The 110,744-nt window shown below is 67.7% G+C and carries 111 protein-coding genes (1 of these 111 cut by a window edge); 56 read left to right on the top strand and 55 right to left on the bottom strand.

Translation table 11 applies throughout. The features are described 5' to 3' along the window. Positions 1-243: 243 nt before the first annotated feature. From pan2 to truA, 4 genes are all read right to left on the bottom strand, one after another. On the bottom strand, positions 244-1,464 hold the full coding sequence (gene pan2, locus BM337_RS03425) for a proteasome-activating nucleotidase Pan2 (RefSeq protein ID WP_089813917.1): 1,221 nt from the start codon (positions 1,462-1,464) through the stop codon (positions 244-246). A 123-nt stretch (positions 1,465-1,587) separates the two neighbouring features. After that, positions 1,588-3,810: an outer membrane protein assembly factor BamB family protein gene (locus BM337_RS03420; RefSeq protein WP_089813915.1), complete on the bottom strand. Its 2,223-nt coding sequence runs from the start codon at positions 3,808-3,810 to the stop codon at positions 1,588-1,590. A gap of 83 nt (positions 3,811-3,893) precedes the next feature. After that, the gene (pepF, locus tag BM337_RS03415) at positions 3,894-5,684 is read right to left on the bottom strand and encodes an oligoendopeptidase F (protein ID WP_089813913.1); all 1,791 of its coding nucleotides are present in this window, start codon (positions 5,682-5,684) and stop codon (positions 3,894-3,896) included. An 87-nt stretch (positions 5,685-5,771) separates the two neighbouring features. Continuing rightward, positions 5,772-6,566: a tRNA pseudouridine(38-40) synthase TruA gene (gene truA, locus BM337_RS03410; protein WP_089813911.1), complete on the bottom strand. Its 795-nt coding sequence runs from the start codon at positions 6,564-6,566 to the stop codon at positions 5,772-5,774. 133 nt (positions 6,567-6,699) lie between these two features. Between truA and BM337_RS03405 the strand changes: the two genes are divergently transcribed. Continuing rightward, the gene (locus BM337_RS03405) at positions 6,700-7,242 is read left to right on the top strand and encodes a GNAT family N-acetyltransferase (protein ID WP_089813909.1); all 543 of its coding nucleotides are present in this window, start codon (positions 6,700-6,702) and stop codon (positions 7,240-7,242) included. Here BM337_RS03405 and BM337_RS03400 read toward each other — a convergent pair whose 3' ends face one another. From BM337_RS03400 to BM337_RS03370, 7 genes are all read right to left on the bottom strand, one after another. Next, positions 7,243-7,653, bottom strand: a complete 411-nt coding sequence (locus BM337_RS03400; RefSeq protein ID WP_089813908.1) for an SHOCT domain-containing protein — start codon at positions 7,651-7,653, stop codon at positions 7,243-7,245. A 56-nt stretch (positions 7,654-7,709) separates the two neighbouring features. Next, positions 7,710-9,020, bottom strand: a complete 1,311-nt coding sequence (gene hisS, locus BM337_RS03395; RefSeq protein WP_089813906.1) for a histidine--tRNA ligase — start codon at positions 9,018-9,020, stop codon at positions 7,710-7,712. Between the two features lie 125 nt (positions 9,021-9,145). Next, positions 9,146-10,291: an SDR family oxidoreductase gene (locus tag BM337_RS03390; protein WP_089815548.1), complete on the bottom strand. Its 1,146-nt coding sequence runs from the start codon at positions 10,289-10,291 to the stop codon at positions 9,146-9,148. 207 nt (positions 10,292-10,498) lie between these two features. After that, entirely contained in the window at positions 10,499-11,095 is a 597-nt protein-coding gene (locus BM337_RS03385) for a DUF7411 family protein (RefSeq protein WP_089813904.1), read from the bottom strand. Continuing rightward, positions 11,096-11,449, bottom strand: coding sequence for a DNA-binding protein (locus BM337_RS03380; RefSeq protein WP_089813902.1), 354 nt, complete (start codon positions 11,447-11,449; stop codon positions 11,096-11,098). Between the two features lie 615 nt (positions 11,450-12,064). Next, the gene (locus BM337_RS03375) at positions 12,065-12,526 is read right to left on the bottom strand and encodes a 30S ribosomal protein S19e (RefSeq protein ID WP_089813900.1); all 462 of its coding nucleotides are present in this window, start codon (positions 12,524-12,526) and stop codon (positions 12,065-12,067) included. Between the two features lie 38 nt (positions 12,527-12,564). Then, positions 12,565-13,605, bottom strand: coding sequence for a lysylphosphatidylglycerol synthase transmembrane domain-containing protein (locus tag BM337_RS03370; RefSeq protein WP_089813898.1), 1,041 nt, complete (start codon positions 13,603-13,605; stop codon positions 12,565-12,567). 83 nt (positions 13,606-13,688) lie between these two features. Here BM337_RS03370 and thiL point away from each other — a divergent pair, with 83 nt between their 5' ends. Further along, positions 13,689-14,555, top strand: coding sequence for a thiamine-phosphate kinase (thiL, locus tag BM337_RS03365; RefSeq protein WP_089813896.1), 867 nt, complete (start codon positions 13,689-13,691; stop codon positions 14,553-14,555). Positions 14,556-15,104: 549 nt separating this feature from the next. On the opposite strand, the gene BM337_RS03360 is transcribed toward thiL, so the two are convergent. Together BM337_RS03360 and BM337_RS03355 are read right to left on the bottom strand one after the other, a co-directional pair. Further along, positions 15,105-16,253 (bottom strand): site-2 protease family protein, encoded by a 1,149-nt coding sequence (locus tag BM337_RS03360; RefSeq protein ID WP_089813894.1) that lies wholly within the window; start codon positions 16,251-16,253, stop codon positions 15,105-15,107. Between the two features lie 162 nt (positions 16,254-16,415). Further along, positions 16,416-16,658: a DUF7123 family protein gene (locus tag BM337_RS03355; protein WP_089813892.1), complete on the bottom strand. Its 243-nt coding sequence runs from the start codon at positions 16,656-16,658 to the stop codon at positions 16,416-16,418. 384 nt (positions 16,659-17,042) lie between these two features. Here BM337_RS03355 and pyrH point away from each other — a divergent pair, with 384 nt between their 5' ends. From pyrH to argS, 4 genes are all read left to right on the top strand, one after another. Next, entirely contained in the window at positions 17,043-17,762 is a 720-nt protein-coding gene (gene pyrH, locus BM337_RS03350) for a UMP kinase (RefSeq protein WP_089813890.1), read from the top strand. Further along, the gene (gene lysS, locus BM337_RS03345; protein WP_089813888.1) at positions 17,759-19,549 is read left to right on the top strand and encodes a lysine--tRNA ligase; all 1,791 of its coding nucleotides are present in this window, start codon (positions 17,759-17,761) and stop codon (positions 19,547-19,549) included. Before pyrH ends, lysS begins: the two co-directional genes overlap by 4 nt. A gap of 303 nt (positions 19,550-19,852) precedes the next feature. Next, positions 19,853-21,622: a site-2 protease family protein gene (locus tag BM337_RS03340; protein ID WP_089813886.1), complete on the top strand. Its 1,770-nt coding sequence runs from the start codon at positions 19,853-19,855 to the stop codon at positions 21,620-21,622. 69 nt (positions 21,623-21,691) lie between these two features. Then, on the top strand, positions 21,692-23,443 hold the full coding sequence (argS, locus tag BM337_RS03335; protein ID WP_089813884.1) for an arginine--tRNA ligase: 1,752 nt from the start codon (positions 21,692-21,694) through the stop codon (positions 23,441-23,443). Between the two features lie 652 nt (positions 23,444-24,095). Here argS and BM337_RS03330 read toward each other — a convergent pair. Next, the gene (locus BM337_RS03330; protein WP_089813879.1) at positions 24,096-24,914 is read right to left on the bottom strand and encodes a MinD/ParA family ATP-binding protein; all 819 of its coding nucleotides are present in this window, start codon (positions 24,912-24,914) and stop codon (positions 24,096-24,098) included. A 135-nt stretch (positions 24,915-25,049) separates the two neighbouring features. On the opposite strand from BM337_RS03330, the gene BM337_RS03325 reads away from it, so the two are divergent. Together BM337_RS03325 and pdxA are read left to right on the top strand one after the other, a co-directional pair. Beyond that, on the top strand, positions 25,050-26,312 hold the full coding sequence (locus BM337_RS03325) for a four-carbon acid sugar kinase family protein (RefSeq protein WP_089813877.1): 1,263 nt from the start codon (positions 25,050-25,052) through the stop codon (positions 26,310-26,312). After that, positions 26,305-27,303, top strand: coding sequence for a 4-hydroxythreonine-4-phosphate dehydrogenase PdxA (gene pdxA, locus BM337_RS03320; RefSeq protein ID WP_089813874.1), 999 nt, complete (start codon positions 26,305-26,307; stop codon positions 27,301-27,303). Before BM337_RS03325 ends, pdxA begins: the two co-directional genes overlap by 8 nt. Here pdxA and BM337_RS03315 read toward each other — a convergent pair. Continuing rightward, positions 27,300-28,610, bottom strand: coding sequence for a nickel pincer cofactor-dependent isomerase, group 22 (locus BM337_RS03315; RefSeq protein ID WP_177227120.1), 1,311 nt, complete (start codon positions 28,608-28,610; stop codon positions 27,300-27,302). The genes pdxA and BM337_RS03315 overlap by 4 nt on opposite strands. A gap of 359 nt (positions 28,611-28,969) precedes the next feature. Here BM337_RS03315 and prf1 point away from each other — a divergent pair, with 359 nt between their 5' ends. Beyond that, the gene (gene prf1, locus BM337_RS03310; RefSeq protein WP_089813872.1) at positions 28,970-30,223 is read left to right on the top strand and encodes a peptide chain release factor aRF-1; all 1,254 of its coding nucleotides are present in this window, start codon (positions 28,970-28,972) and stop codon (positions 30,221-30,223) included. A 241-nt stretch (positions 30,224-30,464) separates the two neighbouring features. Here the strand turns inward: prf1 and BM337_RS03305 are convergent, their stop codons facing one another. Beyond that, the gene (locus BM337_RS03305) at positions 30,465-30,857 is read right to left on the bottom strand and encodes a DUF6276 family protein (RefSeq protein ID WP_089813870.1); all 393 of its coding nucleotides are present in this window, start codon (positions 30,855-30,857) and stop codon (positions 30,465-30,467) included. Between the two features lie 63 nt (positions 30,858-30,920). Then, positions 30,921-32,384, bottom strand: coding sequence for a sulfatase (locus tag BM337_RS03300; protein WP_089813869.1), 1,464 nt, complete (start codon positions 32,382-32,384; stop codon positions 30,921-30,923). A 330-nt stretch (positions 32,385-32,714) separates the two neighbouring features. On the opposite strand from BM337_RS03300, the gene BM337_RS03295 reads away from it, so the two are divergent. Further along, complete coding sequence (locus tag BM337_RS03295; protein WP_245778592.1) at positions 32,715-34,919, top strand: alkaline phosphatase D family protein; 2,205 nt, start codon at positions 32,715-32,717, stop codon at positions 34,917-34,919. A gap of 61 nt (positions 34,920-34,980) precedes the next feature. On the opposite strand, the gene BM337_RS03290 is transcribed toward BM337_RS03295, so the two are convergent. The 10 genes from BM337_RS03290 to ahaH form a co-directional block, all read right to left on the bottom strand. Beyond that, positions 34,981-35,676, bottom strand: a complete 696-nt coding sequence (locus BM337_RS03290; RefSeq protein ID WP_089813867.1) for a V-type ATP synthase subunit D — start codon at positions 35,674-35,676, stop codon at positions 34,981-34,983. Between the two features lie 255 nt (positions 35,677-35,931). After that, the gene (locus tag BM337_RS03285) at positions 35,932-36,432 is read right to left on the bottom strand and encodes a YciE/YciF ferroxidase family protein (protein WP_089813865.1); all 501 of its coding nucleotides are present in this window, start codon (positions 36,430-36,432) and stop codon (positions 35,932-35,934) included. Positions 36,433-36,554: 122 nt separating this feature from the next. Further along, entirely contained in the window at positions 36,555-37,970 is a 1,416-nt protein-coding gene (locus BM337_RS03280) for an ATP synthase subunit B (protein ID WP_089813863.1), read from the bottom strand. Between the two features lie 2 nt (positions 37,971-37,972). Further along, positions 37,973-39,733: an ATP synthase subunit A gene (locus tag BM337_RS03275; RefSeq protein WP_089813861.1), complete on the bottom strand. Its 1,761-nt coding sequence runs from the start codon at positions 39,731-39,733 to the stop codon at positions 37,973-37,975. 1 nt (position 39,734) lies between these two features. Then, the gene (locus tag BM337_RS03270; protein ID WP_089813859.1) at positions 39,735-40,058 is read right to left on the bottom strand and encodes a V-type ATP synthase subunit F; all 324 of its coding nucleotides are present in this window, start codon (positions 40,056-40,058) and stop codon (positions 39,735-39,737) included. Beyond that, a complete protein-coding gene (locus BM337_RS03265) occupies positions 40,055-41,128 on the bottom strand; it encodes a V-type ATP synthase subunit C (protein WP_089813857.1) in 1,074 nt (357 codons plus the stop codon). The genes BM337_RS03270 and BM337_RS03265 overlap by 4 nt, the downstream gene beginning before the upstream one ends. Continuing rightward, positions 41,125-41,706 (bottom strand): V-type ATP synthase subunit E, encoded by a 582-nt coding sequence (locus tag BM337_RS03260; protein WP_089813855.1) that lies wholly within the window; start codon positions 41,704-41,706, stop codon positions 41,125-41,127. The genes BM337_RS03265 and BM337_RS03260 overlap by 4 nt, the downstream gene beginning before the upstream one ends. 19 nt (positions 41,707-41,725) lie before the next feature. Further along, on the bottom strand, positions 41,726-41,995 hold the full coding sequence (locus BM337_RS03255) for a hypothetical protein (RefSeq protein ID WP_089813853.1): 270 nt from the start codon (positions 41,993-41,995) through the stop codon (positions 41,726-41,728). Between the two features lie 200 nt (positions 41,996-42,195). Beyond that, on the bottom strand, positions 42,196-44,448 hold the full coding sequence (locus tag BM337_RS03250) for a V-type ATP synthase subunit I (RefSeq protein WP_089813852.1): 2,253 nt from the start codon (positions 44,446-44,448) through the stop codon (positions 42,196-42,198). After that, positions 44,435-44,767, bottom strand: a complete 333-nt coding sequence (ahaH, locus tag BM337_RS03245; protein ID WP_089813850.1) for an ATP synthase archaeal subunit H — start codon at positions 44,765-44,767, stop codon at positions 44,435-44,437. Before ahaH ends, BM337_RS03250 begins: the two co-directional genes overlap by 14 nt. 361 nt (positions 44,768-45,128) lie before the next feature. On the opposite strand from ahaH, the gene BM337_RS03240 reads away from it, so the two are divergent. After that, positions 45,129-45,752, top strand: a complete 624-nt coding sequence (locus BM337_RS03240; protein ID WP_089813848.1) for a methyltransferase domain-containing protein — start codon at positions 45,129-45,131, stop codon at positions 45,750-45,752. On the opposite strand, the gene BM337_RS03235 is transcribed toward BM337_RS03240, so the two are convergent. Continuing rightward, the gene (locus BM337_RS03235; RefSeq protein WP_089813846.1) at positions 45,749-46,210 is read right to left on the bottom strand and encodes a type IV pilin domain-containing protein; all 462 of its coding nucleotides are present in this window, start codon (positions 46,208-46,210) and stop codon (positions 45,749-45,751) included. The genes BM337_RS03240 and BM337_RS03235 overlap by 4 nt on opposite strands. 39 nt (positions 46,211-46,249) lie before the next feature. Next, entirely contained in the window at positions 46,250-47,470 is a 1,221-nt protein-coding gene (locus BM337_RS03230) for a DUF7094 domain-containing protein (RefSeq protein ID WP_089813845.1), read from the bottom strand. A gap of 156 nt (positions 47,471-47,626) precedes the next feature. On the opposite strand from BM337_RS03230, the gene BM337_RS03225 reads away from it, so the two are divergent. The 4 genes from BM337_RS03225 to BM337_RS03210 all read left to right on the top strand — a co-directional run bounded on the left by BM337_RS03225 (position 47,627) and on the right by BM337_RS03210 (position 51,619). After that, complete coding sequence (locus BM337_RS03225; protein ID WP_089813844.1) at positions 47,627-48,796, top strand: helix-turn-helix transcriptional regulator; 1,170 nt, start codon at positions 47,627-47,629, stop codon at positions 48,794-48,796. A gap of 98 nt (positions 48,797-48,894) precedes the next feature. Beyond that, positions 48,895-49,686: an electron transfer flavoprotein subunit beta/FixA family protein gene (locus tag BM337_RS03220; protein ID WP_089813843.1), complete on the top strand. Its 792-nt coding sequence runs from the start codon at positions 48,895-48,897 to the stop codon at positions 49,684-49,686. After that, positions 49,683-50,636: an electron transfer flavoprotein subunit alpha/FixB family protein gene (locus tag BM337_RS03215; RefSeq protein WP_089813841.1), complete on the top strand. Its 954-nt coding sequence runs from the start codon at positions 49,683-49,685 to the stop codon at positions 50,634-50,636. Before BM337_RS03220 ends, BM337_RS03215 begins: the two co-directional genes overlap by 4 nt. A 140-nt stretch (positions 50,637-50,776) precedes the next feature. Further along, complete coding sequence (locus tag BM337_RS03210) at positions 50,777-51,619, top strand: polyprenyl synthetase family protein (protein WP_089813839.1); 843 nt, start codon at positions 50,777-50,779, stop codon at positions 51,617-51,619. A 63-nt stretch (positions 51,620-51,682) separates the two neighbouring features. Here BM337_RS03210 and BM337_RS03205 read toward each other — a convergent pair whose 3' ends face one another. Then, a complete protein-coding gene (locus BM337_RS03205) occupies positions 51,683-52,060 on the bottom strand; it encodes a YccF domain-containing protein (RefSeq protein ID WP_089813837.1) in 378 nt (125 codons plus the stop codon). 77 nt (positions 52,061-52,137) lie between these two features. Between BM337_RS03205 and BM337_RS03200 the strand changes: the two genes are divergently transcribed. The 3 genes from BM337_RS03200 (at position 52,138) to BM337_RS03190 (ending at position 53,898) form a co-directional block, all read left to right on the top strand. After that, positions 52,138-52,713, top strand: coding sequence for an AAA family ATPase (locus BM337_RS03200; RefSeq protein WP_089813835.1), 576 nt, complete (start codon positions 52,138-52,140; stop codon positions 52,711-52,713). Between the two features lie 40 nt (positions 52,714-52,753). After that, positions 52,754-53,173, top strand: coding sequence for an RNA-binding domain-containing protein (locus BM337_RS03195; RefSeq protein WP_089813833.1), 420 nt, complete (start codon positions 52,754-52,756; stop codon positions 53,171-53,173). Positions 53,174-53,259: 86 nt separating this feature from the next. Next, positions 53,260-53,898 carry an HAD family hydrolase gene (locus BM337_RS03190; RefSeq protein ID WP_089813831.1) on the top strand — a complete coding sequence of 213 codons (639 nt, stop codon included), beginning with the start codon at positions 53,260-53,262 and terminating at the stop codon, positions 53,896-53,898. Between the two features lie 284 nt (positions 53,899-54,182). Here BM337_RS03190 and BM337_RS03185 read toward each other — a convergent pair whose 3' ends face one another. Next, positions 54,183-55,319: a molybdopterin-dependent oxidoreductase gene (locus tag BM337_RS03185; protein ID WP_089813829.1), complete on the bottom strand. Its 1,137-nt coding sequence runs from the start codon at positions 55,317-55,319 to the stop codon at positions 54,183-54,185. A 38-nt stretch (positions 55,320-55,357) separates the two neighbouring features. Then, the gene (locus BM337_RS03180) at positions 55,358-56,338 is read right to left on the bottom strand and encodes a lamin tail domain-containing protein (RefSeq protein ID WP_089813827.1); all 981 of its coding nucleotides are present in this window, start codon (positions 56,336-56,338) and stop codon (positions 55,358-55,360) included. A 117-nt stretch (positions 56,339-56,455) separates the two neighbouring features. Here BM337_RS03180 and BM337_RS03175 point away from each other — a divergent pair, with 117 nt between their 5' ends. From BM337_RS03175 to BM337_RS03165, 3 genes are all read left to right on the top strand, one after another. Then, complete coding sequence (locus BM337_RS03175) at positions 56,456-57,349, top strand: CBS domain-containing protein (RefSeq protein WP_089813825.1); 894 nt, start codon at positions 56,456-56,458, stop codon at positions 57,347-57,349. Between the two features lie 89 nt (positions 57,350-57,438). Beyond that, the gene (locus BM337_RS03170; RefSeq protein ID WP_089813823.1) at positions 57,439-57,747 is read left to right on the top strand and encodes a hypothetical protein; all 309 of its coding nucleotides are present in this window, start codon (positions 57,439-57,441) and stop codon (positions 57,745-57,747) included. Between the two features lie 50 nt (positions 57,748-57,797). Beyond that, positions 57,798-58,577, top strand: coding sequence for a YihY/virulence factor BrkB family protein (locus BM337_RS03165; RefSeq protein WP_089813821.1), 780 nt, complete (start codon positions 57,798-57,800; stop codon positions 58,575-58,577). Between the two features lie 30 nt (positions 58,578-58,607). On the opposite strand, the gene BM337_RS03160 is transcribed toward BM337_RS03165, so the two are convergent. Further along, a complete protein-coding gene (locus BM337_RS03160; protein WP_089813819.1) occupies positions 58,608-59,636 on the bottom strand; it encodes a nucleoside recognition protein in 1,029 nt (342 codons plus the stop codon). A 139-nt stretch (positions 59,637-59,775) separates the two neighbouring features. Between BM337_RS03160 and BM337_RS03155 the strand changes: the two genes are divergently transcribed. Further along, positions 59,776-60,444: a DUF502 domain-containing protein gene (locus BM337_RS03155; protein ID WP_089813818.1), complete on the top strand. Its 669-nt coding sequence runs from the start codon at positions 59,776-59,778 to the stop codon at positions 60,442-60,444. Positions 60,445-60,498: 54 nt separating this feature from the next. Here BM337_RS03155 and BM337_RS03150 read toward each other — a convergent pair whose 3' ends face one another. The 4 genes from BM337_RS03150 to BM337_RS03135 all read right to left on the bottom strand — a co-directional run bounded on the left by BM337_RS03150 (position 60,499) and on the right by BM337_RS03135 (position 64,507). Continuing rightward, entirely contained in the window at positions 60,499-61,437 is a 939-nt protein-coding gene (locus tag BM337_RS03150; RefSeq protein ID WP_177227119.1) for a branched-chain amino acid transaminase, read from the bottom strand. Positions 61,438-61,636: 199 nt separating this feature from the next. Beyond that, the gene (locus tag BM337_RS03145) at positions 61,637-63,091 is read right to left on the bottom strand and encodes an aryl-sulfate sulfotransferase (protein ID WP_089813816.1); all 1,455 of its coding nucleotides are present in this window, start codon (positions 63,089-63,091) and stop codon (positions 61,637-61,639) included. 65 nt (positions 63,092-63,156) lie between these two features. Next, the gene (gene ribB / locus BM337_RS03140; RefSeq protein ID WP_089813814.1) at positions 63,157-63,825 is read right to left on the bottom strand and encodes a 3,4-dihydroxy-2-butanone-4-phosphate synthase; all 669 of its coding nucleotides are present in this window, start codon (positions 63,823-63,825) and stop codon (positions 63,157-63,159) included. Next, positions 63,809-64,507: a DUF120 domain-containing protein gene (locus tag BM337_RS03135; protein ID WP_089813812.1), complete on the bottom strand. Its 699-nt coding sequence runs from the start codon at positions 64,505-64,507 to the stop codon at positions 63,809-63,811. Before BM337_RS03135 ends, ribB begins: the two co-directional genes overlap by 17 nt. Before the next feature lie 364 nt (positions 64,508-64,871). Between BM337_RS03135 and BM337_RS03130 the strand changes: the two genes are divergently transcribed. Next, a complete protein-coding gene (locus BM337_RS03130; protein WP_089813810.1) occupies positions 64,872-65,423 on the top strand; it encodes a VIT1/CCC1 transporter family protein in 552 nt (183 codons plus the stop codon). Positions 65,424-65,799: 376 nt separating this feature from the next. On the opposite strand, the gene twy1 is transcribed toward BM337_RS03130, so the two are convergent. Beyond that, entirely contained in the window at positions 65,800-66,780 is a 981-nt protein-coding gene (gene twy1 / locus BM337_RS03125) for a 4-demethylwyosine synthase TYW1 (RefSeq protein ID WP_089813807.1), read from the bottom strand. Between the two features lie 164 nt (positions 66,781-66,944). Here twy1 and BM337_RS03120 point away from each other — a divergent pair, with 164 nt between their 5' ends. From BM337_RS03120 to BM337_RS03110, 3 genes are all read left to right on the top strand, one after another. Further along, positions 66,945-67,868 carry an NAD+ synthase gene (locus tag BM337_RS03120; RefSeq protein ID WP_089813806.1) on the top strand — a complete coding sequence of 308 codons (924 nt, stop codon included), beginning with the start codon at positions 66,945-66,947 and terminating at the stop codon, positions 67,866-67,868. Positions 67,869-67,925: 57 nt separating this feature from the next. Next, entirely contained in the window at positions 67,926-69,971 is a 2,046-nt protein-coding gene (locus BM337_RS03115) for a heme-binding protein (RefSeq protein WP_089813804.1), read from the top strand. Between the two features lie 171 nt (positions 69,972-70,142). Next, positions 70,143-71,189 carry a CNNM domain-containing protein gene (locus BM337_RS03110; RefSeq protein WP_089813803.1) on the top strand — a complete coding sequence of 349 codons (1,047 nt, stop codon included), beginning with the start codon at positions 70,143-70,145 and terminating at the stop codon, positions 71,187-71,189. Positions 71,190-71,206: 17 nt separating this feature from the next. On the opposite strand, the gene sufU is transcribed toward BM337_RS03110, so the two are convergent. After that, a complete protein-coding gene (sufU, locus tag BM337_RS03105; RefSeq protein ID WP_089813801.1) occupies positions 71,207-71,629 on the bottom strand; it encodes a Fe-S cluster assembly sulfur transfer protein SufU in 423 nt (140 codons plus the stop codon). Positions 71,630-71,997: 368 nt separating this feature from the next. Between sufU and BM337_RS03100 the strand changes: the two genes are divergently transcribed. Both BM337_RS03100 and BM337_RS03095 read left to right on the top strand, forming a co-directional pair. Further along, positions 71,998-73,260, top strand: coding sequence for a coiled-coil domain-containing protein (locus BM337_RS03100; protein WP_089813799.1), 1,263 nt, complete (start codon positions 71,998-72,000; stop codon positions 73,258-73,260). Between the two features lie 232 nt (positions 73,261-73,492). Further along, positions 73,493-74,764 carry a hypothetical protein gene (locus BM337_RS03095; RefSeq protein WP_089813797.1) on the top strand — a complete coding sequence of 424 codons (1,272 nt, stop codon included), beginning with the start codon at positions 73,493-73,495 and terminating at the stop codon, positions 74,762-74,764. Positions 74,765-74,996: 232 nt separating this feature from the next. Here BM337_RS03095 and BM337_RS03090 read toward each other — a convergent pair whose 3' ends face one another. After that, a complete protein-coding gene (locus BM337_RS03090; RefSeq protein ID WP_089813795.1) occupies positions 74,997-76,238 on the bottom strand; it encodes an aminotransferase class V-fold PLP-dependent enzyme in 1,242 nt (413 codons plus the stop codon). Between the two features lie 191 nt (positions 76,239-76,429). On the opposite strand from BM337_RS03090, the gene BM337_RS03085 reads away from it, so the two are divergent. Further along, positions 76,430-76,948 (top strand): carbohydrate-binding protein, encoded by a 519-nt coding sequence (locus BM337_RS03085; protein ID WP_089813793.1) that lies wholly within the window; start codon positions 76,430-76,432, stop codon positions 76,946-76,948. On the opposite strand, the gene BM337_RS03080 is transcribed toward BM337_RS03085, so the two are convergent. The 4 genes from BM337_RS03080 to BM337_RS21695 all read right to left on the bottom strand — a co-directional run bounded on the left by BM337_RS03080 (position 76,935) and on the right by BM337_RS21695 (position 78,947). Further along, the gene (locus BM337_RS03080; protein ID WP_342713940.1) at positions 76,935-77,540 is read right to left on the bottom strand and encodes a hypothetical protein; all 606 of its coding nucleotides are present in this window, start codon (positions 77,538-77,540) and stop codon (positions 76,935-76,937) included. The two genes, BM337_RS03085 and BM337_RS03080, sit on opposite strands and share 14 nt — an antisense overlap. A gap of 33 nt (positions 77,541-77,573) precedes the next feature. Next, positions 77,574-77,864, bottom strand: a complete 291-nt coding sequence (locus BM337_RS03075) for a DUF424 domain-containing protein (RefSeq protein WP_089813791.1) — start codon at positions 77,862-77,864, stop codon at positions 77,574-77,576. A gap of 23 nt (positions 77,865-77,887) precedes the next feature. Beyond that, on the bottom strand, positions 77,888-78,667 hold the full coding sequence (locus tag BM337_RS03070) for a tetratricopeptide repeat protein (protein WP_089813789.1): 780 nt from the start codon (positions 78,665-78,667) through the stop codon (positions 77,888-77,890). Between the two features lie 151 nt (positions 78,668-78,818). Beyond that, on the bottom strand, positions 78,819-78,947 hold the full coding sequence (locus BM337_RS21695; protein WP_281244862.1) for a hypothetical protein: 129 nt from the start codon (positions 78,945-78,947) through the stop codon (positions 78,819-78,821). Positions 78,948-79,137: 190 nt separating this feature from the next. Between BM337_RS21695 and thpR the strand changes: the two genes are divergently transcribed. Then, positions 79,138-79,695, top strand: a complete 558-nt coding sequence (gene thpR / locus BM337_RS03065) for an RNA 2',3'-cyclic phosphodiesterase (RefSeq protein WP_089815540.1) — start codon at positions 79,138-79,140, stop codon at positions 79,693-79,695. A gap of 60 nt (positions 79,696-79,755) precedes the next feature. Further along, on the top strand, positions 79,756-80,559 hold the full coding sequence (locus BM337_RS03060; protein WP_089813787.1) for a ZIP family metal transporter: 804 nt from the start codon (positions 79,756-79,758) through the stop codon (positions 80,557-80,559). Positions 80,560-80,565: 6 nt separating this feature from the next. Here BM337_RS03060 and BM337_RS03055 read toward each other — a convergent pair whose 3' ends face one another. Continuing rightward, positions 80,566-81,084, bottom strand: coding sequence for a hypothetical protein (locus BM337_RS03055; protein WP_089813785.1), 519 nt, complete (start codon positions 81,082-81,084; stop codon positions 80,566-80,568). Positions 81,085-81,255: 171 nt separating this feature from the next. Between BM337_RS03055 and BM337_RS03050 the strand changes: the two genes are divergently transcribed. From BM337_RS03050 to BM337_RS03040, 3 genes are read left to right on the top strand one after another with little or no spacing between them, the layout of a single operon-like run. Beyond that, positions 81,256-81,408, top strand: a complete 153-nt coding sequence (locus BM337_RS03050) for a 50S ribosomal protein L39e (protein ID WP_089813783.1) — start codon at positions 81,256-81,258, stop codon at positions 81,406-81,408. Next, positions 81,408-81,686: a 50S ribosomal protein L31e gene (locus BM337_RS03045; RefSeq protein ID WP_089813781.1), complete on the top strand. Its 279-nt coding sequence runs from the start codon at positions 81,408-81,410 to the stop codon at positions 81,684-81,686. The genes BM337_RS03050 and BM337_RS03045 overlap by 1 nt, the downstream gene beginning before the upstream one ends. Positions 81,687-81,690: 4 nt before the next feature. Continuing rightward, positions 81,691-82,356 carry a translation initiation factor IF-6 gene (locus BM337_RS03040; RefSeq protein ID WP_089813779.1) on the top strand — a complete coding sequence of 222 codons (666 nt, stop codon included), beginning with the start codon at positions 81,691-81,693 and terminating at the stop codon, positions 82,354-82,356. A gap of 93 nt (positions 82,357-82,449) precedes the next feature. Here the strand turns inward: BM337_RS03040 and BM337_RS03035 are convergent, their stop codons facing one another. After that, positions 82,450-83,235: an SDR family NAD(P)-dependent oxidoreductase gene (locus tag BM337_RS03035; protein ID WP_089813777.1), complete on the bottom strand. Its 786-nt coding sequence runs from the start codon at positions 83,233-83,235 to the stop codon at positions 82,450-82,452. Between the two features lie 156 nt (positions 83,236-83,391). Between BM337_RS03035 and rpl18a the strand changes: the two genes are divergently transcribed. The 5 genes from rpl18a to BM337_RS03010 all read left to right on the top strand — a co-directional run bounded on the left by rpl18a (position 83,392) and on the right by BM337_RS03010 (position 88,955). After that, a complete protein-coding gene (rpl18a, locus tag BM337_RS03030) occupies positions 83,392-83,565 on the top strand; it encodes a 50S ribosomal protein L18Ae (protein WP_089813775.1) in 174 nt (57 codons plus the stop codon). After that, positions 83,562-84,032 carry a prefoldin subunit alpha gene (gene pfdA, locus BM337_RS03025; RefSeq protein ID WP_089813773.1) on the top strand — a complete coding sequence of 157 codons (471 nt, stop codon included), beginning with the start codon at positions 83,562-83,564 and terminating at the stop codon, positions 84,030-84,032. Before rpl18a ends, pfdA begins: the two co-directional genes overlap by 4 nt. A 7-nt stretch (positions 84,033-84,039) precedes the next feature. Further along, positions 84,040-85,251, top strand: coding sequence for a signal recognition particle-docking protein FtsY (gene ftsY, locus BM337_RS03020; RefSeq protein ID WP_089813771.1), 1,212 nt, complete (start codon positions 84,040-84,042; stop codon positions 85,249-85,251). A gap of 379 nt (positions 85,252-85,630) precedes the next feature. After that, positions 85,631-87,358: a nitrite/sulfite reductase gene (locus BM337_RS03015; protein WP_089813769.1), complete on the top strand. Its 1,728-nt coding sequence runs from the start codon at positions 85,631-85,633 to the stop codon at positions 87,356-87,358. After that, complete coding sequence (locus BM337_RS03010) at positions 87,351-88,955, top strand: Coenzyme F420 hydrogenase/dehydrogenase, beta subunit C-terminal domain (RefSeq protein WP_089813767.1); 1,605 nt, start codon at positions 87,351-87,353, stop codon at positions 88,953-88,955. Before BM337_RS03015 ends, BM337_RS03010 begins: the two co-directional genes overlap by 8 nt. A gap of 46 nt (positions 88,956-89,001) precedes the next feature. Here BM337_RS03010 and BM337_RS03005 read toward each other — a convergent pair whose 3' ends face one another. Both BM337_RS03005 and BM337_RS03000 read right to left on the bottom strand, forming a co-directional pair. Further along, positions 89,002-89,568: a DUF8173 domain-containing protein gene (locus BM337_RS03005; protein ID WP_089813765.1), complete on the bottom strand. Its 567-nt coding sequence runs from the start codon at positions 89,566-89,568 to the stop codon at positions 89,002-89,004. A gap of 446 nt (positions 89,569-90,014) precedes the next feature. Next, a complete protein-coding gene (locus tag BM337_RS03000; RefSeq protein ID WP_089813763.1) occupies positions 90,015-90,665 on the bottom strand; it encodes a bifunctional 4-hydroxy-2-oxoglutarate aldolase/2-dehydro-3-deoxy-phosphogluconate aldolase in 651 nt (216 codons plus the stop codon). A gap of 183 nt (positions 90,666-90,848) precedes the next feature. Between BM337_RS03000 and BM337_RS02995 the strand changes: the two genes are divergently transcribed. Beyond that, positions 90,849-92,738 (top strand): S9 family peptidase, encoded by a 1,890-nt coding sequence (locus BM337_RS02995; RefSeq protein ID WP_089813761.1) that lies wholly within the window; start codon positions 90,849-90,851, stop codon positions 92,736-92,738. Positions 92,739-92,804: 66 nt separating this feature from the next. Here BM337_RS02995 and BM337_RS02990 read toward each other — a convergent pair whose 3' ends face one another. Together BM337_RS02990 and BM337_RS02985 are read right to left on the bottom strand one after the other, a co-directional pair. Then, on the bottom strand, positions 92,805-93,182 hold the full coding sequence (locus BM337_RS02990) for a cupin domain-containing protein (protein WP_089813759.1): 378 nt from the start codon (positions 93,180-93,182) through the stop codon (positions 92,805-92,807). Between the two features lie 62 nt (positions 93,183-93,244). After that, a complete protein-coding gene (locus BM337_RS02985; protein ID WP_089813757.1) occupies positions 93,245-94,189 on the bottom strand; it encodes a DUF8054 domain-containing protein in 945 nt (314 codons plus the stop codon). Between the two features lie 183 nt (positions 94,190-94,372). Between BM337_RS02985 and BM337_RS02980 the strand changes: the two genes are divergently transcribed. From BM337_RS02980 to BM337_RS02965, 4 genes are all read left to right on the top strand, one after another. Continuing rightward, positions 94,373-95,782 (top strand): signal recognition particle protein Srp54, encoded by a 1,410-nt coding sequence (locus BM337_RS02980; protein ID WP_089813755.1) that lies wholly within the window; start codon positions 94,373-94,375, stop codon positions 95,780-95,782. A gap of 65 nt (positions 95,783-95,847) precedes the next feature. Continuing rightward, positions 95,848-96,426, top strand: coding sequence for a magnesium transporter (locus BM337_RS02975; RefSeq protein WP_089813753.1), 579 nt, complete (start codon positions 95,848-95,850; stop codon positions 96,424-96,426). Position 96,427: 1 nt separating this feature from the next. Continuing rightward, positions 96,428-96,994, top strand: a complete 567-nt coding sequence (locus tag BM337_RS02970) for a magnesium transporter (protein WP_089813751.1) — start codon at positions 96,428-96,430, stop codon at positions 96,992-96,994. Between the two features lie 54 nt (positions 96,995-97,048). Beyond that, positions 97,049-97,618: a dihydrofolate reductase family protein gene (locus tag BM337_RS02965; protein WP_089815538.1), complete on the top strand. Its 570-nt coding sequence runs from the start codon at positions 97,049-97,051 to the stop codon at positions 97,616-97,618. Positions 97,619-97,628: 10 nt separating this feature from the next. On the opposite strand, the gene BM337_RS20905 is transcribed toward BM337_RS02965, so the two are convergent. Both BM337_RS20905 and BM337_RS02960 read right to left on the bottom strand, forming a co-directional pair. Next, the gene (locus BM337_RS20905; protein WP_177227118.1) at positions 97,629-97,805 is read right to left on the bottom strand and encodes a hypothetical protein; all 177 of its coding nucleotides are present in this window, start codon (positions 97,803-97,805) and stop codon (positions 97,629-97,631) included. A gap of 76 nt (positions 97,806-97,881) precedes the next feature. Beyond that, positions 97,882-98,718 (bottom strand): proline dehydrogenase family protein, encoded by an 837-nt coding sequence (locus BM337_RS02960; protein WP_089813749.1) that lies wholly within the window; start codon positions 98,716-98,718, stop codon positions 97,882-97,884. Positions 98,719-98,813: 95 nt separating this feature from the next. Between BM337_RS02960 and BM337_RS02955 the strand changes: the two genes are divergently transcribed. From BM337_RS02955 to BM337_RS02900, 12 genes are all read left to right on the top strand, one after another. Continuing rightward, positions 98,814-99,362 (top strand): CDP-2,3-bis-(O-geranylgeranyl)-sn-glycerol synthase, encoded by a 549-nt coding sequence (locus tag BM337_RS02955; RefSeq protein WP_089813747.1) that lies wholly within the window; start codon positions 98,814-98,816, stop codon positions 99,360-99,362. 109 nt (positions 99,363-99,471) lie between these two features. After that, positions 99,472-100,653 carry a hydroxymethylbilane synthase gene (gene hemC / locus BM337_RS02950; protein ID WP_089813745.1) on the top strand — a complete coding sequence of 394 codons (1,182 nt, stop codon included), beginning with the start codon at positions 99,472-99,474 and terminating at the stop codon, positions 100,651-100,653. Then, the gene (gene cobA / locus BM337_RS02945) at positions 100,650-101,435 is read left to right on the top strand and encodes a uroporphyrinogen-III C-methyltransferase (RefSeq protein WP_089813742.1); all 786 of its coding nucleotides are present in this window, start codon (positions 100,650-100,652) and stop codon (positions 101,433-101,435) included. The genes hemC and cobA overlap by 4 nt, the downstream gene beginning before the upstream one ends. Next, positions 101,428-102,180: a uroporphyrinogen-III synthase gene (locus tag BM337_RS02940; RefSeq protein ID WP_089813740.1), complete on the top strand. Its 753-nt coding sequence runs from the start codon at positions 101,428-101,430 to the stop codon at positions 102,178-102,180. The genes cobA and BM337_RS02940 overlap by 8 nt, the downstream gene beginning before the upstream one ends. Positions 102,181-102,380: 200 nt before the next feature. Next, positions 102,381-102,935, top strand: coding sequence for a hypothetical protein (locus BM337_RS02935; protein WP_089813738.1), 555 nt, complete (start codon positions 102,381-102,383; stop codon positions 102,933-102,935). Between the two features lie 280 nt (positions 102,936-103,215). Continuing rightward, complete coding sequence (locus tag BM337_RS02930; protein WP_089813736.1) at positions 103,216-103,476, top strand: hypothetical protein; 261 nt, start codon at positions 103,216-103,218, stop codon at positions 103,474-103,476. A 3-nt stretch (positions 103,477-103,479) separates the two neighbouring features. Further along, positions 103,480-104,049 (top strand): hypothetical protein, encoded by a 570-nt coding sequence (locus BM337_RS02925; protein ID WP_089813734.1) that lies wholly within the window; start codon positions 103,480-103,482, stop codon positions 104,047-104,049. A gap of 62 nt (positions 104,050-104,111) precedes the next feature. Beyond that, the gene (locus BM337_RS02920) at positions 104,112-104,768 is read left to right on the top strand and encodes a class I SAM-dependent methyltransferase (RefSeq protein WP_089813732.1); all 657 of its coding nucleotides are present in this window, start codon (positions 104,112-104,114) and stop codon (positions 104,766-104,768) included. A 135-nt stretch (positions 104,769-104,903) separates the two neighbouring features. Next, positions 104,904-106,379, top strand: coding sequence for a RecJ family nuclease (locus BM337_RS02915; protein WP_089813730.1), 1,476 nt, complete (start codon positions 104,904-104,906; stop codon positions 106,377-106,379). A 709-nt stretch (positions 106,380-107,088) separates the two neighbouring features. Next, positions 107,089-107,325, top strand: a complete 237-nt coding sequence (locus tag BM337_RS02910) for a hypothetical protein (protein WP_089813728.1) — start codon at positions 107,089-107,091, stop codon at positions 107,323-107,325. A 102-nt stretch (positions 107,326-107,427) separates the two neighbouring features. Continuing rightward, positions 107,428-107,748 (top strand): DUF5783 family protein, encoded by a 321-nt coding sequence (locus tag BM337_RS02905; RefSeq protein ID WP_089813726.1) that lies wholly within the window; start codon positions 107,428-107,430, stop codon positions 107,746-107,748. 99 nt (positions 107,749-107,847) lie between these two features. Next, the gene (locus BM337_RS02900; protein WP_089813724.1) at positions 107,848-108,219 is read left to right on the top strand and encodes a NifU family protein; all 372 of its coding nucleotides are present in this window, start codon (positions 107,848-107,850) and stop codon (positions 108,217-108,219) included. A gap of 566 nt (positions 108,220-108,785) precedes the next feature. Here BM337_RS02900 and BM337_RS02895 read toward each other — a convergent pair. The 3 genes in view from BM337_RS02895 to BM337_RS02885 are tightly spaced (at most 18 nt apart) and all read right to left on the bottom strand, a layout consistent with a single transcriptional unit that may run on beyond the window. Beyond that, a complete protein-coding gene (locus BM337_RS02895; RefSeq protein WP_089813722.1) occupies positions 108,786-109,697 on the bottom strand; it encodes a carbohydrate ABC transporter permease in 912 nt (303 codons plus the stop codon). 18 nt (positions 109,698-109,715) lie between these two features. Next, positions 109,716-110,633 carry a carbohydrate ABC transporter permease gene (locus tag BM337_RS02890; protein ID WP_089813720.1) on the bottom strand — a complete coding sequence of 306 codons (918 nt, stop codon included), beginning with the start codon at positions 110,631-110,633 and terminating at the stop codon, positions 109,716-109,718. 5 nt (positions 110,634-110,638) lie between these two features. Further along, on the bottom strand, positions 110,639-110,744 hold the end of the coding sequence (locus BM337_RS02885; protein WP_089813718.1) for an ABC transporter substrate-binding protein. The gene runs 1,304 nt beyond the window's last position; only the last 106 of its 1,410 coding nucleotides appear in the window; the start codon falls outside the window, past its right edge; the stop codon is at positions 110,639-110,641.

Below are 110,744 nucleotides of genomic sequence, written 5' to 3'. Positions count from 1 at the left end.
ATACCGGGACCGGACACAGTGTCAAGGCCGAATATCGTTCAGTTCGGTTGATGGGATTCGGGGTGAGTTCGACCCGATCAAGGCCGATTCAACCGGACAAGGGGCGCCTTACCGCCAGACGGGGCCGCGATAGCCCCCGGTTTCGGACACGACTGGCACCGGTGACGAGTAACCGCAAGCCACCACTCGACCGGCTCAGCGCGCGGATACAGGCGAACTGCGTCGGAAATAGTCGGGACCGGATCAGGCGAACGCGACCGGGAGGCTGCCGTCCTCCGCCTCGTCTTCGATCTTCTCGAGCGCGTCGTCGAAGTCGACCTTTCGGACCTCGGTGCGCTCGTCGCGGATGGCGAACATCCCCGCCTCCGTGGCGACGGAGGCGATTTCGGCCCCCGAGAGGCCGTCGGTCTGCTGGGCGATCGGGGCCAGGTCCACGTCGTCAGCGAGGTTCATCTCCTGGGTGTGGATCTCCAGGATGCGCTGGCGGCCGTCGAACTCCGGATTGGGCACCTCGATGAGCCGGTCGAAGCGACCGGGCCGCAAAATGGCCCGGTCGAGCATGTCGAAGCGGTTGGTGGCGGCGATGATCCTGATTTCACCGCGCTCGTCGAAGCCGTCCATCTCGGAGAGCAGTTGCATCATCGTCCGCTGGACCTCGGCGTCGCCGGAGGTCTTCGATTCGGTCCGCTTGGCGGCGATGGCGTCGATCTCGTCGATGAAGATGACGGCCGGTTCACGCTCGGAGGCGAGTTCGAACAGGTCCCGCACCAGTCGCGACCCCTCGCCGATGAACTTCCGCACGAGCTCGGAGCCGGCCATCTTGATGAAGGTGGCGTCGGTCTCGTTGGCGACGGCCTTCGCGAGCATCGTCTTGCCAGTCCCCGGCGGCCCGTGGAGCAGGACGCCGCTCGGCGGCTCGATGCCGACCTCGCGGAACTGGTCGGCGTTGATCAGCGGCTCCTCGACGGCCTCGCGGACCTCGCGGATCTGCTCTTCGAGACCGCCGATGTCCTCGTAGGTGACTTCGGGCGAGCCGGTGACCTCCATCGCCTGAGCGCGGGCGTCCGTCTCGGCTTCGAGGATCTGCTTGACGCTGAAGGAGTCGTTGATGGCGACCCGGTCGCCCGCGTCGAGGTTCTCGCGGATGGAGGGGGCGACCTCGGTCAGTACCTCCTGGTTGTTGCCGTGCTGTTTGACGATCACGCCGTCCTCGGTGACCTCCTCGGCCGTGGCGATGTACAGCGACGACGTCTTGAGCATCTCGTTTTCGCGTTCGAGCTGGTCGACGTCGTCGGTCAGGTCGGCCTGTCGGCCGCGGGCGGCCTCGAGTTGCGATTCCAGTTCACGGTGGACCGTCGAGAGCTTGACGAAGTGCTCCCGGAGCGCCTCGAGGCGCTCGTCGGGGGTCATTTCCGGGTCCAGGTCCAGCCGGGGTCTGTCGGGAAGCGAAGGGCTGCGCGACATCGGATATCGGTCGTACGGCATGGAACTACAAAGTGCCTTTGGGTGCGCCAGGGGTCGCCGTCTATCGAAGCCGTCGCTATCGGGCTGTCGTGGAGTTGGGCGACGCAGCCGGCAGCCGGCCGGCTACAGCGTCTCGAACCCGTAGACGAACCCCTCGTCGCTGGGGGCCGCGACGGTGCCGTCGACGACGGCCGGCCTGTCGTGGAGGCCGTGGTACGCGTCGTAGGACTGCCGGATATCGCCGGTTTCCGGGTCGAACCCGTGGAGGCGACCGCCTGCCGTCGCCGCGTACGCCGTGCCGTCCGAAGTCGTCGGCATCGAGATGGGGCCCTGGTCGGCCGAGAACTCCCACAGCGGCGAGCCGTCGGCCAGCGACAGGGCCCGGTAGTGGCTCGCCGGGGACCCGACGGTCCGGGCGACCACGACGCCATCCGATCCCGCGTCAGCGATCACTTCGAGTCCCGTGACGTTGTTCGACAGATCGCGCGTCCACACCGTCGTCCCCTCCTGGTCGACGGCCCGCACGGCGCTCCGCCAGGACGCGACCGCGTGGTCCGATCCGCCGGCGAGCGCGTACACCCGCTGGTCCACCGACCAGCGTTCGGAGCCGTCGGCGGCGTCGTACCCGTGCATGCCGTCGTCGACCTCGGCGACCACCACGTCGCCGGCGACGGCGGGCGTCGAACCCCCGACGTCGATAGATGGCGCACAACGGCCGGCACCGACGGCCCACTGCTCGCTCCCGTCGGCGGCGTCGACGGCGTAGATCGCGCCGCCCTCGTCACCCCAGCCGAAGTAGAGAGTTCCGTCGTGCAGGCGGAGACCGGTCCGCGCCTCGCCAGGGATGCTCGCGCGCCAGGCGACCGAGCCGTCCGCCGGATCGCGGGCGAGGAGGGATAACGACGTGTGAAAGCAGAACTCGTCGTTCGCGACCGGCCGGCCGACGAGGTCGTCGTCATTGACCTCCCAGCGGATCGCGCCCGTCGCGGGTTCGAGCGCGGCCAGGGCGCCGTCGTCGCCCGATGTCGAGGCGGCGTAGACGACGCCGTCCCCCGCGACGGCCACCCGGTCCGGTTCGTCGCCGACTTCGGCTCGCCAGCGGACCCCGTCCGGGCGCTCGTCGATCCGGTAGACGTCGTCGTCGTCGACGACGGCGTACAGGGCGTCTCCCGCCGATACGGTGCGGACCGGTTCCGAACCGACGGTGTCGATGTAGCGACGGGAGAAGCGCCAGCGTTCGGTCCCGTCGGCCGGGTCGAGGGCCGCGACCTCGTCGAGGACGCCCGCCCCGTTCTCCACGACCGACTGCAGCGGCACGTACAGGTGGTCGCCGTCGGCGACGAGCGTGGTACGTCGGTCGGCGATCGCCAGATCGACCGTCCACAGCGTCTCTCCCGTGCCCGCGTCGAGCGCGCGAACGCCCCGGGGGTAGTGCTGGACGAACAGGCGACCGTCCGCGAGGACTGGTGCCGTGTCGACGTTCTCCTCGAACGTTCGCTCCCAGACGAGAGTGCCATCGGCGGGCGAAAACGCGCGGACCGCGTCGTGGGCGGTCACGTAGACGGCGTCCGCGGCGACGGGGGCCGCGTACGGCGACGCGGTGACACGCCAGCGTTCGGTGCCGGCGGCCGGGTCGAGCGAGTACAGGAACTCGCCGTCGGTGAAGTAGACGGCCGACCCGTCCGGGGCGACCGCGGGAGCCTTCCGCGAATCGTTCGCCATCGATATCGACCCGACGTCGTCCGCGAAGCGCCACCGCTCGTCGCCGGTCGCCACGTCGAACGCCAGGAACGCCCCGTTCGCCATCGCGAAGAAAGCGATTCCGTCGGCGACCGTCGGCGTCGACAGTTCCGCGTCGAGGTGGTGTGACCACTTGACCGTGCCGTCGGTCGCGTCGAACGCGTACACGCAGTTCCCGAGGGCCGCGACGAGCGTCCCGTTAGCCAGCGCGAGAGCAGTTTCGTCCCTGTTGCGGTCGATCTCGCCGTCGACCGTCTCGGCCCAGCTGACGGCACCGGTGTCGCGGTCCAGCGCCGTGACCGTCGCCCCAGCCTGAACCGTGAACACGCACTCGCTACCGACGACGGGGCCGCTCGCGTCCCGGTCGAGTTCGGTTCGCCAGGAGTACATCGGGTCTGCCAGCCCGGCCCCGCCGGGATTGTATCCCGTGTTCGCGGGGTCGAACTGGTACGAACCCCAGCCGGAGGGATCAGTCGTCGCGGAGTCGGACTCCGTTTCGCCGGAACCGCGGGACGCGCTCGTGAGGGCGCCGAGACCGAGCGCGCCCGAACCGACGACGCCGAGCGCCTGGAGGACCGTCCGTCGCGAGCGAGGATGCTTCGACATTGTCCGTCTGGACTCGGTCTGGAGACAATCCTATGCAGTAGATAAGGATCGCTTAGAGAGTGTCTAAGCTGGCGAGACCGCCCTCAGACTAGCGCTGACAGTTCGTCCAGGTAGTCGCCGTACGTCGACACCGCGCGCTCGACCGGTTCGGGCGAGGCCATGTCGACGCCGGCGCCCTGCAGGAGTTCGAGCGGGTACTCCCTGGAGCCGTTCGAGAGGAAGTCGACGTAGCGCTCGGCGGCGGGCTCGCCCTCCTCTAAGATACCATCCACGAGCGCGACCGCGGCGGAGATACCGGTCGCGTACTGGTAGACGTAGAACGCGCGGTAGAAGTGCGGGATGCGCATCCACTCGCGGGCGATACGGTCGTCGACGGCGGCCGGTTCGTAATACGTGCCCTTGAGGTCGCGGTAGAGGTCGTCGAGCCGGTCCGGCGTCAGCGGTTCGCCCGCCTCGTCCATCTCGTGGGCGCGGTGTTCGAACTCGGCGAACATCGTCTGGCGATAGAGCGTCGAGCGGAACCGTTCGAGGTACTCGTTGAGGACGTGCTTGCGGAGGCGGTCGTCCTCGACCGTCTCCAGCAGGTGGTGGGTCAGCAGCGTCTCGTTGACCGTCGAGGCGACCTCGGCCACGAATATCTCGTAGCCCGAGTAGACGTAGGGCTGGTGCTCGCTGGTGTACTCCGAGTGCAGCGAGTGGCCCAGTTCGTGGGCCAGCGTGTACATCGACTCGACGTCGTCCTGGTAGTTCATCAGGATGAACGGCTGGGAGTCGTACGTACCGCCGGAGTACGCGCCGGACTGCTTGTTGGCCGTCTCGTAGACGTCGACCCAGCGCGACTCGAGCCCGTCGGCGACGCGGTCCTGGTAGGCCTCGCCCAGCGGCGCCATGGCGTCGACGACGTACTCGCAGGCCTGCTCGTACTCGACGTCGGGGGACTCCTCCTGGACGACCGGGACGTAGAGGTCCCACATCCGCAGCTCGTCCGCGCCGATGGCGTCCCGCTTCAGCTCGGCGTGACGATGCAACTTGTCGAGGTTGTCGTTGACCGTCTCGACGAGGTTGTCGTACACCTCGACGGGGACGTTCGGCCCGTCGAGTGCGGCCTCGCGCGCGGTGTCGTAGTCACGCGCCTGCGCCATCTTCACGTCCGTCTTCACGCTGTTCTTGTACGCGGCGCCGACCGCGTTCCGTACCGTCCCCCACTCGTCGTAGAACGCCTCGTACACCCGCTGGCGGAACTCCCGGTCCGGGTTCTTCTGGAGCGTCGTAAAGTTGTTGAGGGTGATCGGCTGGGGCTCGCCGTCGGAGTCCTCCACGGTGGGGAACTCCATGTCCGCGTTGGCGAGCATGTTGTACACCTCGCCGGGCGCGCCCGTGACCTCGCTCAGTTCCGCCAGCAGGGTCTCCACCTCGGCCGAGCGGGTGTGTTCTTTCATCCGGAGCACGTCGTCGAAATAGTGCTCGTACTCGGCGAGGGCGGGCTCCTCGTCAATCATCGCCTCGACGTCGTCCCACGTCAGCTCCTGGAGGGCCGGTTCGAGGAAGCTCGCCGCGCTCGACGCATCCGACGAGAGTGACTGCGAGCGAGCCGTCAGGGCCTGGTACCTGTCCCGCGTCGTGTCCTCGTCCTTGCGCATCCGAGCGTAGGAGGCGACGTCGGCGACGGTCCGCATCAGCTCTTCGTAGGTCTCCAGCGTCTCGAGGAGCGTGGCGGCGTCGTCGGTCGCCCGCCCCTCGTAGCGCTCCAGGTCCGCGACGAGTTCCTCGGCGTCCTCGTAGGCCGCCTCCCAGGCCTCGTCGTCGGCGAACAGGGACTCGAGATCCCACTTGTGCTCCTCCGCGATCTCCGAGCGTTCGGGCACCGAACTCATTACCCGGGGTTGGGCCGGTCCCCTCCTAAGCCTTTCCTGGCAGTCGTCTCGGCGCGCCACAGCGGCCCCCGTGCAGTCCTCGGACCGCTAGTCCAGTCCGTCGAGAATCGATCCGGCCACGCGCGCGTTCGTCGCGTGCTCGACGCGGCGTTCCGAGAACACCGACCGAGCGCTCGCCGCGGCCTCCGGATCGAGCGCGAACTCGACGTCGTAGGCCACGTCCCACAGCACGAGCGGCGCGGCGGATGCGGTCGGGACGCCGGCCGGTCCGGAGAGTGACTCCTGGGAGAGCACTCGCTGGATCCGCGCCAGTGTCGCCTCGCCGCCGACCACCTCGCGAATCAGCCCGACCGCTCGCCGGACCATGTGGCGCGCGAACCCGCCGGCGCGGAGTCGGATGATCAGGAACTCCCCGTCGCGCTCGACGTCGGTCTCCAGCGTCCGGACGGTGCCCCGCTCGTCGGGCGTCAGGTTGTGGAAGTCGTGCTCGCCGGCGAGGGCGGCTACGGCGTCGCCGGCCAGCGCGTCGTCGGCGTCGGGCGCGTACAGGTGATACAGGTACTCGCGCGCGAGCGCGTCGTGGGTCGCGTGGAAGGAATCGGAGACGTCCGCACTCGCCCAGACGCGCACGTCGGCGGGGAGTTCGCTGTTGAACGCCGCGGGCGTGAGCCACTCGGGGGCGTCGAAGGCGACGGTCTGGGCCAGCGCCGAGACGCCGGCGTCGGTCCGACCCGCCCCGGCGTAGGCCGGCGGTTCGTCGCCGTCGACGGCGCCGAGGCGACCGAGCGCGTCGAACAGCACGTCCTCGACTGTCGGGACGTCCGGCTGGCGCTGGAAGCCGTAGTAGGGCCGGCCGTCGTAGGCGACGCGATAGGCGCGCATGCTCTCTCGTCGCCGGGGGAGACACTTAGCGCGCACGGCTCCGGGCGAGCCCGTCGGACCACCGCCGGACGGATTCCCAGTTTCTCGGAACGGCGTCTGGGGTTTAGATGGCTGGAGGACGTAGGGACGTCCAATGGCAGCCTCCCCACCGACGGCCGACGAGTCCTTCCCGCGTCCACCGCTGTCGTTCGTCGACGGCGACGACCGCCGGATCGCTCTCGAAGCGACCGACGGCGACGACGCGTACGAGGACCTCGTGGCGATGTACGACGACTTCGCCGACGAGGACCTCTCGCAGGGAGTCCCGCCCCGCGACGAGCAGCGCCGACACGAGTGGGTCGAGGAACTGCTGACCAACGGCGTGAACGTACTCGCCCGGCACGAGGACAGCGTCGTCGGTCACGCCGTCCTCGTTCCGTTCGACGACAGGTCGGAACTGGCCATCTTCGTCCACCAGAACTACCAGCACGCTGGCATCGGGTCGAAGCTCATCCGCGCGCTCCTTGGCGAGGGGGAAGCCACCGACATCGACCGCGTCTGGCTCTGCGTCGAGCGCTCGAACGACGTCGCAATCAGCCTCTACCGCTCCGTCGGGTTCGAGACGACGGTCGACCGGATGGAACTGGAGATGGAACTGGACCTGGGTGACGGCTCGGAGACCGAAGACGGACCGTAGTTACTCGACTTCGAGGGGGCGATCTCCCTCGTCCGTTTCCGCGTCGATGTCTTCCTTCGCGAGTAGCCGCTCCAGCTGTTGCTCGAATTCCGGTTCGCCGATTTCGCCGGACACGTACTCCGAACGAAGTTCCGCGACCGGGTCCGTCGGTCCGGGGTCGACCTGATCATCGTCTACGAGATTCCGTCCCTTCGAGAACTCCCGTCCCATCCGTCGCCAGATGCCGGCTCCGTCGCTGTCAGCGACGATCGACAGCGAATCACCCAGGACTGCGACGAGCGGCACGACGAGAAAGAACCCCGTGAAGAAGATACCGCCCATGAGGCGGGGAACGCCCGCACCGAAACCGGCGAGCACCCCCAGTGCGAACGTCGTGACGATTAGCCACGCGAGTAACCGAGTACGCTCCATCGGGAAGAGACGCCCATCGTTCACAGAGGAACGGCCACGAAACAAAAATCTACTCGTCAGGCGAAGTCGTCGTAGGTCGGCCGCTCGCGGTCGCCGGGGAACTCGTCGACCGGTGCGGTCGTCTGGTCGCCCGATTCCATGTCCTTGACCGTCACCTCGTCGTTCTCCAGGTCCTGTTCGCCGACGATGACGACCGTCTCGGCGTTGATGGAGTCGGCGTAGCCCATCTGGGCGCCGAAGCTCCGGCCGGCAACGTCCGTCTCGACGACGTGGCCCGACTCGCGCAGGTCGCGGGCGATGCGGGCGGCGACGGAGCGGGTGTCGCCGACCTGGAGGAGGTAGTAGTCCGTCGACAGTTCCTCTGCGGGCCAGACGCCGGCGCGCTGGAGGAGTAGCGGGAGCGTGGAGTTCATCACGCCCGGCGCGAACCCGACCGCCGGCGTGGGCTGGCCACCGAACCCCTCGATGAGGTCGTCGTATCGCCCGCCGCCGAAGACGGAACGGGAGACCTCGCCAGTGGAGTCGAAGCACTCGAAGACGACGCCTGTGTAGTAGTCCAGCCCGCGGGCCGTCGTCAGCGACACCGTGCAGTACTCGCGCACGCCGAAGTCCTCGGCGGCCGAGAGCACGGCCTCCAGGTTCTCGACCGCGGCCGCGACGTCGTCGGATCCGGTCATCTCCGCCAGCGTCCCGAGTTCGTCCGCGTCGGTGTGGAGCATCTCGTCGAAGTTGTCCGCCTGGCCGTAGTTCAGGCCCGCGTCGGTGAGCAGGTCCATGTACTCCTCCTCGTCGATCTTGGCGCGCTTGTCGACGGCCCGGATGGCGTCCTGGACGTCGACGTCCGCCTCGAACGATTCGAGGAGGCCAGAGAGGATGTCGCGGTGGGAGACCCGGAAGTCGAAGTCGTCGCTCGTCAGCCCCAGGTCCGTGAGCACGTCCACGGCGACGGCCATGACCTCGGCGTCGGCCGACGGGTCGCTGGAGCCGAAGACGTCGATGTTGGTCTGGTAGAACTCCCGGAATCGGCCCTGCTGGGGCTCCTCGTAGCGCCAGAACGGGCGCGTCGAGAACCACTTGATCGGCTTGGGGAGTTCCTGTTGCTTGGCAACGACCATGCGCGCGACGGTCGGCGTGAGTTCGGGGGTCAGCGCCACGTCGCGACCACCCTTGTCCTCGAAGCTGTACAGTTCCTCGACGATCTCCTCACCAGACTTGTCGACGTACATCTCCGTCGGCTCCATCGCCGGCGTGGCTATCTCCCGGAACCCGTAGTTCCGGGCCGTCTCCTCGACGGTGTCGATGACCTCCCTGTGGGCGGCCATCTCCTCGGGATAGAAGTCGCGAAACCCCTTGATCCGGTCGTACATGTCACGCGCTTCGCCGAGCGCACAATTGAAACTGTCCTTCTGTGCGTCGGCGACGCTGGAGGGGACGAACCAGAGTCGGCTATCGCAGGCGACCCGCGGGAGAAAGCGGCGGTCGAAGCCGGGACTCAGCGGCGGAGTGCGCGACGGATCTTGTTTATCGAGCTCTTCGAGCCCTCACTCGTTTTGGATCCGGTTCCCTCGATCGGAATCTTCCGGAAGGACGTCGATTCCTCGCGGCGCGCCTCCGTCCGTCGCTCGTTCCGTTTCGATACGTATCGCGAGTACAGCGCCAGGCCGACGGCGCCGAGGGCAATGGCACCAACCTTGTTCAACAGGCCGCGCTGGACGGCCTGGTTGTAGAGGCTCGTCTCGGAGACGTGGCCCTCCTGGTCGCCGCGCTCCTCGAGCCCGCCGACCGGTTCGTCGACGACGTTCTCTGCGTTCGGTCGGGGCGGCAGGTCACGCTTTTGCTGGTCGAACATCGTCGACTCCATCACTTTGTCCATGAGCCGCGAAGCGGCGCGACCGAGCGCCGACATGCCGGCCCCGCCGCCGCCGACGAACACGTCGCGCTGGGGGTTCTCGGCGGCGTCCAGTATCGCCCGCGCCGCCACCTCCGGCGCGTACAGCGGCGGCGGCAGGTCCGCCTCCCGGTCCATGTAGTTCTTGGCGTGTTCCGGATACGGCGTGTCGATGGCCGCCGGCTTGACGAGCGTCACCGACACGGGCGCGCCTTCCTCATCCAGTTCCATCCGAAGAGCGTCCGTGAACCCCTTGACCGCGTGCTTGGAGGCGGAGTAGCTCCCCTGCAGCGGCATGACCTGGTCGGAGACGACGCTCCCGATGTTGATTATCGCGCCGCCGCGCTCTTTCAGGTGGTCGGCGGCCTCCAGCGAGCCGTACAGCAGCCCCCAGACGTTCGTGTCGAACTGGTCGCGCATGTCCTCGATCGGCGTCTCGTCGAGGCGCCCGTAGATGAACGCGCCCGCGACGTTGATCCACGTGTCGAAGCCACCGTAGGCGTCCTCCGCGGCCGCCGCGATTTCACGGACGTCCTCGCGGTCGCGCACGTCGGCGACGACGTATTCTGCGTCACCGCCTTTGCGCCGTATCTCCTCGGTCAGTTCCCGGAGGTCGTCCTCACTTCGGGCGGCGAGGACGACGCGCGCGCCCCTGTCGGCGGCCATCCGGGCGGTCGCCAGCCCGATGCCGGAGGTCGCGCCAGTGATGACGATCACCTGGTCCGCGACCGGTTTCAGGGTCGCGTTCACGGCGAATCGCCCTCCGTTCCGGCGCGCCAGTCTGGCGAGACCGACCGTAGTTGGCGTCGCTGTGCGTCCGAGTTCGCGGAAGAAGTTCGTGGCAGGATCATCGTTGTCCACTCCGACGCCGTGCCGGGGTTTCTCACTACGACTACCACGTCCATGACCCCGTTGCCTGCATGCTCGTGGCCGGACGCGGGCCGGCAGTCGCCTCGGTCACCGGAGGCCGACGACGCGGGACTGCGTGTGCTCGGGGAAGACATCGTCGACTACGCTCTCCCCGTACTCGTCGGCCATAAGCCCCCGTAGCTCGGTCTCGTAGTCGGCCTTGGGGACCGACTCGCTGGGGCCCGACTCGACGACCAGCCGTTCCTCGACCAGCGTGTCGATGGCACCGCGCCCGAAGCCGGCCAGCGGCGCAACGTACTCCACGCCGAACCGGTCTTCCAGGCTCTGGGCCAGTGGGCGGTCGACCGTCGGCGCCCGGTCGTCCCGGCGCGTCCCGTCCGCGACGGCTTCGAACGCTCCGTCGTCGGCGATCCGCTCCAGGGCGTGTTCGTGGACCAGCTGGATACCCCCACTCGGGTAGCCGTCCGCCACCATCCGTTCGACGGCCGCCTCCGCGACGTCGGCGCCGAGAGTCAGCGGCTCGAAGGGGAGCCCCACCGCCCCGGCCGCGTCGCGACCGTTCTCGACCACGCCCTCGTCGATGCCGAAGCTCCCGCTCACGAGCGTGACGTCGAAGAAGTCGTCCAGCAGGAGCGCGGCGAGCGTGGAGTCCTTGCCGGCGCTGTACAGCAACCCGCAGTCCATCTACCGGCGCCGGATATCGAAGCTCTTCGAGTCCGGCGTCATCTCCTCGAGCAACTGCTTCATCTTCTCGTCGTCGATCTTCCCCTGAACGCGGCCACTTTGGGCGAGAGCGACCATCTGCTGTTCGACCTGCTCGCCGACCTGGGGCTTGGACATCTTCAGCGTGTTCAGCCGCTGGCGCGCGTCGTCGGTGAGGTGCTGGCGCAGGACGGCCTTCTTCTGGGCCTCGGCCCGGTCCTGGGCAGCCTGCTGGGCCTCGGCGTCCTGACCGCCGCCTTCCTGTTGCTCCCGGAGCTGTTCCATCTTCTTCTGGCGCAGTTCGTCGAGCTCTTCCTCGTTGGGTTCCCCACTCATGGCTTACCGTATATACCGACTTCTGGGGGAAAGGAGTTTCGACCCCACCTTTTTCCTGCGGGGGTGTCCTCGCACGGCTTCGCCGTGCTGCGGGCACCCCACTTGCAAAAACGTGGTCCACGCGAGCGAAGCGAGTGTGGGCTCGGGAGAGCTCTGCTCTCCCGGCGGCGAAAAAGTGCTTCTCGCTCGGCTTCGCCTCGCGAGAAGTGAACCAGCTCGCTCCGTTCGCCGGATGCTTGACCGCAACTACCTCAACAACCAATCTAGGTTCCCTGTTTACACTACCGCCGACTCTTGCTTACAATATCCAGAACCCAATGATCAGTTGAGCAGGCGTGAAATTCTCTGGCAAAACTTCTGTATGCGGGAGACACGAGCATACCGCTCGCCGCCGGCGAGCGGTTTCACCGGTCGCGCGGAGCGCGACCGGCCTTTTTCTCCGCCGTCGGAGCGTAGCTCCGACGAGCCCTGCGTTCGCGGAGCGACCCCAGGACGACGTTCGCAAGTGCTCCGCACTTGCGAGCCCATCAGACGCGCTTCGCGCGTCTGAGGGCGTTTTTTGGCGGGGGTTGAGCGCGGCGAAGCCGCGCGAACCCCCCCGTGAAAAAAGGTCGTCTAGGCGTAGCGCTCGAGGTCCGGGCGGTCAAGGTCCCGGAGGACGTCGCCCGCGAGTTCGTCGAGGAACGCGGTGCCCTCGGCGGAGACGCGCCGTCCCTCGCCGCCGGCGGCCTCGATGTAGCCGACTTCCTCGAGCTGCTGGAGCGCGGTCCGGATGACGTTCCCGGAGGCCTGGGCCTTCTGCGGGGGCCGGACCTGGTAGCGGTTGGAGCCGCCCTTCGAATCGCCGTACTCGGTCCGGAGGCTGTTGACGCCGACGGGGCCGTCGACGGCGACCTTGCGCAGGAGGCTGGCGGCGCGGCGCTGCCAGAAGTCGTCCTGTTCGGGGGGCAGTTCGCGGGAGTTGCCAGTCTTGGTGAACTCGGCCCAGTCGGGGGCCTCGATTTCGTCCTCGTCGGCGAGCTCGACCGCGGCGGCCTCGATGAGGTCCTCCGCAGGCACGTCGTAGAGCGTCGTCATTGCAGGATGATTCCCGTCGGCGTCATTTAAGGCCATCGTTAGCGACCGGTGACGTCGCTCCGGTCGGCCCCGAGCGCGCTCGCGACGCCGCCGCCGACGAGCGTCGGGAGCCAGTACGTCGCGCCGCGGTGGATGAGGACAGCGGAGGTCGCGATGGCCGGCGACACGGGCGTGAGCGAGACGAGCAACGTCGCGATGACCGTCTCGATGGCGCCGGACCCCCCAGGGAGCGGCGTCACGCTGGCGATGGAGCCGACGGGGATCACGAGGAGCACCGCCGCGAAGGGGACGTCGATGGCGGGGGCCAGCGAGTACAGTGACAGCCACAGCGACGTCGAGAGGGCGAGCCAGCCGAGCGCGGAGAACCCCAGGGCGCGAAACAGCGTCGAGCGGTCGCCCGCGACCCGGTCGATGGCGAGGAAGAACCGCTCGATGCGCTCCGCGATAGCCGCGGGCGTCGGTGCGGACCGGCCGGGGACGAGTCGCCAGACGGTCCGGACGACCGGGGTGATCACCCGGACGACGGCGGCCTCGAGTTCGTACCGGTACCGCCAGCCAAGGTACGAGCCGACGGGGAGGGCGACGGCCAGTACGGCCACGGCGCCGGCGGCGAACAGGAGGTTCCGGCCCAGTCGCACGGTACCGGCGATGACGAAGGTGAACCCCACCAGCGAGAACCCGATAGTCGGGACGAAGTGGAGCGCGTCGACGCTGGCGATGGCGGCGAGTCCCGTCTCGTACTCGCTGTCGGCGGCCTCCGAGATGAGCAGTGCACTCACCGGTTCGCCGCCGGCCTGGCCGAACGGGGTGACGTTGTTGGAGAACACGGCCGCGGCGTAGACGAGGATCGCAGTCCGGGCCGACACCGGCGAGCCGAGGGCGTCGAGGACGGTCTGTAGCGCGAGCCCCCACGAGGTGAGCCAGACGGCGGCGACGACGATGACGAGCCCGATGACGGGGAGGCTGGCCTGCGTGAGGGCTCGAACGATGTCGTCGACGCCGACGACCCACACCAGGATAGCGAGCACGACCAGCGCCCCCGCGAAGCCGAGTACGGTCGGGAGCCGGTCGCTTTCCATGGCAGTACAGAGGCGTGGCGGCCGTTTCAACCCCACGATGGCGGAGACCGACGGTTTTAGTGTTTCGCCGTCGACCCACGTCCATGGACGAACGGGCGGCCCTCGACGTGCTCGCCGACCGCCTCCCCACCGCCGGCGACGACTGCGCGGTCGTCGACGGGCAGGTGCTCACGACGGACATGCTCCACGCCACGACCGACTTCCCCGAGGGGACGACCCGCTACACCGCCGGCTGGCGCGCCATCGGGGCCTCCCTCTCCGACGTCGCCTCGATGGGGGCCGCGGCGACCGCCACCGTCGCCGTCTACGGCGCCCCCACGTTCGACGAGGACGACCTGCTGGCGTTCGTCGACGGCGCCGCCGACGTCTGCGACGCGGTCGAGGCCGAGTACGTCGGCGGCGACCTCGACAGCACGGACGAACTCACCATCGTATCGACCGCACTCGGCCGGACGGACGACCCGGTGTTGCGCTCCGGTGCCGAAGTCGGCGACGCCGTCTGCGTGACCGGGACACTGGGCCGAAGTGCGGCGGCGTTTCGCCTGTTCGAGCGGGGCGACGTCGAGATAGCCAACGACCTCTACCAGTTCCTCCCGCGCGTGGCCGCGGGCGTCGCGCTCCGCGAACACGCGACGGCGATGATGGACTCTAGCGACGGGCTGGCCCGCTCGCTCCACCAGCTCGCCGAGGCCTCCGGCTGCGGGTTCGCCGTCGAGTCACCGCTCCCCATCGACCCGAGCGTGGACGACGTGGCGACCGACGACGCAGACCGACTCGAACTGGGCGCGTTCTTCGGCGAGGACTTCGAGCTAGTGTGTACGATGCCCGAATCGAATCTATCGCGTGCACGCGAGGAAGTTCCCTGTGAGTTGACCAGGATCGGGACAGTGACCGAGTCAGGCGTTACGCTCGACGGAGATCCGCTCCCCGATCGCGGCTGGACGCACTAACGCTGAGAGGGTGGCGTTCGATTACTGGCTTGCCTCTCCGAGCGGTCTGTACAGTGTGTAGAGGTATCGTTCGATGGGTTTCGAACTGGTGACAGAACTTGAGACGGCAACAAGTCGAAAGCCCTCGGCGCGCTCGCCCTTTCAGTCCACCAGGGACAGCCGTCGCTCGCGCGATAAAACGCGCTCGCGATTGATGCCACCACACCTCCCCGGTCACGCCTGGCGGCGCGACACGCGTCCTGACCGCTCCGCAACCGCGCGGCGGTCGGCCGGGAGCGCGTTTCATCGCGCGACCAGGGGAAGGGAAGGCTCCGGTGCCGTCCTGGTGGACTGAAAGGGCGAGGCGGGCTCCGGGAACCCCGGTCCACCAAGCACCGGAGCGGAGCGAGGAGCGCAGGTGGACCGCGGGACCGGAGCGCGCCGAGGGCTTTCTAAGTGTTGTTGGCGGTCTCCTTTCTTTCAGCATCAACCCAGAAGAATCACCCGCTCAGTACACACAAGCCACACACCAGGAGTCTCTGCGACCGAAGCTAGCACGAAGACCAGCGATCACACCTGGGCGCCGAGTTCGAACGGGATGGGCGTGAAACAGAGGATACCGAGGACGAACGTCAGGATGGCGAGTGCGACGCGCTTGTCGTCGAGCGGCGTATCCCGGATGGGCGTGGCCGGCCCGGCGTAGGCCAGGCCAGTCGCGAGCAGCCCCCACATCACCCAGACGCCGACGGCGTTGGTGACGTCCGAGACGAAGTAGAGGTAGCCGGCGAGGCCGAACAGCGCCGCTGGGACGGCCGCGGCGACGGTCTCCTGGCGCTCGCCGAAGACAGACCGGGCGATGTGGCCGCCGTCGAGCTGGCCGACGGGCAGCAGGTTCAACACCGTGATGAACATCCCGACCCAGCCGCCGAAGACGACCGGGTGGTAGGCGCCCTCGGCGAGTTTCGCCGACGTGCCGGTCGCCGCGGCGATGCCCTGGAGCAGGAGCGGGAAGTTGAACTCGACGATGGTGGCGCCGGGTTCCGGCGTCCCCTGCTGGACGGCGAGGGGGTCCAGTTGCAGGCCGATGGCCGAGACGACGACGGTAGCGACCAGTCCCGCCAGCGGGCCGGACGCGCCGATGTCGAACAGCGCTTTCCGGTTGGGAATGCGCCCCTTCATCCGTATCACCGCGCCCATCGTCCCGATGAGCGTCGGGAAGGGGATGAAGTAGGGCAGACTCGCCTCGACGCCGTGGTAGCGGCTGGCGACGTAGTGGCCGAGTTCGTGGACGGCGAGCACGCCGAGGACGGCGGCGACGAAGGGCCAGGCCCGGAGCAGCGCGAGCGGGTTGCCGGTCGGGTCGATCCGGTACCACTGGACCCCGCCGACGAGGAGCGTCGAGCCGATGGTGAGCAAGAGGAGGACGACGTTCGTCCACGGGACGCCGTCGATACCGGGCGTGCGAGGGCGGGCGACGAGCACCCACCCGTGGGTCGGGATCTGGACGTCCGACTCAGGGTCGTAATCGCGCTCCAGCGAGAGCTCGTACCCCGCGTCGTGGAAGGGTTCCCAGAGGCGCCGTTCGATGGCGTCGGGCGTGGTTCGCGGGTCGCCGACGTACAGCAATCGGTCGCCGTCACGCCGAACCTGGTAGACGTGGAAAACCGGCCTGAGTTGCTCGACAGACGGCGCACCCGCCAGCGAGTCGCCCGCGTCCATTATCGGGAAGGTAGGCCGTGGGCGTGCATAAAACCCCGGACGGGCGACGGTTCACGACTGGGCGACTGGCCGTGAGCAGTTCGCAGGAGTACCTCACAATCCGGGCGAAAGGGGAACGAATGGGGAACGAAAACAGGGTGTGTGGAGGGGACCGCGGGCGGCCTAGACCGATTCGACGCGCCAGGTCGTCGCGCTCGTGTACGACCACTTCTCGACCTCGAGTTCGGCCGAGTCCTTGAGCTTGACCATCAGCGCGCCGATCTCCTTGGGGGAGAGGCCGACTTCGTCGGCGATGAACTTGCTCTTGAAGTACATCTCGCCGTCGGCTGCCTTGTCCTGCAGGAAGGCCTTCAGTCGGTCTTCCTTACTGAGCTGTTCGCGGGAGGGCTGCGCAGTTACGCTCATGTTGTTGACCTCGACTGTCCATTACCCCGGGACGAGTATATAAAGAAAGGAAGCTTCGAGTCACTTCGGGCACTTTCAGGTTGAAACGTCGGCACGCCGATTTTTCACGACGTTTCGAGAGACACTTAGACCTTTTACAATCTTCTCTGAGAGAGTGCTGCGACGATCCAGCCGACGTTTCTGAACGGTTCAGAAAGGGTCGATTGAACGGCAAACGGGGCGTAAAACAAGCATTTATTGCCGATAGTTTCCACCGGTCTGACGGTCGTCTGACGACCAGAGATACCCGGAGGCCCGGGTCTCGAGTCAGTAAGTCGTAGTCCCGGGGCCGGCGTCGTTCGGGGTTGACAACCCTTAAGACCGCCACGGGGGTACGCCGACCCAATGAAGGTAGTCGTCTCCGTCGGCGGGAGCGTCCTCGCGCCGGACCTCGAAGCCGACCGGGTCTCCCAGTACGCGGCAGCGCTCGAAGCGCTCGACGACGAAGGCCACGAACTCGGTGTCGTCGTCGGCGGCGGGCCCACCGCACGCGAGTACATCCAGACCGCCAGGGAGCTGGGCGCCAACGAGATCGAACTCGACGAGATCGGCATCGCCGTGACGCGACTCAACGGTCGATTGCTCATCGCCGCCCTCGACGAGCGGGCCGCGCCCACGCCCTCGGAGACGTACGAGGACGGACGCGAGGCCCTGCGGCGCGGCGACATCCCCGTCCTCGGCGGCACCGTCGCGGCCCAGACCACCGACGCCGTCAGCGCGGCCTTCGCCGAGTACGTCAACGCCGACCTGCTCGTCTACGCGACGAGCGTCCCCGGCGTGTTCAGCGCCGACCCGAACGTCGATTCGGCGGCCGAGAAGTACGAGGAGATGAGCGCCGACGAACTCGTGGACCTGATCGCCGACCTGGAGATGAACGCCGGGTCCAATGCCCCCGTCGACCTGCTGGCCGCGAAGGTCATCCAGCGCGCGGGCATGCGAGCCATCGTCCTCGACGGCAATGACCCCGAGGCCGTCGCACGCGCCATCCGGACCGGCGAGCACGACGGGACCGACGTCCTGCCGAACGGCCACGAGACGGACCCCGCCGACTGGACCGACGCATGAGCGAGAGCGACGCGGACTCGGTGACGACCGATCCGTACGCCGTCGGTGGACGAGAGAGCGGCGATGACGATGGCGCCGACGCACGACACGTCTTCTGGGCCGACGAGGTCGCCGACCGCATCCTCGAACGTGATCCGAGCGAACCCATCGTCGTCAAGGGCGGCATCTCGCCCTCCGGCGTTCCCCACCTCGGCAACGTCAACGAGATCATGCGAGGCTACGTCGTCGCCGAGGTCCTGCGCGAGCGCGGCCACGAGGTCCGGCAGGTGTTCACCACCGACGACCGCGACCCCCTGCGAAAACTACCCCGGAAGCTCGCCGACCTCGACGGCAACGTCGTCGACCTGGGCGAGGTCAACGCCGGCGCGCTGGGGAAGAACCTCGGCCACCCCTACACGGACATCCCGGACCCGTTCGGCTGCTGTGACTCCTACGGCGACCACTTCTCGTCGCTCATCGAGGACTCGGCGAACCTCCTGGGCGTCGACATCGACGTCGTCTCGACGACCGACCTCTACGAAGCGGGCGAGTTCGAGGAACTCACGCGCCACGTCCTCGAACACCAGGACGAGGCCCGCGAGGTCCTCTCCGAGTACCAGGACAAGATCGACGAGGAGTACGTCCCGTTCAACCCCATCTGCGGCGAGTGTGGGAAGATAACCGAGACCGTCACGGCGGTGGACCTCGACTCGGAGACCGTCGACTACGTCTGTACCGACATGGAGGCCGGCGACCAGACCATCCAGGGCTGTGGCCACGAGGGAACGGCCACCTTCCGCGAGGGGAAACTCCCCTGGCGCTTCGAGTGGCCTGCCGGCTGGGACGTTCTGGGCGTCGACTTCGAACCGTTCGGGAAGGACCACGCCGAGGGCTCGTGGCCCTCCGGCGTCGACGTCGCCGAGAACGTCTTCGACATCCAGCCGCCAGTCCCGATGGTGTACGAGTGGTTCACCCTCGACGGACAGCCCTTCTCCTCCTCCGAGGGCCACGTCGTGCTGGTCCACGACCTCCTGAAGATTCTCGAACCCGAGGTTCTCCGGTACTTCTTCACGAAGGACCCCAGCAAGGCCCGGGACTTCAGCGTCGAGCGCCTGGACCAGACCGTCGACGACTTCGACCGCACCGAGGCCATCTACTTCGGCGAGGAGTCGGGGAGCGAGCGCGAGGAGGCCCTCGCCGACCGGACCTATCCGCTCTCGATCCGTCCCACCGTCGCCAACGTGTTCGCCGACCAGTTCGACGAGGTTGGCTGGCAGACCCTGGCCGACGACCCCGAGGTTCGCGTGCGCGTGAACGACCTGCTTGACGACGAGTTCAGCGACCGCGTCCGGATCCCGTACACCTTCGCCGCCGTCCTGGGGATGTTCGACGACCCCGCCCTCCGCGAGCAGGTCGCCCGGAAGGAGGGGCACCTCACCGACGCGACGCCCGCGTGGGCCGTCGACACGGCCCTCGGCCGCGTCGACCTGGCCGCCGAGTGGGCCCGCCGCACCGACAACGAGTTCAACTACGAACTCAAGCGCGCCGAGATCCCCGATGCGGAGTTCGACGAAGCGACCGAGGCCGCGCTGGACGAACTCGCCGACTTCGTCGCCGAGGGTCACGACGGCGAGGAAATCCAGGGCGAAATCTACGAGACCGCCCGGCGCCACGACCTGGAACTGGGTGACTTCTTCGGCGCCGGCTATCGCCTCCTGTTCGACGAGGACGAAGGGCCCCAGCTCGGCCCCTTCATCGCCAAACTCGACCGTGAGTTTGTCGTGAAGCGCCTGCGACGGGAAGCCTGAGTTTCTCGCGGTGAGGCGATTTCCGGGACGGCGACGGCTGCCATCAACCAGAAAACCCAGACCGACTGGTCTGTCAAAACGGGTGGGACTGAAAGGGGCCGCCTCCTCGACGAAGGACGACGACGTAAGCACCGGAGAGAGGGAACGCAGTGACCGATCGAGGAGCGCAACGAGTCGCCCGAGTCGAGGAGGCGGGGGCTTTCCAGTTGTTTGCGGTCGTGGTGAAACCGTCGTCACTGCGGATCGCTTTTCCCGACCTCCATTCCAAACCCTCTTTGTCGGGCGCCGCCAGGATTACGACGAATGGTGAGCACGCTGACGTGGGTCCTCGCCGGCCTCGTCGGATATTCGATACTCGCGATGGCGTTGCGGACCCACGGACTGCTTCCGAAGTCGGTCAAGGTCTCCGGGCCGATCATGACCTTGCACACGAAGCGGGGTCGGGAGTTCCTCGACTGGGCCGCCCAGCCGAAGCGCTTCTGGCGGGCCTGGGGGAACCTCGGCATCGGGATCGGGCTCGTAGTCCTCGCGGGCTCCTTCCTGCTCGTGGTCGTCGGCGCGTTTCAGGCGGTCCAGAACCCACAGCCCTCCGCGTTGAACGAACCGCGGAACGTCCTGGCGATCCCGGGCGTGAACGACTTCCTCCCGCTCTCGGTCGCCCCGGAGATTGTGACCGGGCTCGCGCTCGGCCTCGTCGTCCACGAGGGCGGCCACGGCCTCATGTGTCGCGTCGAGGACATCGACGTCGAATCGGTCGGGCTCGCGTTCCTGACGCTCGTCCCGGTCGGCGCCTTCGTCGAACCCGACGAAGAGGACCTCAGGCTCGCTGATCGCGGCGCCCAGTTGCGGATGTACACGGCCGGGGTGACGAACAACTTCGCGATCGCACTGGTCGCGCTGATCCTCCTGTTCGGCCCAGTGATGGGCGCGTTCGCCGTCGTCGACGGCGCACCGGTCGGCGGCGTCCAGCAGGGAACGCCCGCGGCCTCGGCCGGCATCGAACCGGGAGCTGTCGTCACCGGCGTCGACGGGACGCCGATCTCGGGAAGCGCCGAGCTCTCCGCAGCGCTGGCGAATGCGACGGGCGACACGGCCGAGCTCACGCTCGCGAGTGGTGAGACGGTCACCGTCGACCGCTCAGTCGTGGTAACGAGCGCGTCGCCGCGGGCCCCCGTCGGAGTCAACAGCACCATAACCGCAGTGAACGGGACCGCCGTCAACTCGGAACGGGAGTTCGTGCGCGCCGCCGGGAACCACAGCCTGGCCGAGTTGACGTTCGCGAACGGGGAGACGCGAACCGTACCGCTCGGGGCGCTCGCACGCGTGACGCCAGACGCCCCCCTCGACGAAGCCGGCGCAACGGCGGAGGCGGACCTCGTGGTGACGCACATCGATGGGCAGCGAATCCTCACGCCGAACGACCTGCGGACTGCGCTGGATGGCCGACCAGCCGGTGAACAGGTCACGGTGGCCGGCTACCTCGACGGAAGTCGGGTCAGCTACACGGTCACGATGGCCGAGGGAGGGACCGACGGCGACGGCATCATCGGGGTCGATCGGTTCTCCCGCGGCATCAGCGGCTTCTCGGTGACCGACTTCGGCATCGATCCGTACCCGGCTGGGGCGTTCCTGGAACTGCTCGGTGGCGACGCCGGTGACGACGGGACGCCCACTATCCCGTTCACCCAGCGCGTGTTTACCGTCCTGTTGCTCCCCTTCGCTGGAGCCGGCGTCGGCGCGTTCGGCTACAACTTCGCCGGGTTCACCGGGTTCGCGACGAACTTCTACGAGGTCCAGGGACCGCTGGGCGCCTTCGGTGACGGACCCGCCTTCCTCCTGGCGAACCTGCTGTTCTGGACCGGCTGGATCAACCTCGTCATCGGCCAGTTCAACCTCATCCCGTCGTACCCACTGGACGGCGGCCACATCCTCCGGGCCTGTAGCGAATCGGTCATCGCCCGCCTGCCCGTCGACAACAAGCGGACGCTGACCAGTACAGTGACTGGCGCCGTCACCGTCGCGATGCTGCTCGGACTCGTCGTCATGCTGTTCGGTCCGCAGTACCTGGCCTGACCGGCGTTCGGCAGCTTCCGCGGACGGGGCATTCGTTATTCCTATACCGGCGCCCCTGATAGCGCGAGTATGTTCCTGCAGCTCCGCGCGGAGGTTGAGGACGCCCTGACCGGGGCGCTGGAAGCGCTCGACCTCCCGACAGACGACCTGGGGATCGAAGAGCCGCCGGAGGACGTGCCGGCCGTCGTGGCCTCCAGCGCCTCCTACCGGCTGGCCGGCGAACTGGGCGCGCCGCCGCCGGAAGTCGCGAGCGAGATAGCCAGTGAAATCGACGCCGCCGGCCTCGACTACGTCGAGAGTGTCGAAACCCAGGGCCCCTACGTCAACTTCCTGCCGAGCGACGCCTACTTCGCCGAGACACTGGAAGCCGCGCAGGCCGACGGCTTCGGGCACCTGCCCGAGCGCGACACCAGCGTCGTCGTCGAGCACACCTCCGCGAACCCGACGGGGCCGGTCCACGTCGGCCGGGCGCGCAACCCCATCATCGGCGACGCGCTGGCTCGCGTGCTCGAGTACGCCGGCTACGACGTCGAGACCCACTACTACGTCAACGACGCCGGCCGCCAGATCGCGGTGTTCACCTGGGCCTACGAGACCTTCGACGAGGACGACCTGCCCGAACCCGAACGGGACTCCCCGGAGTACGACATGGTCCGGTACTACCGCAAGGGCAATGCATTCCTCGAAGACGCCGACGCCGACCGCGTCGACGAGGCCGAGAACGAGATTCAGGCGATCCTCCAGGGCCTGGAGGAGGGCGACGAGGAGACCTACGAGCGCGTCGGCGAGGTCGTCGACACGGTGCTGTCGGGGATGACCGACACCCTGGCTCGCTTGCCGGCGGAGTTCGACGAGTTCGTCAAGGAGACCCGCTTCATGCGCGACGGCTCGACCGACGACCTGGTCGACCGGCTCAAGGAACTCGACCAGGCCATCTTCGAGGAGGACGCCTGGCAACTGGAACTCGACGACTACGGCATCGAGAAGAACATGGTGTTCCTCCGCTCGGACGGCACCTCGCTGTACACCACGCGCGACCTGGCCCACCACGAGTGGAAGCTCGCCAACTTCGACGAGGCCGTCACGGTGCTGGGCGAGGACCACAAGCTCCAGGCCGACCAGCTCGACGCCACGCTCGACCTGCTGGGCAACGACACCGACCGCATCCGCTCGATCCACTACTCGTGGGTCAACCTCCCCGAGGGCGGCATGAGTACGCGCGAGGGCACCGGCATCGACCTCGACGACCTGCTGGACGAGGCCGTCTCCCGCGCCCGCGACGAGGTCGAGGAGCGCATGGACGACCGCATCCGCGACGACGACCTGACCGAGGCCGACGTCGAGCGCATCGCCCACCAGGTCGGCGTCGGCGCCGTCCGCTACGACATCGTCGCCAAGCAGCCGACCAAGGGCATCACCTTCGAGTGGGAACGGGCCCTGGACTTCGAGGCCCAGTCCGCCCCCTACGTCCAGTACGTCCACGCGCGCTGCTGTGGGATCCTGGACGAAGTCGGCGGCGAGGTGCCGGACGGCGTCGACTACGGCGCCCTCGACGCCCAGGAGGCCGAAGACCTCCTGCGGGCCATCGCCCGCTTCCCGGCCGTTATCGAGCAGTCGGCCGACGAACTCCGCCCCCACGTCGTCGCGACGTACACCCGGACGCTGGCCGAGCGGTTCAACGCCTTCTACCGCGAGTGCCCGGTGCTCACGGCCGACGAAGCGGAGACCCGCGACGCCCGGCTCGCGCTCGTATCGGCCGCTCGCCACGCTGTCGCGAACTCGCTCGACGCGCTCGGCGTCGAGGCGCCCGACTCGATGTGATCGTCGAGGGGATTTGGTGTTTGGTTCGTCTGTTCGGCCGTTAGCTCCGGTGCAAGGCCTGGTTTGTGAATTGCTCGGGTGATATGGTGAGATAGTGCTGGAAGAAAGGAGACTGCTAACAACCAGAAAGCCCTCGGCGCGCTCCGGTCCCGGGGCTTGCTGCGCTCCTCGCTGCGCTGCGGTGCTTACTGCGCCCGGGTTCCCGGAGCCCGCCTCGCCCTTTCAGTCCGCCAGGCCCGCACAGCACCGCAACCCTGCCCTTCCCCTGGTCGCGCGATAAAACGCGCTCCCGGCCGACCGCCGCGCAGTTGCTGAAGGAAGCGTGATTCGCGCCGGACGGCGCGAATTCGGGGAGGTTTGGTGGCCATAATCGCGAGCGCGTTTCATCGCGCGAGCGAGGCTGATCCTGGCGGAATGAAAGGGCGAGGTGCGGTCGCCGACGTCCGACGAAGTAAGCACCGCAACGAAGTGAGGAGCACAGCGAGTCGCACGAGGCGAGCGCACCGAGGGCTTTCGAGTTGTTCGACTTCGTGCCAAGAGCGACAATCCTGTAACCCACCAATCGATACGTAGCTCACCTGTACTGAACAGATCGAGCAGTCGTTAGCAGTAGAGACGAAGAACACCACGACTCCCGCGGACACATCGCCACCTAGTTGAACAGGCCGAAGACGCCGCCGGACTCCTCTTCTTCCTCGTCCTCGTCGTCCTCGTCGGCGTCGCCGTCGACGAACCACTCCTCCTCGAACACCGTCTCCAGTTCTCCCACGGTCTTGCCGCCGAAGAAGAGGCCGTCGAGGTTGTCGGTCAGCAGCCGGAACGCCTCGGCGGCGGGGCTCTCGGGCGTGTTGACGACGAGGGGTTCCTCGCTGGTCGCCTTCTGGTCGTCGGGGACGACGGCGAGCAACTGGAAGCCAAGGCGGTCCTGGATCTCGGCGACGTCGGTGTGGCGGGTCACCCGGTTGAGGACGGCGCCGATGACGTCGCCGTCGATGCGGTCGGCCAGCTGGGCCGTCTTGACGGTGTCGCCGACGGCGACGTCGTCGGGCGTCGTCACGAGGACGATGCCGTCGGCCAGGCCGAGCGGGACGGCCACCTCGTGGCTCAGCCCCGCACCGGTGTCGATCATGACGACGTCGTAGGCGTTGCGCAGCGTCTTGATCACCTGCCTGAGCTTCGCCGGGTCGGCGTCGGCGAAAGCGTCGAGGCTCTGCTCGCCGGGGATGATCGTCAGCCCGCCCGGCGCGTCGGTCAGTGCCTCGCTCACGGCCGCGTCGCCGGCGAGTATCTCGTGGAGACTGGTCGCGTGGTCGATACCGAGCATGGCCCCCAGATTCGCCATCCCCAGGTCGGCGTCCACCACCACCACGTCGTGGCCCTTCTCCTGCAGCGCGGCACCGACGTTGACCGCGGTGGTGGTCTTGCCGACCCCTCCTTTCCCGCCCGCGATCGTGCAAACGTACCCCGCCATAGTGTGCTAGGTAGGCACAGGAATGGCTATCATATAAAGCCGTCCGTCGCAGCGGCCGGAGAGACCCGTCATACGCCACACAGGTTCTGTGCCCGCGACCCACCGCTTATGACCGACCGAGCCCTGGCCGAGGGTATGACAGCCACGACGCTGGTCGTCGCCGACGACCGCTCGGGCGCCTGCGACACGGGCCACCAGTTCGCCGCCCGCGGCTTCGAGACGGTCGTCGTCGGCCGCGACCACTCGGCCACCGCGGACGTCCTCGTCGTCGACACGGACTCGCGCTACGCCGACGCGACCACCGCCGGCGAGCGAGTACGAGAGGTCGTGACGACCCGGGACCCCGACCTGGTCTACAAGAAGGTCGACTCGACGCTCAGGGGCAACCTCGTCGCGGAGGTCGACGCCGCCATCGCGGCCAGCGGCGCGGACCTGGCCCTGGTCGCCCCCGCGTTCCCCGCCGAAGGCCGGACGACCGTCGGCGGCTACCACCTCGTCGACGGGACCCCCGTCGCCGAGACGGCCGCCGGGTCCGACCCCGACGCACCCGTCGAGACCTCCCACCTGCCGACGCGCTTCGCTGACTCGAACTACCCCGTCGAGCACCTCCCGGTCGACGCCGTCGGGGACGCGTCGACGGTCGCCGACCGACTCGCGGACGCCGCAGGTGAGGATGGCCCGGTGGTCGTCACCTGCGACGCGGCGACAGACGACCACCTCGCCGCCATCGCCGCCGGCGCCCCAGACGCCACCGGCACCGCCGGCGCTGGGCTCGCTGACAGCCCGCTCGACGTGGTGTACGTGGGCAGCGCCGGACTCGCCCGCCACGTCACCGTCGGGCGCGAAACCGACCCGGTCCTCGGCGTCGTCGGCAGCGCCAGTCCCCGGACGTTCGACCAGCTCGACGCGCTCCCCGACGAACAGGTCGTCGTCCTGGACGGCCCCGCCCTGATCGACGACGAGGCGACGGCCGTCGCGGCGGCCGTCGAACAGACCCTCGATCGAATCGAGGACGGAACGGCCGCCGTCGTCACGGCGGCCGAATCGACCGCGGACGTCGAGGCTACCCTCCAGGCCGCCGACGCGGCCGGTCTCTCGGGTTCGGTGGCGCGCGAGCGCGTCGCCTCGGGGCTGGCGGCCGTCGCGGCGCGAGTCACCAGGGCGTCGTCGCCGGGGGGCTACCTGCTCTCCGGCGGGGCCGTCGCCGCGGCGACGCTCGACGCGCTCGACGCCGAGGGCCTCCGCCTCACCGGACGGGCAGTCGAGGACGGAGTCCCAGTCGGCCGAGTGGTCGGCGGCGCCGCGGCCGACCGTCCAGTCGTCACGAAAGCCGGCGCCTTCGGCGACTGGAGGACAATCCGTAACTGCCTCGACGCCCTCGCTGGGTACGATGAGTGAGCACAAGCCGGTCGTCGCCGTGACGATGGGCGACCCCGCCGGCGTCGGCAGCGAAGTGATCGTGAAGGGCCACGCGCGGGCGAGTCGGGACGCGATCCCCGTCGTCGTAGGCGACGCCGACGTCCTCCGGGATGCCGTCGAGGTCAGCGGATCGCCCCTGTCGATTCGAACCGTCGACGACCCCGCCGACGCCCGCGACGACCAGGAGATTATCGACGTGATAGACCTCGACAACGTCTCGGACCTCTCCTACGGCGACCTCCGGGAGGCCTACGGCGCGGCGAGCCTGGAGTACGTCGAGCGGGCCATCGAACTCGCGACGTCGGGGGCCGTCGACGCCATCACGACGGCGCCGATCAACAAGCAGGCCACCCGCATGGCCGGCAGCGAGTACGCCGGCCACACGGGGATGCTCGCCGACTACACCGACACCGACCACTACTCGATGCTGCTCGTCGAGGACGACCTGCGCGTCAGCCACGTCAGTACGCACGTGCCACTCTCGGAGGCCTGCGACCTCGTCACCGAGGAGCGGGTGTTCCAGACCGTCCGCGTCACCGACGACGCCTTGCGCTCTCTCGACGTCGACGCACCGACCGTCGCCGTCGCGGGGCTCAACCCCCACGCCAGCGACGGCGGCCTGCTCGGCGACGCCGAGGCCGAAGAAATCGAGCCAGCTATTGAGCGCGCGCAGAACGAGGGTATCGACGTCGTCGGTCCCGAGTCGCCGGACACCGTCTTCTCGCAGGCCGCCGCGGGCGACGACGTCGACTGCGTCGTCGCCATGTACCACGACCAGGGCCACATCCCCATCAAGATGCTCGGCTTCGAATCAGGGGGCGTCAGCGGCGTCAACGTCACCATCGGCCTCCCCATCGTCCGGACGAGCGTCGACCACGGGACGGCCTTCGACATCGCCGGCGAGGGGATCGCCTCCGAGGAGAGCCTGGTCGACGCGGTCGAACTCGCGGCGCGGATGGCCAGGAATTAGAGCGGCGTCTCCAGCTCGCCGTCGGCGTCGAACGCGAGCGGTTCGAGGTCGCTGACGGCCACCTCGGAGTGGTCGGCGAGTTCGTCGGCGACCGGTTCGGAGACCAGCAGGTCGTCGGGTTCCAGCGTGTTCTCGATGCGCGCGACCCGCAGGTCCGCCGGGTCGCGGACGCCAGTCATCGAGCAGGCGACGAGGAGCGCCGTCGCGTCCGCCGGGACGGTATAGGGCAGGCGCGCCCGCGAGGGCTCGCCGCTCGTGGCGATGTTGACGTACGTGTCGCCCAGGTCGATGGCCTCGAGGACGTCGACGTGGGCGAAGTCGGCCAGCCCGACGCCCACCGCGTTCCCGTGGGACGCCTCGGTGAGCGAGCGGACGTAGACGCGCGTGATATCGGGCTCGTCGGGTTCGGCCTGGCCGTGGAAGTCCACGCGACCGAGGACGTTGGTGTCCATCCCGGTGCCGCTGATCTCCTTGCCCATCTCGTCGACGACCAGCAGGTCCAGGTCGTCGACCGGCAGGGTCGCGAGGAGCTCCTTCGAGCGGTCGAGGAGGTCGGGCTCTTCGTCGAGGATCCGGTCCGCGGGGAGACCGACGATTTCCGCGGCGTGCTCGTGGGCGTTCTCCAGCAGCGCGAGCCCACCGACGACCGGCGCCGCGTCGAGGACGATTTCGGCTCGCTCGCCGATCACCGCGTCGAAGCCGCGCGCCAGCGCGGCGTTGTGGGTCACCTCGGCCCCGCGATGTTTCCCCATCCCGACGACGGCCATCTTCGCCAGACCGCTCTCCAGCCCGCCGCTGTAGTCGGTGTGGGCCTTCACCCGGTTGGCCAGGACGACGCCATCGGCCGCCAGCGCGTCTTCGGCGACGAACACCGGCCGGCCCTCGACGTCGGTCCCGACCTCCTCGACCGCCATCGACGACCGGATCGGACAGCCCACTCGCTCCTCGGTGACCCCCACCGACCGGAGCGTCTCGACCTGCCCCTCCGCGGTCGCCCCACCGTGGCTCCCCATCGACGGGAACACGAACGGCTCGTACCCCCGCAATTCGACCTCGTCGACGACCGCCGCCAGCAGTTCGGGCGCGTCGGCGATGCCCCGACTCCCGGCCGTGATCGCCACTTCGCCGCCGGCCGGGACATCCGAGAAGTCTAGCGCTTCGACCGCGTCCTGCGTCGCCGCGCGGACGTCGTCGACCGCCGGCGGGTCGCGGTGGCGCCTCGCCCGCGCGAACCGCGGCAGGTCCCCAAGGTCGTAGTCGTTGGCTCCCTCCAGGCGTTCCCGGCCGGGGATCGAGAGATCGACCATGTTGGCTACGTGTGAGTGACGCTGATGCTTGATGGTGTCGGCGGGCGGCGTCGGCTGTAGGCCCGCTCGCCATAAGGCGCCCCCTCGCTTCGGTCGTCGCGCGCCTCCCTGCTCACGGCTCCCGCGGGTCGCCGTTCGCACGTTCGTCGGTCCCTCCTTTCAGTCGGGACCGACCGCTGCTCGCGTGTCGCTCACTCCGTTCGCTCCCGCTCGCACGTACGTCGGGCCGCTCGCTTCGCTCGCGCCCCGACCGCTGCTCACGGGTCGCTAGCGCTTCCCGTTCGCCATACGGAGGCCCGCCCTTCGGGCGCGCCTCCCTGTCAACACTTTCTTACGCTCCCTCGGCCAATTCATGCCTAATGAGCGAGCAAGAGCAGGAGCAGACAGACAAACAGAAGTACGAGTTCCGGAAGGTGATAGAGGAACTCAAGGGCTACGATGGGTCCGGGACCCAGCTCGTCTCTATCTACGTTCCCGAGGACAAGCTCGTCAGCGACGTCGTCGCTCACGTCACGCAGGAGCACTCCGAGGCGTCGAACATCAAGTCGAAGGACACCCGAACGAACGTCCAGGACGCCCTGACCAGCATCAAGGACCGGCTGCGCTACTACGACACCCACCCACCGAAGAACGGGACCGTGCTGTTCTCGGGCGCCGTCGACGCCGGCGGCGGCCAGACCGACATGGTCACCGAGGTGCTGGACAGCCCGCCCGAGCCGATCCAGTCGTTCCGCTACCATTGCGATTCGCACTTCCTGACCGAGCCCCTGGAGAACATGCTGGCCGACAGCGGCCTGTTCGGTCTCATCGTGCTCGACCGACGGGAGGCGAACGTCGGCTGGCTCAAGGGCAAGCGCGTCGAACCGGTCAAGTCAGCCTCGTCGCTGGTCCCCGGCAAGCAGCGCAAAGGTGGCCAGTCCGCCCAGCGATTCGCCCGCCTGCGCCTGGAAGCCATCGACAACTTCTACCAGGAGGTCGCCGGGATGGCCAACGACCTGTTCGTCTCGCGGCGCCACGAACTCGACGGCGTGCTCGTCGGCGGCCCCTCGCCGACGAAAGACGAGTTCCTCGACGGCGACTACCTCCACCACGAGCTCCAGGACAGCGTCCTCGGCAAGTTCGACGTCGCCTACACCGACGAGTCGGGGCTGTACGACCTGGTCGACGCCGCCAGCGAGGTGCTCGCCGAGCGCGAGATGCTGGAGGACAAGCAGGCGATGGAGCAGTTCTTCAAGGAGCTCCACGACGGCAACGAGGCCACCTACGGCTTCGAGCCGACCCGCGAGAACCTCATCATGGGCGCCGTCGACCAGCTGCTCATCTCCGAGGACCTGCGCCAGGACGTCGTCACCTACACCTGCGAGAACGGCCACGACGAGCGCGAGATGCTCGACCGCCGGAAGTCGACGCCGGACCACGAGTGCTCGCGCTGTGGTGCCACCGTCGACGCCGACGAGGCCGAGCGCGAGGACGCCATCGACCACCTGATGGACATCGCCGACCAGCGCGGGACCGAGACGCTGTTCATCTCCACGGACTTCGAGAAGGGCGACCAGCTCCTGTCGGCGTTCGGCGGCGTCGCCGGCCTGCTCCGGTACTCGACCGGCGTCTAATCAGTTTCTAACCAGTCGCTCGCGAACGAGCAGAGGCACAAGTGTGGACGCCCCAGAGGGGACGCCCACGATGCGGCAGTCCGGATGGTGGCATGGGACGGGTCGAAGGCGGACCCGGGGACTACGAAATGCCAAACTGTCAGAGGGATGGCTGCGTCCTCGGCATCCGCCGTGCCGTCGTTGCCGCAGCCGTTGGTATACAAGGCTTGCGTAAATCAGTCCTACCTTACTAGTTAGGAGTTCACAGCAATTGGGCCAGTTGACGCCGCCGTCCCCGGAGATCCGTCGCCGGTTCGAGCGCCGGGTCGTCCGCCAATCGGTCGACGACGAGCAACGGATCCGCGCCCGCTCGCTCGACTCGTTCGAGGAGCGCCGATATCTCCTGGCGATAGAGCGCGAGCGACGAGAGGAGACCGAGCAGCAGCGCCATCGGCACCGCTGCGTCGTCGTTCGACGGGAACACGTCGCTGACCGCCGTGAAGTCGGGTATCTCGTCGGGGGGATCCGACACCGGGTGGAGCGTCAGGCACCGCCGACAGATGGCCGCGCCAGGTTCGTCGCCCGGGAGATACTCCCGATAGGCCTGTTCGACGGGGAAGGCGAGCGTCGGCGCACCGCACTCCGGACAGTCCATGGCGCTACTGGACGCGGCACGGGGAAAAAGGACGCGGCGGTGGCACTCGGCCCCCACCCGGAGTCACTGCAGGTAGCCGAGCCGTTCGAGTTGCGCCTTCCGGCGACCGTCGATCGTGACGGCGTCGTCGACGTTCGCGTGTTCGAACGAGTCCAGCCACTCGTCGAGCGTCTCTCCAAGGTCCGCCGCGGTCCTGGGATTCGACGCCGCGACGTCGGTCGTCTCACCCGGGTCCGACCGCAGGTCGTACAGCGACCGCGACCCGTCGGACCCGCGGACGAACGCGTGCGATCTCGTCCGGATCGCACGGAGCGACCGGTCGTGTTTCTCGACGTGGGCAGGCAGGTCGCCGACGTGGTGTTCGAGCGCCGCCATCGACGGCTGGGGAGCCATGTACTCGCTGACGACGAACTCCCGGCTGCGCGCGTGCGTCGCCGGGTGGAACGAGCGCCCCTGGAACGTCGCCCGCGCGTCGTCGGCCCGGACCCCGGCCGCGTCGAGGAGCGTCGGCGCCAGGTCCACCAGGCTCACCAGTTCGGTCAGGTCGCCGTAGCCCGTGAACGCGCCGCCGTGGACGACGAGGGGCACGTGGACCAGCGTGTCGTACAGACAGTACTGGTGGTCCATCAGGCCGTGGTCGCCGACGTTCTCGCCGTGGTCCGCCGTGACGACGAACACCGTGTCCTCCCACTCTCCTGCCTCGCGGAGCGCCTCCCGGATGGCGGCGATCTGTTCGTCGACGGCGGCGATTTCGGCGCGGTAGAGCCCCCGGAGGGCACGCAACTCCCGGTCGCTGAGAGTGACGTTCCCGGCGAGGTACTCCCAGGGCTCCTGTGGGACCGCCATCGCCTCGTCGTAGGTGACGTCCGCCGGCAGGTGCTCCTCGGCGAGTCGCCGTGGCGGCCGGTACTCGAGGTGAGGTTCGATGTAGTTGGCCAGCAGGAAGAACGGCTGGTCACCGGAGCGCCCCTCGAGCCAGTTCTCGATCCACCGCGTCGATCTGGCGGCGCCGTCGTCGTTCCGGTCACGGTTCCGGACGAGAGACTGGTAAAGCGCGTTGACACCGTTGACCAGCGGGCTCCCCTCGAACAGTTCGCGGGCGACGGCGTCGACCCTGCTACCCTCGGTGACCTGCACGATTTCGCCCAGGCTCGTGTCCGACTGGAGGAGCTGCCACATCTGGCGGAACTCGTCGAACCCCCGGTCGAAGCCCGAGGCCGAACTCAGCCACGTGTTGTTCGAGACGCAGACCGTCTCGTAGCCAGCGTCGCCGAGAAGCGCCGGGAGCGTCGGAAGTGACTCGTCCAGCCGTTCGTGACCGGTGTAGGCGCCGTGTTTCGACGGATAGGAGCCAGTGAGCATCGACGCGTGGGCGGGGAGCGTCCACGGCGCCGTCGAGAACGCCCGCGTGGCCCTGGTCCCCGCCTCGGCGAGTTCGGCGAGCGTCGGCGCCACGGCCGAGTCGGAGGCGTCGTCTCTCCGGGTCGTGTCCGTCACCAGCAGAACGACGTTCGGCTTCCCAGCCATTTGACACTCGTTGGGGCCTCGCGGGTAAATTCATTCGGCGCTTACTCGGGCTATCCACAGCTTACCGAAATCGCCAGACGCGGCCGTCGCCACTGCGTGCGTCTCCGTCGAAAGACAGTGGCGAGGAACCAGACCGGAGCGACGTCCCGTGACTGGCCGTCTCTGTAGTCCTCACCATCACTCGGCACTGACCCCCGGAGCGGCGAGAGGGAACGCAACCACAATACGACACCTTACGCTCGCGAGTCGGTGACGAGATCTCTTCCAGCTACGTCCACTTACGTATCAATATTATAAAATTTAACTGCCGATCTGCGCGCGCCAAACGGTATGGATCCACAAGATCCACCCGAACACGACCCGACGGGACAGAACCGACGACAGTTCATGCGACGCACCGGCGCCGCCTCCATCGCAGCCGCCGTGGGCGTCTCCGGTCAGGCGACGGCGATGACCGACGACGGCGAGTTCGAGACAGATCCGTACTCGCTGGGTGTCGCGTCCGGCGATCCGCTCCCGACGGCAGTGGTCATCTGGACGCGGCTCGCACCGGACCCGCGGACGGCCGACAGCGCGATGCCCGACGAGGCGGTGGACGTGACGTGGACGGTCGCGACCGACGAGTCGATGGACGACGTCGTCCAGAGCGGCACCGCGACGGCCGAGCCGTCCTCGGCGCACACGGTCCACGTCGACGTCCGCGACCTGGATCCGAACACGGAGTACTACTACCAGTTCGAGGCCGGCGGGAAGGCCAGCCCGGTCGGTCGAACGAAGACCGCACCGTCACCCGACGCCAGTCCCGAGGAACTCAGCTTCGCGTTCGCCTCCTGCCAGCGCTGGGTCGACGGCTACTACACGGCCTACGAACACATGGCCGAGGAGGAACTCGACCTCGTCGTCCACCTCGGCGACTACATCTACGAGTACGGCATCGGGGCCAACGGCGGGGCCCGCGACGAGTCGGTCCCGACCCAGTACCGGGAAGAGATCACCACGCTCGACGACTACCGCCTGCGCTACGGGCTCTACAAGTCCGACCCGGACCTGAAGGACGCCCACGCCAGCGCGCCGTGGCTGGTCACCCGCGACGACCACGAGGTCGACAACAACTGGGCCGGCGACGTCCCGGAGGACGACCAGTCCACCGAGACGTTCCTCCAGCGCCGGGCGGCGGCGCTCCAGGCCTACTACGAACACATGCCGTTCCGGATGGCCCAGAAGCCCGACGGGCCCGACCAGAAGCTCTACCGGAACTTCTCGTTCGGTGACCTCGTCGAGTTCAACGTCCTCGACACACGCCACTACCGCGACGACCAGGCCTGCGGCGACGTCGGCGCCGCCGTCGACTGCGACGAACGGTTCGAACGCCAGATCCTCGGCGACGCCCAGCGCGAGTGGCTGCTCGACAACCTCGAGAACTCGACGGCCACGTGGGACGTCCTGGCCAACCAACTCCCCATCGCCCGGGTCGACCGCGTCGCGGGCGAGGAGGAGGGGTACCGGACCGACCAGTGGGACGGCTACGTGCCGAGCCAGGAGGCCGTCTTCGGCGCCTTCGAGGAGCACGTCGACAACCCCGTCGTCGTCACGGGCGACGTCCACTCGCACTGGGCCAACGAAATCCGCAGCTTCGACGACCCCGCCAGGCCCATCGGCACCGAGTTCGTCGGCACCTCCATCGCCTCGAACGGCGACGGGAGCGAGACGACCGAGTTCGGACAGATGGTGATAGCAGAGAACGACAACGTCGTCTACCACAGCGCCAAACGGGGCTACGTCAGCTGTACGATCACGCCCGACCAGTGGCAGACCGACTACAGGGTCGTCGACTACGTCACCGAACGCGGCGCACCGATCCGGACCGACGCCCGGTTCGTCGTCGACGAGGGCCAGCCCGGCCTCGAGGGTCAGACGACCGTCGCGCCGACCCCGACCGCGATGGCCAACGGGGAGTCGGCCACCACCCACGTCGTCGCCCGGTGGCTACCCGACGGACTGGCCGGCGGGAAGGTCACCGTCTCCGCCGCGGACCCGGGCGTCGCCACGATCGACGACGTGACGGTCGCGGACGCGTTCGGCGCCCAGACCGTCACCGTCGCCGACGACGGGAGCGAGGCGACGTTCCGGTTCGTCGACCTCGAGGACGAGATCCAGACGATCGGTTCCGAGGGCGAGGTCACCCTCGCCGCCGTGACGCTGTCGGGTACCGGGGCCGGCGGGACCGACCTCGACGTCGCCGTCGACCGGCTGAGCGACGACGACGGTACCGACGTCCCCACCGCCGCCGAGTCCGGGCCCGTCTACGTCGGCCCGCCCAAAGTCGGCGGCAGCACCTCGCCGACCGACCCCGACGACGACGGCCTGTACGAGGACGTCAACGGGAACGGGCGGGTGGACTACGACGACGTGGTCACGTTCTTCGAAGAGCTGGAGTCCGACCCCATCGCCAGCTACCCGAACGCCTACGACTTCAACCAGAACGGTGATATCGACTACGACGACGTCGTCGCGCTCTACCGGGAGATGAACTGAGAGAGACGAAGCGTCGGCGGCGCGGTCGCCGCCGCGTCGAAATAGTGGAGAACGGAGGGGCTCAGTCGTCGTCGGCCGCGACGGTCGCCAGTTCCTCTTCTGCGGCTTCTTCCTCGCGTTCGGCCTTCTCCTCCTCCTCTTTCTTGGCCTTGATCTTCTTCATGCGGAAGATCTCCTCGCGCTCTTGCTCTTCGAGCTTCTGCTCGATGTACTCCTGGTTGTCGTAGAGGTCCGGCAGGAGCTTGAACTCCAGGGCGTTGACGCGGCGCTTGGTGGTCTCGATCTCTTCGAGCATCTTCTTCATCGCCGTCTCGACTTCCGCGGCGAGGATGATGTTCTCGATGAGTCGTTCGTAGGAGTCGGCCGCCTCGTCGATCCGGGCGGAGGTGCCCATCACGCCGTACCCACGCTCGTCCAGGGACTTGCGGACCTTCGAGGACTCGATCTGTGGGACGACGACGCCCATGATGTTCTTCGACTGGGTCGTGATCTCCGGGTGTTCCTTGAGCGCCGCGGCCGCGCCCCGCACCGCGACGTCGCCCTCCATCGCGCGGGCCATGTTGATGGCACGCTGGGCACGCTCGTAGGAGTTGTCGAGGTCCGAGCGGACGTCCTGGGCCTGGTCCAGGATGTCCATGAACTCCATGATGAGCCCGTCGCGTTTCTTTTCGAGGGTGTCGTGGCCACGCTCGGAGAGCTCGATGCGGTCCTCGATCTGCATCAGCTCCTTGCGCGTGGGTTTGACGTCCTTTGCCATTACTGGGGGCTTACGGACCGAGGCAGTTAATCGTTTTCAGTTGTTCGCGGCGGTCTCGGCCGTTCTCCTCAGGCGGACGGGGCAGCTGGCACAGACGTGGCTCGAAGCAGGTCGCGCCGGCGGCGAAAAAGAGCCGGAATCGGACGGGATCCGGACTCACGGAGCGCGATTCCGGGGTGAACGTACGGCTCACGGCTCACTCCGTTCGCCGTTCGCCCGCAAGCCGGCCCCTCCCGGTAGTCGGCGCCGGCCCGACTAGACCGCCACGATCTGCTGGTAGTCGAACTCCTCGGCCATGCGCTGGAGGTCCCGCAGCGCCGACTGCTCGTCCGCCAGGTTCGCCTCGATGGCCTCGATAATCTCCCGGTCCATGTCGGCCTCCTGGGCCCACTGGAGCATGTTCTCGTAGGCGGTGATCTCGTAGCGTTCGGTCTTCTGGGCGGCGCCGATGGCGTAGCGGTTGGCGACCTGCTCGGCCGGCTCTTTCTCCTCGAAGAACTCCTCGGTCTCCTCGATCATCCCCTGGATGCCCTCACACTCCTCGCGTTCGGGTTCCTCACCGAGGGCCTGGAACGCCTGCTCGAGGTTCCGGATGTGTTGTTCCGTCTCCTCCCTGTGTTCCTCGAAGGCCTGCTGGGCTTCCTCCTGCGTCGTCTGCTGGCTCAGTTCGTCGAGCGCGCCCAGCAGGCGGTGTTCGGTGTCGTAGACGTCTTTCAGCTCGATCAGGAACAGGTCTTCGAGTGATTCTGCGGGCATACAGATCGACGGACGGGCGTCCTGCGGGTAGTCGTAGTGCCTGCACTAGCAACCCGGGGACGGCGGCGTGACTGGGGTTGTGCGAGTCGGCAAAACAGAAAACGGAAACCGGGAGCGCGCCGTCAGTCCGCCGCGACTTCTTCGGCTTCCTGTTCCTCGTAGTACTCCTCGATGAGCTCCTCGTCGACACGGTTGAGCTCTTCCTTCGGGAGCATCGAGAGCAGGTCCCAGCCGATGTCCAGCGTCTCGTCGATGGAGAGGTCGGCATCCGACCCCTGGTCGACGAACTCCGCCTCGAAGCGGTCGGCGAAGTCGAGGAAGCGGTTGTCACGCTCCGACAGTGCCTCGCGGCCGACGATGTTCACCAGGTCGCGGAGGTCCTCACCTTCCGCGTAGGCGGCGTACATCTGGTCGGAGACGTCGGCGTGGTCCTCGCGGGTGAGGCCCTCGCCGATCCCGTCGTCCATCAGGCGCGACAGACTCGGCAACACGTTGACGGGGGGCTCGAGCCCCTCGCTGTGCAGGTCACGGTCCATCATGATCTGCCCCTCGGTGATGTACCCCGTCAGGTCGGGGATCGGGTGCGTGTCGTCGTCACCCGGCATCGTGAGGATTGGGATCTGCGTGACAGAGCCCTCGCGGCCCTTGATCCGGCCCGCGCGCTCGTAGAGCTGGGCCAGGTCGGTGTACATGTAACCGGGGTAGCCACGGCGACCCGGGACCTCCTCGCGCGCGGCGCCGATCTCTCGCAGCGCCTCGCAGTAGTTGGTCATGTCCGTCAGGATGACCAGCACGTGGTACCCCTTGTCGAAGGCGAGGTACTCGGCGGTGGTCAGCGCGAGTCGCGGCGTGATCGTCCGCTCGACGGCGGGGTCGTCCGCCAGGTTCGTGAAGACGACGGAGCGTTCCAGCGCACCGGTGCGCTCGAAGTCCGCCATGAACTCGTTTGCCTCCTCCTGGGTGATACCCATGGCGCCGAAGATCACTGCGAACTCGGAGCCTTCGTCGTCCTCACCGCCCGCTTCTTCCTCCGGCACCGTCGCCTGGCGTGCGATCTGCAGCGCCAGGTCGTTGTGCGGCAGGCCGGAAGCCGAGAAGATCGGCAGTTTCTGGCCGCGGACGAGCGTGTTCATGCCGTCGATGGCCGAGACCCCGGTCTGGATGAACTCCTCGGGGTACTCCCGGGAGTAGGGGTTGATGGCCTCGCCGACGATGTCGCGTCGTTCGTCCGGGACGATCTCCGGGCCGCCGTCGATGGGCTGGCCGGAGCCGTCGAGGACCCGCCCGAGCAGGTCCTCGGTGACGGGCATCTTCATCGTCTCGCCGAGGAAGCGAACCGAGGAGTTGCGGTCGATACCCTCGGTCCCCTCGAACACCTGGATGGCGACGTGGTCGCTGGCCGATTCGAGCACCTGGCCGCGGCGCGTCTGGCCGTCGCCGGTCTCGATCTCGACGATCTCGTCGTAGCCGACCGGTTCGTCGGTCTCGACGAACACCAGCGGACCGCTGATTTCGGTGATGGTCTGGTATTCTTTCATCGTTAGTACTTCTCCTGGAGTTCGGACTCGATGTCGTCGACGAGCTCGTCGACGAACTCGTCGTAGTCCTCCTGGACGCCGATGCGGTTGATGCGCGGCGCCGCGTCGATGTCCGTTATCTCCTCCACGGGGACGCCCGCGTCGAGTGCCTCGAAGGCCGCGTCGTTGTACGCGCGGATGGCGCCGAGGATGAGGTAGGTCTTCTCCGGCGGACAGTAGGTGTCGACCGGGTGGAAGCCGTTCTGCTGGAGCCACGCCTCGCGGAGGTAGCGAGCGACCTCGAGGGTCAGCTGCTGGTCCTCCGGCAGCGCGTCCTTGCCGACGAGCTGGACGATCTCCTGCAGTTCCGCCTCCTCGTCGAGCACGTCGATGGCCCACTGGCGCTGCTCTGGCCAGTCGTCCTCGACGTTGTCGACGAACCACGGGTCCAGCTGGTCTCGATAGAGCGAGTACGACTCGTTCCAGTTGATAGCCGGGAAGTGCCGTCGTTCGGCGAGGTCGGCGTCCAGCGCCCAGAACGTCTTGACGATACGCAGCGTGTTCTGGGTGACCGGCTCCGAGAAGTCACCGCCCGGGGGCGAGACCGCGCCGATGACCGACACGGAGCCCTCGGTGCCATTGACGTTCTCGAAGTAGCCGGCCCGCTCGTAGAACTCGGAGAGGCGCGCGGCGAGGTAGGCCGGGTAGCCCTCCTCACCGGGCATCTCTTCGAGGCGCGAGGAAATCTCGCGCATGGCCTCGGCCCACCGCGAGGTGGAGTCGGCCATCAGCGCGACGTCGTAGCCCATGTCACGGAAGTACTCCGCGATGGTGATCCCGGTGTAGACGCAGGATTCACGCGCCGCGACGGGCATGTTCGACGTGTTCGCGATGAGGCAGGTCCGGGCCATCAGCGAGTTGCCGGTGGTCGGGTCCTCGAGCTCCGGGAAGTCCTCGATGACCTCCGTCATCTCGTTGCCGCGCTCGCCGCAGCCGACGTAGACGACGATGTCAGCGTCGGCGTACTTGGCGAGCTGGTGCTGGGTGACCGTCTTCCCGGAGCCGAAGGGGCCCGGAATCGCGGCCGTCCCGCCCTTCGCGATGGGGAACAGGCCGTCGAGGATGCGCTGGCCCGACACGAGCGGCGTGGTCGGGGTCTGCTTCTCCGCGGCCGGGCGCTGCTCGCGCACGGGCCACTCCTGGCGCATCTGAATCTCCTCGCCCGAGTCCAGTTCGACGACCGTCTCCTCGACGGTGAAGTTGCCGGATTCGATCGAGACGACTTCGCCGCCCTCGGAGCCGGGCGGCACCATCACTTTGTGGTCGATACTCGGCGTCTCGGGAACGGTGCCGACGATGTCGCCGGTCTCGACGACGTCGCCTTCCGACACCTCGGGCTCGAACTCCCAGGTCTTCTCCAGGTCGATACCCGGGGCGTCGACGCCACGGTCCAGGTACGGCGACCCCATCTTCTCCTCGAGGACGTCGAGCGGGCGCTGGACGCCGTCGTAGATGGCGTCGAGCATGCCCGGCCCGAGGTCCACGGAGAGGGGCGACCCGGTCCCTTCGACCGGTTCGCCCGGAGCCACGTCGGAGGTCTCCTCGTACACCTGGATGGTGGTGATGTTTCCTTCGATCTCGATGACTTCACCCATCAGCCCTTCGTGACCGACGTACACCACGTCGTTCATCCGGGCGTCGAGGTCGGTCGCGGTGACGACCGGTCCCGAGACGCTCTCGATAACGCCGTCCTCTCGGACGTCAGATTCTGTCGCTTGACTCATGTTAGTCTTCCTCCATCAGGTCGATACCGATCGCTCGCTTGATCTGGTCGCGCAGTCCGCCGCTGCCCGCGCCGCCGCCGAGCGTCACCAGCACCGGTTCGACGCTGGTCTCGGCGTCCTGCCGGACCCCTCGCGAGAGGTGGTCCATGTCGTCGTCGTGCATCACGACGATGCCGACGCCGTCGTCCTCGAGCATCTCCTCGACGGCTGCGTCCATCCGTTCGTCCTTCTCGGCGTCGGGAACGTCGGCGAACTTCCGCACGCCGGCCAGCCGAAAGCCGGTCGTGAACTCCGGGCTCCCGACGACACCGATCTCCTGGCTCATAGTATCACCAGTTCGCGTTCGATCTCGTCCGGTTCGAGTCCCGCCTCGCGACCACGCGCGATGGCGCGAATGTTGTCGACCTCGCGCTCCTTGGCGAGGACGTACGAGAGCACGGGACAGATCGACAGCGGATAGCGGTTAGTCAACTTGTCGGCGTACTCGAGTAGCGCCGCGTCCAGCGCGTGCTCGAACTGGATGAGGTCGTCTGCCTGTTCGAGGTCGTCGAGCGCGTCGTCGATCTCGTCGCCGTAGCGGCTGTCTCGGACCGTCGCGATCAGCTGTTCGCGGTTCGCGACGAGCCCCTCGACGGTCGCCCTGTCGAACAGCTTCCCGCCGTCGATGAAGTACTCCGCCGGGTCGATCTCCGCCCCGCTCCGTGCGAGCCGGAGCGCGTTCCGGAGGTTCCGGAAGTCGATCTCCGCGGTGAGGAACTCCACGTACAGCCCCGTCGGCGAGTCGACCTCCTGTACCTGCGGGAGGCCGCTCAACAGCGGCTCGTAGAACGCGCGGTCGACGGCGTTCTCGAGCGGGACGAGGACGTCGGTCTCCTCGTAGTCCGCGTAGGCCGCCTCGAGCGCGTCACCGAAGACGGTCGGTGCGAGCAGTTCGACGACCGCCTCGATCGTGTCCGCCTGCGCGATGCGGTCGAGCAGGTCTCCCGGTATCTCACCGGCGCGGATGAGGTCGTCCGATATCTCCTCTGCCGTCGCGCCGGAGTAGACCCCGCGGATGACGGTCTTGACGTTCCACACGTCGAACTTGCGCAGGTAGCGGGCGATGAAGTCGTACAGCCGCCCGTCCGACCAGCGCAGCAGGTCCTCGAAGTGCTTGGCGAGGTTCCGGTTGAGCGCGTACTCGATGAGGTCGACGCCGGAGTACCGCGACCCCAGCGCGTTCATCTCCTCGCTGTACTCGGTGTCCTCCATGAAGCGGGCGATCTCGCCCGTCCCCATGCGGACCAGCTTGCGGTAGTCGTCGTCGTCGAACAGCGACGCTCGACGCGACCGGACGCGCGCCGTCACGTACTCGTAGTTTCCGGGACCGCGCCGGTCGTCGACTCCCGTGCTCATTGCTCTTCGAACAATCGCTCGCTGACGTCGCGGAGGTTGTCCTCCCAGACGTCGTCGAGCACCGAGTCGAAGGTGTTGTTCACGCGGATCCGAGAGGCGTCACTCTCGACGACGACCCCGCCGAGGCAGTCGTACTCGCCGGCGTACTCGAAGCCGTCGTAGTCCGCGAGGATCGACTCCAGGAGCTCCTTGTCCTCGGCGCGGCCGAAGACCCGAACCGAGCCGCCGTCGAACTCGTCTGCGGCGTCGTCGAGCAGCTCGCGGGTCAGCGTCTCCCGCTTGTCGCCTTCGAGACCGGCGACGGCCGCCTCGACGTCTTCACGGACCTCCTCGAGGAGGTCACGGCGGGCCTCGAGCCGGCTCTGCTTGGCCTCGAGTTTCGCGCTCGAGAGCGACTGCTCGCGCTCCTGCTCGATCTCGCGTTCGACTTCGGCCGACCGCTCGCTTCGGATCGTTTCGGCCTCGGCTTCGGCGTCCGCGACGATCTCGTCGGCGCGGTCCTCCGCCTCGGCGCGTATTTCCTCCGCACGCGCGCGGGCCTCGTCTCGAATGTCCTCTGCGACTGTGTCTAAACTCATAAATGATGTACGGAAGGAGTTATCCCAGCGTCAGGAACACGACGACCAGTGCCAGGATGACGATGGTCTCCGGCAGGACTGTCAGGATGAGTCCACGGCCGAACATGCTCTCGTCTTCCGCGATAGCACCGACCGCGGCGGCGCCGATACCACGCTCGGCGTAACCGGCCCCGATGGCCGCCAGACCGACCGCGAGGGCGGCGAATGCGAGGGGTGCATTCGGGATCGCCGGAGCGGCGGCACCTTCTGCTTGCAATACAGCGGCCAGGACAGCGCTAATTCCAGTCATGGTTTATGTAATCCGGGTAGCTTTCCGAACAGGCGTATGTGGCCGTAGCGTACTCATAAAGCTTCTCAAAACAGTTGACCGCGGGCCTGATCTGCCGTTTTCGCTCGGCGCTCGGCGTGGTGAACACGGCAGTAACGATGCCCGACCGCGACCCCAGTTCGAGGCCGCGGTCGACCGTCAGCGGTCCGCTCGGGTCGCCCTCAGTCCTCGGTCGTGTACTGGCGGACGTAGCCGAACGGGTCGTAGGCCGTGCCGCCGCCCTCGTAGAATTTGCCGAAGAACTCGACGTACTCGAGGCGGACGGCCTGCAGACCAGCGGACGTGATCCCAAGCACCAGCACGAGCAGGTGGCCGAGGACGAGCAGGATGATGCCGAAGATGCCGCCCACGATCAACATCACGGGGTCGCTGCTGTTGAGGAGCCCCGAGAAGATGACCCAGCTCGGGTCTTCCGGCATCCCGTTGAAGAAGATGAGGTGGAACTCGCCGTTGTGCTGGTACGCACCGAACACCAGCAGGTTCACGGCCAGGGCCATCCCCGCCTTCGCCAGCAGGACGGCCGCGATTCGCGTGTAGGAGACGACGTGGCCGAAACACTGCGTGATCGACTCGATCAGCGCGAGCCCGGGACCCTCCGCGTAGGCGATCATCAGTACGCCCGCGACGAACATGCCGATACCGGCCATCCCGACAGTCGGGGAGAAGCCGGTGAAGCCCAGCGGGAGCGCGGCGCCCTCGCCGCTGCTGAAGACCTCGAACATGAACGGCGGTTTGGCGACGGTCGCCATGGTACTGAACACCCAGAGCCAGAGCCCGACGGTCGCGATGATCCACGAGCCGCTCTCGGTCAGCGCGTCGACGAAGCCGTGCTCGAGGTTCTCGGCGAAGTCGAACGACCAGCCGATCACCATGTGCAGGATGCCGACGACGACGCTCACCAGCAGCCAGGCCTGTGCGTAGTACAGGTAGTGCGGCTGGAGCCCCTTGTGGATCGGCGGGTGGCCGTCCCAGAGGATGCCGCCGAGCTGGTGCAGCCCGAAGAACTCCCCGTAGAGGATACCGAACAGCGCCGTGAAGCCGCCGGCCCAGAGCGCGACGCCACCGAGACTGCGGATCATATCGCTGTCGAAGGACTTCGTCAGCCAGTAGCCGATCCCCATGTAGAGGAGCCCGTATCCGAGGTCCCCGATCATGAACCCGAAGAAGGCCGGGAACGTCAGGAACAGGATGACCGTTGGGTCGAGTTCCGAGTACTTGGGTCGGTTGACGACCTCGACGAGCGACTCGAACGGCCTGACCGGACCGGGGTTGTCCTGGACCGTCGGCGGACCGCCGTGACCCATCCGGACGAGACCACCAGCGCCTGCAGTCGTCGCGCCGGCCGGTCGGCCGCCGTCGGCGACCGCCTCCTGGGAGTCCGAGTCCTCTTCCGCCTGCGGGCGGTCCTCCGCCGGGTGTGCCGACCGTTCGCCGGCCGGCCCTTCGCCACCGGAATCGCCGACTTCTTCGACGGATTCGGCGTGCCCGTGGTCGGTGTAGTCGGCGCGTTCGAGCTCGTCGACGTCGACGGCCTCGCCGGCCGCGGCCTCGACGGCCGAGCGGAACGCACCGAACTCCTCGGTGGGAATCCACCCCTCCGCGATGAACGCGTTCTCCGTCGTCGCGAAGGTCAGCGGTGCTTCGCGCTTCTGGACGTCGATGGCGAGTTGCTCCTCGGCGGCCAGCAGGAAGCCGGCGACCTCGATGCGCTTGTCCTCGAGTTGCTGCTCGACGGTGTCGAGGTTGGCCTCGAGTTCCCGCTCTCGACTGTGAAGCTCGTCGAGATAGGACTCGGGGTCCCGGTCGCTGTCGGGAACGTCGAGTTCCGAGAAGTTCGTGCCGACCAGGACGTCCTGGAGGGTCGCCTCGTCGGTCCGCGCGAACACGGCCATGACCGACTCCTCTGCGAAGACCTCGTACTGGTCGACGTCGCTCGCCGCGAACGTATCGCGGACGTCGTCCGGGTCGCCCTCGCCCACGGCGACGGCGAGCGTGTCGTAGCCCCGGAGCAGGTCCAGGTCGATACCGAGATCGACGAACGGCTCCATCGTGTCGATCTCGTCCTCGACGTCGCGCAGTTCGGCCTCGAGTTCGCCGCGGCGGTCGTCGAGTTCGTTGACGTCCTGGCGAATCTCCTCCAGTTCCCCGTCGATGGCCTCGTCGTCGACGAGCTGGACCGGTCCCGCGTCCTCCTCGGTGACGTCGAGGATGGACTGCAGCGACCGGACGGTGACGAGCTTTTCGGCGGCTTCGTCGGCGCCCTCCACCGGGTCACCGGGCTCGAAGCCCTCCCAGGCACCGTCGTACTCGGTGACGTGCAGCAGGTCGAGGCCGTGGACCGTCTCGATGACGTCGTCCATGACCCGACGTGAGCCCGTCACCGAGACGCGGCTCATCTGCTCAGGTCTGAGCATGTACCGCCTCCTCGAACAGGTCCGTGACGTACTCGACGACCGCCTCGGTCTCGCCGGCGGCCCGGTCCTCGAGTTCCGCACGGGCCTGCTCGCCCTCCTCGAGGATCTGTTCCCGCTCGGCCGCTATCTCCTCGCGAGCGGACTCGAGGCGGTCCTCCGCGGCTGCCTCGGCTTCCTCGCGGGCCTCCTGGCGGATCGCGTCGGCCTCTTCCCGGGCTTCCGCGATGCGTTCCTCGCGGTCGCGCTCGGCCGCTTCGACGATCTCGTCGGCCTCCTGTTCGGCCTCGGTAATCCGATCGAGAACTTCTGGCCGTGGCATTTTCTAATCGGTGTATGGTTGCTCTAGGGGCTATTTGGTAGTTGCGAAGTTGGGTGGGGCTCGAACGAAGTGAGAGGCCCACGAAAAGCGAGCGGGGAGCGACAGCGACCCGCGAGCAGCCTGGTTCTGAGCGGAGCGAAGAACCAGGTTATAGCGAACGGCGACCGGAGGGAGCCGTGAGAAGCTTGGTCGCGAACGGAGCGAAGAACCAGGTTATAGCGAGCGGGGAACGAAGTGACCCGCGAGCAGCCCGAAGCTCGAACGGAGTGAGCGGAGCTGAGAATGAGGCTGTCGAAGCCCGACAGCCCCCAGACCGAAATCCCCGGAGTTAATGCCCGACCCCTCGAAATCGCCCGTAGCAATGGGAGTGCTCGAAGACAAGTCTCGCGCGCGCACGTTCTACAAATATCTCTCGAAGGTGTACGACCGGGTGAACCCGTTCATCTGGAACGAGGAGATGCGCGACGAGGCCATCGGGCTGCTGGGGCTGGAGCCGGACGACGACGTCCTCGACGTGGGGTGTGGCACCGGTTTCGCCACAGAGGGGTTACTCGAACACGTCGACCAGGTCCACGGCCTCGACCAGAGTGAACACCAGCTGGAACGGGCCGTCGGCAAGTTCGGGACGGACGGGCCGGTGGAGTTCTGCCGCGGCGACGCCGAGCGCCTCCCCTTCGACGACGACTCCTTCGACGTCGTCTGGTCCTCGGGCTCCATCGAGTACTGGCCCAACCCCGTCGTCGCGCTGCGGGAGTGCCGGCGCGTGACGCGGCCGGGCGGCCAGGTGCTGATCGTCGGCCCCGACTACCCCAACCAGACGGTGTTCCAGAAGCTCGCCGACGCCATCATGCTGTTCTACGACGAGGAGGAGGCCGACCGGATGTTCCACGAGGCGGGCTTCGACAGCTGGCGCCACCACATCCAGCAGTCTCGACCAGGGAGCCCGCGGGCGATTACGACGCACGCGCAGGTTCCCGAGAACTAACCGGCCCGCGACCGCACGACAACGATAGTCTGCTTCTCCCGCGCGATCCGAGCAGTCACCTGGTCGCCCTCGTCGATCGCCGGTGAGTTCGTCGAGGCGAGCCTGAATCCGGCGGTCTCGCCGGCGCGCCAGCGCGTGTCGCCACCGCTGTTGAACGGTCCCGTCGGACCACTCACGAAGCCCGTCGCTGCGAAGAAGGGGACCGGCGGTTGCTCGGCGAGCGGCGTCCCCTCGACCGTGACCGAGAGGGAGAGGCGACTGACGTTTAGCGTCTCGCCGCCGCGGTGCGTGAAGCGGAAGCGGTCGGTATCGGCGTCGACCGACAGCGACACCGCGGCGCTGGTGGGTTCGTCGGGTGTTTCGAGCAGGAGCGCCGCCGTCCCGACGGCAGAGGCAGCCAGCACAGTAATCGCTAGGAGGAGAGCGACCCCGACGACGGGCGCCACGGCGCGGCCCATGGCGGCGCTGGCGCCCTCATCGTATATGAATGCCCGCCCTCAGTCGGGGAGGTAGACGCTCACGGTTTCGTTGTCCTCGGTAGTAGCGGTGATCCGGTCGGGTCCACGGGGTTCGACGAGCCAGAGACTCCCGTCGGATCCGGTGTGGCCGACCGGTTCGCCGTTGACCGTGACCGTCGCGTTCGCCGGGACGGATGTCTCGTTGTGTGAGAGGTCGACGTGGAGTGGGCCGCTCTCGTAGGTCTTGTTCACGCGCATGTCGAGCGAGTCGTTGTGGGCGGTTATCGTGTTGCTGACCGGCATGGCCGAGAGTTTGTGGCGCTGGGACTCGCGGAACACGTTCGTCGTGCCGCCGTCGATGTACGCGGTCAGTTCACCGTCGGTAAAGTCCGCCGTGAACCGGTAGATGCCGGTCCGTCCTAGTCCCTGGATGGCGGGGGAGAGCGAGTGGTTCGTGACCCACGGGTACAGTTCGTAGCCGCGGAGCCGGGCGGCGTTGCCGCGGGGCACGTCGGCTTCGGTGAAGGCGTCCGTCGCGTTCTCGTCTCGCTCGGCTCCGAGGTACGTCTCGCGCACGTAGGAGTCGTCGGTGACGTAGGCCAGCGTGTACCCCTCACCGGAGGTTTCGGCGTAGATCATCTGGCCGGGCGTCTCCCCGCTCGCGGCCCGGCTGACGTGTTCGCTCGCCGGTCCCTGGAGTACCTCGAGTTCGCCACCGATATCCGCCAGTCTGACGCGCATTCTCGCCGAGGGGGAGTAGTTGTCGTCGGCGCGAGCGACGGTGTCGACGTGCTGGATCGTCGTCCGTAGCTTTGCGGCCGCCCGGTGGATCCGGGCCCGTTCGCGGGTGAACTCGGCCGCGGTCATCGATCCGTTGGCGTACGCGGACACGGCGGCCCTGTCACGGCGTTCGAGGGCCTGCTGGCGGCGTTCCACGCTATCGGCGGCGTTCCGTATCGCAGCAGTCTTCTCGGTATCGTTCGCCGCCGATTCGAACGATCGCTCGAAGGAGATTCTGATGAACTCGCTCTGCATCCCGGTCGTGTCGCCGTCGATAGCGGTCGCGAGTGAGAGACCGTCGACGGTCGTTCCCGTCGTCGTAACTTCGTTCGCCGGGACGGTGAGGTAGTTCGACGTGTTGTCCATCGACACGATCAGCGGACTGGCTTGGGCGGCGTCGTCGGCGCCGGCACCCAGTGGTGCGAAGGCGCCGCCGACGAGGAGGAGGAGGGAGACCAGTAGGACGGAACTTCGACGCATTTGCGAGTGGTTACAGGACGTATCACCAAAAACCCACCTCTTTGTCTACCCCGAGCGGACACCCGAGAGGAGTGAAGACGTTTTAAAACGGCCGCTGACGTTTTATTTGCGGATGGAAAGGGTTTTCCTCCCGGGCACTGGAATCTCCACAGAGAGATGTCCGCCCGGTTCCGTCCCGCCCTCCTCGCCCTCCTCGCGCTCACGGTGGCCGTCGCGCCGCTGGCGGCCGCCGGGGCGTCCCTCCCGTCAGCGACTGGATCCGCCACCGCGACCCAGACGACGGCGACGCCCACGGAGCCGATGCCCCCGGAGACGACCCAGATCGAGATCCGGCTGCAAGCGAACGGTGACGCCGACTGGACGATACGGACGCGCCTCGACGCCACGACCGAGGAAGAGAACGCGACGTTCCGCGACCTGGCGAACCAGTACGAGAGCGGGCAGAAGACCCCGCCGTGGCTCGATACAGTTCGCGCCGCTGCCGCTGCGTCGTCCCAGGCGAGCGGCCGCCAGATGAACGTCACCGACGAACGGTTCACCAGCGACGTCAACAGCTCCACGTTCACTCTTCGCTTCACCTGGACCAACTTCGCGCGCGAGGAAGGTGACCACATGGTCGTCGACGACGCGTTCAACACGACACGGGGCACCTGGCTCGACGGGCTGACCGAGAGCCAGGAACTGGCGATACAGCTACCAGAGGGATACGGGCTCCACAACGCGCCCGACGGCGCCCAGTTCTCTTACGAAGACACGACCAGTCTCCACTGGTACGGGCCGGAACAGTTCGACCCCGGATACATGGAAATCGTCTTCAGCGGAGACGCCTCGCCGGACGGTCCGGGCCCAGAAGGCCCCGAAGCATTCCTCCTGGAAGGGCTCTTCCTCGTCAGTCTCTGCATCATCGCCGTCGGCGCGTACGTCTACACGCGACGGAACGGCGAGTTGCCGTCGCCCACGGTCGGGAACGACGGCGGATCCGAACCGCCATCGGCGGGGCCGCCCACGACGGCGCAGTCCACCGACGACGGCGAGGAGACGGCCACGACGGGCACCGTCGAACCGACCACCGAGGAAACCGAACCGGACGACGACGTCGACGAGGAACTGCTCAGCGACGAGGAGCGCGTCGAACGGCTCCTCGAGGCCAACGGCGGCCGGATGAAACAGGCGAGTATCGTCAAGGAGACGGGCTGGTCGAACGCGAAGGTGTCCCAGTTGCTCTCCACGATGGAGGACGACGGGGCGATAAACAAACTCCGCATCGGTCGCGAGAACCTCATCTCCTTCCCGGACGAGGACGTCACCGAATTCGACCAGGACTGAGACCTGCCGCCGGACGTTCGGGACACGACGGCGGGAAACCGATGTCACGTGGGTGAGAGTTCGGAAACGTTTATTCGCCCGCCGGCCCCACGTCTGGTGTGAAAATTCTTGTCACGGTCAAGGAGGTGACCGTCGTCGACGACGAGTTCGAGATCGACGGGCTCTCGATCGACGACCGGTACGTGACCTACGACCTCAACGAGTGGGACGAGTACGCTGTCGAGGAGGCCGTCACCATCGCCGAGGACGTCGACGACGTGGAGGTGGTGACCGTCACCATCGGCCCGGAGCGCGCCGAGGAGACCATCCGGCAGGCGCTGGCCAAGGGCACCGACCGGGCCGTCCGCGTCTGGGACGACCGACTGGCGGAGGCCAGCATGCTGGACCCGGCGACGAAAGCACGCCTGCTCGGTGCCGTCGCCGAGGAGGAAGACCCCGACCTCGTCCTGACCGGCGTGCAGTCGGGCGACGACAGCCTGGGCGCCACCGGCGTCTCGCTGGCCGAACGGCTCGATATGGGGTGGGCAGCGGTCGTCAACCAGCTGGATCTCAGTGCGGACGAGGGTGTGGCGCACGTCCACCGCGAACTCGAGGGCGGCGTCGACGAGATTACCGACGTCGAGCTCCCGGCGGTGTTGACCATCCAGACCGGTATCAACGACCCGCGGTACGCCAGCCTCCGCGGGATTCGCCAGGCCCAGAGCAAGGACCTCGCCGTGAAATCGCTCGACGACCTCGGGCTGGGTCCCGACGCCCTCGAGAGCCCCATCGAACAGACGGCGCTGTACGAACCCGAGACCGAGGGCGAGGCCGCCCTGTTCGAGGGGAGCGCCGAGGAGACGGCCGGTGAACTCGCTGGCCTCCTCCGGGAGAAGGGGGTGGGCCAGTGACGGTCCTCGCCGTCGCGGAACACCGCCGCGGCGAACTCCGGGACGTGAGCGACCAGCTCGTCGCTGCCGGGTACGACCTCGCGGCCGAGACCGACAGCGAGCTCCACGTAGCCGTCGTCGGCGGCGACACGGCGGAGTACGGCGATCGACTGAACCGACCGGGCGTCGACGTCGTCCACACCGTCGAGGCCGGTGCGGAGTTCAACCACGACGTCTCCGTCCAGGCGGTCGAACAGCTGGTCGACGCCGTCGACCCGACCGTCCTCCTCCTGGCCCACACCGTCAACGGGATGGACTACGCCCCCGCCGTGGCGAGCCGGCTCGACCGACCGCTGGTCACCGACGCGGTCGACCTGGCCGTCGGCGACGACCTGACGGTGACGCGCGAACTGTACGGCTCGAAGGTGGAGACGACCGTCGACGTCCACGCCGACCGCGCCGTCGTGACGGTCCGGCCCGGCGAGTGGCCGCCCGCGGACGGGAACGGCGAGGCCAGCATCGAGGCGTTCGACGCGACGATCGACGAGTCACAGGTCCGTTCGACGGTCACCGGGTTCGAGGAGGCCGTCAGCGGCGACGTCGACATCACTGACGCCGACGTCCTGGTCTCGGTCGGCCGCGGCATCGAGGAAGAGGAGAACCTCGACCTCGTCCGCGACCTGGCCGACGCCCTCGGCGCGACGCTCTCGGCGTCCCGACCGATCGTCGACAACGGCTGGCTCCCCGCCGACCGCCAGGTCGGTCAGTCCGGCAAGGTCGTCACGCCGGACGTCTACCTCGCCATCGGCATCTCCGGGGCCGTCCAGCACGTCGCCGGAATGAAGGGCGCCGACACCATCGTCGCCATCAACACCGACCCGAACGCGCCCATCTTCGACATCGCCGACTACGGCATCGTCGACGACCTCTTCGACGTCGTTCCGGCGCTCACCGAGGAGTTCTCCGGGTAAAGCCCGATCCGCGGCCTTCGACCACCCATCGTGGTGCGAGCCAACACCGTGCGAGGGATAGACGATTGCGATCACCGGCCATAGCGCACCCACGACCGCATCCGTCAGCTACTTGCCCACCTCTCCCAAAGCCACGCCACATGGAATACCTGGAACGGCGCCGGGACCAGGTGGAGGACCGCCTGGTCGAGGTGCTCGACGGCGTCGAGCCCGGCGAGCTCGCCGACCAGGTCCGGCACGTCACGCTCGCGGGCGGCAAGCGCGTTCGCCCGACGGTGACCGTCCTCGTCTGTGAGGCACTGGGCGGCGAGCCGACCGACGCCACAGACTACGCCGTCGGCATCGAACTCGTCCACAACGCCTCGCTCGTCATCGACGACATCATCGACGAGTCCGACGTCCGGCGGGGGACGCCCTCGGCGTGGGCCGAGTACGGCCACGGGCCGGCGATCATCGCCTCCGACGGGCTGCTCGGCGAGGCGTTCGGGCTGTTCTCGGCCGACGAGCGCGCGATGCAGGCCGTCTCCGAGGCGATGGTCGAACTCGGCGAGGGGGAGGCGACGGAACTCGTCGCCCAGCCCGCCTCGGAGGACGAATACATGGAACTGGCCCGCCGGAAGACCGGCGCGCTCTTTCGTGCCGCCGCGGAGCTGGGCGCCATCGCCGCCGACGCCGACGCCTACACCGTCGAGGCCTTCGGCACCTACGCCGAGCGCGTCGGCGTCGCTTTCCAGATCCGCGACGACGTGCTGGACGCGACGGCCGACTCAGAGAAACTCGGCAAACCCGCCGGCCAGGACGCCGAGATGGAACGGCCCTCGTTCGTGGAGGTGACCGGCCTGGCGCCCGAGGAGGCCAACGAGCGGGCCCGCGCCGAGTCCGACGCCGCCCTGGAGGCGCTCTCGACCGTCGACGCGCCGGATTCGCAGGCGATGGAGTACCTCCGTGACCTGGCGGAGTTCGTGGTCGTTCGGGAGAAGTAGGACGCGTCGCGCACGACGCGACGCGTCGGGCTTACGGGGACGCCGGTGGGAGCGACGGCCAGTTCACCCGTGGAACCGGTACAGCGACGTGACGTAGGGGAGCCGGTTGAACATCCAGATAGCGACCGGGAGCCCGACGATGGTTATCGCCAGGAACGACGCGGCGTTTGCCCAGAGCCACGAGAGCCACCAGCCGACGAAGACGAAGTAGACCGCACGCACCGCGAGCGACTGTTGCCCGCGGGCGGAATCGGGGTCCTCGAGCGACCGGGGTTCGGCCAGCGTGAGCGCCGTCGGCACCAGGTTCGTCAGCTTGATCCCGACCGGGATCAGGAGGATCGTCGCGTTGCAGAACCAGGCGACGTTGACGAGTATCGGCGTGAGCCACCAGCCGACGAAGACGAACCAGAGGGCGCGAACCGGGAACGATCGTTGTGCCATAGTGGTGGTACGGCGGCCATCCACAAAGCGTTGGCCGAACGTAGTCCTTAAGCGCGGCGTGGGACAACGAAGTGGCAATGACAGTCATCGCGACGGTCGGCCTGCCCGGCAGCGGCAAGGGCGAGGCCGCGAACGTCGCCGCAGAACTCGACGTCCCCGTCGTGACGATGGGCGACGTCATCCGCGCGGAGTGTCGCGACCGCGACCTCGACCCGGCGACGCACCACGGCCAGGTCGCACAGGCGCTGCGCGAGGAGAACGGCCCGGCGGCCATCGCCGAGCGCTCGCTGCCGCTGATCGAGGACGCACTGGAAGACAGCGACGTCGTCCTCGTCGACGGCGTCCGCTCTGGCGTCGAAGTCGACGAGTTCGAGGCGGCCTTCGACGGGGAGTTCGCGCTCGTCAGCATCGAGGCTCCCTTCGACGTGCGCGCGGACCGCATCGACGAGCGCGGCCGCGACAAGGGTAGCGACGAGGGCGGCGAATCCCTCGAGGAGCGCGACGAGCGCGAACTCGGCTTCGGCATGGGCGAGGCCATCGACCGCGCCGACGTCAGTATCGACAACACCGACAGCCTCGACACCTTCCGTGCCCGGATCCGGACACTATTGACCGAGGGCGTCGCCGCCTACCGGAGCCAGTACAGCCAGTGACAATGACCGCGCTCGATTCAACCACTCGCGCTCTCCAGCAATGACCACCATCTACCAGATCGACGTTCAGATAACGGCCCCCGTCGCCGACACCGAGGTGACCGACCGGGTCGCCGACGCCATCACGAACCTCTTCCCGAACGCCGACCCCGAGTTCCGCCACGGCGAGCTGCTGGCCGAGACCCACGACATGGACCACTTCTCGGAACTCCTCCACCGCTTCGAGATCCTCGACACCGCCCGGTCGGTGTTCTTCGACGAACTGGCGGGCGACACCATCGCCTTCGACCTGAAGAAACAGGCGGCCTTCGAGGAGCGGATCAACTTCGCCGTCGGCGACCCCGCCGAACTGGGCGACATCCACGTCCGCGTGCGCGTGAACGAGCCCTCCGCCGAGGAGTTCATCGACCACGTCGCGCCGCCGACGGAGCAAGGCAAACCGGTCGACCTCGACGGGTGAGCAGCCGCCCTGGCGGCCAGCGCTAACGCTGCTGTCCCGTCCCTGCCCGTCGCAACCCATTTGTCTTCGACTCCCGACCGCCCGGTATGGCCACCGACACCGTCGTCTGTTTCGACCTCGACGGGACCCTGGTCCACTTCGACCGGGCGTACGACCGCATCCTCGCCGAAGCGTTCGATCAGCACCTCTCCGTCACCGACGACGGACACCTCGACGCCTACGACGAGGCCTTCTTCGCGGCGTTCGACGCGCTGGAGGCCGACCCCTACGACACCGGCGTCGCGGCCCTCGCCGACCACCCGGACGTGGAGCCCGAACTGGACCACGACGAACTGGTCGCGACCATCCGCGAAGCAGAGTACGCGGCGTCGTTCGTCCCCGACGCCGCCCGGGCGTGCCTGGCCGAACTCGCCGCGGACGATCACACCACCCTCGCCGTCGTCACCGACGGCGTCGGCGACTGGCAGCGAGCCAAACTGGACCACCACGGGCTGACCGAGTACTTCGACGAAGTGATCGTCTCCTACGACGTCGGCGGCCACAAGACCGACGGCGCGCCCTACGACGAAATTCGGGACCGCCTCGACGCCGACGAGTACGTCATGGTCGGCGACGACTACGAGTCCGACGTCGAGGGCGCGCGTGCGGCCGGGTTCGTCCCGATCCACTACGAGAACGACGACGACGGACCCGAGCTATTTGCGACGCTCCGTGCGATGATGTGACGGGGAGTTGTTTCTGGGTCGTCTCCCGGGACTGCGACTGGGAGTGCGAGCAACCCGAAAGCCCTCGCGGCGCTCGACCACTCCGGGGCTCGCTGCGCTCCAGTAGGTGCTTGCGTCGCCCGGGAGGGTTCGACCGCCGCTCGCCCTTTCATCCACCAGGCACAGCACCGCAGCCCTGCCCTTCCCCTTCCACGCGAGCGAAGCGAGTGTGGGCTCGAAAGACGAGGTGTGCCGAGTCTTTCGGTGGGTCGCGCGATGAAACGCGCTCCCGGCCGAGCCGAACTTCACTCCTCGAACCCGCTCACGAAGATAGCGACGGACTCACTGAAATCACGTCGCCTCGTCGCCCGGACGTCGGTCACCCACTTGACCCACTGGAAGCCGCGCCGGCCGGGCGCGACGAGTCGCATCGGAAAGCCGTGGTCGTGGCTGATCCGTTCGCCGTCGACGTGGGTCGCCAGTAGCGCTTCCCGGGCTTCCTCGACGGGGAGTGACCAGCGGTAGCCCGTCACCGAGCGGAACTGGACCCAGCGAGCGTCGTCGGTCGGTTCCACGGCGTCGAGCAGGTCACCGACGGCCAGGCCGCGCCAGTCGTGGTCGGAGTACCAGCCGCTGGTGCAGTCGAGCACCGCGCGCCGTTCGGCGTCGGTCGCCAGATCGCCCCGCTCGTCGTCGGCCGTCTCGTCACCGAGCCCCAGGTCGTCCACGCCGAGCGTCGCGGGGTCGTCGACGAGTCCGTCGACCCGGAGTTCCCAGTCCTCGACGTCGACGGGGGTCGGGTCGTCGGCGACCCAGCTGGTCACCGGGAAGGCGTTCCCCTCGCCGCTGCCCTCCTCGCGGGAGCCGGTGAACCGCCGGTCCGAACCAGCCGTGTCGAGCAGGTCGTTGGCCGCCCGCTGGCCGCGCCAGGCCAGCGCGCTCAGCCCGACGACGGCGGCGTACTGTAGCGCGGTCCGTCGGCCCTGGTGCGTGGCCCCGGCGGGCGAGTGATAGCGGTGGCGGAGATGCCAGAGCAAAACGACCGGCACCGCGACGCCGAGGGTCATGTGGACCATCAGGAGTCCCCACGGGCCGACCCGGACCGACCCGCCGAACGCCCACCAGAGTCCGGTTCCGAGCGCACCGAGAGCGGTGAGAGCGAGGAGTATAGAGACGAAGCGCACGCGCGTGAGCCTGTTTGGGCGGAGGCGGGTGGCCACCCGGCGAAGCTTGAAGGCCAGCAGGACGACGAGCGCGAAGGCCGCGACGGCGTGGACGTCGAACACCCACGCACCGCTCGGATCGCCGACGACGAGGCTGTAGAGCCCCGTCCCGACGAGGACGGCGATAGTCGCCGCGAGGCTCCAGTCGACGGCTCGCGGCGGTGGTTCGAGGCGGTCGAGCGCGTACACCACGGCACGATCTTTGGTACCCAGACGCATGGATTGTGCGGTCGGCGAGAACTGGGAAGTCAGTCCGGTCAGTACGACTCCCGGGCGACGACGGCCCCGTCCTCGTTCCGCACGGTCACCGCGTCGCCGTCGTTGTTCCAGACGGCGCCGTTCGCGGCCCAGAAGTAAGCGGTCTCGTTGTCGGTCCCGGACCCGGAGTAGAGCCGGACCGAGCCCCCGGCAGCGACCGACGCGCCGTCCGGAAAGGTGTACTCGCGGCCGGCCTCGTCGCCGACCGTCCAGCCGCCGATATCCAGGGACTCGTCACCGTCGTTCGTCAGGACGACGAACTCGCCGTTGAGGTTCTCGTTGTCGTTGCCGGGTGCGTCCGCGACGACGCGGACGTCGAGACCGTCGCTCGCGCTCCGGGACGCGGGGTCGGCGCACTGCCAGACGCCGAGACTGGCCTGCCGGGCATCGGACTCGGCGGCGTAGAACGAATCGGCGCGAGTGAACGAGGTATCGTAGACGCGGGCGTACCCACGGGCGACGAGCTGGTAGTTCAGGTTCGCGTCGTCCCGCACGACGTAGGCGAGCAGGCGGTCGTACTGGTCCCGCGTGTCGGTCTCGGGGTCGACGACGAGGGTGACGTCGGCCCCGTCGACCCACTCGGTCAGGGTGGTGGACGCCCGGTCACCCGCGTCGGCGAGGCAGGCCCGCCCGGACTCGTTGTCGGGCACGCCTTCGAACTCCGCCGGGTTCGTCTCGCCGCGGGTCTCGGGGGCGTCGACGCCGACCAGCCGGACGGCGTCCGTCGAGCCGTCGGGATAGCTGACCTCGACGGTGTCGCCGTCGACGACTCGCGTCACTGTTGCCGCCCGGCTGTCGCCGTCGGCAGGGACGCCCGGATCGCCCGTCGCGTTCGGTGCGGCCGGGCTGGCCGTCACGTCCGGGCCGCTCGGCGGCCCCTCGGTGGGGACCGAAACCGCGCCACAGCCCGACAGCGCGACGGCGAGCGTGACCAGGAGCACCAGCGTGTGGCGGCGCCGTCGGCGGCGTCGGCGGTCCATACCGCACCTGCGCCGCGCCGGCCTACAAACCTGGCGACCCGGTGGCGCGAGTGTCGCGTTGACCGGGGCCGATCGCACAAACAGTCAAATGGGTACCAGTCAACGACTAGACCAGAGATGCTCGTACCGACGCCGGTCCGGGAGATAATGCGGTCGCCCGTCGAACGGATATCGCCAGAAGCGGCCGTCGTCGAGGCGGCAGAACGGCTCCGCGACGGAGACGTCGGATCGCTCGTCGTCGTCCACGGTGGCGAGCCAGTGGGGATCATCACCGAGAGCGACGTGGTCGCAGTGGCGGCGGCCCGCGGAGACACGGACGCACTCACCGTCGGGGACGTGATGTCGGAGGACCTGGTGACCGTCGACCCCGACGCCACCGTGGAAGCGGCCGTCGAGTCCCTGCGGGCCCACGACGTCGAGAAGTTGCCGGTACTCGAAGACGGGGCGCTGGTCGGCATCGTCACGACGACGGACGTCGCCGACTACGTCCCCCGCGGCACCTGGACGGCGGGCGAGTCCGTCCCCCGCCACGATCGCCAACCCTTCACGCGCCCGGACACGGCCTACGAGGACGAGGAGTGGGACTTCGAGAGCTACGGCACCGAGGACGGCATCGACGTCGGCGACCACGTCACGTTCACGAAGACGCTCTCCGAGAGCGACGTCCGGACCTTCGCCGAGGCCTCGGGCGACACGAACCGGCTCCACCTCGACGAAGCGTACGCCGAGGAGACGCGCTTCGGTCGACGCATCGTCCACGGGACGCTCGTCGCCGGCCTCATCAGCGCGGCACTCGCCCGCCTCCCCGGCCTCACCATCTACCTCTCACAGGAGGTGAGCTACCGCGGCCCGGTCGACCTGAACGAACGGGTGACCGCCCGGTGTGAGGTGGTCGAGGAGCTGGGCAACCGCCGCTTCCGGCTGACGACCACGGTGGCGGACGCGGACGGCGAGACGGCCGTCGACGGCAAGGCGGTCGTCATCTCCGACCCCCACCCCGAGGGCGTCTGAGAGCCGTTCCCGCGAACGACCGACCCGGCGCGCCCGTCTGCACCCGAAACGGAGGTTTATGCAGCCTGCTATCGTACACCAATTCACGAATGAGTGACGACGTGTTCACGGACCCCGACGACGCAGACCGGTCGCCGAGTGAGAACGGAACGGATCGCCCGGACGACGAGTGGGTCGACATTCGCATGACCGACCCGGCGGCCGGCGAGTGGAACCTCGACGCCGTCGTCGTCGACGGCCGCGTCGAGTACGTCGACCTGCAGGTCCGCCCGGACGTCCTCGCCGACTTCGTCGACTGCCTCGTCGACGACGTGAGCGCTGAGCGCGCCAGGGAGATCCTGGAGCGCGTCGCTGCCAAGCAGGACGTCGAACTCGCGAGCGAACGCGCCGAGAAGTAACGCTGCGAGCGCGACCGACGAAACCCGCCCGGTTCTCCCACCCCCGCCACATGTCACGCCTCCCCGGCGTCCTGACTGCAGTGTTGACCGTCCTCCGGACCGCGGACGACCACGACGTCAAGTATCCCGCGGCGGCGATGGCCTACTACGCCTTCGTCTCCTTTCTCCCCCTGGCGGTGCTCGTCCTTGCGGTCCTGGGTGAATCACTCGCGAGTGACCTCCAGAGCACGACGCCGCGTTTTCTCACGCCCGAAGCCCAGGCGCTCGTCTACGAGGGGCTGACGGCCGCGTCCGGGCGAGCGGGCGCGGCGGTCTTCGCGGTGGTCGTCATCGCCTGGGGCGGGGCGAACGTCGTCCTGGGCTTCCAGACCGCCGTCGAGCGCGTCGAGGAGCGCGAGGGCGACCCGTTCCGCCACCAGCTGCGGGCCGCGGCCAGCATCCTGGGGTCGCTCGCCATCGCCATCGTCCTCATCGCGCTCACGAGCGTCACCTTCGCGCTGCTTCCCACGGGGTCGCCGTTCGCGTTCGTCGGTCACGCCGTCTTGCTCCTGGCGCTGACCGTGGCCTTCCTTCCGATGTACACCGTCCCCTCCCGGGAGGTGACCCGCTTCGTCGAGGCCGTCCCCGGCGCGTTCATCGGGGCGCTGGGGTGGACGATACTGCTGACGGTCGCCCAGGTCTACGCCGCCAACGCGGCCAGCTACGCGATCTACGGCGTCCTCAGCGGGATCATCCTCATCCTCACGAGTCTCTACCTGGGCGCCATCTCCCTCATGCTCGGCCTCGTCGTCAACGCGATTCGCGCCGACGGGACAGAGATCAGCAGGTAGGGACCCTGGCGCCGACGTGCAGTGCTGCCGTCACGCCAGCAACGCGACCACGGCGATACCGATGAAGACGACCTTCAGCGCGGTGTTGACGGCGATCACCTTCGATCCGAACTCCGCGCCCCAGATGCCGTACTGGAACGGAATCGACCGTTTGAACGTCGACACCGCGAAGGAGACGATGCCGCCGACGAGCATCGTCGCGACGGCCTGTCGCGGGGTGAACACTCCCTGTTCGATCAGCGGCGCGATGACGATGGCGCCGTTGGTCGTCTCGATAGCGAACACCGCGATGACCGGGACGGCGGCGCCGGGCAGCCCGACGAGGCCCGCCAGCGCCTCGACGGGCGCGGCGAGGCCCGGGATCGACACGCCGACCGTGGCCTCAAGGAACGCGGAGACGGCGTCCTGTCTTTCGATCAGGACGGCAACGAGCACGTACACCACGAGGAGCCGGGGCAGTATCGAACGGAGTTTGTCGCCCGTGCTCAATACCGCCTCCCGGACCTTCCCGCGGGCCGTCCTCGGGCCGTCGTCGCCCTCGTCGCCGTCAGTCCCGTTCGGCCCTTCGACGTCCGGAATCGCGGCGGCGTCGACGTTCCCGCCGGAGAGGAGGAGTCGGCCCGCGAGGATGCCCACGAGCGTGATGGCCAGCGCGATGGCCGCCCGGAATCCGACGTACAGCAGGCCGACCTCCAGCCCGAGGATAGGGATCAACACGGGCGCGTAGAAGGTGAAGATGTGCTGGGCGAAGCCGAAGAACGTGTTGATGGTGACGGCCACCAGCGTCGCGCGGTCGTCCAGCACCCCGGACTCGCGGTACTCGGCGAGCATGCCGTAGCCCGCCGTCGGCGACGCCGTCGTCGCGAGGATGGCCGTCCCCACCTCCTTCGGGAGGTTGGCCGGTTCGGTGAGGTACCGCGAGAGCGCGGCGACGCGGTCGACCAGCCCGAACGAGACCGCCAGGTTCGCCAGCAGCACCCCGATAGCGACGAGGACGCCGATACTGGCCACTCTGGGAAGGACAGTCCCGGCCAGCAGGTCAACCAGCCACTCGGTCACTGGCGAGGGTTTCGGCTCCGGCGGCTAATGGCCGTCGTTTTCGGCGAATTTGCGGGCCGCGCTCCCGTCGCTCGCGTGGTTCGTCCCCGCGGCGCGCGAAAGGAAAGGGCTGATAACAGGGGAGCGAAATCTGATTGACATGGCGGCGACCTCGTGGAAACGAGACTTCGCGAGCGGTCTCATCATCCTCCTGCCGATACTCGTCAGTCTGTACGTCCTCGCGTACCTCTACGGTATCCTCGCCGGCGCGCCGTTCTCGCTCGTCATCGATACGGGAACGCTCCGCGACCTGAACCTCCCGTCGATGCTCGTCAACAGCGCCTGGTTCCTCACCTTCGTGCGCGTGATGACGACGCTGTCCGTGTTCATCCTGCTGGTGTTCTCCATCGGCTACCTAATGCGGACGGCGATGGGCGACTACGCCGAGGGCAAACTCGACGAACTGATGAACCAGCTCCCGGGGCTGCGGGTGGTGTACAACGCCTCGAAGATGGCCGTCGAGACGGCCGTCTCGGGGACGGAGGACCTTCAGGCGCCGGTGAAACTCGAGCCCTGGAACGGGATGCGGATGACGGCGTTCAAGACCGGCAAGTCCACGCCGGACGGGCGCGACCTGCTGTTCCTGCCGACCGCCCCGAACATCACCAGCGGCTACGTCATCGAGGTCGAGCCCGAGAACTACGAGGAGATCGAGGAGAGCGTCGAAGACGCGCTAACTCGCATCCTCTCGGCCGGGTTCGGTGACACGGACGACGACACCCCGCCGATGACCATCGGCGTAGGAGCCGACGACGCCGACGACGACTGACGGCGCGGTAGTTGTTTCTCGCGACCGGACTCGAATCGAAGAACTGCTCGCCAGTTAGACGTAGGTGAACCAGTCGTCGTACTGCTCGGGCGCCTCGTCGAGGACGTCGAAGAAGCGGGTCTGGATCTCGTCGGTGACGGGGCCTTTGGTACCCGCACCGATCTCGTTGTCGTCGACGCTGCGGATCGGAGTGACCTCCGCGGCTGTCCCGGAGAAGAACAGTTCGTCGGCGGTGTACAGTTCGCCCCGCGAGATGGTGGCGCCCTCGTGGACGGTGTAGCCCAGGTCCTCGGCCAGGTCGATCACTGACTGGCGGGTGATGCCGTCGAGGATGGACTCGGCGAGGCCGGGGGTGTGGATCTCGCCGTCGCGGACGAGGAAGATGTTCTCGCCCGGACCTTCGGCGACGTTGCCCTCCTTGTTGAGGACGATGGCTTCGGTGTACCCGTTACCCGTCGCCTCCAGGTTGGCGAGGACGCTGTTGACGTACGCGCCCGTCGTCTTCGCGTTCGTCGGGATCTGGCTGGAGGCGTGCTTGCGCCACGAGGAGATGGCGACGTCGACGCCCTCTTCCAGGGCCTCCTCGCCGAGGTAGGCGCCCCAGGGCCACACCGCGATGGCGGTCTCGACGGGCGACTTCGAGGGGTTCAGCCCGAGCGGGCCGTAGCCGTAGTAGGCGATGGGCCGAATGTAACAGGACTGTAGCTCCTCCCGGCGAATGAGTTCCAGCGTCGCCTCGGAGAGCTCCGCCTGTTCGAACGGGATCTCGATGTCGTACACCTTCGCCGAGTCGTAGAGGCGCTGGAGGTGCTCCTCCCAGCGGAAGATAGCCGGGCCGTTGGCCGTGTCGTAACACCGGACGCCCTCGAAGACGCCCGTGCCGTAGTGCAGGCCGTGGGTGAGGACGTGCGTCGTCGCGTCCTCGAAGTCGACGAACTCACCGTCCTGCCAGACGGTGTCGACCCCTTCGAACATCTCCGGGCGCTCGCTCACGCCGTCCACCCCCGGAATGTCTGGGCCGTCGTCATGCGATGCTGTCCCCAGTGAGCCCTCGCGTCACCGTCGTCGAAACTCATATCCTGCCCATTGGACGGCACCGTTAAGAGTGTTGACGGTCCGCGCGTCGACGTGACACACCACCGAAAGGCGAGTGCCGCGCGCTCGTCCGCGCCGCTCATTCCGTCCGTAGCGCTCACTCCGTTCGCGCGGAACGGAGCGACGTCACCCGACGGTAGACGCGCCGTCGGTTGTACACCAGCTCGGCCAGCACCCAGCCGACCGACAGGACGAGCGCGCCCACGAGCGTGACGAACCCCCAGGGCGCCATCCAGACGGGCTTGACCCACTGGGAGACGCCCTCCCAGGTCTCCGCGAACTCGTCGAAGGCGGCTTCACCGGGCCAGCCGGCGGTCGTCCGCTGGATCCACTCGGGGAAGCTCGTCCCCTCGGTCCCGGTGCTGCCGATGCCGGCCGTCGCGTTGGTCGAGTTCGCCTCCTGGAGCCGGAAGCTCCCGTTGACCCCCTGGTCGCGCATCGTCGGGCCGTTGGACTCGGGGCCGTACTTGACCCGCTCGGCGTCGTACGGACCCCACGGCGTCCGGGCCTCCCAGACGACCTCGCCCTGCGGGGTGACCTCGACGACGCGGTGGTTCAGCGAGTCGGTGATCAGCGTGTTGCCGTTCGGCAGGCGGTCGGCGTCACGGGGCCAGTTGAACTGGTCCTCGCCGAGTTCCCAGACCAGATCCCAGTGACACTCCTCCGGCGGCGTGCCGGCGCCGAGGCCCGGGTCGGCGTCGCCGCAGTCGCGCTCGTACTCGACGATGCGGTCGTTGTCGCTGTCGGCGACGAGCATCGTCGGCGTCCCGTCCTCCGACTCCAGGTAGTCGGGGTTGTGTTGCTCCTCGAGGATCGAGTGGTTGCCGTCCTCGCCGAGGCGCATCTCTATCTCCTTCGTCGAGCGGTTGACGACGATTGCCTGGTCGAAGTTACGTGGCGAGACGAGGAAGCGTCCCTCCTCGATCTGGTCGACGTCGTTGACGTGGCTCCAGTCGTCGCTGTTCGCGCCGTTGTCCAGGTCGTGCGGGTAGTGGTCCTTGAAGTACCACTCCCAGACGACCTCGTCCGTGGTGAGGTTGTAGACGAACAGCCGGTCGTTGCTCACCCCGCCGTCCTCGGGGGTGTTGCGCATGTTCGCGACGAGGAGTTCGTGCTCGTTCAGCATCGCCACGTCGTGGGTGTCCTCGGCGTCGAAGCGCTGTTCCCAGACGCGCTCGCCGGTCTCGGGGTTCAGTTCGTAGGCGACGGTGTCGCCGGGGACCGTCGAGGTGACGAGCAGGTTGCCGTCGTCCAGCGGGTCGACGTCGTAGAACCAGTTCACCCCGCGGTCGGTCCCGTTGGCCAGTTCGGTGATCCCGCCGGTCTCGTTGACGCGCAGCAGTCGCGCAGGCTTCTTCTCGCTCCCTTCGCCCTGGAAGTGGAAGCCCTGGACGGCGACTGCGGTCGTGCCGTCCGCCGGGTCCTTGATCGTCCCGGCGCCGAGCTGGGGCGGTTCGTACGCCAGCGTCAGCCCGGCACAGGCCACGAGGAGCGCGACGACGACGACCGCGGCGGTTCCACGGAGAACCGTGCTACGAGGATACGAGTCCATAGTGGAGGGTAGTGAGGGAGAGTTCGGATCGGGAAAGTAAAGGCTTTCCCGTCTCGGTCGGTCGGTTACGCGAACCGCTCGGCGATGGCGGCGCCCTCGACGTACACCAGGCCGTGGCGGTCGGCGTAGGCCCGGGCCGCCGCCGGGGGCAACTCGGCGCCGCTCTCGTCGTCGAGCATCTCGCAGACGACGACGGCGGGGGGCAGGTCGGCAGCGGCAGCGAGCGCGATGCCGAGTTCGGTGTGACCCTGGCGCTCGGCCAGCGACGATGCGGCCCGGAGCAGGTGGACGTGGCCGGGCGCACGGAACGTGGTGGCGAACGCCTCGGCGTCTGGATCTTCGCTCGCGGCAGCCAGCTCGGTGATCGTCAGCGCCCGCTCGGCGTCGGTGATCCCCGTCTCGGTGTCACGGTGGTTGACCGTCAGCGAGAACGACGAGCGGTCGTCGTAGGAGAGCTGGTGGTCGTCGGTGAGCGGGTGGTCGACGGCCGCCTGGACGAACGGGAGGTCGAACGCCTCGCTGACGGCGTCCGACAGAGCGACGCAGACGAGCCCGCCGGCGTCGTTGCGCATGCGAGCCACGGCCTCGGGCGTGACGCTCCCGGCGGGATAGACGAGATCGGTCTCGCCCTCGCGGTCGGCGGCGTCGTGGACCAGCACCGGCTCGCCTCGCCGGAACGCCTCGACGGCGTCGTCGACCGATTCCGCACTGCTCACGTCACTGCTCGTCGACATGGACAGTCACCTCGTCGCCGTCGGCCAGGTCGAGGACCTCGCGGAGTTTCTCCGGCGCGATGACCTCCAGCTGGTCCTCGCCGTGGTGGGTGCGCTCGGGGGCGATGACGTGGGCCGGTTCGTACTCGCCGTCGCCGCCGACGACGCTGGCTGGGTAGCAGTAGGCCGGGCCGTAGGTGCGCTCCTCGTCCTCCCATCCCTCGATAGTGATGGGGTCGAACGCGCTCATTCGGGCGCGCTTGCGCACGCTCTCGTCGAGGAGGTCCACGTTGAGGGTTCCGGCGAACGGTTCGTAGCCCAGTTTCTCGACGAACTGCTCCATGTATCCCGGGAGGGTGATGTAGTGGCGTCCCTCGCCCATCCCGGAGGTGACGATGCCGCCCAGGTCGACGCCGACGCCGCGGTCGAAGATGCGCTGATAGTCGGCGTACTCCCGCTGGAGCGCGGCCTCGCCGACCTCCGTAATCGCGATCTGCTGGCCGTCGCTGACGATGTCGCGTTCGATCAGGTCCGCCTCCTCCAGGCGCTGCAGTCGGCGCGAGGCGGTCTGGTTCGAGGCGTCGAGCCGGTCGGCGATGTCCGCACACGACGCCTTCTCCCGGCCCTCGAGCGCGCCGTCGAGGGCCAGCAGCTTCAACGTCGCGAGTTCGTCGTAGCCGACGGCCCGCGATGTGGTTGCCATGGACGGAAATTTGCGAGAGAACGGGATAAGCATATCGGATGTGGAACTCGTAACGAGTTTGGAAGCGGTGAAAAATGAGTGCGAGAGACAGACCGGGCCAGAACCGTGTCGGTGGTGCGTCCGACACTGTGTTTTCGCGCTCTCAGGTTGTGTGCGTTCGGGGGAAGATGTTCGGTTTCGTGCCTGTTCGTCTCGTCGCTACAGCTTCGCCACGCGCTCGCCGAGAGCGGGAAGGGCCATCGAACGGAACGTGAGTGCGCCCTCCCGTAATCGCTCGCCGGGTCGAGAGCGTGAAATCGCGAGTCCCGACGTAGTACCCGACCACGGATACTTAGTCGAGAGGCGGTGAACCAGTACGTGACAGATGATAGAACACATTCTCGGCGACGACGTCGAACCGTCTGGGCAGTACCTCGCCGAAGTGATCTACGGCGCCAACGACGGGATAGTCACGACGTTCGCCGTCGTCTCGGGCGTGGCCGGAGCCGCGTTGAACCCATCTATCGTGTTGATTCTGGGGGCAGCGAACCTGTTCGCCGACGGGTTCTCCATGGGGATGAGCAACTACCTCAGTCGTCGGTCGGACCTCGATTACCGTCGCTCCGTCCGGGAGAGCGACCGAGTTCCGCCGACGGAACTTGGCGACGGGAAGTCACCGCGACGCACGGCGTCTGTCACGTTTCTCGCCTTCGTCGTCGCTGGATGGGCACCGCTGATCCCGTACCTCTTCGAACTCGGCGCCACCTTTCCCCTCTCGATCGCATTCACCGGATTCGCGTTCTTCGCCGTCGGAGCGAGTCGAAGCCTCGTGACGAGCCGGCGATGGGCCGTCAACGGGGTCGAGATGTTCGTCGTCGGCATGACTGCCGCTGGCGTCGCCTACACCGTCGGGACCCTCCTCGGTGGCGTCGCCTGAGCATCGTTTCCCGGCGCCTTCTCTCTCGACCGAATCGTCGTCCCCGCCCGAATCGCACAAAATCTGGACCAAAAAGCGCTCACTCGCCCCGCTCGTTCGCGACCCAGCTCAGTAACTCACGACTGGGTCCCGCTCCCGAGACCACCTTTTTCTCCTCGGGTTCGCTCGCTGCGCTCGCGAACCACTCGTCCAAAAATCTGGACCAAAAAACGCTCACTCACTTCGTTCGCTCGCGGCCTGACTCAGTAACTCACGACCGGGTCCCGCTCCCGAGACCACCTTTTTCTCCTCGGGTTCGCTCGCTGCGCTCGCGAACCACTCGTCCAAAAATCTGGACCAAAAAACGCTCACTCACTTCGTTCGCTCGCGGTCGGGCTCAGTAACTCACGACCGGATCCCGCTCCCAGAACTCGCTCGACTTCTCCAGTTTGGGCACCCAGGTCTGCTCGTCGCGGGCGAGCACGGCGACGTTGGACGCCTCGACTTCCTTGATGGTGTCGTGGTCGGGCAGGAACTCGCCGACGTCCTTCGTGAACTCTAGCACTTCGTCGTGGCTCGGCATCGACTCGCGGTCCAGTCGCCCTCTGGAGTGGCCGACGTGCATGTACGCCTTCAGCTCGACGAAGTCGGCGTCGGCGCGGTCGCACATCGCCGCGTACCACGCCGGGTAGTGCATGTTGTGGCCCTTGACGAGCGTCGTGCGGATGACGGTCCGGGTGTCCTCCTTCTCGGCGAGGACGTCCAGCGTGTCGATCAGTGACTCCCAGGCGCCGCCCTCGACGGCTTTGACGGTGTCCTCGAACGTCTTGCGGTCGGGGGCGTCGACGGAGACGTACAGTTGCGTGGGGTCACAGCGCTCCAGCACCTCGGGCCGAGTTCCGTTGGAGACGAGGAACGTCGTGATGTCGCGGTCGTGGAACTCCTCGATGAGTTCGGGCAGGTAGGGGTAGAGGGAGGGCTCGCCGTCGAGCGAGATGGCGACGTGGCGGGGTTCCATGGCCTCCTCGAAGCGTTCGCGAGGGACCTTCTCGTTGCCGCCGAACCCCGAGAGGAGTTTCTTCTGGAGTTCGAGGGAGGCGTCCGCGACGGCGGCGGGGTCGTCCCACTCGACGTCGCCGAGTTCGTAGGCGTGGCCGGCGTGGTCGCGCCAGCAGAAGACGCAGCGCTCGTTGCACTTGACGACGGGCGTCATCTGGATGCATCTATGGGACTCGATCCCGTAGAAGATGTACTTGTAACACTTGCCCTCCCCCCGCAGGGCGTTGGCCGTCCAGCCACAGGTCTGGGCGGCCGTGTGGTTCTCGCTGTGGTAGTCGGGGTCCGAGACCTGTTTCGGACCGCCCTCGGAATCGCTCATTAGCGGTGCCAACGGCGCCGGCGCTGAAACATCCTTTCCTCGCGGGCAACGAGAGGCCACCCGCCGAAGTAGTCGTCCGTCGTGGCACCGTGACATACTAATTGTTTTAGGAACACGACTAAGTGATCCTCGATCGTATCGAAGACTGGGTTAGAAATAGACGTATGGATGCCAAAATAGGTGGAAAGAGACCGTATGACAGATCCGTCGAATCGTCGACGTTCATCACCGGAGCGGACGCGCTCGCCGAACTCCGGGCAGCCGTCGTGGCGCACATCGAACGGGCCGTCGACGACGCAGGAGCCGACGGCGTTGTCGTGGGCCTCAGCGGCGGCATCGACTCCACGTTGACGGCGTTCCTGGCCGCGGAAGCCCTCGGGGGTGACAGGGTGCTCGGGATCACCCTGCCCAGCAGGAAGGGCCACCGGCCGGACGCCACCGACGCGAAGACCATCGCCGACGGCATCGGCATCGAGTTCGCGGAGATACCCCTGTGGCGAACCGTCGAGGCCTTCGAGTCGGCGATATCCGACGCGACCGGCGTCGAGGGCGACACGGTCGTCGGGGGCAACCTCGTCGCGCGCCTCCGGATGGCTGCGCTCTACTACGTCGCCAACGCCCGGTCCCGGCTCGTCGTCGGGACGGCGAACCGGTCGGAGCTACTGACCGGCTACTTCACGAAGTACGGGGACGGCGCCGCCGACCTGTACCCGACGGGCGACCTCTACAAGACCGAGGTGCGAGCGCTCGCCCAGCACGTCGGCCTCCCGCGCCGCATCGTCGCGAAGGAGTCGACCGCCGGGTTCTGGAGCGGCCAGACCGACGAGTCCGAACTCGGCGCCCCCTACGAGACCATCGACGCGCTGTTCGTCCGGGTCCTCGACGGGGGAGCGAGCGTCGAGGCGGCCGCCGACGAACTCGACGTCGACCGCGCGATGGCCGAGGAGTTGCTCGCCCGTTACGTCGACACGCAGCACAAGCGCACGACGCCGCCGATACACGCCGTCGGCGGCCGGCGGTCGCCGTCGCGGCCGATTCCGGGCCGGGTCACCGAAGCCATCGCCGACGTCGACGCGGACGCTGACTGATCGAACGCACGGGCGGACATGGGAAGTTTCCTTACCGTCCGCACGCAACCTCCGGACATGACGAGAGAGCCCCCACAGACCGAGGAGGGGTGGTACGCGCTCCACGACCTGCGACGCATCGACTGGGACGCCTGGCGGGAGGCGTCCGCCCGCGACCAGGAACGCGCACTGGTCGACGGCATCGACTTCCTGGAGTACTACGAGGGCGTCGAGGACGCCGAAGAGGGCCAGACGGCCGTCTACACCGTCCAGGGCCACAAGGCCGACCTCATGGTCGTCCACCTGCGGCCGACGATGGCCGACATCGACGCCGCCGAGCGCCAGTTCGAGCAGACCGAGTTCGCCCGCTACACGGACCGCGCGACGTCCTACGTCTCGGTGACGGAGGCTTCGGGGTACACCGACAAGGCCAAGGAGTACTTCGACGGCGAAGTCGACGACGACTCCGGCCTGGCGAAGTACATCCGCTCGCGGCTCCACCCGGACATCCCCGACGACGAGTTCGTCTGCTTCTACCCGATGAGCAAGCGCCGCGACCCGGAGCAGAACTGGTACGACATGCCCTTCGACGAGCGGGCCGAACACATCGAGCGCCACGGCGACATCGGCCGGGGCTACGGCGGCAAAGTCTCACAGATGATCGCCGGCTCCATCGGCTTCGACGACTGGGAGTGGGGGATCACGCTGTGGGCCGACGACATGACCGACGTGAAGGACCTGCTGACCGAGATGCGCTTCGACCCCTCGACCTCGAAGTTCGCCGAGTTCGGCTCCTTCTACGTCGGCCGCCGGTTCCGACCGGGCGACCTCCCGGCCGTCATGGCGGGCGAACGCGTCCCCACCGGCGAGGGCGAGGCGGCCGCGACGGGCGGCGAGCGGGTCGCCCACGCCAGCGCGGGGACCAGTTCGCCGACGGGAGACGGCGACCGGCCGACGGCCGCCACTGCCCGGACGGCGGGCGACGCCGGCGACACCGGGGGTGCTCACCCCGGCAGCGCCGGCGAGGGCGACCATCCACACGCCGGTGACGCGGCCAGCGACGACGGCGGCAGCGCCGCGGAATCGGCGGGCGACGACGGATCGACGGACAGCGGCTCCGCCTCCGGCGGCCCGCCGATGGGCGGCGACGGCGAGTTCGCCGAGGTCGACGATCTCGGCCAGCGCCTCGGCTCGCTGGGCGTCCGCGAGGCCGAGGACTACGACGCCGGCGACTACGGGCTCCTGTTCCACTCAGAGGCAGACGCCGAGGACCTGGCCGAAGAGGTCGAGGGGCTGCGCTCGAACTTCGACCACTACGACCGCCACGTCCTGACGAGCGTCCGCGCCCAGGGCGGCCAGGCCGCCGTCGTCAGCGTCTGGACCGCGAAGGAGGCTGCCGAGACGGCCGCCGGGTTCCTCGGTGACCTCCCAGGCATCGGGGAGCAGTACGGCGGCCACCTCGGCGAAGGGGGCGGGGCCGCCGATGCCGACGCGACCGACGAGTCGGCAGCTGGTGACGCTGGTGGGGACGCCGACGAAGAGGAGTCCATCCGCGAGGAACTGTCCGACCTGGACATCTACGCCGGGAAGCCCCACGGCGAGGACGTCTACGCGCTGGTGCTGTACTCGGAGACCGACCCCGTCGAACTCGCCGCCGAGGTCGGCGGCCTGCGCGAGCACTTCGTCCGCTACGACAGCCACGTCAAGACGGCGGTGTACCGGGACGCCCCAGCCGAGACCGTCGCCGTCGTCAGCCTCTGGAAGACGCGGGACGCCGCCGACACCGCCAGCGAGCACCTGGCGGACCTCCCCGGCGTCGTCGGCCGCCCGGAGCACGAAGACGGCTTCGGGACGATGGGGATGTTCTACACCGTCAAGCCCGAGCACCGCGAGGAGTTCGTCGAGACGTTCGGCGAGGTCGGCGGCCTGCTCGCGGAGATGGACGGCCACCGCGAGACGACGCTACTGGCCAACCGCGAGGACGAGAACGACATGTTCATCGCCAGCCAGTGGGACGCCAGGGAGGACGCGATGGAATTCTTCCGCTCGGACGCCTTCGCTGAGACCGTCGAGTGGGGCCGCGACGTGCTTGCCGACCGGCCGCGGCACGTCTTCCTGGCCTGATCTGCGACGTACTTCGTTCCCGACCGAAACGGCAGGGTGACGATTCTCGGCGACCCGGGAGAGAGCCACCGGATAGACACCGTCTTCTACCGGAAGCGGTGACGGACTGCCCCATCGAGGGTCCTCGCGAAAGCACAGGGCGTTTACCGCTCGCGTCGGAAGGAAACTCACATGAACGCGGTGGAGATCTGGATCCGCCTGCTCGCCGGGGTCGGACTGATCCTCGCGAACGGCTTCTTCGTGGCCATCGAGTTCGCCCTGACCAGGGTTCGCCAGTACCCCGAGTCGGAGTTCGACGAATCGGGACTTCGACGGGCCTGGGAGATGACCCACGAACTGGAGATATACCTCACCAGCTGTCAGGTGGGGATCACGGCGTCCAGCATCGCCGTCGGGATCGTCGCCGAACCGGCGCTCGCGGCGATCTTCGAACCCGTCTTCGCGAACACCGGCCTCGCGTCCGTCGGCGCGGGCGCTATCCTGGCGTTCGTGATCATCAACCTCGTCCACCTCACCCACGGCGAGCAGACGCCGACCTACCTCGGCGTCGAGCGGACGAAGTTCGTCTGCCGGTACGGCGCCACCCCGCTGTACTGGTTCGCCTGGAGCATCCGGCCGGTGATGCGCATCGGCGACACCGTCGCCAAGTGGACGCTCGGCCTGTTCGGCATCGAGATGACCGGCGCGTGGCTGGAGACCGAGGAGGAGATAATCGAGACCAGAGCCGATCTGCGCAACCGGCTCGGGTCGCTGCTCGAACGCGGCGACCTCTCCGAAGAACGCCACGAAGAGGTCCTCAACGCTCTCGAAGTCGGCGGGGTTCCGGTCCGGGAGATCATGGTCGACGTCGAGGACGTCGTCTTCCTCTCGACGGACGCCGACCCCGAGGAGAACTTCGACCGCATGGCGGGCACACCGCACGTCCGCTTCCCACTGATAGCCGACGACGACCCCGAACAGTTCGAGGGTATCGTCTACGCGCCCTCGATCGTCGACAACGTCGACGCGCTCCGCTCGGGGGAGCAGTCCTTCGCCGACGTCGCCGCGCCGCCGATGACCGTCGCCGCGGACACGACCGTCAGCGACGCCGTCGACCAGTTCCAGACCGAGAGCCAGGAGCTCGCACTCGTGATGGAAGGGGGCGAGGTGGTCGGCCTGGTCACCGCGACGGACGCTTTCGAGGCGGTGATGGGCGAACTGGAAGATCCGCTCGACTGAAAACTGGAAACGAGCCGTTACTCCTCGGTGCTCGTCATGTCCAGGTCCTTCTCGCCGAAGTAGATCTCCGCGCCGTCCTGGGCGACCTTCTCGGCCAGCACGGCGCACTTGATCCGCATCGGCGAGATGTCGACGCCGAGCATGTCGACGACGTCGTCCCGGTCCATCGCCTGGAGTTCCTCGACCGTCGTCCCCTGGAGCTTCTCCGAGAGCATGGAGGCCGAGGCCTGCGAGATGGCACAGCCGTCGCCGCGGAAGGCGACGTGTTCGATCGTCTCCTCCGATTCGTCGAGGACGACGTCCATCTCGATTGTGTCACCGCACATCGGGTTCTCGCCGACGTGGGTGAACGTGGGGTCCTCGATCTCCCCGTGGTTGCGGGGATTCTTGTAGTGGTCGAGGATCTGCTGTCGGTACATGTCAGAGCCGCCAATACCCATGTTGGCCGTATTTGGCGAGTGGGCGGCAAAAGGGTTCCGGGGCGGGTGGCGGGAGCGAAGCGAGGGGCACCGGACGAGCGAACGGGGAGCGAAGCGACCCGTGAGCCGGGTGGCGCGAGCGAAGCGAGCATCGTCGAAAGGAGGAGCGGGCCACTGGATGGGCGAGCGGGACCACGGGACCGACCGCGCGCCGGGCCGAGCGACCGCCGACAACCGGCAACACCGACCACCGACGAGTACTGTCGGCGGACCAGCGATTTATTTTCGCAATACAGCTAGCGTCAATTATACTGCCCTGTCAAACTTGATAGTAGATTCCCAACAAAGCTTATTAGCTCCCGACTATGTGAGGAACTAACGGAGTCGGGATGCTCAACAGTATTCAGAGTCTATCTAACCCGTCGGGCACGTCGGCCGCCGGGAGCGATGCAACTGCGACCCTCGGTCCGCTCCTCCAGGAGGGTGAGACGGTCCGATACGTCCTGACGAGTTCGAAGGGAATCGAGCAGACCCAGGACGGGCGGACGACGACCGTCCAGCCGGGTTCGGGCCACGACGCCTACGCCATCGTCACTGACTTCCGGGTGCTCTTTCTCGTCGGGAGCGACGCCGAGGAGCCGTCTATCGACATCGAGTTCGACCTGCCGATGGTCGCGAGTTCGAAGGCACGCAACAGCCTGCTGAGTTCGAGTCTCGTGGTCGCCTCCGAGGAGAAGACGACGGTCAAGTTCACCCCCTCCGGTGGCCCGGACGTCGAGGAGGTCGCCGAGTACATCGACCGTCTCAGCGACTGCTGGGCGGACTTCCACCGCGCCATCGCCGCCACGCGCGAGGCCATCGACGCGTTCGAGGCCACGCTCACGGCCGGCGAAGACGCCCAGGAGGAACTCACGACCGCCCAGTCGCGGCTCTCGAACGCCCACCACCACGCCACGCGCAACGAGGACGGGCCGGTCGAGGCCATGCTGGAGATACTCGAGCCCGTCGAGGACGAACTCGACCAGCTCCAGGTCGAGGCCCGCCTCGACCGGGTGGACGACCTGCTCGCCGACGCCGAGGCAGAAGACGCGTTCGACGACGCCGTCGCCGCGCTCGTCGAGGCCCGTGACCGCCTCGAAGAGGCCCGCGGCGCGCTCGACGAGGAGGCCCTCGCGGGCGAGGGTGCCGCGGAGTCTATCGACGAGCGGGCGGCGGCCATCGACGACTACGCGACGTCCCTGCTCGCCGACGCCGAGGACGCCTGTCACCAGGCGCTCGACGCGGCCGACACCGACGCCGCGGCGGATGCCTGGGAGACTGCACTGGCGCGGTATCGGACGGTCCGCGACGCCGACTGGGACGAACTCGGTGGGGCGAACGAGGACGCGCTGGACTTCCAGATCGCCTGGGTCGTCGGCAACCGCATCGACGCCCTGTGTGCCCGCGGTGCGGAACTGGAAACCGAAGGCGACGACCTCGACGACAGCGGCGACGACGCGACCGAGCGGTTCGAGGCGGCGAAGGCCGCAGTGGAGACGGCCCAGACCCTCGCCGACGAGCATCCCCACACCGACGCCGACCGCTTCGACGAGCGACTCGAGGACCTCCAGGAGAAGATCGAGGTCAGCGAGTGGCAGTGGGGCGACGCCTGAGGGCGACGGTCCACAGTCGGTGAGACGGTCTATACTGTTTTTTCGAAGCCAGGACGTCACGACGTCGCCGTCGAGCCATCGACTGACATCCCGAACCGATACGTCCCGCTACGCTCCGGTGGTACGACGGCCGTTAATGTCACGTTAAGCGCGGCAGCCCCGGAGGTAATTTTCTCCCGATCCAAGGTTATAATTATTCGTGACGCTGTAAATTGTCGATGGGGGTTGGCTGATGTTCAATCGAGTAAGCAAACTATCCAAGCAAGCGTTCGTCGCTGACGCGTCACAGACGCGGGGGAACCTCGACGTCGGGTCATTCGAGTCGTCGCTCGCCGACGCCGAAGCGGTGCAGTACGTCCTCGCCAGCGCGGCGGGCATCGAACAGACGACGGCGGATCGCACGACGACCATCGAACCCGGCCCGGACACCGCCGCCTACGCGGTGGTGTCCAACCGGCGCGTCTACTTTCTGCTCGGCGACGACCTCGCTGAACCGGAGTTGACCGTGGACATGGAGCAGATCTCGAACGTAGAGCTGCGGAACGCCCTGCTCTCCACCACACTCGTCTTCTCGACGACGACGGGCGCGGTCAGGTTCGTCCCGGCCGACACCGAGACGGCAGAGGTCGTCGTCTCCTACGTCTCCCGCGTCGGCAAGGCATGGTCGGACCTGTTCGAGGCCCTGGAGAAGGCCCACCGGTCGCTCGCGAGCGTTGAATCGGCAATCAAGGCCGGCGAGGACCCGGAGAGCGCCATCCAGCAGACGCGGACGCGGCTCTCGAACGCGCACCACTGTGCGACCCACCACGACGACGCGCCGACCGAATTGATGCGGGACCAGATCCAGCCGGTCGAGGACAGGCTCGAGCAGCTCCGCTACGGCTCGCGACTCGACCGGGCGGACGGGCTCATCGACGACGCCCGGCGCGCCCAGCGATCCGGGGCGTTCGCGGACGGCGTGGCCGCCGTCGTCGAGGCGACGGACGTCATCCGCGACGTCGCGTCGGTCCTGCACGACGTCGACGCACCCGGGCTCAGTGACCGGCTGACGTCGCAGGCGAACACGCTCGACACCGTGGCCCAGGCGCTCCTGAACGAGGCCGAGCGTGCCTGTCACCGTGCCCTCCAGGCCGCAGACGACGCAGCCGCTATCGCTGCCTGGCAGGAGGCGCTCGACCGGTACCGCGAGGCCGCCGCCGCCGGCTGGGACGGCCCCGCCGGGGCGAGCCAGGAGGCCCTGCGGTTCCAGCTGGCCTGGGTGGTCGGCAACCTCGTCGACGCGCTCGTCTCCCGTGCCGACGAGCGGGAGGCCGCCGCCGAGGAGTTCGGCGGGACTGGGTCGGACGCCATCGGGCGCTACGAGGAGGCCTGCCGGAACCTGGAACGTGCCCGCGACCTGGCCGAGGACCATCCGGAACTCACTGCGGCCCCGCTCGAAGACCGGATCGGCACGCTGGAAGTGAAGATCGAACGTGCCGAGTGGCAGTGGGGCTCCGCCGACTGAGCTGGACGCCGTGACCCACATCGGTCCCGTCGCCGTGGCCGAGCGACGCGTCGACCCCCGAGCGACTGCGACGGACGCCATCCCTGTTTTCTACTGCAGTTCGTCGTGAGACCATTCAGTTCGTCGAAAAACGCAGTCTGCGTGAACGAAGTGAACGCAGGCTCGTCAGAGCGCAGCGCTGACGGTGGCGAAAAAGCGGCCACTCGCTCCGCTCGTGGCCGTCAGTGACCCGTCAGGCGAACAGCTGCCGCGCATCGTCCATCGCCTCGATCAACACGTCGATTTCTTCTCTGGTGTTGTAGATGTAGAACGACGCGCGGGCGGAGGCCGCGACGCCCAGTTTGTCGTGGAGCGGCTGCGTGCAGTGGTCGCCGGCGCGGATGGCGACGCCGGAGTCGTTGACGATAGAGGCCAGGTCGTGGGCGTGGACGCTCTCGAGGTTGAACGCGACGAGGCCCGAGCGGTCGTCGCCCGGCGGCCCGTAGATCTCGATATCGTCGAACTCGCTCAGGCGGTCGTAGGCGTACTCGGCCATCGCCTCCTCGTGGCGGCGGACCCGATCCATGCCGATGTCCTCGAGGTAGTCGACGGCGGCGGCGAGCGCGATACCCTCGCTGATGGAGGGCGTGCCGGCCTCGAACTTCCAGGGGAGTTCGTTCCAGGTGGAGTCCTCGTAGGTGACCTTCGTGATCATGTCGCCGCCGTAGAGGTACGGCTCCATCTCCTCGAGGACTTCCTCCTTCCCGTACAGCGCGCCGCTGCCGGTCGGCCCGCACATCTTGTGGCCCGAGAACGCGAGGAAGTCGCAGTCGATCTCCTTGACGTCGACGGGGCGGGTGGGCACCGACTGGGCGCCGTCGACGAACGACAGCGCGTCGTGCTCGTGGGCGATGTCGGTGATCTCCGCGACGGGGTTCACAGTTCCGAGCGTGTTGGAGACGTGGACGACGCTGACCATCTCGGTGTCGTCGGTGATCAGCTCGCGCGCGGCGTCCACGTCCAGACGACCCTGGTCGGTGATGGGGATGTACTTCACGTCGGCGCCGGTCTTCTTGCCGATCTGCTGCCAGGTGACCAGCGAGGCGTGGTGTTCCATCTCGGTCAGGACGATCTCGTCGCCGGGACCGAGTTCGTTCAGGCCCCACGCGTAGGCGACGAGGTTCTCGGCCTCTGTCGTGTTCTTGGTGAAGACGACCTCCTCGCGGCCGTCCGCGCCGATGAACTCCGCGACGGTGTCGTGGGCCTCCTCGTAGGCGATGGAAGCCTCCTGGCTCAGCTGGTGGATGCCGCGGTGGACGTTGGCGTTGTAGTTGTAGTAGTAGTCGACGATGGTGTCGACGACCTGTTTGGGCGTCTGGCTCGTCGCCCCGTTGTCGAGGTAGACCAGGGGCTCGTCGCCCACCTCCCGGTCGAGGACGGGAAAGTCCTCGCGGATGGCCGCGACGTCGAGAACGTCGGATTCGGGTTGGCTCATTGTATAACTAGTTTTTCTGGATGGCCAACTTTCCTTCGATCCGGCGGGCAGTCTCGGCTGGTACGGTCGATCGCGACCAGACAAACGTGTCATCGAGGCGTGTAGAATCGAGCGCTGGACGGGATTTAACAGTAATATATTTCGTTGAACGATCGGAATGATTAATTCGTGGTGGGGACGCGTAGGGAACCATGGGGGCTGACGGATCGAGGGGTCAGGAGGTCGTATCGAGTAGAGAGCGCCAGGAGATACAGTACGATCGCAGGAAGACGGACCGAAGCCGGGCGTCGGTCAACGACCGGCCGGGACAGGACCGGCACGAACTGCCGGCGACGATACCCGTCGGCGAGTATCACGCCTACTTCCACCGGAACCGCCACCGTGCCAACGAGCGACCGCTCCGGCGCGTCGGCGGACGCGATCTGGACTGGCTGTCGACCGACCAGTGGCTCGCCTACGAGGTGAACGTCCCCGAGGCCGGGAACTACGACCTGTCGCTACGGGTCGCCGCCGAGAGCGCCTTCGGCGGCGGTGACGTCGGCGTCGTCCTGAACGACGACCCGCTCGCGCGACTGTCGTTCGACCCGACGGGGGGCTGGTACAGCTGGGAGGAGGTCGGCGAGGAGATAGAGCTCCCGGCGGGGGAACACACCATCAGACTGGTGGTCTTCGACGGCGGGTGGAAGCTCGAAGCACTCACGATCGAGTGACGTCGGGGGCGTCACCGTCACTTTCCAGGTCCGCATCCACTACGCTGCCAGCGTCGGCCCTGCCGTCCGCATCCGCCGTGGCGTCCGCGTCCGACGTGCCGTCCGCATCCGCCGTGCAGTCCGCATCGGCCGCATCGCCAGCCTGCTCCATCCGCCGGACGTGTTCGGCGTGGCGGCGCTGGTACTCCTCGAGGCGATAGTTGTCCCACGCCAGGTCCGAGAGGAGGTGAGCGTAGAGGACGACGGCGGTGAAGACGGCGAACGGCTGGTCCCAGAGCCACAGCGCGCCGACCAGTCCGCCGGCGATGACGACGTGGCTGAACAGCCGCTGGATCGCCCAGAGGTCGTCGTCCGCGAAGATACTCGCCGGGTCGGTGAGCGGGAGCAGCGGGTTCCGGAGGAGGCGGGCGAGCGCCGACCAGTCGCCGCTCACCAGGCGCGCGACGAGGAAGTGGTCGAAGTCGATGCCGACGCCGACGGCGAGGGCCCACGCGACGGCGGCCCACCACGGGACGACGTCCGGGAGCGGGAGTGCCCAGACGCCGGTGAGGCCGACGGCCAGCGAGACCAGGGCGTGTTCGCGGGAGTACATCCGCCCGGAGAATGCGGCGGGGAGACCGTAAAGCTACATCCAGAGGAGCTGTGCGTGGCGGGTCCCCTCCAGGTCGAGGACGTTCTCCTCCTCGACGAAGCCGTGTTCGACGGCGAGGGCGACGCTGTCGGTGCCGACGAGGTTGGCGACGCTGCACCGCGCGAGGCTGTCGACGACGGCCTGTTCGTCGGCCTCCTCGCCGTCGTAGAACGCCTCGTCGACGGTGAGGGAGACCTTCCCGTTCTCGAAGGTCTCGCCCAGGACGTCGGGGTCGCAGACGGAGACGAGCAGCCCCTCGTCCGTCTCGCGTTCGTTGAGTAGCATCGATCAGCGACCTCCAGGAACGATCACTCGACCAGTTCCTCCTCGGCTCGTTCGCGCATCTCTTCTGCCTCCTCGGCGATCTCCTGGGCGCGGTCGTACTCGCCGACCTCTTCGAGGGCACGGGCCTTCTCGCCGAGGATCTCGGCGTTGCGAAAGCCCAGGCGGATGGCGTTGTCGAAGGCCTCGACGGCGTCCTCCGCGAGGCCGCGCTCCAGGAGGAAGAAGCCGCGGTTGTACCAGGCTTCGGCGAAGCGCGGGTCCCGCTCGACGGCGCGCTCGGCGTGTTCCAGGGCCTGCTCGGTCTGGCCGGACTCCCAGAGGGCGTAGGCCAGGTTCGTCTCCGCGGTGGCGGTGTGTTCGCTGCTGGGCGCGCCCTGGCTCGCGCGCTCGGGGTCACGCTCGGCGTCCTCCTCGTCGGCGATGGCGATGGCCTCGCGGTAGGCGCCGATGGCGGCGTCCCACTCCTCCATCTCGGCGTGGGCCGCGCCCTTGTTGGCCCAGGCTTCCTGTTCGACGTCGAGGCGGTCGGCGAACATCGCTGCCCGCTCGAACGTGTCGGCGGCCTGCTCGTGGCGGTTGATGTGGACGTACGAGACGCCGACGTCGAGCAGTTCCTCGGCGTCGACCTCCCCCTTCGAGAGGTTGCGCTCGTCGAGCATGTCCGTGACGACCCGGGAGTCGACCGGGTCCACCTTGTCGGGGTCGACGGACAGCTCCGGCGGGTCGAGGTCGAAGGGATCGTACGGGTCGCCGAACCCCTGCCCCTCGGAGAACTCGTGGTCGTCGCGCTCTCGGTCAGTCATAGCCTCCGTTTGGCGAGGCGGAGTGTTAAGGGCTACGTCCCGCAGATATGATGCCCGTCGCGCTGGCCCGTAACGATCGGTCGCCCAACTGCCCGAAGAATCGGTTCGCGGTTCGGTTACGCAACTCAGAACTGGGGCCGGGAGCGCCCCGTCAGTCGGCGCCGTGTCGGGGAACGCGCCCGCAGTCGGTGCACGTCCACGTGCCGACGCGCCGGGCGATCGCGCTCCCGCAGTCGGGACAGGTGTACGTCTCGGTCGTGGTCTGCTGTTGAGTTGCCATTACCGGAGCGAAATCGGCGAGCGACCAAGAGGGTTGTTCTAATATTGGCAGTACTGTCCGGGTGACATATAATCGCATGGTGTCGAGTGCCAACCGCCCCGAGATTCGTCGACTGTCCCGAGATTCGTCGACCGCCCCGGGATTCGTCGACCGCCGCGGGATTTTCCCCGTCGGCGCACGCACCACCGGTATGAGCAAGCGACTGTTCGTCAGCGTCGACCTCGACGGCCTCGCCGAGGAGGTCGCGGCGGTCCAGGACCTGTTCGCGGACGCGAGCGGCCTCAGCCTCACCGACCCCGAGCAGGCACACGTCACCCTGAAGTTCCTCGGCGACACCGACGCGGAGCGCGTCGACGACCTGGTGAGGGAACTGGAGGTCGCCGTCGCGGACAGCGGCGTCGAACCCTTCGAGGCGGAGTTCGGCGGCCTCGGCGTCTTCCCGTCGCTGGAGTACATCAGCGTCGTCTGGCTGGGAACGAGAGCGGGCGGCGACGAACTCACCGCGCTCCACGAGGCCATCGAGGAACGCACCGTCGCTATGGGGTTCGAACCGGAGGACCACGAGTTCACCCCGCACGCCACGCTCGCGCGCATGCAGCACGCTGGCGGCAAGGAACTCGTCCAGGACGTCGTGCAGAATCGCGACCCCGACGTCGGCACGCTCCGGGTCGACGAGGTCCGACTCACGGAGAGCGTACTCACCGGAGAGGGGCCCGACTACTCCACGGTCGAGGCGATCCCGCTTTAGGGCCGCCAAAAACATAACTTTCGTGATAACTATGTAGCTCCGACCCGGCTATATCTATCCATGCCGCTGGTCGAGAATCTGGTGCTCGTGTTCGTCGCCGGGCTGATTACGGCGCTGGCCACCGGGCTCGGGGCGCTCCCATTCTTCGTGGTCGACGACTTCTCAGACAGGTGGAACGTCACCCTCTGGGGACTCGCCTCGGGCATCATGGTCGCGGCGTCGGTGTTCGGCCTGCTCCGGGAGGGACTCGCCTACGGGTCACCGGTGTTGCTCGTCCCCGGGATGGCCGCGGGCGTCGCACTGGTGGTCGTCGGCCACCGCCTCGTCGACGGAATCAAACACAGCCCGAAACAGTACGAGGAGGCCGACTTCCGGAAACTCGTGCTCATCCTGGGTGTGCTGACCGTCCACAGCTTTCCAGAGGGCGTCGCCGTCGGCGTCTCCTTCGGCGAACTCGGCCTGGCCGAGGCGGAGACGGTCGGCGTCCTCGGCTTCGGCCTGCCCGTTCTCGCCGTGTTCATGACCGTCGCCATCTCGATCCACAACGTCCCCGAGGGCGTCGCGGTATCGATCCCGCTGCGGTCGCTGCACGTCAGCGAGTGGCGCATGGTGTGGTGGGCGGTGTTCTCCTCGCTCCCACAGCCCATCGGCGCCGTCGTCGCGTTCTACTTCGTCTCGCTCGCGAAGGAGTTCCTGCCGCTGGGCTTCGGGTTCGCGGCCGGCGCGATGATCTACCTCGTCGCCACGGAGTTCGTCCCGGAGGCACTGGAGTACGGCGCCGACCTCCCCGGGAAAGGCCGTCGCGAACTCGTCGTGGGCGCCCTGGTTGGTGTCCTGATCATGATCCCCCTCGCGTTCGTCTAGGGCGCCTCAGAGGACGTTCCGCTGCTGGACGACTTTCAGGTCGACGAACGCCGAGAGATCCTCGCCGTACTCGTCGACACGGTTCTCCATCCGGTAGTTCGAGTGGTCGACGACGAAGTAGTACGGCCCGGTCGCGTCGAGCGGTTCGCGAGCGCCGCCGTCGGCGGTCGCGGCCTCGAACACGCCCTCGGCGTCGGCCTTCGGGACCGCTGCTTTGCTGAACGAAGCGTGGCCACGTGGCGTCTCCTCGGGTTCGTCGCCGCCGACGAACGCGTCGTAGTGGTCGAACTGCGTCTCGCCGACGAAGAAGTAGACGTCGAAGGCGCGCTGTCTCGACCGGACCGTGTAGGAGACGGCGCCGCCGGGGTCCGAGACGTCCGGTACCTCCCTGACCCAGCCGTCGCCCGCCCCGACGGTGACGCTCTCGGTGACGTTCACGACGACGTTACCACCGGTCCCGAGACAGCCGCTGCCGACCGTCACCGCGCCAACGCCAGCCGTCCGCAGGAACGTCCGTCGTCTCATGTCGATACGCTCTCTGATAGGTCCGCATAACTGTTCGTGGCCGATTCCCGCGGTTGATAACGGCGGTGACGTTCTCCGCCGGTCGTGCGGCGTGGCGGGGCCCCGCCTCCCGCACCCGCCTCCGGTGAAAAGAACACACATTTATGCCCCGGCGCGGAACAGACGGACACTATGAGCAAGAAGTCCAAGGCCAAGAAGCAGCGTCTGGCCAAACTCGACAACCAGAACAGCCGCGTCCCGGCGTGGGTCACCCTCAAGACCGACCGCAACGTCCAGCGCAACCCGAAGCGACGCAACTGGCGCCGTAGCAACACCGACGAATAATGAGCGCGAACGACTTCGAGGAGCGCGTCGTCACCGTCCCGCTCCGAGACGCCAAGGCCGAACCGAAACAGGAGCGTGCCGACCGCGCGATGTCGCTCGTTCGAGAGCACCTCGCCACGCACTTCTCCGTCGACGGCGACGCCGTGCGCCTCGACCCCTCGATCAACGAGGCGGTGTGGGAACGCGGTCGCTCGAAGCCCCCGAGCAAGCTTCGCGTTCGCGCCGCCCGCTTCGACGAGGAGGGCGAGAGCGTCGTCGAAGCAGAGACCGCGGACTGATACCTTGCTCCGCGCGGTCTTCTCCGGCTCGGCGTACGTGGGCGTGTTCGCCCGCGCGACCGACGACTGTCTCCTGGTGCGGCCGGACGTCGAGGACGACCTCCGCGAGGACCTGGGCGAGGAACTCGAGGTGCCCGTTGTCCCGACAACCGTCGCCGGATCGGGGACCGTCGGCGCGCTCGCGACCGGCAACGAGAACGGGCTGCTCGTCTCCAGTCGCGTCACCGAGCGCGAGCGCGACCGGATCGCCGAGGCCACGGACCTGCCGGTCCACGAACTGCCGGGCCGGATCAACGCCGCCGGCAACGTCGTCTGCTGTAACGACTCCGGTGCGTACGTCCACGCCGACCTCTCCCGGGAGGCCGTGCAGGCGGTGAAAGACGCCCTCGAGGTTCCCGTCGAACGCGGCACGCTGGCGACGGTCCAGACCGTCGGCACCGCCGCCGTCGCGAACAACCGCGGCGTGCTCTGTCACCCCAAGTCCACGGACGCCGAACTCGACGCGCTCGAAGACCTGCTCGGTGTCCCCGCCGACATCGGCACGGTCAACTACGGCGGCCCGCTCGTCGGCTCCGGACTCGTCGCCAACGAGAACGGTTACGTCGTCGGCAACGACACCACCGGCCCGGAACTTGGCCGCATCGACGACGCACTGGGCTACATCGACTGAACGGCGATTTCTTCACCGCAGGCACCGGCGGCGTCTCGCTCCCGTCACACCGCCGCCGATCACGACGGATACCGCGCGGCGACCGGACTGCGGTCAGATCACCGACGCGCCGCCGTCGACGGGGACGTTCACGCCGGTCAGGAAGGACGCCTCGTCGGAGGCGAGAAAGCAGATGGCCGCGGCGAGCTCGTCCGGTTTCGCGGCCCGTTCGAGGATGTTCTCGTCGGAACCGCCCCGGGTCGTCTTCTCGTCGACGAACTCCCGGGCCGCCTGCCCCGTCCGGTCGCCGACGTGGTACTCCGTGATGACCCAGCCGGGAGAGACGGCGTTGACCCGGATGTCCTGGTCCGCGTGGTCACAGGCCATGTCGTGCGTCATCGACACGATACCGCCCTTCGTCGCGTCGTACTGCGCCCAGTTCTCCCGGGCCCAGCCGGCACCGACCGACGCGACGTTGACGACGGCGCCACCGCTGCCGTCGTCGATGAGTGGAACGAGGTGTTTGCTGCAGAAGGCCGTCCCCTTGAGATTCACGTCGAGCACGCGGTCCCAGCTCGCTTCGTCGGCTTCGGTCACGGGCTTCGGGTCGACCCTGATCCCGGCGTTGTTGACGAGGGCGTCGACCGCGCCGAACCGTTCGTCGACCCGGTCGGCCATCTCCGCGACTGCACTCTCGTCGCTCACGTCGGTCTCGATCGCGAGGGATTCGGGGCCACCGTCTCGATGGATCGCATCGACGGTCTCCTCGGCCGATTCGCCGTCCCAGTCGACCGCGACCACGTGGGCGCCCTCTCTGGCGAGGCGCCGGCACGTCGCGGCGCCGATCCCCGCACCGCCACCGGTGACGACGGCGACGTCGTTCTGGAATCGCTGGCTCATACGCCCGTATTCGATCCCATCGGGTTACCTCTTTCCGCTACCCCGGCCGCGAACGACCGTCGAGTGCCGAGCGCGGCCACCTTCGACGCCGGGACGCCGGACTCGAAAAGAGGCGGAGACGGAAGATACTTCCCGCTATGACTCGCACCCGCAGACATGAGTGAGTTTACTGTGACGGGTTCGTTCCAGGCCCGCGACGGGATGCAGCAGTTCGAGAAGACTATCGAGGCACCGAACGAGGACGTCGCCGAGGACCGCGCCTACGCGGAGTTCGGCTCCAAGCACGGGCTCAAGCGCACGCAAGTCGAAATCAGCGAGGTGGCGGCATGAGCCTCGGTGGTGGCGGCGGCGGCCAGGCCCAGCAGCTCGCCCAGGAGATCGAACAGATCGAGCAGGAGCAGGAAGCCATCGAGAACGAGATCGAGAACCTCCGCGACGAGCAGACGGAGATCGACGAGGCCATCGAGGCTATTCGTACGCTCGACAGCGGCGACACGGTGCAGGTCCCGCTGGGCGGCGACGCCTACCTCCGCGCGGAGATCGCCGACATCGACGAGGTCATCGTCTCGCTCGGCGGCGGCTACGCCGCGGAGCGCGAGGAGGAGGGCGCAATCGACAGCCTCGAGACCAAGAAGGACACCATCGACGAGCGCATCGAGGAACTGCAGTCCCAGGTCACCGAACTCGAGTCGGAGGCCGAGCAGCTCGAACAGCAGGCCCAGCAGATGCAACAGCAGCAGATGCAGCAGATGATGCAGCAACAGCAGGCCGAGCAGGGCGAGCAGGACGACGAGTAGGGCAGCGATGTTCGACGGACTGAAAGACAAGCTGGGCAGTTTCACGTCCGACGTCGAGGAGGACGTGGACGAGGAGGCCGTCGAGGACGAAGCCGCCGAGGACGAGGCGGCGGACGCCGAGGCCGAAGCCGACCAGCCTGCCGAACCGGACGCGTCCGCGGATGCCGGTGCCGAGACGGAAGACGAGGAATCGGCCGGCGACGCATCCGACGAGGAAGACGCCGAGGAGGAGGGCGAGTCGGCGGCCGAACCCGAGGGCGGGGAAGATGCCGACGGGGAAGCCGAGGAAGCCGCGGACGAGGAAGCCGAAGAAGCCGAGGACGACGGTTCGGGCCGCGGATTCGCCCAGCGCGCGAAGATTCTCGCGTCGGGCAAGTCCGTCATCGACGAGGACGACCTGGACGACCACCTGGACGACCTCGAACTCGCCTTGCTTTCGAGCGACGTCGAGATGGGCGTCGCCGGCGAGATCCTCGAGGGCGTGAAGGAGAACCTCGTCGGCGAGACCCGCCGGCGACTCTCCAGCACGGGCAACCTCGTGCGGGACGCGGTCCGCGAGGCGCTGTACGACGTGATCAGCGTCGGCCAGTTCGACTTCGAGGAGCGCGTTGCCGAGGCCGACAAGCCCGTCGTCATCATCTTCACCGGCGTCAACGGCGTCGGGAAGACGACCACCATCGCGAAGCTCTCCCAGTACCTCGAAGAACGCGGCCTCTCGTCGGTGCTGGCCAACGGGGACACCTACCGCGCCGGCGCGAACGAGCAGCTCCAGAAACACGCCGACAACCTCGACCGGACGCTGATCTCCCACGAGCAAGGCTCCGACCCGGCGGCGGTCGTCTACGACGCCGTCGAGTACGCCGAGGCCAACGACGTCGACGTGGTGCTGGGCGACACCGCCGGTCGCCTGCACACCTCCGACGACCTGATGGCCCAGCTTGAGAAGATCGACCGCGTCGTCGACCCGGACATGACCATCTTCGTCGACGAGGCGGTCGCCGGCCAGGACGCCGTCAACCGCGCGCGCGAGTTCAACGACGCTTCGGCCATCGACGGCGCCATCCTGACGAAGGCCGACGCCGACTCCCAGGGCGGTGCCGCGATTTCGGTCGCCCACGTCACCGGGAAGCCCATCCTCTTCCTCGGGACGGGCCAGGGGTACGACGACATCGAACGGTTTGACCCCGAAGAAGTGGTTGATAGGCTGTTCGAAGAGTAGGTTGGGGCGCGAGCGAAGCGAGCGGCCCAACTATCCTCCGAACGGCGACCAGCGTGAGCCGTGAGGCGTAGGCTGGTTCCGAACGCAGTGCGGAACCAGCGTGAACCCGAGCGGGGAACGGAGTGGGGCAGGGTAGCGGCAATTATTTCCAGCGCCGGTGACGCCCAGACCCGCCGCTAACCACCGGGGGCCGAGTAACCGACCGGGAGCGGCGGGTAGACACGTATTCTCCGAGAGCAGTTCCCTCGATAGCCGGCAACAATCACCGCGTCGGAGTAGGTGAGGGGGTTTTCGCCGTGACGAGTCGCTTGAAGAGCGCACGTGTCAACTAGAAATACGACATGAGTGATCGTGGCCCATCGTCACGGAGGCGAGACAGATGAACTCGGTCGAGCGGTACAAACAGGAGAAACATCCCCTCGACGTCGTCGAGGACGTGAAGGAGTACGCCGAGGAGGGACTGACCTTCGACGAGATCGAAGCGCGCGCGGGCGACGGCGAGTGGGAGCGCCTGAAGTGGGCAGGGATGTACGCCCACGGCCGCCAGCGGGGCTACTTCATGATGCGGACGAAGGTCCCCGGCGGCTATCTCACCCCGGAGCAGGCCGAAGTGATCGGCGAGGTGGCCCAGGAGTACGCCACTGCGCCCGAGGAGTACGGCGGCGAGGAACAGAACTCGATCTGGGGCGATGCCTTCCTCGACATCACGACCAGACAGGACATCCAGAAACACTGGATCGAGGTTGAGGACGTCCCCGAGATCTGGGCGAAATACGACGAGGTCGGCCTGACGACCATCCAGGGGTGTGGCGACTCGGCGCGCAACGTGCTGGGCTGTCCCGCCGCCGGCCTCGACGACCACGAGTGCTTCGACGCCCAGCCCGTGATCGAGGCGGTCTCGGACTTTTTCACCGAGAACCGGGAGTACGCCAACCTGCCCCGGAAGTTCAAGATGACCATCACCGGCTGTGCGCACGACTGCGGGCAGTCACAGATCAACGACGTCGGCCTGACGCCGGCGAAGCGGGAGGTGGCGGGAGAGCCCCACTACGGCTTCCACGTCAAGGTCGGTGGCGGCCTCTCCGACGGTCCGCGGATGGCCTCGCCGCTGGACGTGTTCGTCCTGCCCGAACACGCCGTCGAGTTCTGCCGCGCGGTGGCCCAGACGTTCAAGGAACTGGGCGACCGGAACAACCGGGGCGTCTGCCGGATGCGTTACCTCGTCGAGCAGCTGGGCCCCGAGAAATTCGAGGAAGCGGTCCGCGACCGCTGCCAGGTCGACCTCCCCACGCGCGGGACGGACCTCACCCAGGGGTACCGGGGCGACCACGTCGGCGTCCACGACCAGAAGGACGGCGACCTGAAGTACGTCGGCTTCAACGTCATCGCCGGCCGGATGGGCGGCGACGAGTTCGCCGAGGCCGCCCGCGCGGCGAGGGAGTACGGCACCGAGGACGCCTCGGTCAGACTGGCGACGGACCAGAACTTCCTGATCACCCACGTCCCGCCCGAGAACGTCGGTGACCTGCTGAACGAGCCCTTCGCCCGGAACTACCGACCCGACCCGGGGCCGTTCTCCCGCGGCGCGGTGGGCTGTACCGGTTCGGAGTTCTGCAACTACGGCATCATCGAGACCAAGAATCGGGTCCGCCGCTGGGCCAAGGCACTGGACCGACAGATCGACACGCCCGACGACCTCGACGTCGTCCGGATGCACATGTCGGGCTGTTCGGCCTCCTGCGCCCAGCCCCAGATCGCCGACATCGGTTTCCGCGGCGAGACGGTCAACGTCAACGATCCGGAGGGCACGACCAACGAGGAGGGCGACAACATCGTCGAGGGGATGGACTTCGGCCTCGGCGGGAGCCTCGGCTCGGACAACGAGTTCCTCGACTGGGTGGAAAATGCGGTTCCGGCGGGGAGCGTCATCCCGGCGCTCGAACAGCTGTTCGACGCCTACGCCGACGAACGCGAGGATGGAGAGCGGTTCTACGAGTGGTGTCGCCGGGTGGACAACGACCGCCTGCGCCAGATAATGCAGCGCGCCGACGCCAACGTGGCCGGCGGGGTCGCCCACGACGGGGAGGGGGGTGTCGCCGATGACTGAAGAGCGGGACGCGAGCGGCGAGGGTCGAATGCCAGGCGTTCCGGACGGCCCCGGAACGGACCACAGTGACGTCTCGGGTCCCGAGGCTCACGGAGATCCAGAGGACAGCCATGCTCACGGCCACTCGCACGACCACGCAGACCACAGCGACCACGGCGACCACGGCGATGACGAGGAAAGGTGTGGCTGCGGGAGTTCGTGCGGCTGTGGCGACACCGGTGGTGACTCGACCGCGGTCCCAGACGGAGGAGCCACGCCCGCCAACGTCGACGAGGACGGCAAGCTCGGCGACGTCGAGTTCACGAAGCCCGCAGAGGGCCTCAGCCAGGACGTCGAGGACGGCCGGCCCGACGAGATAGTCAATCCGCCCGACGGCGCGAAACCGGGCACGCCATCGTACGGGATCCGCGCGGAGATGAACGATATCGAGACGCCCGAGGACAAGACCTGGTTCATGGAACTGGACGAGGCGGTCATCGACGAGGGCCGCTGCATCCAGTGTGGGACCTGCGTCGCATCGTGTCCCTCCGACTCCATCGGCATCGGCGAGGACGGCCTGCCGGAACTCGTCAAGATGTGCACCGGCTGCTCGATGTGCTGGGACTTCTGTCCCCGCGGGGGCCTGCGCTATGAGCGCCAGTGGAAGATCACCGGCGGCGACGACAACGTCAAGGGCGCCGGCGACCCCATCACCGAGTTCTCGGCGAAGGTCGAGGAAGACTGGCGTGAGGGCGCCCAGGACGGTGGGCTCGTGACGAGCGTCCTGATCCACCTGCTCGAAGCAGGCGAGATCGACGGGGCACTGGTCGCCACGGAGAGCGACGACGAGCCATGGAAGGCCGAGTCCTTCCTGGCGACCACGCCCGCAGAACTGATCGACAGCGCCGGGAGCATCTACAACCAGACGATGGCGCTGGGGAACCTGGGGCTCGACCAGTGGGAGCACAAACTGCCCGACAAAGACCCAGCAGACATCTCGCTCGCGCTCGTGGGGACACCCTGTGAGATAGAGGGGATCCGCGCGCTGCAGGACTTCGAGTGGGACTACGCGAGCCAGGAGGCCGGCGTCCGCGCCGTCGACTACACCATCGCCCTGATGTGCACGAAGAACTTCAACTACGAGCGCCTGATGGGCGAGCAACTGGTCGAACAGCGCGACATCGACCTCGACGACGTCGGCAAGATGGACGTCCTCGACGGGAAGATGATGGTGTACGACCGCGACGGGGAGTTGATCGTCGACGAGGACGTCGAGGCGTTCCACGGCGCCGCCCTCAAGGGCTGTGACGAGTGCGCGGACTTCACCGGCTACTGCGCCGACCTGACGGTGGGCTCCGTGGGGTCCAGCGACGAGTACTCCTCGGTCATCGTCCGGACCGAGCAGGGCCTGGACGCCTGGGAGCTGACGAAGGACGACCTGGACTACCACGACCTGGAGGACCGCGGCGCCGTCGGCGGGCTCCAGTCCTGGGACAAGAAGAAGGCCTTCGACTCCCTGGAGCGTCCCTTCGACCCCGACGCGCCGCGCTTCATCGACTACGCGGACCACGCCGCAAACTACGGGACCGAACTGAACCCCCACGAAGCCGGGCACTGAGCCACGCGATGCCGGTCCGCGTGTCCTCGTGACGTCGGTGGAGAGGTCACCCCCGGTACTCCCGATACAGGTCGCGACCGACGGCACCGATCCCGAAGAAGCCGACCAGAGTCTGCACGAGGTTGCCCAGGACGGGGATCGCCATCGGGACCGCGAGGGCGAGCGCACCGACTCCAGCGGCCTTCCCGCCGTACCGGTCCGCTCGCCCCCGGAGCGCGGCCCCGATCCAGACGATCGAGACGGCGTTGCCGACGATACCCACGACCGTGAGGACGAACAATCCCGGAATGGTGATGATCAATCCGATGATCGTGAGCGCAACGAGAACGAGGGCGATCGGTACAGCGATCGCGACGATGAGGCCCCAGCCGAACGCTTCGCCCGGATCGCGGCGAATTTCCTCGACCATCCTCGTCGCGTAGCGGGGACCGATCAGCACGAGCCCCCCGCCGAAGACGAGATTGAGCCCGAGGGCGACACAGAAGCGGATCGCGACGGTGGTTCCGAGGCCGAGTTCTGCGCCGGGGGTTGGGGACTGTGCGGCCGCCAGACCGGTGAACGCGAGGAGAACGAGAGCGCTGGCACCTCGTGCGATCGGTCGGATGGAGGGCATCACGCTCGGTCTCTCTCCCCCTCCGCAAATCAGTTTCGAACGGTCGGAAGCGCTATCCCCCCGCTCGGACACCCGGAAGGGAGTACCGTCTCGACGGCTGGACGGCCGAGTAGAGGGTCATTTCGATGGCGTGACACGGACCGCGACGGTCGCTAGCGGCGCGTCACCGCCGACGTGCGGTGGGGCCAGAATCCACGCGCCGCTGCCAGTGGCGGACTGCGCAGTTTGGTCGGGAAACTGCGACGCGAAATCGGATCGGCACCCCCTAACTCGCGCGTACGTTCCGCCACCGCGAGCTATGCGTGACTTTCCCCACGAACACCGGCCATAACAAAGGGTGATTGCCGGCAACAGTCGGGTGCCCTCAGCGTGTCAGTGCGCCCCACGTGACCCCTCGCACGGGCCCCGGGTCGCCGCTCGGCGCGTTCGGTCCCCCTGGCGCGCGGTCACTCCCGTGCCGCTTCGACCGCCGCGACGAAGTCGGCGGCCCGCTCGCGGACCCCGTCCATGTCACCCTCCTCGATGGCCTCGTAGTTCACCAGCGCCGACCCCGCGCCGACGGCCACCGCGTCGGCCTCGAAGTAGTCGGCGACGTTGTCCGCGGAGACCCCGCCCGTCGGCATGATCGGAACGTCACCGAGCGGGCCCTGGAGCGCGCCGATGTGACCCGGCCCGACCGTCGAGGCGGGGAACATCTTCAGGATATCCGCGCCCGCGGCCATCGCCCGGTCGGCCTCCGTCGGCGTCATGACGCCCGGGACGGAGACGACGCCGGCGCGGTTGCACACCTTCAGTACCTCCTCGTTGACGTTGGGCGCGAGGACGAACTCCGCGCCGGCCTCGACGACGTTCCGGGCCGCCGCCGCGTCCATGACCGTGCCCGCACCGATCACCGCGTCGGTGTCCGCGAGTTCCCGGTCGACCGCCGCGATCATCTCGCTGCAGCGCTTGGCGTCGGCCGTCAGTTCGAGCGCCGTGACCCCGCCCTCGTGGATGGCCTTCGCCACGGGGACGATGTCGTCCTCGTCGATCCCGCGAAGCACCGCGACGACGCCGCTCTCGACCAGTTTGTCCTGGACCGCCCGTTTGTTCGTCATGTCTGGTCCTCCGAACGGAGGGGCCAAAAGGATGCCAGTATCGCCGCCAGTGGTGTGCGACCGATCGTCGCCGCCCGGCCCGGTCCGCGATCCCGCTCTCTCACTTCCCGAATCGTGCGCCTGGAGTGCTGTACGCTAGGTATCCGGAAACTACTTGTAAACTGGTCGAGAACTTCCCGGGCGATGTCCGATACCATCCCACTGGAGGAACTGGCGAGCCTCCCCAGCCTCCACCACCTGCGCGTCTCGCCCGACGGCGACCGGGTCGCCTGCTTCTACGACGGCAGCGGTCGCAACGAACTCTGCCTGATCGACCCGGAGACGGGCGATCTGACCCAGGTCAGCGACGGCAACGTCCCGCGGGACGCCAAGTTCCCCATCCAGTGGTCGGCCGACGGCGAGTCGGTGTACTTCCACCGGGACCAGGGCGGCGACGAGCAGAACGACGTCTACGCATTCGACGTCGACGACGGCGAGGCCCGGCCGGTCGTCGAGAACGACGGCCAGACGTTCCTCGTCGACGTCGCCAGCGACGGCCGTCGGTTGCTCTACACGACGGACGCCGGCGATCAGATGAACCTCTATCTCTACGACCACGACGCCGGCGAGTCGACGCAACTGACCCGATACGACCGGCCGGTGTACGGCGGGCAGTTCTCCCCCGACGGCAACCACGTCGCGTACGTGACGAACGAACGCGACGACCTGGAGAACCGCGACGCCTACGTCGCCAGCCTGGCGCCGACAGTCGGGGACAGGGCCGCTGGCGGGAACAGGGCCGCCGGCGGGGGCGGTTCCACCGACGGCGACACCGCCGACGGCTTCGAACCCCGCCGCCTCGACGTGAGTAGCGAAGGTCGAGAGACGTGGGTGAGCGACTGGACGCCCGACGGCGACGCGCTCCTCCTCACCGACAACGAGACGAACTTCCAGCGGTGTGGCCTGTACGACCTCGCGACCGACGAGGTGACCTGGCTGGGCGACGCCGCGGCCGACGAGACGGGTCACTTCGTCCACCCCGACGGGTACGTCTTCGCAGAACGGACGACCGAGGGGACCCAGCGACTCGTCGTCTACGACCGCGACGGCGCCGAACTCGCGACGCCGTTCACCGACGGCGTCGCCTGGTCGGAGGGCGGTCGCCGCGCCGGCGTCTTCCCCGACGGGAGCGTCCTCACCGGGCAGAACGCCCCGACGACGCGGGACACGTACTACCGCTACGACCCGGCGGCCGACGAGGCGACCGTCCTCAGGGAACCCGAGTACGGCGACGTCGACCCGGCCGCGTTCGCCGACGCCGAGTACGTCACCTACGAGTCGACCGACGGCACCGACGTCGGGGCCGTGCTCTACGACAGCGGCGCGCGCCCGTCGCCGGTCGTCGTCGCCGTCCACGGCGGCCCCCGGTACGACGTCAAGAAGGGGTTCGACGAGCGCACGCAGTTCCTGGTCGACCGCGGCTACTCGGTGCTGTGGCCGAACTTCCGGGGCTCGACCGGGCGCGGCCGGGAGTTCAAGAACGCCATCCACGGGGACTGGGGCGGGCAGGAACAGGCGGACGTCGCCGCCGGCGCGCGCTGGATCGCCGAGAAGGAGTGGGTCGACGGGGACAACCTGGCCGTCTTCGGCGGGTCCTTCGGCGGCTACTCGGCGTACTGGCAACTGGTCCGGTACCCCGACCTCTGGGACGCCGGCATCGCCTCCGTCGGCATCACCGACCTCCCGGCGCTGTTCGAGGAGTCGATGGCGCACTTCAAGACGAACCTGCGCGAGCAGATGGGCGATCCGGAGGAAAACGCCGACCTCTGGCGCGAGCGCAGTCCCATCACGCACGTCGAAGCGATCGAAGCGCCCCTCCTGATGCTCCACGGCGTCAACGACCCCCGCTGTCCGATCTCCCAGGCCCGCCTGTTCCGCGATGCGCTGGTGGAACGCCGCGGGTGGACCGAGGGCGAGGAGTTCGAGTACCACGAACTCGGCGACGAGGGACACGCCTCGACCGACGTCGGCTACAAGATCCGCGTCTTCCACGAACTCGCCGACTTCCTCGACGAGCGGTTCCCCGCGGAGTGAGTCACCCTCGCGGAGTGAGTCGCCCCCCGGAGTGAGTCACGGGTCGCCGGTCACCCGTGTCGACGCTCAGCCGTCTTCGCCGTCGTATTCAAGTGCCGGGTCCGTCCGCGGCGACCCGGTCCCGAGCACGACCGCCTCTCCGTCTGCTTCGACGGGGTTGAACGCCCGGTGGGGACTGCCGGGTTCGGCGACGAAGACCTCGTCGGCCTCGACGACGAACTCTCTCTCCGGCGTCTCGACGTGGAGGGTGCCAGCGAGCACGTAGAAGGCCTCCTCGCGCTGTTCGTGGTAGTGGTAAGTCCGGGGTAACTGCTCGCCGGGTTCGATGGCGTACCGCGCGAGGTGGAGCAGGTTCAGGCCGGCGGCGTCGGAAATCGAGCGCCGGTCGCAGGGGTAGTCCGCGGGGGAGTCGAGGTCGTCGGGGTCGACGTGGTGGTAGGGCACGGTGGGTGTGGTCGCGGGACGACCGTAATACCCACTCCTCCGGCCTGCGACGGGAAAACAGCTTACTCGTGGATCGGCTCCTCGAAGAGGCGGTCCCCGGTCTCCTCGCAGGTGACGGCGACGACCTCGTAGGAGCTACAGCAGGACTCCACGGTCTCCTGGCCGAACTCGATGCCGCCCTCGCCGGTGGGACACTCCTCGAGGAAGAGCCGGAGGCCGTTCAGCAAGCTTCCCTTCTCGCGGGTCGAGAGGGCCTCCCAGTCCGACAGCCGGCTCCGGAGCACCGCGGCTCCCGCGGCGTCGGCGATCATCGCCGCCTCGGAGGGCCACTGCCCGATGCGGCCGTCGCCGTCCGTCAGCACGCGGCCGTCGTCGAACGCCTCGATCTCGCAGTCCTCGACGTCGAGGTCGAACTGGGCCACCAGCCGCTCGGCAAGGTCCGTGGACTCCTCGCCGTCGAAATCCGCCATCGCGTCGTCCCATGACTGCTTGAACTCCTCGGTCAGGCACAGGTCCTCGCCGTCATCGCACGCTTCGAGCGCCCCGGCGTTCGACAGGACGATCTCCGGGTCCAGGGCGCCCGCCTCGTCGCGTGCGGCCTCGACCACGCCGCCGTTCGTCGCGGACTCGACGGTGCTGGTACCGTCGCCGTCGTCGGTCGCGCTGTGGCCGTCGTCGGCGCGTCCATCGCCGACGCCGTTCGACGAGGGACCGTCGCTGTCGAGGCCGGCGCCGAGTCCGCTCTGGACGGGCCTGGCCGGTTCCTTCCCGAACAGCCGGAGGACGTCGTCGGGGAGGTACCGCTTCGTGAGTGCGGGCGTCCCGGGGACGAGGTAGCCGCGGAGGTAGATCAGGACCACCGAGGCGACGAAGACGCCGGCACCCGCTTTCCGCGAGCGGCGGCCGGCCACCGCCGCGGCGACGACGGCGATGAGGAGGTTGACGCCCGTGCACGGCAGGCAGCGATTCTCACCGGTGTACTCCGGTTGTTTCAGCTCGTCGATCATCTTGATTCAAGTATGGTAGCCAGTTATATGTGTTTTAGGCTTCAGGACCGAGAGTGGTCGGTCGCCCGTCTCGACGACGGGGTCGTGGACTGCAGCGGGATACCGACCCTGTGGGAACCGGATCGGAACGGCTCCGGCCGACAAAAAGGCTTTACCGCCGCCACAGCGTACCACGCGACAACAATGGTACTCGACGATCTGGGGAGTTCGCTGCGGGGGACCCTCGACAACCTCCGCGGGAAGTCCCGCATCTCCGAGGAGGACATCCAGGACATCGTCAAGGAGATCCAGCGCTCGCTCCTGCAGGCCGACGTCGACGTCTCGCTCGTCCAGGAGCTGTCGGACAACATCAAGACGCGCGCGCTGGAGGAGGAGCCGCCGGGGGGCACCTCGCCGCGGGACTGGGTCCTACGCATCGTCTACGAGGAACTCGTCGACCTGGTCGGCGAGTCCACCGAACTGCCCCTCGAAGAGCAGACGATCATGCTCGCCGGCCTCCAGGGGTCGGGGAAGACGACCACCGCGGCGAAGATGGCGTGGTGGTTCTCCAAGAAGGGGCTCCGACCCGCAGTCATCCAGACCGACACCTTCCGCCCGGGCGCCTACGACCAGGCCAAGCAGATGGCCGAGCGCGCCGAGGTGGAGTTCTACGGCGAGCCCGACTCGGACGACCCCGTCCAGATCGCTCGCGACGGACTCGAAGCGACCGCGGACGCCGACGTCCAGATCGTCGACACCGCCGGTCGCCACGCCCTGGAGGACGACCTGATCGAGGAGCTGGAACAGATCGACCGGACGGTCGAACCGGACCACTCGCTGCTCGTGCTCGACGCCGCCATCGGCCAGGGAGCCAAGGACCAGGCCCAGAAGTTCGACGAGGCCATCGCGGAGGGCGTCGACGGCGTCGTCATCACCAAACTCGACGGGACGGCGAAAGGTGGGGGCGCACTGGCCGCCGTCAACGAGACGGACTCGACCATCGCCTTCCTCGGGGCCGGCGAGACGGTCAAGGACATCGAGCGCTTCGAGCCCTCGGGCTTTATCTCGCGCCTGCTCGGCATGGGCGACCTCAAGCAACTCACCGAGCGCGTCGAGCGCGCGATGGAGGAGACCGGCGCCGAGGACGAGGACTGGGACCCCGAGGACATGCTGGAGGGCCAGTTCACCCTCAAGGACATGCGCAAGCAGATGGAGACGATGAACAAGATGGGCCCCCTCGACCAGGTGATGGACATGATCCCGGGCCTCGGCGGCGGGCTGATGGACCAGTTGCCCGACGACGCCATGGACGTCACCCAGGAACGGATGCGTGACTTCGAGGTGGTCATGGACTCGATGACCGAGGAGGAACTCGAAAATCCGCGCGTCGTCGGCCAGAGCCGAACCGAACGGATCGCGAAGGGGTCGGGCAAGCCCGAGGAGCGCATCCGCGAACTGCTCCAGCAGCACAAGCAGATGGAGCAGATGCTCAAGCAGTTCCAGGGCATGGGCGACGGGGACATGGAGCGCATGATGCAACAGATGCAGGGCGGTGGCGGCGGTGGCGGCGGGATGGGCGGCATGGGTGGCGGCGGCAATCCGTTCGGCGACTGAGCGGCTACGCGCCGCCTCCTGCCGCGTGACGGTCGTTTTTTGAAACTGGCCGCAGAGTCTCCGGTATGACCGTCCGTGAGGTCGCCGTGGAGGCCTACCGGGAGACGCTGCCCGTGCTCCTCCCCAGCGCGGTCGGCGGCCTGTTCGCGGGCGCGGTGCTGGGCGGGATGGAGGCGGAACTGAAGCAGGTCACCGGCCTCATCGTCCTCGTCCCCGCCCTCCTGGCGACCAGGGGGAACGTCTACGGCTCGCTCGGTGCGCGCCTCGGGTCGGCGCTCCACCAGGGGCTCGTCGAACCCGAGTTCACGCTGGGCGACGACCGGCTCAACCGCGCCGTCGCGGCGTCGATGGCCAACGGCGTGCTCGTCAGCGCCTTCGCCGCGACGCTCGCGTTCGCGCTGCTGGTCGCGCTGGGTCGGGACGTCGCGGGCCTCGCGACGCTCGTGGCCATCGCCGTGCTCGCGGGGCTCGTCTCGGGCGTCCTCCTGGCGACCGCCGTCATCTCCGTCGTCTTCCTGGGCTACCGGCGCGGGCTCAACCCCGATACGCTGGCCGGCCCGGTCGTCACGACGACGGGCGACGTCGTCGGCGTCGCGACGATGCTGTTCGCGGCCAGAGTCGTCCTCGCCGCGGGGGGCGGGTAAGATGGCCGGGGCGCGCCAGGAGTGGACGGTCCGGGGTATCATGCGAACGATGCTCCCGATACTGGCGGTCCTGACGGCGGTCGAACTGGGCAGCGGTCTCGTCCTCGACACCTTCGAGGACACCCTGCTGCGGTACCCCTCGCTGCTCGTGCTGGTGCCGGTGACGATCGGGATGGCGGGGAACCTCGGGAGCGTCCTCGCCGCGCGGCTCTCAACGGCGTTCCACCTCGGCCTGCTCTCCTTTTCCCCGACGGACGACCGCCTGGCCGGTAACGCCGTCGCGACCGTCTCGCTGTCGCTGACCATCTTCCCGCTCGTCGGCGCGGGCGCGTGGCTGGTCCAGGGGCTGTTCGGCGCGACGGCGCTCCCGCTCCGGACCGTCGTCCTCGTCGCGCTCCTGAGTGGCCTCGCGCTCGCGGTGCTCGCCGTCGCCGTGACGGTGGTCACCACCTACGCCGCCTACCGCTTCTCGCTCGACCCCGACGAGGTGGTGATTCCGGTCGTGACGAACGTCTGCGACGTGCTCGGGGTGCTGGTCCTCTTTGGCGTCGTGCGGGTGCTGGTGTGAGGTGCGCCTGTCGGGTTTATGGCGCCGCCGCGCCTCGGTTCCGACGATCGAGAGATGGCGACCCAGTACTACACGGCGACGAGTATCGACGGGTACATCGCCGACGAGGACGACTCGCTCGAGTGGCTGTTCCAGTTCGGTGATGTCGAGGGCGTGGACGAGGACTACTCGCGATTCGTCGAGGACGTCGGCGCCGCGGCGATGGGCTCGACGACCTACGAGTGGCTCCTGGAACACGAGGACCTCCGCGAGCGCCCGGACGAGTGGCCCTACGACGTCCCGGTGTGGGTGTTCACCAGTCGCGACCTGCCGGCGGTCGACGGCGCGGACCTCCGGTTCGTCCAGGGTGACGTGGCGCCCGTCCACGCGGACATGGCCTCGGCCGCGGACGGCGGGAACGTCTGGCTCGTCGGCGGCGGCGACCTCGTCGGGCAGTTCCACGACGCCGCGCTCCTCGACGAGATTATTCTCAGCGTCGCCCCCGTCACGCTCGCGTCGGGCGCGCCGGTGTTGCCGCGGCAGATCACCGATCCGCCGCTGAAACTGGTCGACGTGGACCAGTACGGCGACGTCTTCGCCGCGCTGACCTACGAGGTCCAGCGCGACGGCGCGGCCCACGAGTGAGGTCCCGTCGCTACTGCCACCGGGTGCCGCCGCCTCGACGGCGCTCGCCGGCGAGGACGGCGTCCGCGAGCACTGCCGGAACGTTCTCGCCGACCTGGACCTGACGCTCGGGCTGTCGGGCCGGTCGAGCGTCGACGAACTCGACCGCGCCGCGCTCCGCGAGAAACGGTAGTAGTATCGGCAGCACTAGCAGCGCCGCTCGGTCGGTCGTCGCTCTTCACGCCTGCGGCTCCACCGGCCAGCGACGACCCAGTGGAGCGAGGTCAGATCCCCAGCAGCGCCCGCGCCGCGAACAGCGCGTTCTCCTTGCGCTCGGAGACGCGCCGGTAGAAGTACGAGAGCCAGCGCTCGCCGTAGGGGACGTACTGCCAGACTTCGCACTCGTCGGCCAGTTCGAACTGCGCGTCGGGCCGGACGCCCATCAGCATCTGGATCTCGTAGGGCGTCCCGAACTCCTCGTGGAGCGAGTGGGCCAGCGATATCATCTCGGGGTCGTGACTCCCCACCGCGATTCCGTCGTCGAAGTTCGCGAACATGTATCGAAGGTCGTCCCTGAACCGCGCGTCGACGTGGCCCTTCCCCCTGTAGGCGACGGTCGCCGGCGGGTCGTAGGCCCCCTTGACCAGCCGGACCTTCCCCGGCAGGTCGGCGAGCCGTTCGAGGTCGTCGTGGGTGCGCCGGAGGTTGGACTGCAGACAGACGCCGACGCCGCCACCGTGGGCGGTCGTCTCGGCCTCGAAGGCGTCCAGCGTCGCGTCCGTCGTCGTGTGGTCCTCCATGTCCAGCCAGACGAAGACGTCGCGCTCGGCGGCGTGGTCGACGACGCGCGAGAGGTTCTCCCGGAAGACGTCTTCGCCGACGGAGAGGCCGAGCTGGGAAGGTTTGACCGAGACGCACGCGTCCAGACCCATCTGGACGATATCGTCGACGAGCCGCTGGTACGCCTCGGCGTCCGCGTCGGCCGGGTCGCGCGTCTCGTAGTGTTCGCCGAGGTGGTTCAGGATAGCCCCTACCCCCCGGTCGTTCAGCGTCTCCGCGTGGTCCAGCGCCTCGGCGGCCGTCTCGCCGGCGACGAACCGGCGTGCGAGCGGAGGGATCACGTCAGTGTGTTAGTGGCGGCCCGATTAAATGGATGGGGCGTTCGGCGACGAGCGACCGAGAAAGCGTTAAGAGGGAGGCATGAAACCCCCGGACAATGAGCATTCTCGCGACCGTCGCCACTGCGCTCTGGGCGATGTTGCCCGCCTACGTCCCGAACAACGCGGCCGTCCTGGCGGGCGGCGGGCGTCCCATCGACGGCGGCCGGACCTGGAACGGCAAGCGCGTCCTCGGCGACGGGAAGACCTGGCGCGGGACGTTCGCGGGCACCGTCGCCGGCACGGCGCTGGCCCTCCTGCTCAACGCCGTCAACGGGACCGCGAACGACGCACTGGGCATCTCGTCGCTCCCCGAATTTCCGCTGCTCGCCGCCGTCGGCCTCGCCCTCGGTGCGATGCTCGGCGACGTCGGTGCCTCCTTCCTCAAGCGCCGGACCGGCCGCGAGCGCGGCGCCGCCTTCCCCGGCCTCGACCAGCTCGACTTCGTCGTCGGCGCGCTCTTGCTCGCCGCCGTCGCGGACTTCGGGTGGTTCACCGAGACGTTCACCGTCCCCGTGCTGGTCGTCATCCTCGTCGCGACGCCGCTGCTCCACGTCGCGACCAACGCCATCGCCTACTGGCTCGGGCTCAAGGACGAGCCGTGGTGACGTGGACGGGCCGTGGTGACACGGACCGCTGACCCGTCCGGCCCGCACTCAGTGGTCGGCGCGCGCCCGAAGTAGCAGACTTTTCACCGCTGACCGTGGAGTCACAGCTATGACTACGCGAGGGACGCTGCGGCTGGCGACGCGGGGGTCGGACCTGGCGCTCCGCCAGGCCGCCGCCGTCCGGGAGGCCCTGGAGGACCGCCGCTACGACGTCGAGATCGTCGAGGTGGAGACCACCGGCGACCAGATCCGCGACGAGCTGATCCACCGCCTGGGCAAGACCGGCGCGTTCGTCCGCAGCCTGGACGAGCAGGTCCTCGACGGCTCCGTCGACGCCGCCGTCCACTCGATGAAGGACGTCCCGACCGAACAGCCAGACTCGCTCGTCGTCGCCGCCGTCCCCCAGCGCGCCGATCCGTCGGACGTGCTGGTCACCCCCGACGGGGCGACGCTCTCGGAACTGCCGGAGGGTGCCACGGTCGGCACGTCGAGCCTCCGCCGGAAGGCCGAACTCCTGGCCGAGCGTCCCGACCTGGACGTCCAGCCCCTGCGCGGCAACGTCGACACGAGGGTCGAGAAGCTGCTGGCCCCGTCGCTCCAGGCCGAACACGAGGAACGCAGCGAGGAGGAGAAGGAACGCAAGGAGCGACTGGAGGACGACGAGTACGTCTTCCCCTACGACCAGGACGTCGAGGAGTGGTTCGACGGACTCCGGGAGATAGAACGACAGGCGCTGGGCCGTGACGTCGACACGGAGTTCGACGCCATCGTCCTCGCCCGCGCAGGTCTGGAGCGGTCGGGACTGCTGTACAACGTCGAGGCGACGCCGCTGTCGACCGAGACGTTCGTCCCCGCGCCGGGGCAGGGTGCGCTGGCGGTCGCGACCGCCGACGGGGAGGTCGCCGAGGAGATCAACGAAGTGCTCGACCACCCGCGCTCGCGCGCGGAGACGACCGTCGAGCGGGTCATCCTCGAAGAACTCGGCGGTGGCTGCGTCGCGCCGCTGGGCATCCACGCCGTCCTGCAGGGGCGGTCCGTCCGGACGCGCGTCCGGGTGCTCTCCCAGGACGGCACCGAGGAAGTGAGCGCGACGCGGGACATCCCCGTCGACCACCACGTCGACGGTGCGAAGTCCTTCGCCGCGGACCTGGCCGACCAGGGTGCGAAAGACATGATCGAGGCGGCGAAGAAGGAACTCGACGACGGCGGCGAGGCGGACGATGACGCCGCCTCCGCCGTCGAGACCGACGACGAAGGAATCGCCGAGGATGGGGGAGCGACCGAGGAATGACCGGCACCGTCTACCTCGTGGGCTCTGGCCCCGGCGACCCGGAACTGCTGACCGTCAAGGCGAAGCGACTGATCGACGAGGCCGACGTCGTCCTCCACGACAAGCTTCCCGGCCCGGAGATCCTGGAGGCCATCCCCGGCGAGAAGCGCGAAGACGTCGGCAAGCGCGCCAGCGGCGAGTGGACCCCTCAGGAGTACACCAACCGGCGCATGGTCGAACTCGCCGAAGAGGGGAACGACGTCGTTCGGCTCAAGGGCGGCGACCCGACCGTCTTCGGCCGCGGCGGCGAGGAGATGGCCTACCTCGCCGAGCACGAGATCCCCTTCGAGGTCGTGCCGGGCATCACCAGCGCCGTCGCCGGGCCGGAAGTCGCCGGCATCCCGGTGACCCACCGCGACCACGCCTCCTCCGTCTCCTTCGTCACCGGCCACGAGGACCCGACCAAAGAGGAATCGGCTATCGACTGGGGCGCGCTGGCCGCGACGGGCGGCACCATCGTCGTCCTGATGGGCGTCGGCAAGCTCCCGGACTACACCGGCGCGCTCCGGGAGGCCGGGATGGCCCCCGAAACGCCGGTGGCGCTGGTCGAGCGGGCCACCCGGCCCGAACAGCGCGTCGCCGTCGGCACGCTCGATTCGATCGTCGACGTGCGCGACGAGGACGGCATCGAACCGCCGGCCATCACCGTCATCGGCGACGTCGCGGGCGAGCGCGAGCGAGTGAAAGCGTTCCTGCAAAACGAGCGGCTCGACGACGGACAGGAGGCCACCGAGGATGCGTGAGGAACCCCGCCTCCGCGTCGCCGTCTTCCGGCCCGACGACGAGCGCCTGGCCGACGCGGTCGAACTCCTCGAATCGCTCGGCGCCGACCCGGTCGCCGACCCGATGCTCGTCGTCGAACCGACGGGGAACGCCCCGCGTGAGGGCGCGGATTACGTGATTCTCACGAGCAAGACGGGCGTCGAGCTGGCGGCCGAAGCCGGCTGGGAGCCGGGCGACTCGACCGTCTGCGCTATCGGCGCCGCGACGGCCGACGCGCTGGGCGAGGCGGGCTACGACGTCGACCTGGTCCCGGAGGAGTACACGTCGTCGGGGCTGGTCGCGGCGCTCGAAGACGACGTCGACGGGGCCAGCGTCGAGGTCGCCCGGTCCGACCACGGCTCGGCGGTCCTGACCGATGGACTGGCCGACGCGGGCGCCGACGTCCACGAGACCGTCCTCTATCGGCTCGTCCGGCCAAAGGGTGCCGGCGAGTCGGTCGAACTCGCGGCCGACGGCGACCTCGACGCCGCGCTCTTCACGTCCTCGCTCACGGTCGAGCACTTCCTCGACGCCGCCGAGGAGCGGGGGGTTCGCGACGACGCGCTCGCGGGCCTGAACGATGCCGTCGTCGGCGCCATCGGCGACCCGACGCGGGAGACCGCCGAGAGCCACGGCATCGACGTCGACGTCGTGCCGGAGACGGCCGACTTCGAGGTGCTGGCCTGCGCCGTCGTCGAGGACGCCGCCCCGACGCATCGGGAGTGACCGGGTCCGAACGACGAGCGGACCGCCCGACTTCTCGCCGCTTAATCCGATATTAACACCGTCTCGGCCCTGTGAATCCGCGGTTCGAACGCACCCTGCCAGTCCGGGACCACGACAGGTGACAGTCGCTGGACTGTTCGGAGGGAGTGCTTAGCGACTGGATAAATAACACCGGTCGCGACGTACCAGTCCAGCGATAGATGAATGCGAGACTGTTCGCAGTGTGTGGCATCGCCGTGCTCCTCGTCGTCGGGTCGGGTGGCGCCGTGGCGAGTGGGTTCGGATCCGGCCCCGGTCCGGGCTTCGGGCCCGACAACGCTCCTGGTAACGGCGCCGCTCCGGGAGAGGCGCCGGCTTCGCCACCGGATAACGGCGGCGGAGACAGCGGCGGCGACGATGAAACGACCGACGAGCCGGCGTTCACGGTCGTCGCCGACAACACGGAGAAGTGCGGTCGGACCTGTCGCGACGTGATGTCGACGGTCACGAACCAGCAGAACGCGACGGCGGAGGACGTCACCGTCTCGACGCAGATTTTCGCCGGCAAGGAAGGGAACGGCAGGCAGGTCTGGCAGGGGTCGGCCGACGTCGGTACCCTGGCCGGTGGCGAGTCCCACACCGCGACCAAGCGCATCGAGCTCGGGTTCGGTGACGCCGTCGCGGTCACGGGCGCCGGCGGCTGGGTGACCATCGAGACGACGGTGGAGTCGGACGAAGAGACCGTGACGATCACTGAGCGGCGCGACGTCGCGTAAGCGAGGTCGGGCGAGGATTCGATTTCTGGGCCAAATGTTACTTCGCCCCCGTCGCCGGTGAGACCAGGCGGTTCGACGACACGTACTTCGACGAACGCTACGCCGATGCCGGGGATGATCCCTGGGGGCACCAGATCGCCACGGCGTCCTGGCCGGCGCACCGGGGGCGCGTCTCCCGGTACGACACGGATTGAACGACACAAACAGTGGCTAAACGGTGCGAATCCGCGCGTACTATCGAACCGATTGATGTGTGCGAGAGGGATACAGGAGGACGACGATGTTCCGAAACTCACTCCTGACGGCTGGCGTATTCGTCGCTGTGATCTGCTTGTTGACCGGTTCCGTCGCGGCAGCGCCCGCGGCCAGTGCGACCGACGAGACCAGCGGAGCCGTGGGGCCGCCCGGGGACCTGCCCGACCCGGTACCGGAGTTCGTCACGTCCATCCTCGACGCCATCGGCCAGTTCCTCGACGGGACGCTGGGCGGGAACCCAGGTGACGAGGTCAGCGAATCCGCCGGTAACGGGGTCGACGCCTGACGAATGAACGCGAAACTACTCGCAGTCGTCGGCGTCGGAATCCTCCTGGTGGCGGGCGTCGTCGGGGCGCTCGTCACCGGGTTCGGTCCCGCGCCCGGCGGCGACAGCGGGTCTGACGTCGAGTCGTTCCCGACGGAGACGCCGTCGAATACGGGAAGCGACGGCGCAAGCGGTGACGGCGCAAGCGGTGACGGCGGGACCAGCGACGCAACGGCGACTGCGACCGACACGCCGCCGTTCACGTTCGCTATCGGGAACATCGAGGAGTGCGGACGGACCTGCCGCGACGTCACCTCGACCCTCACCAACCGGCGAGATGCGACTGCCGACGACGTCACCGTCTACACGCGTATCTTCGCCGGCAACGGCACCGACGGCGACCAGGTCTGGCAGGGCTCCGAGGACGTCGGCGCGCTCGACGCCGGCGAGTCCTACACCGCGACGAAGCGCGTCGAACTGTCGTACAGCGACGGGTACAAAATCGAGCGGAACGACGGCTGGATAACCGTCCAGACGACGGTCGAGACAGCCGACCAGACCGTGACCTTCACCGAACGGCGCCAGGTCGCGTAGGCCAAGCGAGCGACAGGCCTCCGGACCCAACTTTTTAATTCGCCCCAGCCTCCGGTGAGAGCATGCGGTTCGACGACGAATACTTCGACGAACGCTACGCCGAAGCCGAGGGCGACCCGTGGGGCTACTACGAGAGCGAGTACGAGCGCCGCAAGGGCGAGCGCCCTCTCGCCGCACTTCGCGACCGGAAAGCGCCGGAAGAGGTCGACCGGATCCTCGATCTGGGCTGTGGCAACGGCGCCAAAACGAGACTGGCGACCGAGGCGTATCCCGACGCCGAAGTCGTCGGCGTCGACTGTTCGAAGGAGGCGCTCGACGCCGCCCGCGAGTGGGCCCCTGACGCGTCTTACGAGCGGGCGGACATCGTTGACTGGGTGGCCGAAAGCGAGCGCGCCTTCGACGCCGTCGTCGCCGTCGGATCGCTGTACTACCTCTGTGCAGACTACTCCGTGACTGACCTGTTCGAGTTCGCCGACGACCTGCGTGGCGTCGTCGCCGACGACGGCCTGCTGGTCGCCGCCCACAATCACATGCCACGCGACGACGGACCGGTGTTCGCCCAGGAGCGAACCGTGCGTACCGTGCGGACGATCCTGGAATCGAATTTCGAGACCGTCGAACGGAGCCGGTACGAGGCCGAGAAGCAGGCAGGGATCGACCCCGAGGAACCTGCCGAACAACCCTACGAGGTCTGGGCACTCCGACCAGCGAGTGGGTGAGTCGCTGTCGGAAGCCCGGGACGGTCTCACGTTGCGAGAGGTGTCCGTGTGTGAGATTGCGCCCCCAGCGGCGTTCGCGTTCTCCCGGTCCCAGTCCGATAGTTTATACGCGAGCGGGCACCACCCTCGCTCAGCATGGGACCGGTACCTGACCTGGACGACCGCGCCGCCGCGTGCGCGAATCGACTCCAGCGAGCAGACGAGGTACTGCTCGCGTCCCACATCGACGCCGACGGGCTGACGAGCGCGGCCGTCGCGTCGTCGGCCCTCGAACGCGCGGGCATCGAGTTCGAGACGGTCTTCGAGAAGCAACTCGACCCCGAGGCCATCGCCGGCATCGCGGCCACCGACTACGACACCGTCCTGTTCACCGACTTCGGCTCCGGGCAACTGGACGTCATCAGCGAGCACGCGGCGGCGGGCGATTTCACGCCCGTCGTCGCCGACCACCACCAGCCGTCGGACCCCGAAGATTGCCACCCCGACGCCGTCGTGACGACCGACGGATACGCCGACACGGAGTATCACTGCAACCCGCTGCTGGAGGGGATCAACGGCGCGTCCGAACTGTCTGGTGCGGGGGCGGCCTACGTCCTCGCCCGCGCGCTGGCCGAGACCGCGGACGCCGACGCGGACGTGCCCGACGAGAACCGCGACCTGGCCGGCCTCGCCGTCGTCGGCGCCGTCGGCGACATGCAGGCCGTCGGCGGGGAGTTGATTGGCGCGAACGCGGGCATCGTCGCCGAGGGCGTCGAGGCGGGCGTCCTCGACGAGGGGACCGACCTCACGCTGTACGGCAAACAGACCCGCCCGCTCCCGAAGTTGCTGGAGTACGCCACCGAAGTGCCGATTCCAGGCGTCTCCAACGACCAGGCCGGTGCGATCCGGTTTCTCGACGGCCTGGGACTCGACCTCAAGACGAACGGCGACTGGCGCACCTGGGCGGACCTGACCGACGACGAGCGCCAGACCGTCGCCAGCGCGCTCGTCAAGCGGGCCGTCGAGCGGGGCGTCCCTGCCGGGAAGATCGACTCCCTCGTCGGGACCACCTACACCCTCGCGGACGAACCCGTCGGCACCGAGTTGCGCGACGCCAGTGAGTTCTCGACGCTGCTGAACGCCACCGCCCGCTACGAACGGGCCGACGTCGGCCTGGCGGTCTGCCTGGGCAACCGCGACGGCGCGCTGGACCGGGCCCAGACCCTGCTCGCGAACCACCGGCGCAACCTCTCGGAGGGCCTGACACTGGTCCAGGAGCGCGGCGTCACCCACGAGGAGCACGTCCAGTGGTTCGACGCGGGCGAGGCCATCCGCGAGACCATCGTCGGCATCGTCGCCGGGATGGCGCTCGGCACCGACGGCGTCGACTCCGACAAGCCCATCCTCGCGTTCGCCCGAAAGAACGACGAGGAGACGAAGGTGTCCTCGCGGGGCACCGGCCCACTCGTCGGCCGCGGCCTCGACCTCTCGGCCGTGATGGGCGAAGCATCGCGGTCCGTCGGCGGCGACGGCGGCGGTCACGACATCGCCGCGGGTGCGACGGTACCCGCCGGAAAAGAGCAGGAGTTCGTCGAGGCCGCCGACGCCATCGTCGCCGAACAGCTCGGGTAAGTGGACGTTCGGTAGTGTTCGTTTGCTTCTGTGACGGGTGGTTCTGGTGAGTTGGCGCTGGAAGGAACGAAGAGGGCAACAACTCGAAAGCCCTCGGCGGGCTGGAGTCGCGCGGACCACGCTGTGCGCGCTCGTCCCTCGCGTGCTTGCGGGTCCGTGCTTCCTCCACCCCGCCTCGCCCTTTCAGTCCTCCAGGGTCGGCACAGCACCGCTGCCCTGCCCTGCCCTTCCCCGGGTCGGCCGAAGAAACGGCCTCCCGGCCGACCGCCGCGCGGTTGCTGGGCGGTCAGGAAGCGTGTCGTGCCGCCAGGCACGACCGGGGAGGACTGGTGGTCCTAACCGCGAGCGCCTCTGTGGCGCGAGCGATGCTGTCCTGGTGTCTTGCGCGAACGGAGTGAGCGCAAGGCTCAGGAGAGCTTGCTCTCCTGGTGGACTGAAAGGGCGAGGCGGGCTCCGGGAACCCCAGTCCCGCAAGCACCGGAACGAAGTGAGGAGCGTGGTTCGAGAGAGCTTCGCTCTCTCGTCATCACGAAAATCTCCGATTTTCGGACGACAGCGGGGCCGCGGGACCGGAGCGCGTCGAGGGCTTTCTGAGAGTTGTTGTCGTCTCCTACTCCGTCACAACCCCGAACCCACCAGATCGCTCACTACACACACTACACTGAACGGCAAAAAGAGCTAAGCGTCTGCTCCAGAGAGTACCCACGGAATGCAAGAGCGCGACGTGCTGGACCTGTTCCTCGTCGCCGTCCTGGCCGTCCTCACCTACGTCGAGGCGTTCGGGCTGGCCGACCCCATCGCGACGGTCGACGAGATAGTCGCCATCTTCGCTGGTATCGGCGTCGAGGTGTACCTCGTCCTCGGGGGGCTGTTCGGCATCGTCTTCGTCGGCTACCTCACGGTGTACCTGCCGAAGAAAGACGCCAGCCAGCCCGTCCGCCGGTAATCGAGCGGCAGGCACCGCGGCGGCGAGGGCAGGGGCGACGGGCCGGTCGCGAACGCGGAGAGACCGCGTGACCTTTATCTGGGGGCGCCGATCCGTCTGGCAATGACCGACTTCGACCCCGAACAGTTCGAGGACAAGTACGCGAACTACTTCCCCGAGCTACAGAAGGCGTACAAACAGGCCTTCGAGGAGATGAACGACGCGTACGACTCGGAACTGATCCACGCAATCGACCAGCAGATCCTCAACGAGTCCGAGCCGTTCTACGAGGGGGACGGCGAGTTCCGGATCGACCTGCCAGAGAGTCCCGTCGACCGCATGGACGCTATCGTCGTCGCCGACGAGAAGGTCGAGGCGGTGCTCGAACGCTACGTCCAGGAGCTGGAGCGCCAGCACCGGCGCATCTTCGGCTTCGAGGAGTGACCGCCCACCGTCGTCGGCCCGACCCCCCGTTCCGGACCGCGGGCAACGAACGGGTGAGTCCAAAGGTCTAAGCGCCCGCGGAATCAAAGACAGGATATCATGAGCACCGAAACAGACGAGGCCGCGAACGACGACCTGAAGGAGCGCATCTCCAACTTCCTGCGCCGCAACTTCCCCCAGATCCAGATGCACGGCGGGAACGCGGCCATCGAGAACCTCGACCGCGAGGAAGGCAGCGTCACCATCCAGCTCGGCGGCGCCTGTTCGGGCTGTGGCATCTCGCCGATGACCATCCAGGCCATCAAGACGCGCATGACCAAGGAGATCCCGGAGATCGACACCGTCCACGCGAACACCGGCATGGGCGGCGGTGGCGGCATGGGCGGCGGGTCGGGTCCCTCGATGCCCGGCGACTCCCGCGGCGGCGAGATTGGCGGCGACGACGACGAAGGTCCCGCAGCACCGTTCTAGGGCGCGCGGTTCGTCGGTCGAACGCGGCCATCGGTGGCCGTTTTGACGGTTTGCAGTTTTTCACATCGTTTTCACACCCGCTCCTGGCCCGTAGCGACAGCGGCCAGCCACGGTGACCGTCAGTACGCGTCTCGGACAGGGATGGATCAGGGCGCCAGGTGTAATTGGCACCTTCTATATCATTCCGATGTACTATAAGAAATTAGTCAGAAGAAACGGAAGTAGCTTGTCTGAAGCAGAACCAGACGGCTGAGCGTCGAAACCGCCATATAGGCCACAATTGTCAAGACTATCTTCGAGATCGCGCGAATCGGCCGGTGAATTTGATCCGGGCTGAGACGGCGTTCTGTGTCCGCTCGAAGCGGTTGTGAGTTCTAGTCCGCGAACGACGTTCGACGCCGTACTTCGTAGTACCAAATAAAATAGTATTGCTCAATTCTTATAAGTAGTGCCGAAATCGGGTGTCGCCACGACGGTGGGACACCGAACGCCAGACCGACGACGAAACGCCAGACCGACGACGAGGGACTGGAGCGGGGAGCCGCGAACGAAGGGGGGCTCCGTGGTCACGCCCCCTTCATGCCGCCGCTGGCCAGGCCCTTGACGACCCACTGCTGGACCGCCGCGAACAGGACGATGACCGGAACCATGGTGATCGTCGCCGCCGTGAGCACGAGGTGCCAGGCGACCTGGTTCTGGGACTGGAACAGCTGCAGCCCGTAGGGGAGCGTGCGGGTCGCACCGGTCTGGGAGAGCACCGAGACGAGCAGGAAGTCGTTCCAGGAGATGGTGAACGTGTAGAATCCCGCCACGGCCAGGCCCGGCAGCGACAGCGGGAGGATGACCCGGGCCAGGACGTCCAGTTGCGAACAGCCGTCCATCTTGGCGGCCTCGTCCAGCGACTCGGGGATGTCGTCGAAGTAACCCTTCAGCAGCCAGATCGCCAGTGGCAGGGCGATGACCGAGTGGGCGATGATGATCCCGAGGTGGGAGTTGATGAGGTCCAGCGTGTACATCAACAGGAAGAAGGGGATCAGGATCAGTACGTACGGCAACATCTGAGTCCCGAGGAACGCCAGCAGGAGCGATCCTCGCCCCGGGTAGTCGAACCGGCTCAGCGAGTAGGCGGCGAGGGTGCCGACCGACAGCGTCAGCGCGGTCGTCGCCGTCGCGATGATAGTCGAGTTGACGAAGTACTGCTGGAAGGCGCCCGTCGAGAGGACGTTGACGTAGTTCGCGATCGTTAGACTGGACAGCGACGGGAGCAGCGCCGACGAGTAGAGGAACGTCTGGTTCGTGAACGTCGCCAGTATCATGTACAGGACCGGGAGCAGGAGGAACAGCATGAACACCCCGAGGGCCGCGTACACGGCCAGCGCTCGCCGTGGAGAGACGTCTTCGTCCAGCCACTCGTCGAAGCGCTGGATGGCGCTCGTCGTCCCGGTTCCGCCGTCGATAGCGTCCGTTTCAGTTGCCATGGAATACCTCGCTGTGCATCAGTCGGTGTCCTCCAGTTTCACGTACACTGCGGTGAACGTGAGCATGATGATGAGCATCACGACGCCCATGCTCGCCGCGTAGCCGAGCGCGTACGTCTCGAAGGCCGTCTTGTAGACGTACGTCGCGAGCACTTCGGTGTTGCCGAGCGGTCCCCCGCCGGTCGAGAGGTAGACGATCTCGAAGTTGTTGAACGTGAAGATGACGTGCAACACGATCATTATCATCGACACGTAGGAGATCTGCGGGAGCGTGACGTGGCGGAAGCGCTGGAGTGCGCCCGCGCCGTCGAGGCGCGCGGCCTCGTACTGGGTCTCGGGGATCGAGTTCATCGCCGCCATCAGCGCGATGGCGTAGAACGGGACGTTCCGCCAGACGTGCATCAACACGATGAGCGGGAACGCCATCTCCGGGTCGCCGAACCAGTAGGTCGTCTCCAGGCCGAGCGCGCCGAGGATGATGTTCACGGGGCCGAAGCCGTTCTGGACCATGAACCGGAACAGGATGACCATCACGATGATCGGCAGGACCCACGTCACCATCGAGACGCTCCTGAAAAAGCGCATTCCCGGCACCTTCTCCTTGAGCACCAGCGCCAGCGCCATCCCGAGCAGGTACTGGATCGACACCGCGAGCGCGGTGAGCACCACCGTCTGCCACAGCGCGGTCCGGAACACTGCGTCGTTAGCCATCTCGGCGAAGTTCTCGAGACCGACGAACGACTCCTCTCCGGGCTGGAGCAGCGATACTTCGAGGAACGCCATGTGGATACCCCGGACCGTCGGGTACAGGATGATCGCCGCGACCAGTATCGTCGCCGGCAGGATGAGCGCGTAGCCGAGCCACGTCTCCGAGACGAAGGCCCTGAACTCCTCGAGGAATCGTTCGGCCGGACCCTTACTCGTGTTCGTCGCCATCTGGATTACAGGTCGCCTTCCAGGCTTTTCAGGTTCGAGTGGAGCGTGCTCCCGGCGTCGTAGGGGTCGGTCTCGCCGTAGGCGACCTCCTGCATCAGCGGGTAGAACTCC

The sequence above is a fragment of the Halomicrobium zhouii genome, assembly GCF_900114435.1.
Lineage (GTDB): Archaea > Halobacteriota > Halobacteria > Halobacteriales > Haloarculaceae > Halomicrobium > Halomicrobium zhouii.
The sequence above is the reverse complement of the archived record's forward strand: the minus strand, read 5'-3'. Positions and strand labels throughout refer to the sequence as shown.

Bases quoted from the DNA above. Each gene is read 5' to 3' on its own strand.
- BM337_RS03000 (WP_089813763.1), bottom strand. From the start codon at position 90,665: ATGACGAACAAACGGGCGGTCCAGGACAAACTGGTCGAGAGCGGCGTC.
- BM337_RS03070 (WP_089813789.1), bottom strand. From the start codon at position 78,667: ATGACTGACCGAGAGCGCGACGACCACGAGTTCTCCGAGGGGCAGGGG.
- BM337_RS02975 (WP_089813753.1), top strand. From the start codon at position 95,848: ATGACCGTCCGTGAGGTCGCCGTGGAGGCCTACCGGGAGACGCTGCCC.
- BM337_RS03045 (WP_089813781.1), top strand. From the start codon at position 81,408: ATGAGCGCGAACGACTTCGAGGAGCGCGTCGTCACCGTCCCGCTCCGA.
- BM337_RS03075 (WP_089813791.1), bottom strand. From the start codon at position 77,864: ATGCTACTCAACGAACGCGAGACGGACGAGGGGCTGCTCGTCTCCGTC.
- BM337_RS02955 (WP_089813747.1), top strand. From the start codon at position 98,814: ATGAGCATTCTCGCGACCGTCGCCACTGCGCTCTGGGCGATGTTGCCC.
- BM337_RS03115 (WP_089813804.1), top strand. From the start codon at position 67,926: ATGACGAGAGAGCCCCCACAGACCGAGGAGGGGTGGTACGCGCTCCAC.
- BM337_RS03055 (WP_089813785.1), bottom strand. From the start codon at position 81,084: ATGAGACGACGGACGTTCCTGCGGACGGCTGGCGTTGGCGCGGTGACG.
- prf1 (WP_089813872.1), top strand. From the start codon at position 28,970: ATGAGCGAGCAAGAGCAGGAGCAGACAGACAAACAGAAGTACGAGTTC.
- BM337_RS03230 (WP_089813845.1), bottom strand. From the start codon at position 47,470: ATGCGTCGAAGTTCCGTCCTACTGGTCTCCCTCCTCCTCCTCGTCGGC.
- BM337_RS03190 (WP_089813831.1), top strand. From the start codon at position 53,260: ATGGCCACCGACACCGTCGTCTGTTTCGACCTCGACGGGACCCTGGTC.
- pyrH (WP_089813890.1), top strand. From the start codon at position 17,043: ATGAAGGTAGTCGTCTCCGTCGGCGGGAGCGTCCTCGCGCCGGACCTC.
- hisS (WP_089813906.1), bottom strand. From the start codon at position 9,020: ATGTACGACCGGATCAAGGGGTTTCGCGACTTCTATCCCGAGGAGATG.
- BM337_RS02935 (WP_089813738.1), top strand. From the start codon at position 102,381: ATGAATGCGAGACTGTTCGCAGTGTGTGGCATCGCCGTGCTCCTCGTC.
- BM337_RS03005 (WP_089813765.1), bottom strand. From the start codon at position 89,568: ATGCCCTCCATCCGACCGATCGCACGAGGTGCCAGCGCTCTCGTTCTC.
- BM337_RS03120 (WP_089813806.1), top strand. From the start codon at position 66,945: ATGGATGCCAAAATAGGTGGAAAGAGACCGTATGACAGATCCGTCGAA.
- BM337_RS03050 (WP_089813783.1), top strand. From the start codon at position 81,256: ATGAGCAAGAAGTCCAAGGCCAAGAAGCAGCGTCTGGCCAAACTCGAC.
- BM337_RS03195 (WP_089813833.1), top strand. From the start codon at position 52,754: ATGACCACCATCTACCAGATCGACGTTCAGATAACGGCCCCCGTCGCC.
- BM337_RS03060 (WP_089813787.1), top strand. From the start codon at position 79,756: ATGCCGCTGGTCGAGAATCTGGTGCTCGTGTTCGTCGCCGGGCTGATT.
- twy1 (WP_089813807.1), bottom strand. From the start codon at position 66,780: ATGAGCGATTCCGAGGGCGGTCCGAAACAGGTCTCGGACCCCGACTAC.
- BM337_RS03370 (WP_089813898.1), bottom strand. From the start codon at position 13,605: ATGGAAAGCGACCGGCTCCCGACCGTACTCGGCTTCGCGGGGGCGCTG.
- BM337_RS03385 (WP_089813904.1), bottom strand. From the start codon at position 11,095: ATGGACTGCGGGTTGCTGTACAGCGCCGGCAAGGACTCCACGCTCGCC.
- BM337_RS03280 (WP_089813863.1), bottom strand. From the start codon at position 37,970: ATGAAAGAATACCAGACCATCACCGAAATCAGCGGTCCGCTGGTGTTC.
- BM337_RS03295 (WP_245778592.1), top strand. From the start codon at position 32,715: ATGGATCCACAAGATCCACCCGAACACGACCCGACGGGACAGAACCGA.
- BM337_RS03355 (WP_089813892.1), bottom strand. From the start codon at position 16,658: ATGAGCGTAACTGCGCAGCCCTCCCGCGAACAGCTCAGTAAGGAAGAC.
- BM337_RS02995 (WP_089813761.1), top strand. From the start codon at position 90,849: ATGTCCGATACCATCCCACTGGAGGAACTGGCGAGCCTCCCCAGCCTC.
- rpl18a (WP_089813775.1), top strand. From the start codon at position 83,392: ATGAGTGAGTTTACTGTGACGGGTTCGTTCCAGGCCCGCGACGGGATG.
- BM337_RS02895 (WP_089813722.1), bottom strand. From the start codon at position 109,697: ATGGCAACTGAAACGGACGCTATCGACGGCGGAACCGGGACGACGAGC.
- BM337_RS03210 (WP_089813839.1), top strand. From the start codon at position 50,777: ATGGAATACCTGGAACGGCGCCGGGACCAGGTGGAGGACCGCCTGGTC.
- BM337_RS02890 (WP_089813720.1), bottom strand. From the start codon at position 110,633: ATGGCGACGAACACGAGTAAGGGTCCGGCCGAACGATTCCTCGAGGAG.
- BM337_RS03255 (WP_089813853.1), bottom strand. From the start codon at position 41,995: ATGACTGGAATTAGCGCTGTCCTGGCCGCTGTATTGCAAGCAGAAGGT.
- hemC (WP_089813745.1), top strand. From the start codon at position 99,472: ATGACTACGCGAGGGACGCTGCGGCTGGCGACGCGGGGGTCGGACCTG.
- lysS (WP_089813888.1), top strand. From the start codon at position 17,759: ATGAGCGAGAGCGACGCGGACTCGGTGACGACCGATCCGTACGCCGTC.
- ahaH (WP_089813850.1), bottom strand. From the start codon at position 44,767: ATGCCACGGCCAGAAGTTCTCGATCGGATTACCGAGGCCGAACAGGAG.
- BM337_RS03090 (WP_089813795.1), bottom strand. From the start codon at position 76,238: ATGAGCCAACCCGAATCCGACGTTCTCGACGTCGCGGCCATCCGCGAG.
- BM337_RS02910 (WP_089813728.1), top strand. From the start codon at position 107,089: ATGCAAGAGCGCGACGTGCTGGACCTGTTCCTCGTCGCCGTCCTGGCC.
- BM337_RS03420 (WP_089813915.1), bottom strand. From the start codon at position 3,810: ATGTCGAAGCATCCTCGCTCGCGACGGACGGTCCTCCAGGCGCTCGGC.
- BM337_RS03205 (WP_089813837.1), bottom strand. From the start codon at position 52,060: ATGGCACAACGATCGTTCCCGGTTCGCGCCCTCTGGTTCGTCTTCGTC.
- BM337_RS03330 (WP_089813879.1), bottom strand. From the start codon at position 24,914: ATGGCGGGGTACGTTTGCACGATCGCGGGCGGGAAAGGAGGGGTCGGC.
- thiL (WP_089813896.1), top strand. From the start codon at position 13,689: ATGGACGAACGGGCGGCCCTCGACGTGCTCGCCGACCGCCTCCCCACC.
- BM337_RS03240 (WP_089813848.1), top strand. From the start codon at position 45,129: ATGGGAGTGCTCGAAGACAAGTCTCGCGCGCGCACGTTCTACAAATAT.
- BM337_RS02940 (WP_089813740.1), top strand. From the start codon at position 101,428: ATGCGTGAGGAACCCCGCCTCCGCGTCGCCGTCTTCCGGCCCGACGAC.
- BM337_RS03165 (WP_089813821.1), top strand. From the start codon at position 57,798: ATGTCACGCCTCCCCGGCGTCCTGACTGCAGTGTTGACCGTCCTCCGG.
- BM337_RS03300 (WP_089813869.1), bottom strand. From the start codon at position 32,384: ATGGCTGGGAAGCCGAACGTCGTTCTGCTGGTGACGGACACGACCCGG.
- BM337_RS03200 (WP_089813835.1), top strand. From the start codon at position 52,138: ATGACAGTCATCGCGACGGTCGGCCTGCCCGGCAGCGGCAAGGGCGAG.
- BM337_RS03325 (WP_089813877.1), top strand. From the start codon at position 25,050: ATGACAGCCACGACGCTGGTCGTCGCCGACGACCGCTCGGGCGCCTGC.
- BM337_RS03100 (WP_089813799.1), top strand. From the start codon at position 71,998: ATGCTCAACAGTATTCAGAGTCTATCTAACCCGTCGGGCACGTCGGCC.
- ribB (WP_089813814.1), bottom strand. From the start codon at position 63,825: ATGTCGACGAGCAGTGACGTGAGCAGTGCGGAATCGGTCGACGACGCC.
- BM337_RS02915 (WP_089813730.1), top strand. From the start codon at position 104,904: ATGGGACCGGTACCTGACCTGGACGACCGCGCCGCCGCGTGCGCGAAT.
- pan2 (WP_089813917.1), bottom strand. From the start codon at position 1,464: ATGTCGCGCAGCCCTTCGCTTCCCGACAGACCCCGGCTGGACCTGGAC.
- BM337_RS03315 (WP_177227120.1), bottom strand. From the start codon at position 28,610: ATGGTCGATCTCTCGATCCCCGGCCGGGAACGCCTGGAGGGAGCCAAC.
- BM337_RS03080 (WP_342713940.1), bottom strand. From the start codon at position 77,540: ATGTACTCCCGCGAACACGCCCTGGTCTCGCTGGCCGTCGGCCTCACC.
- BM337_RS02985 (WP_089813757.1), bottom strand. From the start codon at position 94,189: ATGATCGACGAGCTGAAACAACCGGAGTACACCGGTGAGAATCGCTGC.
- argS (WP_089813884.1), top strand. From the start codon at position 21,692: ATGTTCCTGCAGCTCCGCGCGGAGGTTGAGGACGCCCTGACCGGGGCG.
- BM337_RS03135 (WP_089813812.1), bottom strand. From the start codon at position 64,507: ATGGCAACCACATCGCGGGCCGTCGGCTACGACGAACTCGCGACGTTG.
- BM337_RS03155 (WP_089813818.1), top strand. From the start codon at position 59,776: ATGGCGGCGACCTCGTGGAAACGAGACTTCGCGAGCGGTCTCATCATC.
- BM337_RS03405 (WP_089813909.1), top strand. From the start codon at position 6,700: ATGGCAGCCTCCCCACCGACGGCCGACGAGTCCTTCCCGCGTCCACCG.
- pepF (WP_089813913.1), bottom strand. From the start codon at position 5,684: ATGAGTTCGGTGCCCGAACGCTCGGAGATCGCGGAGGAGCACAAGTGG.
- BM337_RS03270 (WP_089813859.1), bottom strand. From the start codon at position 40,058: ATGAGCCAGGAGATCGGTGTCGTCGGGAGCCCGGAGTTCACGACCGGC.
- BM337_RS03250 (WP_089813852.1), bottom strand. From the start codon at position 44,448: ATGCTCAGACCTGAGCAGATGAGCCGCGTCTCGGTGACGGGCTCACGT.
- BM337_RS03285 (WP_089813865.1), bottom strand. From the start codon at position 36,432: ATGCCCGCAGAATCACTCGAAGACCTGTTCCTGATCGAGCTGAAAGAC.
- BM337_RS03275 (WP_089813861.1), bottom strand. From the start codon at position 39,733: ATGAGTCAAGCGACAGAATCTGACGTCCGAGAGGACGGCGTTATCGAG.
- BM337_RS02965 (WP_089815538.1), top strand. From the start codon at position 97,049: ATGGCGACCCAGTACTACACGGCGACGAGTATCGACGGGTACATCGCC.
- ftsY (WP_089813771.1), top strand. From the start codon at position 84,040: ATGTTCGACGGACTGAAAGACAAGCTGGGCAGTTTCACGTCCGACGTC.
- BM337_RS03340 (WP_089813886.1), top strand. From the start codon at position 19,853: ATGGTGAGCACGCTGACGTGGGTCCTCGCCGGCCTCGTCGGATATTCG.
- BM337_RS03095 (WP_089813797.1), top strand. From the start codon at position 73,493: ATGTTCAATCGAGTAAGCAAACTATCCAAGCAAGCGTTCGTCGCTGAC.
- BM337_RS03010 (WP_089813767.1), top strand. From the start codon at position 87,351: ATGACTGAAGAGCGGGACGCGAGCGGCGAGGGTCGAATGCCAGGCGTT.
- pdxA (WP_089813874.1), top strand. From the start codon at position 26,305: ATGAGTGAGCACAAGCCGGTCGTCGCCGTGACGATGGGCGACCCCGCC.
- thpR (WP_089815540.1), top strand. From the start codon at position 79,138: ATGAGCAAGCGACTGTTCGTCAGCGTCGACCTCGACGGCCTCGCCGAG.
- BM337_RS03015 (WP_089813769.1), top strand. From the start codon at position 85,631: ATGAACTCGGTCGAGCGGTACAAACAGGAGAAACATCCCCTCGACGTC.
- BM337_RS03085 (WP_089813793.1), top strand. From the start codon at position 76,430: ATGGGGGCTGACGGATCGAGGGGTCAGGAGGTCGTATCGAGTAGAGAG.
- BM337_RS03185 (WP_089813829.1), bottom strand. From the start codon at position 55,319: ATGCGTCTGGGTACCAAAGATCGTGCCGTGGTGTACGCGCTCGACCGC.
- pfdA (WP_089813773.1), top strand. From the start codon at position 83,562: ATGAGCCTCGGTGGTGGCGGCGGCGGCCAGGCCCAGCAGCTCGCCCAG.
- BM337_RS02900 (WP_089813724.1), top strand. From the start codon at position 107,848: ATGAGCACCGAAACAGACGAGGCCGCGAACGACGACCTGAAGGAGCGC.
- BM337_RS03145 (WP_089813816.1), bottom strand. From the start codon at position 63,091: ATGGACTCGTATCCTCGTAGCACGGTTCTCCGTGGAACCGCCGCGGTC.
- BM337_RS03265 (WP_089813857.1), bottom strand. From the start codon at position 41,128: ATGAGCACGGGAGTCGACGACCGGCGCGGTCCCGGAAACTACGAGTAC.
- BM337_RS03035 (WP_089813777.1), bottom strand. From the start codon at position 83,235: ATGAGCCAGCGATTCCAGAACGACGTCGCCGTCGTCACCGGTGGCGGT.
- BM337_RS02925 (WP_089813734.1), top strand. From the start codon at position 103,480: ATGAACGCGAAACTACTCGCAGTCGTCGGCGTCGGAATCCTCCTGGTG.
- BM337_RS03290 (WP_089813867.1), bottom strand. From the start codon at position 35,676: ATGGCAAAGGACGTCAAACCCACGCGCAAGGAGCTGATGCAGATCGAG.
- BM337_RS03260 (WP_089813855.1), bottom strand. From the start codon at position 41,706: ATGAGTTTAGACACAGTCGCAGAGGACATTCGAGACGAGGCCCGCGCG.
- truA (WP_089813911.1), bottom strand. From the start codon at position 6,566: ATGCGCGCCTATCGCGTCGCCTACGACGGCCGGCCCTACTACGGCTTC.
- BM337_RS03235 (WP_089813846.1), bottom strand. From the start codon at position 46,210: ATGGGCCGCGCCGTGGCGCCCGTCGTCGGGGTCGCTCTCCTCCTAGCG.
- BM337_RS03110 (WP_089813803.1), top strand. From the start codon at position 70,143: ATGAACGCGGTGGAGATCTGGATCCGCCTGCTCGCCGGGGTCGGACTG.
- BM337_RS02905 (WP_089813726.1), top strand. From the start codon at position 107,428: ATGACCGACTTCGACCCCGAACAGTTCGAGGACAAGTACGCGAACTAC.
- BM337_RS03380 (WP_089813902.1), bottom strand. From the start codon at position 11,449: ATGAGTGGGGAACCCAACGAGGAAGAGCTCGACGAACTGCGCCAGAAG.
- BM337_RS03175 (WP_089813825.1), top strand. From the start codon at position 56,456: ATGCTCGTACCGACGCCGGTCCGGGAGATAATGCGGTCGCCCGTCGAA.
- BM337_RS03305 (WP_089813870.1), bottom strand. From the start codon at position 30,857: ATGGACTGTCCGGAGTGCGGTGCGCCGACGCTCGCCTTCCCCGTCGAA.
- BM337_RS03400 (WP_089813908.1), bottom strand. From the start codon at position 7,653: ATGGAGCGTACTCGGTTACTCGCGTGGCTAATCGTCACGACGTTCGCA.
- BM337_RS21695 (WP_281244862.1), bottom strand. From the start codon at position 78,947: ATGGCAACTCAACAGCAGACCACGACCGAGACGTACACCTGTCCCGAC.
- BM337_RS02980 (WP_089813755.1), top strand. From the start codon at position 94,373: ATGGTACTCGACGATCTGGGGAGTTCGCTGCGGGGGACCCTCGACAAC.
- BM337_RS03360 (WP_089813894.1), bottom strand. From the start codon at position 16,253: ATGGACGCGGGCGACTCGCTGGCGGGTGCGCCGTCTGTCGAGCAACTC.
- cobA (WP_089813742.1), top strand. From the start codon at position 100,650: ATGACCGGCACCGTCTACCTCGTGGGCTCTGGCCCCGGCGACCCGGAA.
- BM337_RS03170 (WP_089813823.1), top strand. From the start codon at position 57,439: ATGAGTGACGACGTGTTCACGGACCCCGACGACGCAGACCGGTCGCCG.
- BM337_RS02970 (WP_089813751.1), top strand. From the start codon at position 96,428: ATGGCCGGGGCGCGCCAGGAGTGGACGGTCCGGGGTATCATGCGAACG.
- BM337_RS03180 (WP_089813827.1), bottom strand. From the start codon at position 56,338: ATGGACCGCCGACGCCGCCGACGGCGCCGCCACACGCTGGTGCTCCTG.
- BM337_RS02930 (WP_089813736.1), top strand. From the start codon at position 103,216: ATGTTCCGAAACTCACTCCTGACGGCTGGCGTATTCGTCGCTGTGATC.
- BM337_RS03130 (WP_089813810.1), top strand. From the start codon at position 64,872: ATGATAGAACACATTCTCGGCGACGACGTCGAACCGTCTGGGCAGTAC.
- BM337_RS03225 (WP_089813844.1), top strand. From the start codon at position 47,627: ATGTCCGCCCGGTTCCGTCCCGCCCTCCTCGCCCTCCTCGCGCTCACG.
- BM337_RS03375 (WP_089813900.1), bottom strand. From the start codon at position 12,526: ATGACGACGCTCTACGACGTGCCTGCGGAGGACCTCATCGAGGCCGCC.
- sufU (WP_089813801.1), bottom strand. From the start codon at position 71,629: ATGGGTATTGGCGGCTCTGACATGTACCGACAGCAGATCCTCGACCAC.
- BM337_RS02920 (WP_089813732.1), top strand. From the start codon at position 104,112: ATGCGGTTCGACGACGAATACTTCGACGAACGCTACGCCGAAGCCGAG.